The organism is Pseudomonas sp. B21-035, from assembly GCF_024748945.1.
Lineage (GTDB): Bacteria > Pseudomonadota > Gammaproteobacteria > Pseudomonadales > Pseudomonadaceae > Aquipseudomonas.
On record NZ_CP087179.1, the window covers coordinates 295,345 to 410,687 of the forward strand.

The window sequence follows — 115,343 nt, forward strand, 5'->3', positions numbered from 1 at the left end:
TCCTGCAGGTAGTTCTCACCGACATCGCGCACCCCGGCGGCGAAGGCTTCGCGCACGGCAGCGGCGGGTTTGGTCTTGCTCACGGCCAGCAGCTGCACGGCCGTAGGCTCGCGCCCGGCGGCCAGCGCGGCGGCACGGATGCGTGCGGCGAGCGTGGAAAGGTTGTCTGCTATGGTGGACATTGATCGATGCCAGCGGCTCTTTGGGTCTGCGGCATTCTACCTGCTTGGCGGCCTTTGGGGAGTCTCATGGATGTGACTGAACTGCTGGCGCTGGCTGTGCAAGCCGGTGCCAGTGACCTGCACCTGGCGGCGGGCGAGGTGCCGGCGCTGCGTTTTGGGGGGCGTTTGCGGCCGCTGGAGCTGGCGGCGCTGACGCCGCAAGACATGGACGAAATGCTCGGGCAGGTAATGTCCGCGGCGCAGCAAAAGGATTTTGAAACACATCTGGATATCGACTTTGCCTTTGCCGTGCCAGCATTGGCGCGCTTTCGGGTCAATGCTTTCCAGCAACTGCATGGCGCCGCTGCAGTGCTGCGGGTGATTCCGGCGCAGGTCAGCAGCCTGGCAGAACTCGACCTGGGGGATGTGTTTCGGCAAATTGCCGAGTTGTCGGGCGGGCTGGTGCTGGTTACCGGGCCCACAGGGTCGGGCAAATCGACCACCCTGGCGGCTCTGGTCGATCACCTGAACCGTGAGCGGGCGCTGCACATCGTCACCCTCGAGGACCCCATCGAATTTATCCACAGCTCGCAGCGCAGCCGCATCAGCCAGCGCGAGATCGGCCGGCACACCCGGGGTTTTGCCCAGGCCTTGCGCGCAGCATTACGTCAGGACCCGGATGTGATCATGCTCGGTGAACTGCGCGATCCGCAGAGCATTCGCCTGGCCCTGACTGCAGCGGAAACCGGGCACCTGGTGCTGGCCACGGTGCATACCGGCTCGGCGGCTAAAACCATTGACCGCCTGGTGGATGTGTTCGCCGCCGAAGAGAAGCAACTGGTACGCGCCATGCTCGCCGAGTCGCTGCAGGCAGTGGTCTCGCAGGTTCTGGTGGAGAAGGTTGGCGGCGGCCGGCTGGCAGCCCACGAGATACTCCTGGCAACGCCTGCGGTGCGCAACCTGGTGCGCGAGGGCAAGGTGGCGCAGATTTATTCGGCGATACAGACAGGCGGGGCACAGGGGATGCAGACCCTCGACGCGTGTCTGCAGGGCCTGGTGCGTCAAGGGCTGGTCAGCCCTGAAAGCGCCCGGGAGCGGGCGCCGGGGCGTTTCTAGCGTTTGGCCAGGGCCAGTTGCTGGCTTTTTGGCAAGACACGTTTGGCAACCACGTAACGGCTGTTCCAGTACGGCTTGTTCAGGGTGTCGATGCTTACCCGTTTGCCAGTGCGCGGCGCGTGGATGAAGCGGTCGTTGCCCAGGTAGATGGCGACGTGGTTGACCCGGCGGCTCTTGATATTGAAGAAGATCAGGTCGCCGGGCTTGAGGTCGTTGCGATCGACTTTTATGCCGTGGCCGCTGGCCATGGCGTTGGAGGTGCGGGGCAGGTCGACTTCATCGATGTCGTTGAAGGCGTACTTGACCAGGCCGCTGCAGTCAAAGCCCTTGCTCGGGCTGCTGCCGCCCCAGCGATACGGGGTGCCGAGCACGTTGACCGCGCGGCTGAGCACATCGCTGCTCTGCTGCGGCGACATGGCCGCGGCAACCGGCAGCGGCTTGCCCGGGCGAGCGCTGCGCTTGGGGCTGTGCTGGACTTTGTTGCTGCTGACGTTCTTGTGTGGACGCGCAGCAGTGGAATTGGAGGTGTACCCGGAGAAACCGTTGGGTAACCGTTGCTCACGATTGGTGGCGTGGGCAGCCAGTGGCAATAATAGGCAGATGGTCAGCCATGTCTTGAAAAAAGGACGCATAGGCAGGGCTCTGGTTGGTTAGCGCGCAACTTTATAACAGCTTTTTGATCAAATTCTGATCCGTTGGTCGATTCCAGGGGGCGGCAAAAACCGGCAGAAGCGGCGATTGGCCTGCATTCGAAAGGCGCGGGCCAGACAGGATAGGGGTTTGCGGCGGGTAGGGTGGCAAATGACCACACGTCGGCTTGCCACAGAAAAGTCACATTTTTCTTTAGAAAATTTATCGATAACCCACAGGGGCTATGAATGAACAGTTATCAACAGGGCGGTCAGCTACACGACACCCACAGCAAGGTGATCGGTTATCTGCTGTGGATTTTCGGCTTCACCGGTTCGCACCGCTTCTACTATGGCAAGCCGGTCACTGGCACGATCTGGTTCTTTACCCTGGGCCTGCTCGGCATCGGCTGGTTGATCGACCTGTTTCTGATTCCGGCGATGGACCGCGAAGCCGACCTGCGCTTTCAGCCGGGCCCACTGGACTACAGCCTGGCGTGGATCCTGCTGACCTTCCTCGGGGTGTTTGGCGTGCACCGCATGTACCAGGGCAAGTGGATCACCGGCCTGATCTACCTGTGCACCGGCGGGTTATTCCTGGTGGGGGTGCTGTATGACTTCTGGACGCTCAATACCCAGGTGTCACTGGCCAACGCCCAGCGGCGTTAAGGCCTGAAGCCTTGTCGCAGCGAATGCGACAAGGCTTTTGCGGCGGGGTTACTGGCGGGTCTGGCGCTGCTGCAACAGCAGATTGCTGAAGCCGCTGCCAGCCAGTTGCTTTTGCGCCACGGTCAGCTGCTCACGGTTGCTGAACGGGCCAACCAGCACGCGGTACCAGGTTTCTTCCTTCACCGTGCCGGACTCCACCTTGACCGCCTGGCCGAGCAGGATGATCTGCGCGCGGACCTTGTCGGCGTCGGCCTGCTTGCGGAACGAGCCGGCCTGCAGGAAGAACTGGGTGGTCGCCGCCGGCTTGATCACCGGTGGTGCTGGCGGAGGCGTCTGGCCCATTAACGCGGCCTGGGCACGAGCGGTGTCGATCTTCGCCGCTTCCGCCGGGGTGACCGGAGGTTGCGCCGGCACCGGCGGGGTTTTTTCCGGCACCGCTTCAGGCGGCACGATCACTTCCGATTCCGGCAGCAAGGTATAGAAGTCGTACTTGGGCTTCACCGGCTGCTGCGGGCTTGGTGCGGTCTTGTTGGCTTCGGCGACCTTCTCGGCCTTCTGCTGCTCGGGCTTGGTGCGCTTGACCTCGCCGTTGCCAGGCTCGAGCTTCATCAGGAACACGACAAAGGCGCCCACCGACAAGCCGATTGCCAGCCACAGCCAGCCCGGGATCGGCTGCTTGGCAGGTGCCTGATAGCGACTCGCGCCGCGCTTGGGTGCGGGTTTTTTCTTGGCAGCCAACTTACATGCGCTCCAGGGTTTCCAGGCCGAGCAGTTGCAGACCTTGCTTGAGGGTACGACCGGTCAGGGCGGCCAGACGCAGGCGGCTCTGCTGCTGTTCAGGGGTGTCGGCGGCGAGGATCGGGCAGTTCTCGTAGAAGCTCGAGAACAGGCCGGCAACGTCGTACAGGTAAGCGCACAGCACGTGCGGCGTGCCCTTCTCGGCGACGTTGTTGAGGATCTCGCCGAACTGCGCCAGGCGCGCGGCCAGGTCCTGCTCCTGCGGTGCTTGCAGGATGATCTGTCCGTCGACTTCTTCAAAGCTCTTGCCCAGCTTGCGGAACACACCGGCGACGCGGGTGTAGGCGTACAGCAGGTAAGGCGCGGTGTTGCCTTCGAAGTTGAGCATCAGTTCGAAGTTGAAGCTGTAGTCGCTGGTGCGGTGCTTGGACAGGTCGGCGTATTTCACCGCGCCAATGCCGACCACTTCGCCGATGGCGCGCAGGTCGGCCTCGGCCAGCTCCGGGTTCTTCTCCTTGACCAGGGCGTAGGCACGCTCCTTGGCTTCGGTGAGCAGGTCGATCAGCTTCACCGTGCCGCCGTCGCGGGTCTTGAACGGACGGCCGTCGGCGCCGTTCATGGTGCCGAAGCCCATGTGCTCCATTTGCATCGGGTGGCCGACGAAACCGGCGCGGCGAGCCACTTCGAACACCTGGTTGAAGTGCAGGGCCTGACGCTGGTCGACGAAGTACAGGGCGCGGTCGGCCTTGAGCACGTTGCTGCGGTAGCGCACGGCAGCGAGGTCGGTGGTGGCGTACAGGTAGCCGCCGTCGGCTTTTTGCACGATCACCGGCAGTGGCTCGCCTTCGGCGGTTTTGAATTCTTCAAGGAATACGCACTGGGCGCCCTTGCTCTCGACCAGCAGACCCTTGGCCTTGAGGTCGCTGACGACATTGGCCAGGTCGTCGTTGTAGGCGCTTTCGCCCATGACGTCGGCCATGGTCAGTTTGACGTTGAGCAGTTCGTAGGTCTTCTGGCAGTGCGACAGCGAGATGTCCTTGAAGCGGGTCCACAGCTTCAGGCATTCCGGGTCGCCGGCTTGCAGCTTGACCACCAGGCCACGGGCGCGGTCGGCGAACTCTTCGGACTCGTCGAAGCGTTTTTTCGCCGCACGGTAGAAGTTCTCCAGGTCCGACAGCTCGTCGCTGGTGATCGGGTTTTCCTGCAGGTAGGCCATCAGCATGCCGAACTGGGTGCCCCAGTCGCCGACGTGGTTCTGGCGGATTACGTCATCGCCGAGGAACTCCAGCACGCGGGATACGGCGTCACCGATGATGGTCGAACGCAGGTGGCCGACGTGCATCTCCTTGGCCAGGTTAGGGGCCGACAGGTCGACCACCACCTTCTGCTGCGGGCCGGCTTTCTTCACGCCAAGCTTGGCGTCGGCCAGGGCCGCGTCCAGGCGCGAGGCCAGGGCCTGGGTGTTCTGGAAGAAGTTGAGAAAGCCTGGGCCGGCGATCTCGACCTTGCTTACCTGCTCGTCGGCAGGCAGGGCGGCGATGATCTTCTCGGCCAGGTCGCGCGGTTTCATGCCGGCAGGCTTGGCCAGCATCATCGCGATGTTGCTGGCGAAGTCGCCGTGGGTCTTGTCCCGGGCGTTCTCCACCTGGATCGCCGGCGTCAGCCCGTCAGGCAGCACACCGTCGGTGACGAGTTGGGTGAGGGCTTGCTGGATCAGCTGGCGAATGGTGTCTTTCATGGGCTTCTCTTTCGACCGCAAGCGCGGCGGCGCTTCGATGCGCAGGTGGAAAAACTGGACATTATCCGTTGCCGGGGCGAGGTTGCCAACCTTTGGGCCAATGCTGTCAGTACAAATCCACCGGATCGACATCCAGCGACCAACGCACCTGGCGCCCGGACGGCATCTGTTCCAACACTAGCAACCAGGCGCTGATCAGTCGATGCAAAGGTGCCCTGGCATTGGCCTGGAGCAACAATTGCGCACGAAACCGCCCGGCACGGCGTTCCATTGGCGCCGGCACCGGGCCCAGCAGTTCGATGCCGTGCAGGTTCTGTTCGGCCAGCAACTGCTCGGCGGCGCTGCAGGCTTCATCGAGAAACCCCTCGGCCTGCCCCGGCTTGTGCGCTTCGGCGCGCAACAGCGCCAGGTGCGCGAAAGGCGGCAGGCCGGCGGCGCGGCGCTCGCTCAGGGCCTGCTCGGCAAAGGCGAAGTAACCCTGCTCGGTCAGTTGCACCAATAAAGGATGGTCGGCCAGGTGGGTCTGGATGATCACCTTGCCCGGCTCCTCGGCGCGCCCGGCGCGGCCGGCGACCTGGACGATCATCTGCGCCATGCGCTCGCTGGCGCGAAAATCGCCGGAGAACAGGCCGCCGTCGGCATCGAGGATCGACACCAGGGTCACCCGCGGAAAATGGTGGCCCTTGGCGAGCATCTGGGTGCCAACCAGGATGCACGGCTGGCCGCGCTGGATGGTGGCGAACAACTGGTTCATCGCATCCTTGCGCGAAGTGCTGTCGCGGTCGACCCGCAGCACCGGGTAATCCGGAAAAAGAATGCTCAGGCGCTCCTCGGCGCGCTCGGTGCCGGCACCCACCGGGCGCAGGTCGACTTTGTTGCACTGCGGGCACTGGCGCGGCACGCGCTCATCGTAGCCGCAGTGATGGCAGCGCAGCTCGTTGGAGCGCTGGTGCACGGTCATGCGCGCATCGCAGCGTGGGCATTCGGACATCCAGCCGCAGTCATGGCACAGGAGCGTCGGCGCAAAGCCGCGGCGGTTGAGGAACACCAGTACCTGCTGGCCGGCCGCCAGGGTCTGGCCGATGGCTTGCTGCATCGGCCCGCTGATGCCGCTGTCCAACGGCCGGCTCTTCACATCCAGGCGCAGGAAGCGCGGCTGCTGGGCGCCGCCGGCGCGCTGGTTGAGGCGCAGCAGGCCATAGCGGCCGCTGTGGGCGTTATGCAGGCTCTCCAGCGACGGCGTGGCCGAGCCCAGCAGGATCGGGATGTTCTCCTGGCGCGCGCGCACCAGCGCCAGGTCGCGAGCGTGGTAGCGCAGGCCTTCCTGCTGTTTATACGAGCCGTCGTGTTCTTCGTCGATGATGATCAAGCCGGGGTTTTTCATCGGTGTGAACAATGCCGAGCGGGTGCCGATGATGATGTCGGCCTCGCCGTCACGTGCGGCCAGCCAGGCATCCAGGCGCTCGCGGTCATTGACCGCCGAGTGCAGCAGGGCGATGCGCGCGTTAAAACGCTGCTCGAAGCGCGCCAGGGTTTGCGGCCCCAGGTTGATCTCCGGGATCAGAATCAGCGCCTGCTTGCCGGCCTCCAGGGTTTCGCGGATCAGCTGCAGGTAGACCTCTGTCTTGCCGCTGCCGGTGACCCCGGCCAACAAGAAGGCATGAAAGCTGTCGAAGCCTGAGCGTACCGCATTGAAGGCGGTGCGCTGCTCGTCGTTGAGCGGCAGCTCCGGCTGCGCCAGCCAGTGTTCGTGGCGTTCCTGGGGCAAGTGGCGGCGCACCTCGACCTGCACCAGCTCCTTGGCCAGCAGCAGGTCGAGGCTGTCCTTGCTCAGCATCAGCTTGCTCAGCAGGGTATGGGCCACGCCATGGGGGTGCTGCGCCAGGGTTGCCAGGGCTTCGCGCTGGCGCGGCGCGCGGGCGATGCGCGGGTCGTCCAGGCGCGCGCCTGGGGCCACTTGCCAGAAGCGCTCCTGGCGCGCTTGCGCCGGTTCGCCCTGGCGCAGCAGCACCGGCAGGGCCCAGCTCAGGGTATCGCCGAGGCTGTGCTGATAATACTGCGCAGTCCACAGGCACAGCTTGAACAGTGCCGGCGGCAGCGGCGACACCGGATCGAGCAGGGCGATTGCGGGCTTGAGCTTGTCGGCCGGCACCTCGCTGGTGTCGCTGATCTCGATCAGGATGCCGATCATCTCGCGTCGACCAAACGGCACGCGGATACGCATGCCCGGGGTCAGTGCCTGGCGCGCCATGCTTGCCGGTGCCCTGTAGTCGAACAGCCGCCGCAGGGGCGAGGGCAGGGCAAGGCGTAGAATGACGTCGGACACGCGAAAGGTTCTCTGCAGGGGGAATTCCAGGGTCCGGCGAGCCTAGCAGACGACCGCCGGTCTAAGCGACAACTTGCGTTGGCTGTTTGCTCTGGTATTATTCCGACCCTATTTTGCGTGCGGTATTCAACAATGGTGTTGAGTGGCGGCACGTCAGCACTGAGGAAACACCATGAAAGCCGATATCCATCCGGTATACGAAGCTGTAGAAGTTACCTGCAGCTGCGGTAACAAATTCGAAACTCGTTCGACTCTGGCCAAGGCCCTGCCGATCGACGTTTGCAACCTCTGCCACCCGTTCTACACCGGTAAGCAGAAGGTCCTGGACACCGGCGGCCGCGTACAGAAGTTCGCCGATCGCTTCGGCATGTTCGGTGCCAAGAAGTAAGATTGCGCGACGCTGGCCCGATGGGTTTGGCATTGCTGCTGAAAAAGGCGTCCCTCGTGGGCGCCTTTTTTATGGGCGCGATCTGGCAGTTGCCGGCCCTGGCATTCTGCGCGGCACCGGTCGATGCGCAGGTGGTCAGCGTGCGCCAGGTGGTCGATGGCGATACCTTGCGTCTGAATGATGGCCGCAGTGTTCGCCTGATTGGCATTAATGCACCGGAAATCGGTCGCAAAGGTCGCAGCAGTGAAGCCTTCGCCGAGGCTGCACGGCAGCGCTTGCAGGCCCTGGTCAAGGCCAGCGGCGGGCAGGTGGGGCTGGTTCCTGGCGTCGAGGCGCGGGACAAATATGGCCGTACTCTGGCGCATGTCTACGGCCGCTCTGGCGACAATTTCGAAGCACAACTGCTCAGTGAAGGCCTTGGCTACCGGGTTGCGGTGGCCCCCAACGTCGCGTTGGCCGGCTGCCAGGCGCAGGCCGAGCGCGCCGCTCGTCAGGCCGGTAAAGGCCTGTGGCGGCAATCGCCATTGACCCCGGCAAGCGCCGTGCGTCAGTCCGGTTTTGCCCTGATAAGTGGCAAGGTGATGGATATCCAGCGCAATCGCGGGGGTATCTGGATCGAAATCGACGATTCTCTGGTGCTTCAGGTGCCGGCACGCCTGCAGCGCAATTTCCCCTCTTCGTTCTTCACTGATCTGAAAGGTCGATCGATCGAAGCCCGCGGTTGGGTGCTGGATCGTTCCCGCAAAGGTGGCCTGAAGCCGGGACAGCAACGCTGGTTGCTGCCCCTGACCGATCCGTCGATGCTGGAACGGGTCGAAAGATAAAAAATTGTCTACATTTTTAATTTCGATTGTACACATCGAAACCCTTGCAGGCCGTGGCTCTTGGCGGAAAGTCGTAGGTTAAAGGCCTTGACACAAGTGACCGGGCAGTCTTGTCGGCCCTTTGCTCTTTGCGTATCCTCGGCGGTCCGTCAGAACAGTAAATAGCGGAATGCCCACCATGTCAGATTTGAAAACTGCCGCTCTCGAATACCACGCTCAACCTCGTCCGGGGAAACTGAGCGTCGAGCTCACCAAACCTACCGCGACTGCTCGCGACCTGGCGCTGGCCTACAGCCCTGGCGTGGCTGAGCCGGTTCGCGAAATCGGTCGCGATCCGGAACTGGCCTACAAGTACACCGGCAAGGGCAATCTGGTAGCAGTCATTTCCGACGGCACCGCCATCCTCGGCCTGGGTAACCTCGGCCCACTGGCCTCCAAACCGGTCATGGAAGGCAAGGGCGTTCTGTTCAAGCGTTTCGCCGGTATCGACGTGTTCGACATCGAAGTCGACTCCGAGAGCCCGCAAGCCTTCATCGACACCGTCAAGCGCATCTCGATCACCTTCGGTGGCATCAACCTGGAAGACATCAAGGCGCCAGAGTGCTTTGAAATCGAGCGCGCGCTGATCGAACAGTGCGACATCCCGGTATTCCACGATGACCAGCACGGCACCGCGATCGTTACCGCCGCCGGCATGATCAACGCCCTGGAAATCGCTGGCAAAACCCTGGCCGACGCCAAGATCGTCTGCCTGGGCGCCGGTGCCGCCGCCATCTCCTGCATGAAACTGCTGGTGAGCATGGGCGCACAGATCGAGAACATCTTCATGGTTGACCGTACTGGCGTGATCCACGCTGGCCGTGACGACCTGAACCAGTACAAGGCGGTGTTCGCCCACGCTACCGACAAGCGCACCCTGGCTGACGCCCTGCAAGGCGCTGACGTGTTCGTCGGCCTGTCCGGCCCGAACCTGCTGAGCCCTGAAGGCCTGAAGTCGATGGCGCCGAACCCGATCGTGTTCGCCTGCTCCAACCCTGATCCAGAGATCTCCCCGGAGCTGGCCCACGCCACCCGGAACGACGTGATCATGGCTACCGGTCGTTCCGACTACCCGAACCAGGTCAACAACGTACTGGGCTTCCCGTTCATCTTCCGCGGTGCCCTGGACGTTCGCGCCAAGCGCATCAACGAAGAAATGAAGATCGCTGCCGCCAACGCCCTGAAAGACCTGGCCAAGCTGCCAGTGCCTAAGGAAGTCTGCGCAGCCTACGGCGTCGACGCCCTGGAATTCGGCCGTGAGTACATCATTCCGAAGCCAATGGACGCTCGTCTGATCACCGTGGTTTCCGATGCCGTGGCCAAGGCCGCGATCGAGACTGGTGTGGCGACCCTGCCGTATCCGAAGAACTACCCGCTGAAAAGCGTGGATGACGTGTTCAACGGCTAATGTGTGGGCGGTGCGGCGACCCGACTTGACCCGCGATTAGCTGCAACGCGTAGTAAAAAGCCCCGGCTCGTGAGAGTCGGGGCTTTTTTGTGGGTGGGTTGTCACCTCTATCGCGGGGCAAGACCGCTCCTACACCTGCGATGGGTTGCCATCAGAACAGATCGATCGGCGCTGCCTCGTCCGCTGGCAGCGGGCTGCCCGGTGCGCTGCCGTTACCCAGCTCGTTGACCGAAGGCGGTGTGTCTTCGGCCTTGAACAGCTCGAAGTAGGCGTTCGGCGTGCTTGGCGTCGCCGCCCGGCCGCTGACCGGGTCGACGCGCAGGCTGAGGATGCCTTCCGGCTCGGCCGGGGCATGGTTGGGCTTGTCTTTGAGTGCAGCGCCCATGTAGCTCATCCAGATCGGCAGCGCCACGGTGCCGCCGTACTCGCGGCGGCCGAGGGTTTCCGGTTGGTCGAAGCCGGTCCAGACGGTGGTTACGTAGTCGGCGTTGTAGCCGGAGAACCAGGCGTCCTTGGATTCGTTGGTGGTACCGGTCTTGCCGGCGAGGTCAGTACGGCCCAGGGCCAGGGCGCGGCGCCCGGTACCGCGCTTGATCACGTCCTGGAGCATGCTGGTGAGGATATAGCTGGTGCGCCCGTCAATGATGCGCTCGGCCACGGCCGGCGGCTGGGCGACGGCGGCGGCCGGATCGCTGGCCACGGTGCTCAGGCCTTCGCCCGGCAGCTGGGTGCTGATCGGCTGCTCGGGGGCGGCGATGCCGGCTTCGACCTGTTCGCTTTGCGGGACCCGTGGCGGGTTGGCAGTGAACAGGGTCTCGCCGTTGCGGCTCTCGATGCGTTCGATCAGGTATGGGCTGATCTTGTAGCCGCCGTTGGCAAAGGTGCTCCAGCCGGTGGCGATTTCCATCGGCGTCAGGGTTGCGGTGCCCAGGGCCAGCGACAGGTTGGGCGGCAGGTCCTGCTTGTTGAAGCCGAACTTGCTGATGTAGTCGATGGTCGGGCCTACACCCATGGCCTGCAGCAGGCGAATCGATACCAGGTTGCGCGACTTGTACAGCGCCTCGCGCATGCGGATCGGGCCGAGGAAGGTGTTGGTGTCGTTCTTCGGCCGCCAGACCTTGTCCAGGTATTCGTCGACAAATACGATCGGCGCGTCGTTGACCAGGCTGGCGGCGGTGTAGCCGTTGTCCAGCGCAGCGCTGTACACGAACGGCTTGAAGCTCGAGCCCGGCTGACGCTTGGCCTGCATGGCGCGGTTGTAGTTGCTCTGCTCGAACGAGAAACCGCCGACCAGGGCGCGGATCGCACCACTGTTCGGGTCCAGCGATACCAGCGCGCTCTGCGCCCCCGGCACCTGGCTGAATTTGAGGCTGCCGTCGTCCAGGCGCTGCACGCGAATCAGGTCGCCGACCTGGGCAACGTCGGCAGGCTGCTGTGGTGCACGGCCCTGGCTGTTGGTGTTGAGGAACGGGCGGGCCCACTTCATGGTCTCCCAGGCCACCGACTCCTGGTTGCCGGCGCGGGTCAGCACCTGCAGGCCGGTCTTGCTGACTTCGGTGACGATCACCGGCTCCAGGCCGCCCAACGGGCGTTGCTTGCTCAGTTCCTGCAGCCAGGCGTCACGGGTCTTGCCCGGGAAGCGCGACTCGGGGCCACGGTAACCATGACGCTCGTCGTAGGCGGTGAGGCCGTTGAGTACGGCTTTGTTGGCGATTTCCTGCAGGTCGCTCGGCACCGTGGTGGTGACGCGGAAGCCTTCGGTGTAGGCATCGCTGCCGTAGCGGCCGACCATTTCGGCGCGGGCCATCTCGGCGATGTAGGGTGCGTTAACTTCTGGGGTCGGCACGTGGTAGCTGGCGTTGATCGGTTCGGCCAATGCTGTCTGGTAGCTGGCTTCATCAATTTTGCCGAGCTTGTACATGCGCCCCAGGATCCAGTCGCGGCGCTCTTTGGCGCGCACCGGGTTGGCCAGTGGGTTGAAGCGCGACGGCGCTTTCGGCAGGCCGGCGATCATCGCCATCTGCGCCAGGCTGACATCGCGGATCGACTTGCCGTAGTACACCTGCGCGGCGGCCTCGATGCCGTAGGCGCGGTTGCCCAGGTAGATCTTGTTGACGTACAGCTCGAGGATCTCGTCCTTGGTCAGTTCGCGTTCGATCTGCAGGGCCAGGAGAATCTCGTTGGTCTTGCGCGAGAAGCTGCGTTCGCTGCTGAGGAAGAAGTTCTTCGCCACCTGCATGGTGATGGTGCTGCCGCCGGTCTGGATGTGCCCGGACTTGAGCAATTGTGTTGCAGCACGCATCAGGCTGCTGGGGTCAACGCCGTAGTGATTGGCGAAATTGTCGTCTTCAGCCGACAGCAAAGCCTGGATGAAATGCGGCGGAATGTCGGCAAAACGGATGGGCGAGCGGCGCATTTCGCCGAACTCGGCGATCAGCTTGCCGTCGCTGCTGTAGACCCGCAAAGGGATCTGCAACTGGATGCTTCTGAGGGCCTCTACCGAGGGCAAGCTGGGGCTAAGATACAGAAATGCGCCGCTCAGACCGAGCACGAGCGCGCAGATGACTGCGACGAAAGACCACCAGAAGAACTTCAGCAGGCGTATCAAGGCTTTAGGGCGTCCAGATAAAAGAATGGGTTGCGCGCGGGGCCAGCGGACAAAGGATAAACGCTGGGCATTATAAGCATTTTTCAACTCGCCGCGTTACGCACGCGGCTGTCGCCAGCAAGGAAAAAACCAATGCTTGGACGCTTCGGCATGGATGCCGGTTCACTCCTGGGGGTAGAAATTGCCCCGCCGTCTATCCGACTGGTGCAATTGCACCGGCGCAAAGGCGCGTGGCGCGTGCGGGCCTGGGCGCTTGAACCGCTGCCTGTCGGGGCCATGCTCGACGGCTGGATTGCCGACCCTGAGGTGGTCGGCCTGGCCCTGAAACGCGCGCTGCAGCGCAGTGGCAGCCGCTGTCGGCAAGCCGCCGTGGCCTTGCCGGCGGCGCGGGCTATCAGCAAATCTATAAGCTTGCCGGCGGGTCTGGCCGATGCTGAAGTTGCTGCGCAGGTGCACGATGCCGCTGAGCAGTTCATTCCCTTCGACCTTGAAGACACCGCGCTGGATTACCGGCTGCAGGCGCCGGCTGGCGCTAATGCGGTGAGCGTTCAGGTCGCGGCCTGTCATCGCGGTTTGCTGGAAACACTTGAGGCCACCTTTGAAGTCGCCGGGCTCAATGCACGGGTGCTGGAGATCGATAGCCAGGCGCTGCAGCGTGCTCCGGCAGTAGCGCTCGACGCCGAACTGGGCCACGCGGGCTCGAGCCTGGACGTGGCCTGCGCCCTGGCCATGGGCGGCGTGCGACTTAATTTGTTGCCATGGCGCGAGCGCCGCCAGCGTCTGCGTACTCGAGGGTTTCAGACAGGCTGTGCAAGTGTTGTGCTGCTGGTTGCCGTTGCCAGTGGTCTCATCGACCAGCATTTTCGTGGCGTCATGCAGCAGTCGCTCAGCCCGCCCGGCGGGCAACTGGAGCCCGAGGCTTTGCGGCAGGAACTGAGGCAGTTGCAACGCTTGCAGGCTGGCCGGCATTTCGCCGTGGATGTCTTCGAGCAGGTTGAGCGGGCCATGCCCGATGGCGTGTACCTGACCGCACTGAGCCAGGAGCCAGCTGTGCTGAGGCTTGCCGGCATGGCCGGTTCGGCTGCACTGGTTGCGGAACTGGCAGACCGCCTGAAGTCTTCATCCTTGATCAGTACTGCCGAATTGCAGCAGCTAAGTGCGGTCGAGGAGGGGCATGCGTTTGAGCTGGTAGCAGCCCTTGAGGTTGCACCTTGAGCTTCTGCGGTGTGCTGGCAAGTCGAGCCTGGCCAGTGCAGGCGTTGATACTGACGGGCTTGCTGGCGCTTCTGGCAGGCCTGGCTTACGCCGTGCATTTACGGCCGCTGATGACGCAGGCGGCGCTGATGGTCGATGCCTTGGCGCACGCCAACGCAGACAGCGTTGAGCCGACGGCCGAATTGCACAGCGGCTTGCAGCAAGCGCGCTGGCAATTGTCGGCAGGGAGCGCCGAGCCTGCCGTGTTCGAGTTGCTCTCCCGCCTGGCCGAGGCCCATGAAGTGGCCATTGAACAGTTGCAGGTAGTCCAAGCGTCGACCGCTGAGCATTACTTGGAACTGCCCGTGCAACTGCGCTTGCGTGGCGCCTTTTCGGCGCTTGCCGAATTTTTCGCGGACCTGGCCGCGCAGCCGCGGCTGATTACCGTGCAAGGGCTTTCGCTGAAGCCGGCCGATGCGCAGTTGCTGCACATGGAATTGCAGGTTCGCTCATACCAGCCTCGCTCGCAGCCGCAGTTGGCCCCTGGCGCGCAGCCACAGGCGGCGCAGCGACGGCCGGTTGCGATGCTGCGCAATCCATTCGGTCCATCTGCGCTGGCGGTGCATGCCGATGTCTTGCAGCGCCTGGCGCTGGAGCAGCTGGAAATGGTCGGCAGCCTCGCCAGTCGCGGCGTGCGCTACGCGCTGATCCAGGCTGATGGCCGCGTGCATCGGCTGCAGGTCGGTGACCGCTTGGGGCGTGACCAGGGGCAGGTGGCCGAGATTGGCGAGCGCCATGTCGAGGTCATCGAACAGGTTTTTGTTGCCGGCCAAGGCTGGCAAGCGCGGCGGCGAACTCTCGCCCTGCGCTGAAGGTGCCGACCAGGGAGGTCATCGATGGGCAAGGGGGCTGTGGTTGGGGCGCTGATAGGCTGTTGCCTGTCTGCCGGCGCGTTTGCGGGCAAGCAACAGTACGGCGGTGAGCCGTTGTCATTGAATTTTCAGGATGTCGAGGTGCGTACGGTACTGCAGGTGCTGGCTGATTTTTCCGGGGTCAACCTGGTGGCCAGTGATGCGGTGCAGGGCAAGGTGACCTTGCGCTTGCAGGATGTGCCCTGGGACCAGGCGCTGGAGCTGGTGCTGCGCAGCAAGGGCCTGGAGCAGCGCAAGGATGGCAATGTATTGCTGGTCGCACCGCTTGCCGAACTGGCCGGGTCCGCGCCGTCGCGGCGCGAGCTGATACCGATCCACCACGCCAGGGCCACCGATATCGCCGAGCTTTTCCACAGCCTGATGGCCCATGAGGCCGGCGGCGCCAGCCATGGTTCGCTGAGTGTCGATGAGCGCACCAACACCCTGGTCGCCAGCCAGTCGCCGGAACGTCTGGAAGAGCTGCGCAGGTTGATCGGCGAACTCGATGTGCCGGTACGCCAGGTCATGATCGAGGCGCGGATCGTCGAGGCCAACGTCGATTTTGAAAAGAGCCTGGGTGTGCGCTGGGGTGGCCAGGTGCAGTTGGGCAAGGGCTTGAGCCTGGGTGGTGGCGATACCTTCGTCGACCTTGGCGCGGACCGGGCATCGTCGAGTATCGGCTTTGGCCTAGTGCGCAACAGTGCGCTGCTCGACCTGGAACTGAGCGCCATGGAGCGCACCGGCAACGGCGAAATCATTTCCCAGCCCAAGGTCGTCACCGCTGACAAGGAAACTGCGCGGATCCTCAAGGGCACCGAGGTGCCGTATCAGGAAACCAGCGGCAGCGGCGCTACCTCGGTGACCTTCCGCGAGGCCTCGCTGTCCCTTGAGGTCACCCCGCAGATCACCCCGGACAACCGGGTAATCATGGTGGTCAAGGTGACCAAGGACGAGCCCGACTACCTCAACGCCCTGGATCACGTGCCGGCGATCCGTAAAAACGAGGTCAACGCCAAGGTGCGTATCAATGATGGCGAGACCATCGTCATCGGCGGAGTGTACTCGACGGTGCAAAGTAAAGTTGTCGACAAGGTGCCATTTTTCGGCGATGTGCCGTATGTTGGGCGGCTGTTTCGTCGCGATGTTCTACAAGAGAAAAAATCCGAGCTGCTGGTCTTCCTGACTCCGCGTATCATGAGTGACCAGGCGATTGCTGTGAGTCGTTGATTCTGTGCGAAATTTGATACTTGTGGGGCCGATGGGTGCTGGCAAAAGCACCATCGGCCGCCTGCTGGCCAAAGAGCTGCGCCTGCCGTTCAAGGATTCCGACAAGGAAATTGAATTGCGCACCGGCGCCAATATCCCGTGGATCTTCGATAAGGAAGGCGAGCCGGGCTTTCGTGACCGCGAGCAGGCGATGATCGCCGAGCTCTGCGCGTTCGATGGCGTGGTGCTGGCTACCGGTGGCGGCGCGGTAATGCGCGATGCCAACCGTCAGGCCCTGCATGCCGGCGGGCGAGTGGTGTACCTGCACGCCTCGGTCGAGCAGCAGGTCGGGCGCACCTCGCGTGATCGCAACCGGCCGTTGCTGCGCACCGCCAACCCGGAGGCGACTTTGCGCGCGCTGCTGGAAGTTCGCGACCCGCTTTATCGCGAGATCGCCGATCTGGTGGTGGAAACCGACGAACGGCCACCGCGAATGGTGGTGCAGGATATTCTCGAGCGCTTGCAGAAGTTGCCGCCCCGTTAAGCCAGGACTATCCTCGGCGACCAGTCATGCCGTGACAGGGCACACCGTTATCGCGCGGTTCGAGCCATCGATGCCGCGCCTAGTTCATTGTGGGGACACATGCAGACACTAAAGGTCGAATTGGGCGAGCGTAGCTACCCGATCTACATTGGCGAAGGCCTGCTGGATCAACCTGAACTGCTGGCGCCGCATATCGCTGGCCGGCAGGTCGCCATCGTGTCCAACGAGACTGTCGCACCCCTCTATCTCGAACGCCTGAGCAAGACCCTGGGTGCCTATTCGGTACTGCCGGTGGTGTTGCCCGACGGCGAGGCCTACAAGAACTGGGAAACCCTGCAGTTGATCTTCGATGCGCTGCTGACCGCCCGCCACGACCGCCGCACTACCGTGGTAGCGCTTGGCGGCGGGGTGATCGGCGACATGGCCGGCTTTGCCGCCGCCTGCTACCAGCGCGGCGTGGATTTCATCCAGGTGCCGACTACCTTGTTGTCCCAGGTCGATTCGTCGGTAGGCGGCAAGACCGGCATCAACCACCCGCTGGGCAAGAACATGGTCGGTGCCTTCTATCAGCCCAACGCGGTGCTGATCGACACCCGCAGCCTCAATAGCCTGCCGCCGCGCGAGCTGTCGGCGGGCCTGGCCGAAGTGATCAAATACGGCCTGATTTGTGACGAACCCTTCCTGGGCTGGCTCGAAGAGCATATGCAGGCCTTGCGCGGCCTTGACCAGGTGGCGCTGACCGAGGCCATTCGTCGTTCCTGCGCGGCCAAGGCTGCGGTAGTGGGCGCCGATGAGCGCGAGTCGGGCGTGCGTGCCACGCTGAACCTGGGCCACACCTTCGGTCACGCCATCGAGACCCACATGGGCTATGGTGTGTGGCTTCACGGTGAGGCCGTCGCGGCGGGCACTGTAATGGCCCTGGAAATGTCCATGCGCCTGGGCTGGATCAGCCAGCAGGAGCGTGACCGTGGTATCCGTCTGTTCCAGAACGCAGGCTTGCCGGTGGTGCCGCCCGCCGAGATGACCCCGGCGCAGTTCATGGAACACATGGCAGTAGATAAAAAGGTACTCGACGGTCGTCTGCGTCTGGTCCTGCTGCGCCGCATGGGCGAAGCGGTGGTCACCGACGACTATCCGAAAGAGATTCTTCAGGCCACGCTGGCCGCGGATTACCGCGCGATCGTGGCCCAGCTTTGAGGTTGATGAGCGTCCGATGACTAGTTTGCATGCCGACGAGGCCTTTCTCGGCCATTACCAGTTGAACCACGACCCCTTCGCTGCACGGGTGCCGGGTTTCAAATTCTTCCCAGCCCAGCGCAAGCCGGTACTCGGCCAATTGCACCACCTGGCCCGCTACAGCCAATTGCTGCTGGTGGTCACTGGCCCTCAAGGCAGTGGCAAGACCCTGCTGCGCCAGGCCCTGGTGGCCAGCACCAACAAGCAATCGGTGCAGAGCGTGGTGGTTTCCGCCCGTGGCGCCAGCGATGCCGCCAGCCTGCTCGGCCAGGTGGCCCAGTCATTGGGCGTGGCCCAGGCTGAAGTCCCGGACATCCTTGCCCAGGTGGTACAACTGGCGCTGACCGGGCAGGAAGTCTATCTGCTGGTGGACGATGCGGAACAACTTGGCGAGTCGGCACTCCAAGCCTTGCTGGAATTGGCGGCGGGTACCCCGGAAGGGCGTCCGCATGTCTTCCTGTTTGGCGAGCCGTCACTGATCGCCGGGCTGGAAGAGCTCAATGCCGAGCAGGAGCGCTTTCATGTCATCGAGCTTGAGCCCTACAGCGAAGAAGAAACCCGTGAATACCTCGAGCAGCGCCTGGAAGGTGCCGGGCGGGGCATCGAAGTGTTCAGCAGTGAGCAGATCGTTGATATTCACCAAAACTCTGACGGCTGGCCCGGGACTATCAACCAGGTTGCCCGCGATACCTTGATCGAAGCCATGATCGCCAGCCGGACCACGGCGAAGCGACCATCAATGGGGTTCAATATGCCGAAGAAACATGTGCTGGCGCTGTCTGCAGTTGTCGTGGTCGCCGTCGCGGCCGCCGTGCTGATGCCGAAGAAGGGTGATCAGGCGCCAACTGCCCCTGCCGAACAGGCGCAACTGCCGCTGGGCGAAGGTCAGCCAGGCAATGCCCAATCGAACAACGGCGGCCCGGCGATCGAATTCGCCGGCAATTCGCAGCCGATGCCACTGCCGCTGGTAGGTCAGTCGCAACCGGTCATGCGTGGCCCGCTGGCCGAGTCTACCGGCATGGGTGAAGGCGAAGAGTCGACGCCAGCCGGCGAAACCGCGCTGCAGCCGTCTACTCCGCCGACCGTCACCACTATCGCGCCACCGGCAGGTGTCACCGCTGGCCCCGCACCAACCCCTGCGCAACCGGTTGCACCTGTGCAGCAGTCGGTAGCACCTGTTGCCAGCAAGCCGGTTGCTCCTGCAGCCAAGCCTGCGCCAACCCAGGTTGCAACCGCCAAGCCTGCGCCCAAGCCTGTCGATAAGCCGGCCGCCAAGCCCGCAGCCGGTGGTAGCTGGTACGCCGGGCAGAAGCCGGGCAATTATGTCGTGCAAATCCTCGGCACCAGCTCCGAAGCGTCGGCCCAGGCCTACGTCAAGGCTCAGGGTGGCGACTATCGCTACTTCAAGAAAACCCTGCAGGGCAAGCCGCTGTACGTCATCACCTACGGCAACTTCGCCAGCCGTGATGCCGCCCTGGCTGCAATCAAGGCCTTGCCAGCCAAGGTCCAGGCTGGTAAACCTTGGCCTCGTACCGTCGCCAGCGTCCAACAAGAACTGGCCTCGACCCGCTGATATAGCCTGGTGGCACTACCCCCGCCACCTGCTGAGCGACTCCTGAACATCGGTCAAGCCTGCTGCGTACTGCGCGGCAGGCTTTTCTGTCCCAGACTGCCGGCCACAAGCCGTTCTTGCAGTCCAGGCTGAAACGCTTCAGACTCAAGCCATGCCGTTACCACGGCGCACGCTTAAAAACATTCAAAAATGCGACATGGACTTACGGCAATTCGTCGTAAATTTGTGGGCTTCCCTGTCGCTGTGCAACAATGGCTCCCCTATTGCCCCCGCAAAGCTGGCATTCGTTCGGCGTGGATGGTAAGTGGTTGTACTAAAAAAAGATTTGCCTTGGTGAGAGGCGAACCTGGTGAGAAAGTGTCTATGAAAACAGGTCTGTACCATCCCGAAGAATTCAAGGATAACTGTGGTTTCGGCCTGATCGCCCATATGACGGGCGAACCCAGCCACCACCTTTTGCAAACGGCCATCCAGGCCCTGACCTGCATGACCCACCGCGGTGGGATCAACGCCGACGGCAAGACCGGCGACGGTTGCGGTCTGCTCATGCAAAAGCCCGATCAGTTCCTGCGTGCCGTGGCCCGCGAACAGTTCGCCACTGAGCTGCCCAAGCAATATGCGGTCGGCATGGTGTTCTTCAATCAGGACAACGCCAAGGCTGAAGCCGCGCGCGCCAACATGAACCGCGAGATCCTCGCGGCCGGCCTGCAACTGGTGGGCTGGCGCAAAGTGCCGATCGACACCAGCGTCCTCGGCCGCCTGGCCCTGGAGCGCCTGCCGCAGATCGAGCAGGTGTTCATTGGCGGTGAAGGCCTGAGCGATCAGGAATTCGCGATCAAGCTGTTCAGTTCGCGTCGTCGCTCTTCGGTGGCCAACGCCGCCGACACCGACCACTACATCTGCAGCTTTTCGCACAAAACCATCATCTACAAAGGCCTGATGATGCCGGCGGACCTCGCCGCCTTCTATCCGGACCTCAGCGACGAGCGCCTGCAAACCGCGATCTGCGTGTTCCACCAGCGCTTCTCCACCAACACCCTGCCGAAATGGCCGCTGGCGCAACCGTTCCGCTTCCTCGCCCACAACGGCGAGATCAACACCATCACCGGTAACCGCAACTGGGCCCAGGCGCGGCGCACCAAGTTCGCCAACGACCTGATCCCGGACCTCGAAGAACTCGGCCCGCTGGTCAACCGCGTCGGTTCCGACTCCTCGAGCATGGACAACATGCTCGAACTGATGGTCACCGGCGGCATCGACCTGTTCCGCGGCGTGCGCATGATCATTCCGCCGGCGTGGCAGAACGTCGAGACCATGGACGCCGACCTGCGCGCGTTCTACGAATACAACTCCATGCACATGGAAGCATGGGACGGCCCGGCCGGCGTGGTACTGACCGAAGGCCGCCATGCGGTGTGCCTGCTCGACCGCAACGGCCTGCGCCCGGCGCGCTGGGTCACCACCAAGAACGGCTACATCACCCTGGCGTCGGAAATCGGCGTGTGGGACTACAAGCCTGAAGACGTGATCGCCAAGGGCCGGGTCGGCCCGGGGCAGATCTTTGCCGTGGACACCGAAACCGGGCAGATCCTCGACACCGACGCCATCGACAACCGCCTCAAGTCGCGCCATCCGTACAAGCGCTGGCTGCGCCAGAATGCCCTGCGCATCCAGGCCGACCTCAGCGATGACCAGGGCGTGGCCAGCTACGATGCTGACCAGCTCAAGCAGTATATGAAGATGTTCCAGGTCACCTTCGAAGAGCGTGACCAGGTGCTGCGTCCGCTTGGCGAACAAGGCCAGGAAGCGGTCGGCTCGATGGGCGACGACACGCCGATGGCGATTCTTTCGCAGCGCGTGCGTTCGACCTACGACTACTTCCGCCAGCAATTCGCCCAGGTCACCAACCCGCCGATCGATCCGCTGCGTGAAGCGATCGTCATGTCGCTGGAGATCTGCCTGGGCGCCGAGCGCAACATCTTCCAGGAATCCCCAGAGCACGCCTCGCGGGTGATCCTCAGCTCGCCGGTGATCTCGCCCGCCAAGTGGCGCTCGCTGATGAACCTCGACCGCCCCGGCTTCGAGCGTCAGTTGATCGACCTCAACTACGTCGAGAGCCTGGGCCTGGAAGCGGCGGTGCGCAACATCGCCGATCAGGCCGAAGAAGCCGTGCGCAGCGGCAAGACCCAGCTGGTGCTGAGCGACCGCCATATCGCCCCGGGCAAACTGCCGGTGCATGCCTCGCTGGCCGTCGGTGCGGTGCATCACCGCCTGACTGAACTGGGCTTGCGCTGCGACAGCAACATCCTGGTGGAAACCGCCACCGCCCGCGACCCGCATCACTTTGCCGTGCTGATCGGCTTCGGCGCTTCGGCCGTGTATCCGTATCTGGCCTACGAAGTGCTGGCCGACCTGATCCGTACCGGCGAAGTGCTCGGTGATCTTGAAGAAGTCTTCAAGTACTACCGCAAGGGCATCTCCAAGGGCCTGTTGAAGATCCTCTCGAAGATGGGCATCTCGACCGTCGGTTCCTACCGGGGTGCACAGCTGTTCGAAGCCGTCGGCCTTTCGGAAGAAGTGGTCAACCTGAGCTTCCGTGGCGTTGCCAGCCGCCTCAAGGGCGCACGCTTCGTCGACATCGAGAATGAGCAGAAGCTGCTCGCCGCCGAAGCCTGGAGCGCGCGCAAGCCGATCCAGCAGGGTGGCCTGCTGAAGTTCGTCCACGGTGGCGAGTACCACGCCTACAACCCGGACGTGGTCAACACCCTGCAGGCCGCCGTGCAGCAGGGCGACTACGCCAAGTTCAAGGAATACACCGCACTGGTCGACAGGCGTCCGGTGTCGATGATCCGCGACCTGCTCAAGGTGAAAACCCTGGAGCAGCCGCTGGAACTGAGCGAGATCGAACCGCTGGAAGCGATCCTCAAGCGCTTCGACTCGGCCGGTATCTCCCTCGGCGCGCTGTCGCCGGAGGCTCACGAAGCCTTGGCCGAGGCGATGAACCGCCTGGGCGCGCGCTCCAACTCCGGTGAGGGCGGCGAAGACCCGGCCCGCTACGGCACCATCAAGAGCTCGAAGATCAAGCAGGTGGCCACCGGCCGCTTTGGCGTCACTCCCGAGTATCTGGTCAACGCCGAAGTGCTGCAGATCAAGGTTGCCCAGGGCGCCAAGCCGGGTGAAGGCGGCCAACTGCCAGGCGGCAAGGTCAACGGCCTGATCGCCCGGCTGCGTTACGCCGTGCCTGGCGTGACCCTGATTTCGCCTCCGCCGCACCACGACATCTACTCGATCGAAGACCTCTCGCAGCTGATCTTCGACCTCAAGCAGGTCAACCCGCAGGCGCTGGTCTCGGTCAAACTGGTGGCAGAAGCCGGTGTTGGCACCATCGCCGCCGGCGTGGCCAAGGCCTATGCCGATCTGATCACCATCTCCGGCTATGACGGTGGCACCGGCGCTTCGCCGCTGACCTCGATCAAGTACGCCGGCGCGCCGTGGGAACTGGGCCTGGCCGAAACCCATCAGACCCTGCGCGGCAACGATTTGCGCGGCAAGGTCCGGGTGCAGACCGACGGCGGCCTGAAAACCGGCCTCGACGTGATCAAGGCGGCCATCCTCGGCGCCGAAAGCTTCGGTTTCGGTACCGCGCCGATGATCGCCCTGGGCTGCAAATACCTGCGTATCTGTCACCTGAACAACTGCGCCACCGGCGTCGCCACCCAGAACGACAAGCTGCGCAAGGATCACTACATCGGCACCGTCGACATGGTGGTGAACTTCTTCACCTACGTCGCCGAAGAAACCCGCGAGTGGCTGGCCAAGCTGGGTGTGCGCAGCCTCGGCGAGCTGATCGGGCGTACCGACCTGATGGAAATGCTCCCCGGCGAAACCGAGAAGCAGAAACACCTGGACCTCAGCCCGTTGCTGGGCAGCCCACACGTGCCGGCCGACAAGCCGCAGTTCTGCGAAGTCGACCGCAACCCGCCGTTCGACAAGGGCGTGCTGGCCGAGAAGATGGTCGACATGGCCCTGCCGGCCATTCGCGACCTGTCGGGCGCCGAGTTCGAACTGGACATCTGCAACTGCGACCGCTCCATCGGCGCGCGGATCTCCGGCGAAATCGCCCGTCTGCACGGCAACCAGGGCATGGCCAAGGCACCGATCACTTTCCGCTTCAAGGGCACTGCCGGGCAGAGCTTCGGGGTGTGGAACGCCGGTGGCCTGAACATGTACCTCGAAGGCGATGCCAACGACTACGTCGGCAAAGGCATGACCGGTGGCAAGCTGGTGATTGTGCCGCCTGCGGGCAGCCCGTTCGCCACCCAGCACAGCGCCATCATCGGTAACACCTGCCTGTATGGTGCCACGGGCGGCAAGCTGTTCGCCGCCGGTACCGCGGGCGAGCGCTTTGCCGTGCGCAACTCCGGTGCCCACGCGATTGTCGAGGGCACGGGCGATCACTGCTGTGAGTACATGACCGGTGGCTTTGTCTGCGTTCTGGGCAAGACCGGTTACAACTTCGGCTCGGGCATGACCGGTGGTTTTGCCTACGTACTGGACATGGACAACAGCTTCGTCGACAAGCTCAACCACGAACTGGTCGAGATCCAGCGCATCAGTGGCGAGGCCATGGAGGCTTATCGCAGCCACCTGCAGCGCGTGCTGGCTGAATACGTCGAAGAAACCAACAGCGAATGGGGTCGTGAGCTCTGGGAAAACCTGGACGATTACGTGCGGCGCTTCTGGCTGGTCAAGCCGAAGGCGGCCAACCTGAAGAACCTGCTGTCCAGCACCCGTGCCAACCCGCAGTAGCGGCAAGCGGCAAGCCTCAAGCTGCAAGTTCAAAGCAGTACGAGGTTTGCCGGCCCACGTGATCGTCTTGCAGCTTGCAGCTTGAAGCTAGCAACTGCGGTAAAGAGGTATTGAAAATGGCTGAACGTCTCAGCAATGACTTCCAGTTCATCGAGGTCGGGCGCAAGGATCCGAAGAAGAAACTGTTGCGTCAACGCAAGAAAGAGTTCGTGGAAATCTACGAACCCTTCAAACCCCAGCAATCGGCCGAGCAGGCCCACCGCTGCCTGGGTTGTGGCAACCCGTACTGCGAGTGGAAGTGCCCGGTGCACAACTTCATCCCCAACTGGTTGAAGCTGGTTTCCGAAGGCAACATCCTCGCCGCCGCGGAGCTGTCGCACCAGACCAACACCCTGCCGGAAGTCTGCGGCCGGGTGTGCCCGCAGGACCGCCTGTGCGAGGGTGCCTGTACCCTTAACGACGGCTTCGGCGCGGTGACCATCGGTTCGGTGGAGAAGTACATCACCGACACCGCCTTCGCCATGGGCTGGCGCCCGGACATGTCCAAGGTCAAGCCGACCGGCAAGCGCGTCGCCATCATCGGCGCCGGCCCGGCCGGCCTGGGCTGCGCCGACGTACTGGTGCGCGGCGGGGTAACCCCGGTGGTGTTCGACCGCAACCCGGAAATCGGCGGCTTGCTGACCTTCGGCATCCCCGAGTTCAAGCTGGAAAAGACCGTGCTGAGCAATCGCCGCGAAGTCTTCACCGGCATGGGCATCGAGTTCCGTCTCAATACCGAGGTGGGCAAGGATGTCAGCATGGAGCAACTGCTCGAGGAATACGATGCGGTGTTCATGGGCATGGGCACCTACACCTACATGAAGGGCGGCTTCCCCGGTGAAGACCTGCCGGGCGTGCACGATGCCCTGGACTTCCTGGTGGCCAACGTCAACCGCAACCTGGGCTTTGAAAAGTCGCCGGAAGATTTCGTCGACATGAAGGGCAAGAAGGTCGTGGTCCTCGGTGGTGGCGACACGGCGATGGACTGCAACCGCACCTCCATCCGCCAGGGCGCCAAGGCCGTGACCTGTGCCTACCGTCGTGACGAGGCGAACATGCCCGGCTCGCGCAAAGAGGTGAAGAACGCCAAGGAAGAGGGGGTGAAGTTCCTCTACAACCGCCAGCCGATCGCGATCGTCGGGGAAGACAAGGTCGAAGGTGTGAAGGTGGTCGAGACCCGTCTCGGCGAGCCGGACGCCCGTGGCCGCCGCAGCCCCGAGCCGATCCCGGGTTCCGAAGAGATCATCCCGGCCGATGCCGTGGTCATCGCCTTCGGTTTCCGTCCGAGCCCGGCGCCGTGGTTCGAGCAGTTCAGCATCCAGACCGACAGCCAGGGCCGCGTGGTGGCGCCGGAGAAGAACACCTACAAGCACCAGACCAGCAACCCGAAGATCTTCGCCGGTGGCGACATGGTCCGCGGTTCCGACCTGGTGGTGACGGCGATCTTCGAGGGGCGCAATGCCGCCGAGGGGATCTTGGATTACCTGGGCGTCTGAAACAGCTTCGCGGGACAAGCCCGCTCCTACAGAACCTGTGTAGGAGCGGGCTTGACCCGCGATGAATTCAACAAAATCTATTGACCTGTCACAAGTCGATAGACAAAAGGCACGGTTGATACCGTGCCTTTTACGTTGGGCTCTGAGAAAATGCCCCCACTTTTTTTCCGGATGCCGACATGACTGCCTTGAAGAACGATCGTTTTCTGCGCGCCCTGCTCAAGCAACCCGTAGACGTCACCCCGGTGTGGATGATGCGCCAGGCCGGCCGCTACCTGCCGGAATACCGCGCCAGCCGCGCCAAGGCCGGCGACTTCATGAGCCTGTGCATGAACCCGCAGTTTGCCTGCGAGGTCACCCTGCAGCCGCTGGACCGCTACCCGCTGGACGCCGCGATCCTGTTCTCGGACATCCTCACCATCCCCGACGCCATGGGCCAGGGCCTGTATTTCGAAACCGGCGAAGGCCCGCGCTTCAAGAAGGTCGTCAGCACCCTGGCCGATATCGAGGCGCTGCCGATCCCTGATCCGCAAAAGGACCTGGGCTACGTCATGGACGCGGTCAGCACCATCCGCCGCGAGCTCAACGGCCGCGTGCCGCTGATCGGCTTCTCCGGCAGCCCCTGGACGCTGGCCACCTACATGGTCGAAGGCGGCTCGTCGAAAGACTTCCGCAAGACCAAGGCCATGCTCTACGACAACCCGCAAGCCATGCACCTGCTGCTCGACAAACTCGCGCAGTCGGTCATCAGCTACCTCAACGGGCAGATCCTCGCCGGCGCACAAGCGGTGCAGATCTTCGACACCTGGGGCGGCAACCTGTCGGCGGCGGCCTACCAGGAGTTCTCCCTGGCCTACATGCGCAAGATCGTCAGCGGCCTGATCCGCGAGCACGAAGGGCGCAAGGTGCCGGTCATTCTCTTCACCAAGAACGGCGGCCTGTGGCTGGAAAGCATCGCCGATGCCGGCGCTGATGCCCTGGGCCTGGACTGGACCTGCGACATCGGCGAAGCGCGCCAGCGCGTCGGCAGCAAGGTTGCCCTGCAGGGCAACATGGACCCGACCGTGCTGTACGCCAAGCCAGAGGCCATTCGTGCCGAAGTCGGGCGCATCCTCGCCAGCTACGGCAAGGGCAGCGGTCATGTGTTCAACCTTGGCCACGGCATCACCCCCGAGGTTGATCCGGAGCACGCCGGCGCGTTCATCAACGCCGTGCACGAGCTGTCGGCGCAATACCACCAGTAAGCAGCGCTGCAACACGAAAACGCCCGGCCTATGCCGGGCGTTTTGCTATTAAGGTTCAATTCAGCCTGCATGGGTAATCTGGCTCCATCGAAACCCAGACAGGATCTTCACCATGAAAACCCGTTACCTCGCTCTGCTGCTTGCCCCGCTGTTCAGCACCGCTGCCCTGGCCGCCGGCTACACCGGCCCTGGCGCCCAGTCGGTGACCACGGTGGCTGCCGCCAATGACGCCGCTGACGACACCCCGGTTGTGCTGCAAGGCTACGTCATCAAGAAAGTGAACAACGATGACAAGTACGAGTTCAAGGACACCACCGGCACCATCACCGTCGAGATCGATGACGAAGACCTGCCGGCAGTAGCCTTCAACGACAAGACCAAGGTCAAGCTGACCGGTGAAGTCGAGAAGCACCTGATGAGCCGTGAAGTGGATGTCGACCTGGTTGAAGTGATCAACTAAACAATGCATCGCGGGGCAAGTCGGGTCGCCCCGCGATTTGCATTTCAGGCCTTGGCCGGCAACCGGCTCAGGTGCACCGCCACCAGCAACGCCACCACCAGCAAGCTGCCAATGAACAGGCCGATGCCGTTCCACCCCGCCTGATGCCAGAACACCCCGCCCGCTGTACCCGCCACACTCGACCCCGCGTAGTAACTGAACAGGTACAACGACGACGCCTGGCCCTTGGCCTTGGTCGCCCGGCGGCCGATCCAGCTGCTGGCCACTGAATGCGCGCCGAAAAAGCCGAAGGTGAACACCAGCATGCCGACGATAATCAGCGCCAAGGGGCTGAGCAGGGTCATCAACAAGCCGCTGAACATCAGCAAAATGGTTGCCCAGAACACCTTGCGCCGGCCCAGCTTGTCGGCCAGGGCGCCGATCTGCGCCGAGCTGTAGATGCCCGACAGGTACACCACCGACAGCAGCCCGACCAGCGCCTGGCTCATGTGATAGGGTTCGGCCAGCAGGCGATAGCCGATGTAGTTGAACAGGGTGACGAACGCGCCCATCAGCAGGAAGGCTTCAAGGAACAGCCACGGCAAGCCTGCATCGCGAAAGTGCAGGGTAAAGCCGTCGAGCAGGCTGCGCGGGTGCAGCGAGCGCGGGCGGAAGTTGCGCGATTCGGGGAGGATCTTCCAGAACACCGCCGCAGCAATCAGCGCCAGGCCACCGATCACCAACATCGCCGTGTGCCAGCTGACGAAGTCGATCAGTACCCCGGTGATCAGCCGCCCGCTCATGCCGCCGATGGCATTGCCACCGATGTACAGGCCCATGGCCAGGCCAATGTGCTGGGGGTGGATCTCTTCGCTCAGGTAGGTCATGGCTACCGCCGCCAGGCCGCTGAGCGACAACCCGAGCAGCGCGCGGGTCAGCAGCACGCCGTGCCAGCTGGGCATCAGGGCGCTGACGATGGTGCACAGCGCGGCGCAGAACAGGGCGAAGACCATCACTGGCTTGCGCCCGATGCGGTCGGAAATCGGCCCGGTGATCAGCAGCCCGAAGGCCAGCATGCCGGTGGACACCGAGAGGATCAGGCTGCTCTGCGCGGCACTGATGGAAAATTCCTGCGACAGCAGCGGCATCATCGGCTGTACGCAATACAACAGGGCAAAGGTGGCAAAGCCGCCGCAGAACAGCGCCAGTACGGTGCGCAAAAAGGCCGGGGTGCCTTTTTCGATCCAGCTTTCGTTAAGGGTGGCGACGATTTCGTCCAGCGGAGCAGGGGGCAGTTCGTGGGCGTGTGGCGCAACAGCAGTTTTCACGGGGGACCTCGGGGGCGCTACGGCCTGTCAGGCAGTGAAAAAAGCATATAGCTGGCTAATGATCATTTCCAATATATTGTTCGACCTGTTTAAGAGGTTTTACGACCTATTGGAGCCGCCATGGAATTGCGTCACCTGCGCTACTTCATTGCCGTCGCCGAAGAGCTGCATTTTGGCCGGGCGGCGCAGAACCTGGGGATCTCCCAACCACCGTTGAGCCAGCAAATTCAGGCCCTGGAGCAGGAGCTGGGGGCGCGCCTGTTCGAGCGTACCAATCGTCGGGTCGAGCTCAGCGAGGCCGGGCGGCTATTCCTTGAAGAGGCGCGGCTGGTGCTGGCGCAGGTCGACAAGGCCGCCGATGTCGCCCGGCGCGCGCAATTGGGCGAGCTGGGCGAGATGAAGATCGGCTTCACTTCGTCGGCGCCGTTCAATTCGAGCATTCCCAAGGCCATTCACGCCTTTCGCCAGCGCTTCCCGGCCGTGCACCTGAACCTCAAGGAGATGAGCAGCCGCGACGTGGCCGATGCCTTGCTCGACGAGTCGATCGAAGTCGGCCTGATGCGGCCGTTGGCGTTGCCCGAGAGCCTGAATGCCGTCGAGCTGTTTCGCGAGCCGCTGGTGGCGGTGATCAATGCCGCTCACCCGTTGGCCGAGGGCAGCGAAGCCGGGGTGCATATGGCCGAGCTGGCCCACGAACCCTTTGTGTTTTTTCCGCGTAGCTACGGCAGTGGCTTGCATGCGCAACTGCTGAGCCTGGCGCGTCAGGCCGGGTTCAGTCCGCATTTTGCCCAGGAGGCGGGGGAGGCGATGACCATCATCGGCCTGGTGGCTGCGGGGTTGGGGGTATCGGTGTTGCCGGCTTCGTTCCAGCGCATGCGTATCGATGGCGTAGTGTACCGGACCTTGCTTGACGACGACGCGGTGACGGCGGTGTGGCTGGTGCAGCGCCGCGCTGCGCCGTCGGCGATGGCCAGGGCGTTTGCCGAGCTGTTGACCCGGCAAGCCCTGTAACGCAGCTGAGTTACTGGACCTTGGCCAGGTCGCCCTTCAGTGCAACGCCCGCCATGACCGCGCCGGCGTGGCATTCGTAGGTGGTGGCGTCCTTGCGCTCGTTGCGCTTGTAGTAGCTGCTGATGTTGGTCACGGCGTTGGCGCCGACCTTGCGCGCGGCGTCCTGCATGGTCAGCAGCGCCGATTGCAGGGCCCATTCGCAGGCCGCTTCATCAGACTTGTTGAAAGCGTTGGTCTTCTTGTTGGTGATCGCCGCCGGGCTGACCACGGTGACCTTGCCTTTTGGCTGCACGCCGGCCAGGTAGAACTTCACCGAACCGTCGAGCTTGTTCTCGGCGGTCATCTGCGCCACGACTTTCTCGAACGGCAGGTAGTGAGTGGTGTCGCGAGCCTGGCTCAGGCCGGGCAGGGCGCAGAGCAGCAAAGTGGCGGTGGCGGTCCAGGTTTTCAGACGCATTGTGTCGTTCCTTGATTATTTGACAGTGTTCGAGTGCTGTTCGTTGATGGCGCGTTGCACCATGTTTTGCGCTTCCATCCTGTTCAGCTCTTGCAGGATGCTTTTGTCGAGGTTGTTCACCCAACGGTTGTAATTACGGTGAATCTTGCCGTTCTTGTAACCCAGCTCGCGGCTGTCGCGGTAGTTGATGCGAAAGTTGCTGACGCTGTAGCGGATGTCGATGGCGGCATAGAAGGTATTGCGCACCAGGATGTCGGCCTGGATCAGGTTCGGGCTGACCGTGCGTGCGGTCCAGCCGCGCTCGGCGACGGCCTTGAGGATGGCCTGCTGCACTTGCTCGTGGCTGTAGTTGTGGCCGACCACAAGTTGCTCTTGCGGGGTCAGTACCGGCTTTGAGGTACAGCCAGCCAGGCCCGCCAGGGCCAGGCCGAGGACAGCGGCGCGAATCAATGAAGACATTCCTTTCTCTCCAGCAGGTTTGAGGTCAGGTCCAGCGACGGAAAATCAGCGAGGTGTTGACCCCGCCAAAGGCGAAGTTGTTGTTCATCACGTAGTCGTGACTCATGCTGCGAAACTCGCCGCACAGGTAGTCCAGCTCGCCGCAGCGCGGGTCGATGTGCTCAAGGTTGAGGGTGTGCACATAGCGGTCGCTGTTCATCATCTCGATGCTGAACCAGGACTCCAGCGCGCCGCAAGCACCGAGGGTGTGGCCGAGGAAGCTTTTTTGCGAGCTGATCGGCATGCGCGGGCCGAAAAGGCTGCTGGTGGCCAGGGTTTCGGCGATGTCGCCCTGCTCGGTGGCGGTGCCGTGGCCGTTGACGTAGCCAATGGCAGCCGGCGTGAGGTTTGCGTCTTCCAGCGCCAGCTCCATGGCCCGGCGCATGGTCGCCTGCTCCGGGCGGGTGGTGTGCTGGCCGTCGGCGTTGCTGCCAAAGCCGACGATCTCGGCATAAATGTGCGCGCCCCGGGCCAGGGCGTGCTCGAGCTCTTCGAGCACCAGCATGCCGCCGCCTTCGCCGATCACCAGGCCATCGCGACCGCTGTCGTAGGGGCTCGGGCTCTTGTGCGGGGTGTCGTTCTTGAGGCTGGTGGCGTACAGCGCGTCGAAGACCATAGCCTCGGTCGGGCACAGCTCTTCGGCGCCGCCGGCGAGCATCAGCGGCAGGCGGCCGAACTTGATCGCTTCATAGGCATAGCCGATGCCCTGGCTGCCGCTGGTGCAGGCGCTGGAGGTCGGGATCAGGCGCCCGGTGAGGCCGAAGAAGATACTGATATTGGCTGCGGTGGTGTGCGGCATCATGCGCACGTAGGAGTTGGCGTTGAGGCCTTCGGCCACCGAGTTGAGCAGCATGTTGCCGAACGCCTTGATCTCGTCGGTACTGCCGGTGGACGAGCCGCAGGCCACGCCCATGCGCCCGTCGCGGATCGACGGGTCGTCGAGCAGGCCGGCGTCGCGCAGGGCGTTCTGCGCTGCCGCCACGGCCAGGCGCGAGACCCGACCCATGCTGCGCAGCTGCTTGCGGGTCCAGCCGCTCGGCACCTTGAAATCGTCGATGGGGCCGGCCAGGCGCGTATTGAGCTCCTCGAAACGGTCCCATTCATCCATGCGGCGAATGCCGCTGCGGTTGCTGGCGAAGTTGCCGGCAATGGTCTGCCAGTCGCAGCCCAGCGAGGTGATACCGGCCATGCCGGTGACGACCACACGTTTCATCAGCACAGGCCTCCGTTGACCGCCAGCACCTGACGGGTGATGTAGGCGGCTTCGGCCGACATCAGGAAGTTCACCGCGCCGGCGACTTCTTCCGGGGTCCCCATGCGTTGTGCCGGGATCATCTTCAGCAGCTCTTCAACCGGTACGTGCTCGTCGAGCATGGCGGTATCGATCAACCCCGGGGCAACGCAGTTGACGGTGATCTTGCGCTTGCCCAGCTCGATTGCCAGGGCCTTGGCGGCGCCGATGACGCCGGCCTTGGAGGCGCTGTAGTTGACCTGGCCACGGTTGCCGATCATGCCCGACACCGAGGTGATGCAGACGATACGCCCGGCTTTGCGCCGGCGGATCATCGGCATCATCAGTGGGTGCAGGACGTTGTAGAAACCGTCGAGGTTGGTGCGCAGCACCTGGTCCCAGTCGTCTTCGGTCAGCGCCGGGAAGGCGCCGTCGCGGGTCAGGCCGGCGTTGCAGACCACACCGTAGTAGGCGCCGTGGGTTTCTACGTCATCAGTGAGGATGGCCGCGCAGGCGGCGCGGTCGGCGACGTCGAACTGCAGCACGCGGGCTTGCTGGCCCAGGCCCCGGACTTCTGCGGCAACGGCGTCGGCTTCACTGCGCCCGTTTCGGCAATGCAGGACCAGGTCGAAACCGGCGTGCGCCAGGCGCAGGGCAATGGCCCGGCCAATGCCACGGCTGGAACCGGTGACCAGGATGGTGTCAGTCATGGGGGGACTCCTCAGGGCCCGCTTCGGCCAGGTAGCTGGCCACCTGCGGCGGGCGAAAAACGTTCAAACGGGCCATGGCATGGATGCCCGGGCCGCGCAGGTGACACTCGAACACGCCCATGCCGTTGTCGTCTTCGAGCGAGCGCAGGGCATGGATGCGCAAGTGGGCACCGGCAGGGAAATGTTCGACATTGCATTCGAATTTACGCGTGCCGAGCAAAAAGCCCAGCTCCACCGGCTGGCCTTGCTGGCGCGCGCGGCAACCGGCATAGGCGGCCACGCTCTGGGCCATCAGCTCGATGCCGACCCAGGCCGGCAGGCTGCCGTCGGCGCGGTTGAACAGGCCGCCGGGGCGTACGGTCAGGTGGGTATGGATCTGCTCTTCATCGAACGACTCGACCTGATCGATAAGGATCATGTCGCCGGCGTGCGGCAGCAGTTCGGCCAGTGGCCAGGTGATCATGGGGTGTCTCCGAGAATCAGGCTGACATTGTTGCCACCGAAGGCGAACGAATTGCTCATCAGGCGTCGCGGGCCGCTGGCCGGCAGGCGCTGGCTGGCATCGGCCAGGTTCAGGGCTGGCAACTGCGGGTCATCGACGCCATCCCAGACATGCGGCGGCAGGCGCCCTTCGGTATTGCCGGCGGCCAGGCTCAGCCAGCAGAACGCCGCTTCCAGTGCACCGGCGGCGCCCAGGGTGTGGCCGGTCATCGGCTTGCTCGACGAGCAGGCCAGCTGGCTGCCAAACAGTTCATGCACGGCCAGGCTTTCCATGGCGTCGTTGTGCCGGGTGGCGGTGCCGTGCAGGTTCAGGTAGTCGATGTCTTGTGGTTGCAGGCAGGCATTGTCCAGCGCCTTGCGCATGGCCTGCAAGGCGCCCTTGCCGCCGGGCTCTGGCGCCGAGATATGGTGCGCATCGGAGCTGGCACCGGCACCGAGCAGGGCAATGCCGGGGCCTTCGTGGTTGGTATCGCGAGTCATCAGGAACAGTACCGCCGCTTCGCCGATGTTGATGCCATTGCGGTTGACCGAGAACGGGTTGCAGCGCTCGGCGCTCACCGCCTCGAGGGAGCTGAAGCCGTTGAGGGTCAGCTTGCACAGGCTGTCGACACCGCCGCAGATCACCGCATCGCACAGCCCCAGGTCGAGCAGGCGCCGGGCGCTCATCAAGGCCCGGGCGCTGGAAGTGCAGGCGGTGGAAATCACATAGGCCGGGCCGCTCAGTTGCAGCCAGTCGGCAAGGAAATTGGCCGGGGCGCTGAGCTCCTGCTGGGCATAGTCGTAGCTGGGCGAAAATTGTTGCTCGCGCAGGTAGTGGGCGATGCCCTCGCTGGCCTCCTTGATGCCCGAGGTGCTGGTGCCCAGGACGATACCGATGCGCGGGCGGCCAAAGCGGGCGATGGCCGCTTCGATCGCTGAGCTGATCTGCAGGCAGGCCTCCAGCAGCAACTGGTTGTTGCGGCTTTGGTGGGCCTGCAGGCCGGCAGGCAGCTCGGGCAGTTCGCCGTGCACGGCTGCTACCGGCAGGCTGCGCTGCGCTACCCAGCCCTCCTCGACGCGCATGCCCGAGCAGTCGCCGGCAAACAGTTTGCGGGCAACTTCGGCCTGGCCGCGCCCCAGGGCGCAGACCAGGCCCAGGGCATTGAGGTAAGCGGTCATGGCGTGTTCTCGCTGGGCAGTGGGCTGACTAGATAACGCAGGCCCTGGCCCAGGTTCAAGGTGAAGTCGTCGGCTTGTCGGTAGTCGACATGCCAGCGCTCACCCAGCCAGCGTTGCTGGCCTTGCTGGCGGGCGCCGGGGTAGAGCGTTTGCACCTGCTCGGCCGGGGTCATGGCGAACAGCAGGGCGGCGAACAGTTCACGGGCACCCGGGTTGGGTGGCAGCAGGCCATCGGCTTGCCACTGGCCGTCGTTGAGCAACTGCCGTGCCTGCGGAATGCCCAGCAAGTCCAGCAACGACCAGCGCAGGCTGGCGTCTTCGCGCTGGATCACCAGCAGCCAGTCCTGGCTTTGCCCCGCCTGTTGGCGCTGAATATGCAGCTGCATCGGCAGCGTCAGCGCCGGCATTTGCGTGGGCAGCGGCACCCGGCTGGCGCAGGCGCTCAGCAGGGCAAAGGCGAGGATCAGCAACAGGCGTTTCATGCACTCGGCTCGGTGGGGTTCAATGGTTTGCGCGCCACCACGTTGACCAGGGTTTCTTCGCGCTGGCCGACGGGCGGCGGCTTGCGCAGGCCGAAGCGTTCGAGCAGGCCGAAGTCGCTGGAACGGCTCCACCACAGGTACGGGTAAGAGACATTCTGCGCGCCGAATTCGAAGCCCTGGTCGCGCAGCATCTGCAGGTACTGTTCGGCGCTTTTCTGTACATGCATGGGGTGACGGAACAGCCAGCGGATCACCCAGGTGTCGATATAGGCTTCGGTGGACTCGGCGAACAGCAGGTAGCCGCCGGGCTTGAGCACCCGGTAGAACTCGGCCAGGGCCTTTTCCTGCTCGACCAGGTGGTGGAAGGTCTGGTGGCAAAAGAGCATGTCGACGCTGTTGTCGGCAAACTGCAAGGCCGCGCAGTCACTGCCGCGCAGCTCGACATTCAGCCCCAGGCGCCGGGCCTCGGCCTGGCTCAGTTCGAGGCTGTGCGGGTCGGCGTCGGTGCCCAGCAACTGGCCGGGGCTGAACACCTGCTGCAGGTACTGGAACGACTTGCCCTGGCCGCAGCCGGCATCGAGCAGCACCGGTGCTTGCGGCAGCGGCGCGTCGAACAGCCGGCGCAGGTCGTTGATCGCCACCCGCAGCACGTGGTGCTGCCAGGTATGGCTACGCAGGAACCAGAAGCCGAAGCGGGTTTCCTCGACGTAGCTGTCGCTGAGGAAGGGTTGTTGGCTCATGCTGCCGTCCTTGCACAGACTTCGGCGAGCATGCGCAGGCGCCGCTTGGGCTCGGCCACGAACGGGTTGCGCGGGTCCCAGGCATAACCGGCGAGGATCGAGCTGATCATCGCGCGGATTTCCGGCGAGCTGGCCGGGTGGTAGATGACGTCCTGGAAGCTGCCGTTGTACCAGCCTTCGACATAGGCGCGGAAGGTATCGACGCCGCGCTTGAGCGGCTCGGCGAACTCGCTCTGCCAGTCGACGTTTTCACCTTGCAGCTGGCGGTGCAGCACGCCGGCGGCCATGCTCGCCGAGCGCATGGCGATGGTTACCCCGGAGGAAAACACCGGATCGAGGAATTCGGCGGCGTTGCCGAGCAGGGCAAAGCCCGGGCCGTGCAGGGTCTTGACGTTGGCCGAGTAGCCGCCGATGGTCCGCGCCGGGGTGTCCCACACGGCGTTGGCCAGCACCTTGGCCAGGCTTGGGGTCTGGGCGACGAAGTCTTTCAGGCAGGCATCCAGGTCAGCCGGCGCGGCGGCAAAGTGCTCGGCGGCGGCGACCACGCCCAGGGAGCAGCGGCCGTTGCTGAAGGGAATGGTCCAGAACCAGATATCGCGGTGCTGCGGATGGGTGGTGATGAGGATTTTTTCGCGGTCGAACGCCGGGTGGTCGATGCGGTCTTCTATGTGGGTGAACACCGCCTGGCGCACCGGAAAGCTCGACGGCGCTTCGAGGTCCAGCAGGCGCGGCAGGACGCGGCCATAACCGCTGGCATCGAGGACAAACTCAGCTTCGACGCGGTACTCGCTGCCATCCAGGCGGCGCACGCGCAGCTGCGGGCGGGCACGCTCGAAGTCGGCGGCGATGATCTCTTCTTCGTAGCGGATTTCCACGCCCTGGGCAGCGGCCTGGTCGGCCAGCAACTGGTCGAACTGGGCGCGCTGGACCTGGAAGGTGCTTGGCTTGCCGTTGCTGAAGGTGTCGCCAAAATCAAACGCGCTGTATTCCTCGCCCCAGGCGAAGGCCGCGCCGTTCTTGCGCTGGAAGCCTGCCGCTTCGAGGGCCGGGAGCATGCCGGCTTCCTCGACGAAGTCGATGCAGTGCGACAGCAGGCTCTCGCCGATGGAAAAGCGCGGAAAGCGCTGGCGCTCGATGATCAGTACGTCGTGGCCATTGCGCTTGAGCAAGGCCCCGGCGATGGCGCCGGACGGACCGGCGCCGATGATCAATACCTGCCGTTGTTGCAGTTCAGTGTTCGGCATAAGGCCTCCTTGCCGGTTGGGCAGTCTTCAATGGAATCCGGTGCAGGCCGGCCAGCGCGGGCATCAGCGTGGCGACCAGGCTCATCAGCATCAGCGCGAAGTACAGCGCCGGGCTGATCAGCTGTTGTTGCAGCAGCAGGTTGAGAAAGACGATCTCGCTCAAGCCGCGAATATTGAGCAGCAGGCTTTCCCGCCATTTGCTCGCGCCGGCGAACGACGGCGTCGCCCAGCACAGGCCCAGCCAGTTGCCGAGCAGCTTGCTGACGATCGGTAACAGCAGCAAGGCACTCAACTGGATGGCATCGAAGCCCTGCAGCACGTTGTGGATATCGATCTGGATGATGCCGAAGGTCATGATCAACGGGATCGCAATGCCGTTCTGCAAGCGTTTTATCCACAGCGCCGACAGCGGCATGTGCAGTGGCAGCTTGAGCCAGGCCAGGCAGCACAGGTAGCCGATACCGAAGATCAACGCATTGAGGCGGTAGTGCTCGGCAACGAACAGCAGGGCGAAAAAGCCCAGGCTGTAGACCCACGGCCGGCGCAGGCCAAGGGCGTACAGTGGCAGCGGCAGGCAGGCGCCCAGCACGGGCAGCAGCAGGCTCACGGGGTCGAGGCTACCCTTGCCCAGGCCAAACAGCAGCCAGCAGGTCAGGTCGATGAGGATCGCCGACTGCATCAGGCGGCGGGTCGCTGCGGGCGGATAGTCGATGTTGCGCAGGTACAGGTAGAGCACCGGAATGGCGGTGATGGCGAACACCAGCCCAAGCGCCAGGGTGGTCAGCCAGGGCTGCGTCGGCAGCAGCAAGGCGCCGCAGGCCAGGCCACAGGCAAAGGGCACCAAGAAGCTCGGCAGGGCGATCTTCAGGCTCTGGCGGTCGAACTTCAGCTCCACCACGTCAGCCAGAATATGCCCCAGCAGCAGGGCGAAACTCAGGCCATACAGGGTTTTCAGCCAGGACGGCGCCACCAGCGCAGCGCCACTGAGCTGCCAGTGCGGCTCGACCCAGAACAGCATCAGCAGCGGCAGGCCGAGGGTCGCCAGCAGCAACTGGCTGACAATCGGGATCAGCCCCAGGCGCCGGCCCAGCTCGCTCGCGATCCAGAACAGTGCCAGGGCCAGGACCCAGAACAACACGATACTCATGCCGCCTGTTCCTTGTGGCCGGTGGCAGCCCAGGGCGCCAGGACAAAACTGAAGGCCAGGCCGAGGCTCACCGCCAGGCCAAAGTTGCTCACCGCCGGGGTGCTCGACACCGCCAGCAGGCCGAACGACAGCCAGGTGGTGGTCGCCGCCAGCAGGGTGCCGAGCAGGCTGACGGCGGCGCCGCCGATCTGCTCATGCATGAGGATCGCGTAGTCGACGCTGATGGCGGTCACCAGCAGCAGGCCGAACAGGCTGAACAGGGTCAGCGGCTGGCCCAGCCAGCCCAGGCAGGCCAGGCTGCACAACGCGGCGAGTAGCGGCAGGGCGACGATGCGCAGGGCACCGCCGAGGCCGAACGGCAGGATCAGCAACACCACGATCAGCGCGCACGACAACAGCTTGAGCTCGGCGGCGCTGACCTGGGTGGCGGCAAACACCCGGTTGAGGTCGCCGAGGCGGTCGACCAGTTGCACGCCGTCGAGGTCGTCGGCTTGCAGGCGCAGCAATGCCGGATCGTTCAAGCCCTGGAGGCTGACGATGGCGGCCACGCCCTGGCCATCGGCGCCCAGCCACAGGGTGCGCCAGGGCTCGCCCAGCGGGCCGCTGAGGGCGTGATCGATGTCGAGGGTAGGCAAGGCCTGCACTTTTGCCAGTTCCGCCTGTAACGCGCTTTGCGGTACGCCCAGGGCCAGCAGCGGCTGCAGTGGCAGGCTTCCCAGTGCATCGCGTACCTGTTGCTGCTCGGCAGGGCTGGCGACCAGTTGGCTGAGGGCCATGTAGCCCTTGAGCTTGTCGGTTTCGACCAGTTCATCGAGCCGCGTGCTCAGCGCTTGCAGGCGACCCAGCAACTGCGTCTGGTCGGCGCCGCGAACCAGGTAGAACTGGCTGGTGGGCTGGTAACCGGTGATGCGTGCCACGGCCTGGGCTTCTTCGAGCAGTTGCGGCGGGCTGCCGACCCACTGGCGGATGTCGTTGCGGCTGTCCAGCTGCCACAGGCCCGCCGCGCAAAACAGGATCAGCAGGCCGAGCAACACCGGGCTTGGCACGTTGTTCAGTAGCTTCAGACGCAGGTCCACCAACCATTGGGCAATGCGCAGCGGCCATTGCGCCGGCTGCAGCTCGATACCCTTGAGCAATGCCGGCAGCAGGCACACGGCGCTGAGGTAGGCGCCGACCAGGCCGGCGGCGGAAAACACGGCGATCTGGGTCAGGGCCGGGAACGGCGTGAAGGCCAGGGCCAGGTAGCCGATGCAACTGGTGGCCAGGCTCAGGCTCAGGCCCGGCAAGGTCAGCCGCAAGGCCGGCCAGGCACGCCAGGGGCGCAGGCTCCAGCTCTTGGACAGGTAGTGCAGCGGGTAGTCGACGGCGACACCGATCAGGCTTGAGCCGAGCACCAGGGTCATCACGTGCATCTGGCCGAACAGCGCCACGCAGGCCACCGCACCGAACAGCATGCCGACCAGCACCGGCATGAACGCCAGCAACACCCGCAGGCGCCGGAACGCCAGCAGCAACAGCAAGAGGATGCCGACCGTGGCGCCGCCGCCAACCCAGGTGATTTCCTGGCTGGCCTGGCGCTGGCCGTTGGCGGCATACAGCAAGCCGCTGGCGGCCAGCAGGCGGGCGCCGCGCTGCCCGGCTTCAACCCGGCTGGCGGCGAGCAGGTCGGCGACCTGCAGCGGCAGTTGCAGGTCGAACGCATTGCCCAGGGTGCGCGCGCGCAGCAGCACCCAGTGCTGGCCGTCGGCCTCGGCCAGCAGCGCGCCGCTGGCGGTGTCCAGTTGTACCGCAGCAGGGCGTGGCTGGCTGTTCTGGATGCGCCCGGTCAGGCCCAGCCAGTCGTCCTGGCTGGGCACCAGGCTGAAGCCGGCAAAGGGATCGTAGAGGCTCTGCACGCGCTGCTCGATAAAGCCTTGCGGGTTATCGACCAGGCTGCTGCGGTCGGCGCGCGAGAGCATCGCCAGGCGCCCTTGCAGCAACTGCTCGCGCAATGCCTGCAGGTCGGTTTGCAGGCTCCACTGGACCTTCTCGAACAGGCCGCTGGCCTGCCATTGCCCGGCCAGGCGCTGGGCCAGGGCGATGGCCTGGTCACGCTGGGGATGGCCGACCAGCACCAGCATCTCGCGGTTCAGCGGCTCCTGCATACGCTGTTCGGCGCGTTGCATCAGCGGGTCCTGGGTGGCGCCGGGCACCAGCGTCATCAGGTCGGCAGACAACGGCGCGGCGCGGTGCCATTGCCAGCCGGCGAGGGCCAGCACAGCGATCAGCAACAGCAAAAACAGCCGTGGCAACAGGCGCTCACTCGGCAAAATCGCGGCGCTCCGTGTCGGTCAGGCTGGCGCTGCTGCTCGATGGCATGCGTAGCACCGTGCTGTCGCCCTGGGTTTCCAGCAACTGGATGCGTTCGACGTAGCGCCCGCCCTCGATATCGATTTGGCTGAACACCTGCTTGAGCAGCAGCGAGCGCGGAGTCAGGCGCAGTTGCCAGTGCTGGGCATCGCCTTGCAGGCTCAGCTCGAAGTCACGCTGCAGGCCGCTGCTGTCGCCTTGCAGCACGGCGAAGAACAGGCGGTTCTGCTCGGCGCCGGCGCTCTTGCCCGGCAGCATCTGCCAGCCGGACGGGTCGCGGCGGGCGATGCCCTGGGCGTTGAGGCGGTAGTCCTGCTTGAGCGGCGTTTGCAGCAGCCACAGCAGGCCATGGTCACGGGCGAGCACGAACTGGCCTTTGCTGACCAGTGGCTGTGGCAGGGCACGCAGGTGCTTTTCCTGGATGAACGGGCCCTTGATGACCGCAGGTTCGCCCAGTTGCTTGCTCAGGTCATCGAGGCTAAAGGCGTGGGCCAGGGTGCAGCTGGCCAGCAGGCCGAGGCACAGCAGGCCACGCAACAGCGTCTTCATGGCAGCACCTTGTTCACAGCGTCGATCATCACCTGCGGCGAGGCCAGTTGCATCTCGCCGCTGGCGATCTCGACCGCGACCTGCACCGAGCTGGCGCGGGTCATGCGTGCGCCAGTGACGGCATCGCTGATCAGGTAGTTGATCTTCAGGCGGTTCTCCCACTCCACCAGGCTGGCGCGCACGTTCAGGCGCTGGCCGAAGGTGGCGCCACGCACATAGCGCAGCTGCAGGTCGATCACCGGCCAGGCGAAGCCGGAGGCCTGCATCTGCAGGTAGTTGTGTTCGAGCCTGTCGAGCAGCGCGCAGCGCGCCACCTCGAGGTATTTGACGTAGTGGCCGTGCCAGACCACCAGCATGCTGTCGACATCGAAGAACGGCACCAGCACTTCGCTATCGACGTGCAACACTCCCTGACTACGCATGCAGCCTCCAGTGTTGTTCGGCTATTCGGCTCAGGCACAGGCGCAGGTCGCCTTCCAGGGCACGGTCTTCGATGACCGGGGCGAAGTCTTCGAGCAGCGCGGCGTGCATCTGGGCCAGTGCTGGCGGTAGGTCGCGGGCGTCGGCTTCGCGGCCGCGCAGCCAGACACCCTGGTTGGCCGCCAGCAAGGTCGCGGCGGCAACCTGTTCGGTCAGTTCGAGCGTGCGCAGGGCATCGCGGGCGGCGATGGTGCCCATGCTCACTTTGTCCTGGTTGTGGCACTCGGTGGAGCGCGAGAATACGCTGGCCGGCATGGTGTTCTTCAACGCTTCGGCAGTCCATGCGCTGGCGCCGATCTGCACCGCCTTGAAGCCGTGGTTGAGCATCGCCCGCTCGGCGCTGGCGCCCGACAGGTTGCTCGGTAGGCCATGGTTGTAGCGGCTGTCGACCAGCAGCGCGAGCTGGCGGTCGAGCAGGTCGGCGACATTGGCCACCAGGTTCTTCAGGCTGTCCATGGCGAAGGCGATATGGCCGCCGTAAAAATGCCCGCCGTGCAGCACGCGTTCGGCTTCGGCGTCGATGATCGGGTTGTCGTTGGCACTGTTCAGTTCGGTCTCGATAAAACCGCGCAGCCAGCCCAGGCTGTCGGCCAGCACACCGAGCACATGCGGTGCGCAGCGCAGCGAGTAGCGGTCCTGCAGGCGGTGCAGCGGCGCGGTTGGTGCGTCGATGGCCAGATCCTGGCGCAACCAGGCGGCCACCTGCATTTGCCCCGGGTGGGGCTTGGCGGCGAACAGGCGCTCGTCGAAGTGCTCCGGGTTGCCTTGCAGGGCGACCACGTTCAGCGCGGTGATGCGCGTGGCCAGCTTGAGCAGGTAATCGGCGCGGGCGAAGGCCAGGCAGGCCAGGCCGGTCATCACCGCGGTGCCGTTCATCAGCGCCAGGGCTTCCTTGGGCCGCAGCACCAGCGGCTGCCAGCCCAGTTCACGATGGACGTCGGCGGCGCTGCGGCGCTCGCCCCGGTACAGGACCTCGCGCTCGCCCGACAGGGTGGCGGCCACGTAGGACAGCGGCGTCAGGTCGCCGCTGGCGCCCACCGAGCCTTCCTGGGGAATCAGCGGCAGGATGTCGTGGGCAAGAAACGCCTGCAGGCGCTCCAGCAGCTCGACGCGCACCCCGGACACGCCATGGCACAGCGACTGCAAGCGGGCGGCCAGCACCGCGCGGGTGGCCGGTGCATCGAGCAATTGGCCGAGGCCACAGCCGTGGAAGGTGTACAGGTGCTTGGGCAGCGCTTCAACATGCTCCAGCGGCACCGCCACCACGCACGAGTCACCGTAGCCGGTGGTCACGCCGTAGATCACCCCTTCCTTGTCCAGCAGCGAGTCGAGGAACTGCGCGCCACGGGCAATCCGCGCGCGGTACTCGGCGTCGTCCTGCAGGCGGGTTTCGGTCTGGCGATTGGCCAGGGCGAGGACGTCTTCGATTGCCAGCGGCAACGCGCCGAAGGTCACGGGCTTATGCGGATGCATCGTCATCGGTCTTCCAGAAAGGGTAGAAATTGAACCATTGCTGCGGCGCTTGCAGGCAATAGTGGCCCAGGCGCTCGGCATAGCGCCCGGCCCAGTCGGCGATCACCTGATCGCGCTGGCCGCGGCGCCATTCGATGGCCTCGGCGAAGGGTTCGAGAATCACCTGGTAGCGGCCTTGCTGCTTGAGGCAGAAGAACAGGTTGAGTCGGCACTTGAGCAGCCCGGCCAGTAACCACGGGCCTTGCGGGAAGGCGGCGCGGTGGCCGAGAAAATCCGTCTCGACCGTGCGCGCGCCATGCAGTGGCACGCGGTCACCGGCAATCGCCAGCCATTCGCCGCGGTCCAGGCGCTGGCTCAGTTGCAGCATGATCGCCGGGTCCAGCTCGCTGACCTGGATCAGGCGCAGGTTGCTCGCCCCCGATTCACCGAGCAGGCGATTGAAGCGTTCGGCGTGCTTGGTGTGCACCAGCACGTTCATGGTCACTTGCTCGCCGAGCTCGGCCAGGGCGCGGCAGACTTCAAGGTTGCCCAGGTGCGCGCCGACCAGCATCTGCCCGCGCTCGGCGCGCAGTTGAGTGCGCAATTGTGCCGGGTCGACGATTTCGATCTGCTCCAGGCGCAGCTTGCCGTTCCACACGTCGAGCTTGTCCAGCAGGGCCTCGGCAAAGGCCATGAACTGGCCGAACACCCGCCGCTGGCTGGGGCGCAGGCCGGCTTGCCCGCTCCAGTCGGCCAGGCGCTGCTGGTATTGCCAGATGCTCTGCCGGGCGCGGCGGCCAAACACGAAGAAGTACAGGACGATGCCATACAGCACCGGGCTGAGCAGGCGTCGGCCGAGCAGTTTGATACCGAAGGCGGTCAGCTTCATCAGCCAGAAGCTGCCGCGCTCCTGGTGGTCGGCCCAGTGTTGTTCGCCGTTGCTCATGCCTGCCACCGCCGCCAGAGGATCGCCGGGGCACGCAGCAACATGCCGAAGAACAGCTTGGTGTGCATCTTCGAGATCAAGGCGTTGTCGTGGAACAGGCGAAAGTGCGAAAGGCCATCGGCCGGGTAATGCACCTTGGTCGGCAGCCAGCGCATCGGCTGGTTGCGCCAGGCCAGGCGCACGAGGATCTCCGGGTCGAAGTCCATGCGCTTGCCGAGCTTGACCGCATCGATCAGCGCCAGGGTCGGCGGCAGCGGGTAGACGCGAAAGCCGCACATCGAATCGGGAATCTGCAGCGACAGGCTGTTGATCCACACCCACACGTGAGTCAGGTAGCGCGCGTACAGGCGGCCTTTGGGCACGCTGGCGTCGTACTGTGGATAACCGCAAATCAGCGCCTGTGGATAAGCCTGCGACTGCTGCAGAAAACGGCTGACATCGGCCAGGTCGTGCTGGCCGTCGGCATCCACCTGCAGGGCATGGCTGAAGCCCAGGCGTGCCGCTTCGCGCAGGCCGGCCATGACCGCGCCGCCCTTGCCCTGGTTGACCTGCAATGTCACCAGATAAACCTGCTGCTGTTCGGCCAGCTGGCGCAGCACGGCGGCGCAGGCCGGGCTGCTGGCGTCGTCGACCAGTACGCAAGGCAGGCCGGCTGCGAGCAGGTCGGCAACTACCGCTGGCACCGCCAGTTCGTGGTTGTACACCGGGATCACCGCGCAGGGTTTATTCACCGATGGCCTCCAGCACGATGCGGCCGCTGGAGCAGGCTGCCCCGGCATTGCTGTAGGCAAAGTAGAGCTTGCCGCGCTCGGCATCGAAGCGCAGGGTCAGTTGCAGCGGGTCGCCGGGGCGCACCAGTTGCTGGAACTTCAGCACTTCCATGCCGGCGAACTGGCGTGGCCGGTCGAGCAGTTGTTGCCCGAGCGCCAGCGCCCAGTCGACCTGGACTACCCCCGGCAGTACCGGCGTCTGCGGGAAGTGGCCGTTGAAATAGGCAAGGTCTGCCGACACCGCCAGTTGCAACTGCAGTTCGCCGTTGACTTCGGCCTGGCTCAGCACTTCCGGGCCTTTGGGCCGTGGTGCCAGCAGCAGGGCTTCGAGCTCGGCCTGGGGCAGTTTGCCCTGGGCGTTGAACGGCAGTTGCCGCAGCAGCCGCCAGCGTCGGGGCAGGGCCAGGGCTTCGCAGTGCTGGCTGAGGTGCTGGCGCAGGCCTTCGGTGAGTGCGCGTCGGCCCTGATTGCGCAGGGCATGCAGGCCTGCGGCGCTGAGCACCAGCAGGGCGCCAAGGCTGGCGCGGTTTTCCTGGATCACCGCCAGGCGCGCTTCCTCGACCCAATCGTGGGCGACCAGGGCCTGTTCGAGCATTGGTAGGGAGATGCGTTTTTCTTCCAGTTTGACGATCCGGTCCAGGCGCCCGAGCAGGCGGAAGCGCCCGTCAGCGGTGAACTCGACGGCATCGGCGCTTTGCTCGATATGGCCGGGTGGCAAATAGGTCGATTCGATACGCAGCGCACCCTGTTCATTCTGGCTCAGGCGCACCTCGGCAAAGGGTTGCCACAGGCTGTCGCCCTGGCGCCAGGCAATGCCGCCGGTTTCCGAGCTGCCGAGAATTTCGCTCGGCCATTGCTGCAGGCGCTGGTGCAAGGCCTGGGCGGCGCTGGCCGGCAGCTCGCCGCCGGAGGAAAACACCCGGCGTACCGCGCTTAACGCGTGCCAGTCGAGGTTGTCGCCCATGCGCTTGAGCAGCGCCGGGCTGGCCACCCAGGCAAAGGCCGGGTGCTCGCGGCTGGCGCGCTGCAGGTCTTCGGGGAAGGGCAACTGCCGACGCACGAACGGGCGCCCGGCACACAGCGGCCAGAGCACGCGAAACAGCAGGCCGTAGATGTGCTGGGCGGCGACGCTGCCGATGATGCACGCAGCGCCCAGCTCTGTGCCCCATAGCTGTTCCAGGGCCTGCACTTCGTTGGCCAGCTGGCGCAGGCTCTTGTCGATACGCTTGGGTTCGCCGCTGGAGCCGGAGGTGCACAGGCTCAGCAGGCAAGCGTCCAGGTCCAGTTGGGCAGCGGCCAGGGGCGTTTCCAGCAGTGCATCCAGCGCAGTGTCTTGCGCCTGGTCGCTCAGCCACAGCTCGACTTCGCCTTGCCAGCGCTGGCTGGTCTGGACTTGCAGGTCGGCCGGCAGCAGCACCTGTACGCCGGCGCGCCAGGCGCCGAGCAGGGCCACGGCCAGCTCGGCGGCGTCTTCCAGGTGCACGGCAATGCGCTTCACACCACGGCGCTCAAGGCCAGCGGCCAGTTGCAGGGCTTGCTGGCGCAGGCCCGCGTGGTCCAGCGCCGGGGCGAAGGTTACCGGGCGCGGCGCGTCGCTCGGGTGCAGCAGTTGCTCAAGAGCAATCCATTTCATGAGCGTCCTCGCACGCGTTGTCTTATCAGCCATTCAATGGCAAACAGCAGGCCCATCAGCCCGTAGGCGATCAGGCCGTTGTACAGGGTCCACCAGCTCAGCGGCGCCCACAGGGTCAGGGCGGCGGCGACCAGGCCGTTGGCCAGGAAGAACAGGCTCCAGACCTTGGTCACCTGGCGTGTGTAGTGGATCGCCACCTCGGGCAGTTGCGGCTCGCGCAGGCGCGCCAGGCGCTCGGCCACCGGCGGGCCGAATTTCAGGCTCAGGCTGAACAGGCCAAGCATGAACGCGCTGATCAACACCGGGTACCAACGCAGCAGCTGCGGGCTGTTGAACAGCGCCAGCAACGCGCAGAAGGCAATCGCCGCCACGGCCATCCAGTGCCCGCCGGGGCGCTGCGGTTCGCTCAAGGCGCGCGCCAGCCACAGGCCGCCGAGCAACAGGCCGAACTGCCAGGGGGCAAAGTGGGCCATGCCAAAATGCACCGCAAAGGGGTACAGCAGACCGGCCAGCAGCAGGCCGAGGCCGATCAGGCGTTTCATGCCGCGTTGTTGACCAGGCGGTAGACCGCCTCGACCACGTCGTTGACCGTACGTACGGCCTTGAACTCGTCGGCGGCGATTTTTTTGCCGGTCTGGCGCTTGATGTGATCGATCAGGTCGACCGCGTCGATGCTGTCGATTTCCAGGTCCTGGTACAGGTTCGATTCCAGGCTGATGCTGGCCGGGTCCAGTTCGAACAGTTCGACCAGGGCATCGCGCAGGGTGTTGAAGATGTCTTCGCGGGTTTGCATGGTGCTGTCTCAGGCTGCCTGTTTGGCGGTGACGAAAGCCGCAAGGCTGGCCACGCTGGTGAAATGGTTACGGGTGTCCTTGGCGTCGGCGTCGATCTTGATGCCGTACTTCTTCTGGATCGCCAGGCCGAGTTCGAGGGCGTCCACCGAATCCAGGCCCAGGCCTTCGCCGAACAGGGTCTGCTCGTCACCGATGTCCTGGGCGCTGATGTCTTCAAGGCCCAGGGCGTCGATGATCAACAGCTTGATGTCGTGGTTAAGGGTGTTCTGTGGATCGCTCATCTTCGGCGAGCTCCTTGGTGAAGTGCTGATGCAAATAGTCGTTGAGTTTGCGCGAGGCCTGCGGGGCGGGGCCTTGTGCGGCGAAGGCCTGCGGGTCGATGTCGGCACCGACCTGCAGGCTGAAATGCACCCGGCGCTGGGGTATGCGGTACCAGGGTTCGGCCTTGGTCAGGGTGCTGGGGGTGACCTTGATGGTTACCGGGGTAATGATCTGCGCACCGCGCAGGGCGATGGCCGCTGCGCCGCGATGGAAGGCCGGCGGTTGGCCCGGCTGGGTGCGCGTGCCTTCGGGGAAGATGATCAGGGTCTGGCCGCCTTGTAGGGCGCCGACGGCGCTGTCGAGCATGTCCATGCTGCCGTCGTTGCTGATGTATTCGGCCGAACGCACCGGGCCGCGGGTGCAGGGGTTGTGCCAGAGGCTCTGCTTGACCACGCAGTTGGCCTGGCGCACCAGGCCGATGAGGAACACCACATCGATCAGCGACGGGTGGTTGGCAATGATCATCTGGCCCGGGCGGCCGAGTTTTTCCGCGCCCTTGACCTCATAAGTGAGCACGCCGCTGGCGGCCATGAAACGAATGAAACGCCAGAACAGCCAGCTGATGGTGTGCCGCGCGCGCTGGCGATGGCGTGCGCCGTCGCCGGGCAGGCAGGCCAGCAGCGGGAACACCAGCAGGCGCAGGCACAGGCCGCCGACACCGAACAGCAGGAAGCTGACGGCGGTGGCGAGCAGGCGCCAGTAATAGGCGTCGCGCGGTCTGCTTATGGCTTGCGTTGCCAGTTCCATGTGCGACTCTTCCAGGTGTGGGTACAGGTGCTTTCGCCCTTGAGCAGGCAACGCAACCAGCTCAGGGCATGGGGTTCGCTCGCGGCTGAGCCGGCGCTGTTATCGCCCAGGGTCAGTTGCCAGTCGTCGCCAGGCGTCAGCAGCAGGCCCAGGGCGTAGGCAAACGGCACGTCATCGATCCACGGGCCGTAGGCCGCGGGCGGCTGTTCTTCAGTGATTATCAGCAGCACTGCCGGGGCGCCTTCGCGCAGCAGGCAGGCGGCTTCCATCACGCCGTGTTCGAAACCGTCACCGGCAGCGGCCAGGGCGGTCATTTCGCTGGTTTCGCCACGCATGATCGACCACAGGCCGATCACCGCGTTGTGTACCGACAGGCTGAACTGGGTTGGCGACAGCGGCTGCTCGTTGGCCAGGTCGCTGAGTATCTCGAAGGTGCGTGGGGTTTCGCCATGCCGGGAGACGAACACCAGCGGCAAATCCTGCATTCCTTCGGCCAATGGCCAGCCCACGGCAAAGGCCATGCGCGCCAGTCGGCTCAGGCGCCGGCGCTGCATGGCCGGCAAAAACGACACATCCGGTGCCTGTTCAGCCACTGCCGGGCAGTGCTGTGCCTGGCTCCAGGCCTGCCAATCGGCAGCCGTCTGCAGGCCTGGCGCCCACGCGCGCCACTGGCTGATATTGAATGTGATCACTTAGCTGTACTTCCCGCCCTGAGGGACTTCCTTGCCGAGGGAGTGACTCGGAACAACGACCTGACAGGGGTGTGGCGCAATCGCCGAGTGGCGCGCATTATCCCGGTGGAGTTGGTGTGTAGCAAATATTGGTTGTACGGATTGTCGTCTGCAACAGACAGCGGTCCCGAAGATTCGTCGGACCGATCCGAGGTTTCCCGACCAATGGCGGTGTTGTTTATTCGGTCGGATCGCCGAAAACTTGAGCCATTGGCGGCTGGTCAAGCCGTCATTGGCCGCACATACTCGCTCATCCCCAGACACACGGAGGTCTTTCCATGCGGCGCGTGGTATTCAATCAGAAAGGTGGCGTTGGCAAGTCGAGCATTGCCTGCAACCTGGCAGCGGTGAGTGCCAATGAAGGCTATCGGACCCTGCTGATCGACCTGGATGCCCAGGCCAATTCGACCCAGTACCTCACCGGGCTGACCGGCGAGGACATTCCCATGGGCATTGCCGACTTCTTCAAGCAGACCCTGTCGTCCGGGCCGTTTGCCAAGAAGAACAAGGTCGATATCTACGAAACGCCCTTCGACAACCTGCATGTGGTGACCGCCACCGCCGAGCTTGCCGACCTGCAGCCCAAGCTTGAGGCCAAGCACAAGATCAACAAGCTGCGCAAACTGCTCGATGAGCTGGACGAGGACTACGACCGGATCTACCTGGACACTCCGCCAGCGCTGAATTTTTATGCGGTTTCGGCGCTGATCGCTGCCGATCGTGTGCTGATCCCCTTCGATTGCGACAGCTTCTCTCGCCAGGCCCTGTATGGCCTGCTGGCCGAGATCGAAGAACTAAAGGACGATCACAACGAAGAGCTGCAGGTCGAAGGCATCGTCGTCAACCAGTTCCAGGCCCGCGCCAGCCTGCCCCAGCAGATGCTCGACGAGTTGATCGCCGAGGGCTTGCCGGTGCTGCCGGTGTACCTCAACAGCTCGGTGAAGATGCGCGAATCACACCAGGCCAGCCTGCCGCTGATTCACCTGGAGCCTCGGCATAAACTGACCCAGCAGTTTGTCGAGCTGCACGCTCTGCTCGAAGAAAACGCCTAGACGCCCTGGCTGCGCAGCCACTCCAGCAGTTGCTGGAGTGGGAATGCACCGCTCTGGCGCGCCACTTCCCGGCCGTTTTTGAACAGGATCAGGCTGGGGATCGAGCGAATCGCCAATTGCCCGGCCAGTTGCTGGTTGGCCTCGCTGTCCAGTTTGGCCAGGCGGCAGCGCCCGCTCAGCTGAGCGGCGGCCTGGGCAAAGATCGGCGCAAACGACTTGCACGGCCCGCACCAGTCGGCCCAGACATCGATCAGCAACGGCAGGTCGCCCTTGATCTGGCTGGCGTAATCGCCCTGTTGCAGATCGAACGGCGTGCTCAGCAGCACCGGTTTCTTGCAGCGGCCGCATTTAGGGCTGTCGCCGAGGCGCTCGCCGGGGATGCGGTTGAGGCCGTTGCAGTGGGGGCAGGGGATAAGTAGTGGGTCAGTCATGACAGCTCCGGGAATTGCGACCGGTTTACGGTCGTCCGCGGTTCAAGCCCGCGCCTTTATGTTCAATGGTTTAGCATGTGTGCCTTGTACACCGGCCATGGAGTGCCCGATGGATTGCCAGCATTCAGCGCATATCCGCATTTTTGTCGATTTCCGATCCAATGGCGAACCAGCTTTCGAGAGCGTGCCGGTCCGTCAGATCGATGCCAATACCTTTGAGCTGCTGTCGTCACCAGGGTTGGCACTCGACCTGGCTCGTGGCGACACCATCCGCATCAACCACCCGGACCAGCGTGCCGAAGTGCTGCAGCGCGGTGGCAACTTCTGCATTCATATCTATGCCGACGACCTGCCCCAGGAGGCTGTCGACACGCTGCAAGACGAAGTGCAGACGCTGCTCGGTGGTACTCTGGATGGTCGTTACAAGGGCAACCTGACTCTTGCCATCCCCTCGCGTAACGGTTTTGCAGCCATCCGTGAAGTGTTCGACCGCTTTCGCCAATGCACCGGTGTCGAGTGGTACTACGCCAATATCTATCGCAACCTGGACGATGATGAGGATGAAACCCTGCTCAACTGGTGGCTCGACAGCTGAGGCGTAAGCCTCACGACGAGCAACTGATCTCCAGGTGCTTGCCCCATTCCGGCGGCCGCTGGGCGTAGGCCTGCATGCCCGGCTGCTCGTCGAACGGTTTGCTCAGCACTTGGTGCAGGCGGCGTACTTCCTCGTAGTCACCCCCCTCGGCCGCCTCGATGGCGCGCTGGGCCAGGTAGTTGCGCAGGATGTACAGCGGGTTGACCGCATGCATGCGCTCGCGCCGGCCCTCGGCGTTGCCGGGTTCGCGCTGCAGGCGCGCCAGGTAATCGGCTGACCACAGGTCAAAACCGGCCAGATCGATGAAGTCGTCGCGCACCACCTGCAGGGCCTGCTCGGCAGGCTGGTCGCCGAGATGGCGGAAGAACAGGGTGTAGTCCACCGCGCCGGGCTGCATCAATTGCAGCAGGCGCTCGATCAGCAGCTTGTCGTCGTCTTCTGCCTGGGTCAGGCCCAGGCGTCGGCGCATCAGGTCCAGGTAATGGGCCTCGTATAGTGGCAAGAACAGCTCCAGGGTTTCCTTAAGCGCTTCGACGCTGATAAACGGCGTCAGGGCCTGGGCCAGGGCGCTGAGGTTCCAGTGGGCGATGGGTACCTGGTTGCTGTAGCTGTAGCGGCCCTGGTCATCGGAGTGGTTGCAGATGAAATTGGCGTCGAAGTCGTCGAGGAAGGCGTAGGGGCCGAAGTCGAAGGTGATGCCCAGAATCGACATGTTGTCGGTGTTCATCACCCCGTGGCAAAAACCATAGGCCTGCCAGCGGGCAATCAGCTCGGCATTGCGCTCGACGATGGTGCGGAACATCGCCAGGTACGGCTCGGGTTCGTCCTTGCACTCGGCAAAGTGGCTGTTGAGCACGTGCTCGGCGAGGATGCGCTGCTGCTCGGGCTGGCGGGTGTAGTAGAAGTACTCGAAATGCCCGAAGCGGATATGGCTCGGCGCCAGGCGCAGCAGCATGGCGGCGCGCTCCTGGGTTTCGCGCCATACCGGCGTGCTCGAGCCAATCACGCACAGCGCGCGGCTGCTGGCGATGCCCAGGGCCGGCAGGGCCTCGCTGGCAAGGAACTCGCGGATCGACGAGCGCAGCACGGCGCGGCCATCGCCCATGCGCGAGTAAGGCGTCTGCCCGGCGCCCTTGAGGTGCAGGTCCCAGGACTGGCCGGCGTCGTTGCGCACCTCGCCCAGCAACAGCCCGCGGCCATCGCCAAGGCGCGGGTTGTAGGAGCCGAACTGATGCCCGGAATAGACCATCGCCCGCGGTTCGGCCTCGGCCCACAGCTTGTGGCCGCTGAACAGTTCGGCAAATACCGGCGAATGGGCTTCAGTGGGCTCAAGGTCGAGCAGCGCCATGGCTGCCTCGCTGGCGACCACCAGGCGCGGTTCGGCAATCGGCTCGGGCAGCACCGAAGTAGAGAAGGCATCGCCCAGGCGGGCGAAACGGTTATCGAAAGTCAGTTCGTCGAGGGCTTTCAACGGCCATCTCCTGAAGAAAACCTGAGCATTCTGCAAGGGTATGGCCGCTGGCGTCCAGTCAGGCCGGTTTGCCGCTGGCCTCGTCGCCGGGCTTCTCGCCATCGCTGGCGTTTGGCAGCACGGTCTTGTCGAGGTTTTCCACCGGGACCATCTTGTATTCCTGGCCCTGCATGTTCTTCAGGTAGATCTCCATCTGCCGGAAGGAGATGTTGATGTGTTGCTTCTTGAACTCTTTGTTGATGTAGCGGTTGATCTCGTCGAGCACCGGGTTGCGGTCGCCCAGGTCGCGCACGTGCATACGCAGCTCGTGGTCCAGGGTGCTTTCGCCGAAGTTCAGGAAGTAGACGATCGGCGCCGGTTCCTTGAGTACCCGCGGGTTGTCGTTGGCGGCCTTGAGCAGCAGGGTGCGCACCAGGTCCAGATCCGAGCCGTAGTCGACGCCGAGCTTGAGGGTTACCCGGGTGATGGTGTCGGTCAGCGACCAGTTGATCAATTGCCCGGTGATGAAGGTCTTGTTCGGGACAATGATGTCCTTGCGGTCGAAGTCGGTGATGGTGGTGGCGCGGATGCGGATCTTGCTCACCGTGCCCGAGAGGTTGCCGATGGTGATGGTGTCGCCGATGCGCACCGGGCGCTCGAACAGGATCATGATCCCGGAGATGAAGTTGGCGAAGATCTCCTGCATGCCGAAGCCCAGGCCCACCGACAGTGCCGCCACCAGCCATTGCAGTTTGTCCCAGCTGACGCCCAGGGCTGACAGGGTGGAAACAAAGCCGACCCCGGCAATCACGTAGGACAGCAACGTGGTGGTGGCGTAGGCACTGCCCTGGGCCAGGTTCAGGCGTGACAGCACCAGTACTTCGAGCAGGCCCGGCAGGTTGCCGGCCAGGGCAATGGTGATGCCGATGATCACCAGTGCACCCAGCAGGTCGCGCAGGCTGATCGGCACCATGCTCATGGATGCGCCGGTGCCGCTGGTGTACTCGTACAGGGTGATGTTGTCGAGGTAGGCAAACACGCTGATCAGGTCCGACCAGACCCAGTAGAGGGCGGCGATGAAGCCGCCGAGCAGGGCCAGGCGAATCAGGCGCAGCGACTGCTGGTTGACCTGTTCGATGTCCAGGGTCGGCTCTTCGACCAGCACTTCGCCATCCAGGCCTTCCTTGGCCGCCTGGCGCTTGCTCAGCGCCCGCTGGTAGGCCAGGCGCCGGGCAGCCACGGCCAGGCCGCGGACGAAGGCGGCTTCGATCACCAGCCAGAACATCAGCAGGTACAAGGTATCGATCAGGCGGTCTGTGAGCTTGAGCGCGGTGTAGTAATAGCCAAAGCACACGGCGATGAACAGCGCCACCGGCAACGCGGTAAAGGCCACGCCCACGGCCTTGCGAAACAGCGAGGTGTTGCGGTGGGTGGGACTGCTCAGCAGCAGGCGGCTGAGCAACCAGGCCATCAGCGCATAGCAGGTCAGCACCACGCCGATGCCGAGCACGTCTTCAGCCAGCGCCGAGGGTTGATGTTCGGCCACCGCCACCACCCCGACCAGGGCCAGGACCACGGTGCCGAGGCGGCGGATCCAGCCACGGAGGAATTCGACCTGGGGCTTTTCCCAGCGAAAGTGCAGCTCGGCCACGCCGCCCGGGGCGAGTATCCGGTAGGCGGTGTAGAACACCAGCCAGGCCTGGGCCACCTGGAACAGCGCCGAGGCGAGGTTGGCGTTCTGCCCGCGGGCGTCGACCTGCAGGGCATAGCCGCACAGGGCCAGGCCCAGGCTCAGGGGCATGGCCAGGAGGATGTTGATCAGGATCGCCTGGGGCGTGTGCCACTGGCTGTCACGCTTGAAGTGGCCGACATCCTGGTGAACCTTGGTCAGGCGCGCATACAGGTATTTGCGCCGCCACAGCAGGGTGCCGATCAGCAACAGCAAGGGCAGGAACAGCAACGGGCGCTGGGCCAGGCCGTCGGTCAGCTCGCGCAGGCCTGAACCCCAAGGCAGGCTGACAACCTGTTTTTGCAGGCGCTCGGGCACGCTGCGCAGCCATTCCAGGTCCAGTGGCTTGTTGCTGGGAATCCAGAACATCTGCTCATCAAGGGTTGCACGCAGGTTTTGTGCGGTGCTGAACAGTTGCTTCTGGTTCAACTGCAAGGTGATCGATTCGTTGAGCAGCGCGCTCAGTTCACGGTTCAGGCGTTCGAGCAGGTCGCTGCGAGTGATCGCCACTTCCAGCAAGGCCTTGCGCAGTTGCGGGGTGACGGTCTCGGGCGGTTGCGCGGTGAGCAGCTTGTCGACATAGCTGCTCGGGCTGCTGATCTGCTCGCGCTGTTGGTTGATCTCGAACTGATACAGGCGGATGTCGGCGATCTGGTCGGCCAGGTCGCGGTCGAGCTTCAGGTGCGGCAGCGCCTGCTTCTGCTTGTAGAGGATCTTCGACAGCAGCAGGCTGCCCTTGAGCACGCTGATCTGCTCGTCGAGGGCCTGGTCGCTCTGGGTCAGGCTGTCCAGCTGCTGCTTGGTCTTGAGGTTCTGCTGGGTCAGGTCGTTGAGGCTGTCGGTGCTGCGCAGCAGGTAGTCGGAGAGCTTGAGGTTGGCGGCGCTTTCGGTGGCCAGCAGGGTGCTGCCGCCAGCTTTCTGCGCTTCGATCGACTGTTCGGTGACGGTTTGCTGGGACTGGGCCAGGCGCTTCTGGTTGATCAGCGTCTGCAGGTCCTGGATCTCCTGTTCCAGGCGCGCGGCGCGCTCGATCAACAGGTCATGCTGACTGTTGCCCAGGTCTTGCAGCAGGCTGTTGCCGGCCAGTTCCTGGCGGCGCAGCAGGGTCAGGGCGTTGAGCGCGGCGAGTTCGGCGTTGAGCTGATTGCGCTGGTCGGCGCTGAGCGGCTTGCCGCCGTCCTTGCCGATCTTCAGGCTGGTGTTGATCTGCTGGGTGCGGGTCTGGTTGGCGCTGATTTCTGCCTGGGCCCGTTCGGGGCGGGTCTGCGCGGTGATGGTCAGGCTGTTGGCCTCGGACAGCGCTTTTTGCAGTTCGCCCTGCTCGGTGGTGCGCTCGGCCAGCAATTGCTCCAGCTGCGGCACGCTGGAGGCAGCGTAGCGCTGGGTGACCGGGATCACCTTGCTGTCCTTGAGCTTGGCCAGCTCGCGCTGGTTTTCGCTGGTCTGGCGCGGCGCGTCGTTGAGCTGGTGCTTGAGCGCGGCGAGCTTCTTCTCGCTGTCCTCTTTGTTGCCGAGGAAGGCCAGGGTCTTTTCGAGCACCTGCTGCAGGGCTTTCTGTTCAGCCTCGGGCAGCTTGCGTTCGGCGATCTTGTCCAGGCTTTTCTGGATCGCTGCCGTGGTCGGCGGTTCCGCCGCCCACACCGGGGAGAAGGACAGGCACAGCCCGATCAGGGCTGCGCTTAAAAACGTGCGCAGGGACATAGGCAGAAAATTCGTACAGGCAGAGGCGAAGAACGGAGTTTAAAGGAACAACCCTGGGCCGGGTCGAGTACCTTCGGGGAATTTGACGCCCACTTTGAGGATCTTGTTCCCTTCCATCACTGCAACCGTCCACAAGGTGCTGTTCCATTCGATCTGGTCGCCGACCACCGGCGCGCCGCCAACCTTCTGCGCGATGAAGCGGCTGAGTGGCGTGTGCGGGTCCTGACCGTCGAGCTGCAAACCGTACAACGCCGCTACAGCCCCCAGTTCTGCGTCCCCTTCGAGCACGAAGTCACCAAAGAAGCGCAGGTCCAGGCCTCGCTGCGGTGCCTGGCTGAACAGCTTGCCGAGGGCCGGCAGGTTGTGTTCGTGGCCGATCACGCAGAGCAGGTCGTCGACTTCCAGGGTGGTACTTCCCGACGGATGGAGCAGTTGCTGGCCGCGAAACAGTGCGGCGATGCGGGTGCCTTCGGGCATTTTCAGCTCGCGCAGGGCGGCGCCGATGCACCATTTTTCGGCGCCCAGGCGATAGACGAACAGCTCCCACTCGCTGGTGATGTGCACTTCCAGGGCCGAGCGGGAGATCGGCGCCGGGTCTGGCGGTACTGTCACTTTCAGCAGCTTGGCCACCCACGGCAGGCTGGTGCCCTGCACCAGCAGCGAGACCAATACGATGAAGAACGCCAGGTTGAAGAACAGCTGCGCATCGGGCAGCCCGGCCATCAGCGGGAACACCGCGAGAATGATCGGTACCGCGCCGCGCAGGCCGACCCAGGAAATAAAGGCTTTTTCGCGGCCATGGAAAGCCTTGAACGGCAGCAGGGCGGCGATTACCGACAGTGGCCGGGCGAAGATGATCATCCACAGCGCCAGGCCCAGTGCCGGCAGGGCGATGGGCAGCAGGTCGTGCGGTGTGACCAGCAGGCCGAGGACCAGGAACATGCCGATCTGCGCGAGCCAGGCCATGCCGTCGAGCATGTGCAAGATGCCATGGCGACTACGGATCGGCCGGTTGCCGAGCACCAGGCCGCACAGGTACACGGCGAGGAAGCCGCTGCCGTGCAGGGCGTTGGTCAGCGAGAACACCACCAGGCCGCCAGCCACTACCAGGATCGGATAGAGGCCGCCGGCGAGGTTGATGCGGTTGACCAGTTGCAGCAGCAGCCAGCCGCCACCCAGGCCCAGCAGGCCGCCGATGCCGAACTCGCGCAGCAGGTGGGTGAGCAGGCTCCAGTGCAGGCCGGTCTGGCCACTGGCGATCATCTCGATCAGGGTCACGGTGAGGAACACCGCCATCGGGTCGTTGCTGCCCGATTCAATCTCCAGGGTTGCCGTCACCCGCTCGTTCAGGCCTTTGCCGCCGAGCAGCGAGAATACCGCTGCGGCGTCGGTGGAGCCGACGATGGCGCCGATCAGCAGGCCCTGGATCAGGCTCAGGTCGAACAGCCAGGCGGCGACCATGCCGGTCAGGCCGGTGGTGATCAGCACGCCGACTGTGGCCAGCGACAGCGCCGGCCACAGGGCCACGCGGAAACTCGCCACCCGCGTGCGCAGGCCGCCGTCGAGGAGGATCACCGCCAGCGCCAGGTTGCCCACCAGGTAGGCGGTCGGGTAATTGTTGAAGATGATGCCGCCACCGTCGACCCCGGCAATCATGCCGACCGCAAGGATGATGACCAGGATCGGGATGCCCAGGCGCGATGACAGTGAGCTGACCAGAATACTTGCACCTACCAGCAATGCGCCGATCAAGAACAGGCTATTGATGGTGGACGCATCCAAAGGCAGTACTCCGGGGAAAAGCAGGAAGGAGGGGCGGTTTGCTTCGAATATCAAGCAGGTCGCGTGCCAAGGATTCTAACCTGAGGGGTTGGCGGGCTGTAAAGGGTTAATCGCGGGGACAAAAAAAGCACTCCTTGGAGTGCCTTCTTGTGTTGCCTTTGCGGGCCTCATCGCGGGTCAAGCCCGCTCCCACACGGATTGCTCATCACCTGTGGGAGCGGGCTTGCCCCGCGAAAAAGGCTTAGGCCTGCTTGATCTCACGCATCGCCTTGCCTTTGACCGGCGCGCCGTTGGCGACGTAGTACTTGGCGGTGCTGCGTGGCAGCGGCTGGCGGTTGCGGATCTTGTCGGCGATTTTCTCGGCGATCATGATCGTGGTGGCATTGAGGTTGCCAGTGATGATGATCGGCATGATCGAGGCATCGACCACACGCAGGCCCTGCATGCCATGCACGCGGCCCTGGCCGTCGACCACGGCCATGTCGTCGTCGCCCATCTTGCACGAGCAGGACGGGTGGAACGCGGTTTCGGCGTGCTCGCGGATGAACTTGTCCAGTTCTTCGTCAGTCTGCACGTCGGCGCCCGGGCTGATTTCGCGGCCACGGTAGGCGTCCAGTGCAGGCTGGGCCATGATTTCGCGGGTCAGGCGGATGCCGTCACGGAATTCCTGCCAGTCCTGCTCGGTGGCCATGTAGTTGAAGAGGATGCTCGGGTGCTGGCGCGGGTCTTTCGACTTCAGCTGGATACGGCCGCGGCTAGGCGAGCGCATCGACCCCATGTGGGCCTGGAAGCCGTGTTCCTGTACGCCATTGCTGCCGTTGTAGTTGATCGCTACCGGCAGGAAGTGGTACTGGATGTTCGGCCATTCGAACTCTTCGCGCGTACGGATGAAACCGCCCGCTTCGAACTGGTTGCTGGCGCCGATACCGGTGCCCTTGAACAGCCACTCGGCACCGATGGCCGGCTGGTTGTACCAGAGCAGCGACGGGTACAGCGATACCGGCTGAGTGCAGGCGTACTGCAGGTACAGCTCAAGGTGGTCCTGCAGGTTTTCGCCCACGCCCGGCAGGTCGTGAACCACAGGCACGTTGAGGCTTTCGAGCAGAGCACGCGGGCCAACGCCGGAGCGCTGCAGCAGTTGCGGCGAAGCGATGGCGCCGGAGCAGACGATCACTTCCTTGCGCGCACGGGCTTCGACGCGCTCTTCGCTGGCGCCGACCAGGTAGCTCACGCCAACAGCGCGCTTGCCGTCGAACAGCACGCGATCGCTCAGGGCGTGGGTGACGATGGTCAGGGTCGAACGCTTTTTGGCAGTGTCCAGGTAGCCGCGGGCGGTGCTGGAGCGACGGCCTTTAGGCGTGACGGTACGGTCCATTGGGCCGAAACCTTCCTGCTGGTAGCCGTTGAGGTCTTCGGTGCGCGGGTAACCGGCTTGTACGCCGGCTTCGACCATGGCGTGGAACAGCGGGTTGTTGCCGGCTTTAGGCGTGGTGACGCTGACCGGGCCTTCGCCACCGTGATAATCGTTGGCGCCGATGTCGCGGGTTTCCGCCTTGCGGAAATACGGCAGGCAGTCCAGGTAGCTCCAGTCTTCCAGGCCTGGCAATTTTGCCCAGCCGTCGAAGTCCATGGCGTTGCCGCGGATGTAGCACATGCCGTTGATCAGCGACGAGCCACCCAGGCCCTTGCCGCGACCGCATTCCATCCGGCGGCCGTCCATGTGCGGCTCCGGGTCGGTCTCGTAGGCCCAGTTGTAGCGACGGCCTTGCAGCGGGAACGCCAGCGCGGCTGGCATCTGGGTGCGAAAGTCCATGCGGTAGTCTGGGCCACCGGCCTCGAGCAGCAGGACGGTAACGCCTTCGTCTTCGGTCAGGCGGGTCGCCAGGGTGTTACCGGCAGAGCCGGCACCGACGATGATGTAGTCATATTCCATGGCTTTCTCCGAAAGCAGCTGCAAGCCTCAAGCTACAAGCCGCAAGAAAAAGCGGTCGTGCAAGGCTCGCGATTTAGTGGGCGCTGCAAGTGCCGGTTGGCATAACGCGCACCGGCTTTTACTTGCAGCTTGCAGCTCGAAGCTTGAGGCTTCAGAGCATCTGGCTACGTGTCACCTCAGAAAACCGAGTTGTACGCACCCAGTTCCACCTGCACCGATTTAATACGAGTGTACTGAGCCAGCGAGCTCACGCCGTTTTCGCGGCCAACACCGGATTGCTTGTAACCGCCAACCGGCATTTCGGCTGGCGACTCGCCCCAGGCGTTGATCCAGCAGATACCGGCTTCCAGCTGGTGGATGATGCGGTGGGCGCGGCTGATGTCGTTGGTGCAGACGCCCGCGGCCAGGCCGTATTCGGTGTCGTTGGCACGGCGGATGACTTCTTCTTCGGTCTCGTAGGAGAGGATGCTCATCACTGGGCCGAAGATTTCTTCCTTGACGATGGTCATGTCGTCGCGGCAGTCGGTGAACACGGTCGGTGCCACGAATGCGCCCTTGGCGAATTCGCCTTCGGTCAGACGCTGGCCGCCGCACAGAACGCGTGCGCCTTCTTCCTTGCCCTTGGCGATGTAGCCCAGCACGCTTTCCATGTGGGCGAAGCTGACCAGCGGGCCGAAGTTGGTGTTTTCGTCTTCAGGGTTGCCAACGCGGATGCGTGCAACACGCTCGGCGATCTTGGCTTCGAAAGCCGCTTTCATCGAGGCAGGAACGAACACGCGGGTGCCGTTGGTGCAGACCTGGCCCGAGCTGTAGAAGTTGGCCATCATGGCGATGTCAGCGGCGCGATCCAGATCGGCGTCGTCGCAGATGATCAGCGGCGACTTGCCGCCCAGTTCCATGGTGACTTCCTTGAGCGTCGAGCTCGAGGCGCTGGCCATGACCTTCTTGCCGGTGGTGGTGCCGCCGGTGAAGGAGATTTTCTCGATGCGCGGGTGCTCGGTCAGCCAGGTGCCGACTTCGCGGCCGCTGCCGGTCAGGACGTTGAACACGCCGTCTGGCAGGCCGGCTTCGGTGTAGATCTCGGCCAGTTTCAGGGTGGTCAGCGAGGTGACTTCGCTCGGCTTGAAGATCATCGCGTTACCGGCCGCCAGGGCTGGTGCGGATTTCCACAGGGCGATCTGGATCGGGTAGTTCCAGGCGCCGATACCGACGGTCACGCCCAGCGGCTCGCGGCGGGTGTAGACGAACGAGCTGTCGCGCAGCGGGATCTGCTCGCCTTCGATGGCCGGTACCAGGCCTGCGTAGTATTCCAGCACGTCGGCGCCGGTGACGATGTCGACGTAGCGGGTTTCGGAGTACGACTTGCCGGTGTCCAGGGTTTCCAGGGCGGCCAGTTCATCGTTGCGCTCGCGCAGGATGTCGACGGCGCGGCGCAGGATGCGCGAACGCTGCATGGCGGTCATCGCTGCCCAGACTTTCTGGCCACGTTCGGCGCTTTCTACCGCGCGCTCGACATCGGCTTCGGTAGCGCGTTGCACCTGGGCGAGGACTTCGCCGTTGGCCGGGTTGATGGCGTCGAAGGTAGCGTCGCTGGAAGCGTCGACATAACCACCATCAATGTAGAGTTTTTGCAGTTCGAAACGGGCCATAGTGTCCTCGCAAGTGCATATGTGTGTTTGGCTATCCGTGCAGCGCTCCTGCTTGTTTGGCAATCGCGACGCGCGGTGGTTCAGAGGCCTGGTTTTGCGTGTCCGGGCTCGTCTGTTTCGCCAGTTGTAAATCCATGTATTCGTAAGCGATTTGTTTCGCCTGGTCGGTGTCGAAAGCGTCTCCGGACAGCGCACCGCGCAGCCACAGACCGTCGATCAAGGCTGCCAGCCCGCGGGCCGCGCTGCGTGCTTCTGGCAACGGCAGGGCGCGGCGGAACTGGCAGCACAGGTTGGAATACAAGCGGTGATCGTTGATCCGCTGCAACCTGTGCAAAGACGGCTGGTGCATGCTGGAGGCCCAGAAGGCCAACCAGGTTTTCATTGCCGGGCCGTTGACCTGGCTGGCGTCGAAGTTGCCTTCGATGATCACCTGCAGGTGGGCGCGCGGGCTGTTGTCCTTGAGCGCCTGCCGGTTGGCGACGACGTTCTCGTTCAGCACGCTCATCAAGTACCGCATGGTCGCTGCGATCAGGCCGTTCTTGTCCTGAAAGTAGTGACTGATGATGCCATTCGACACACCGGCCAAACGGGCGATCAGCGCAATGCTGGCGTCACCCATGCCGACCTGGTCGATGGCCAGCAACGTGGCTTCGATCAACTGCTGACGGCGGATGGGTTGCATACCGACCTTGGGCATCTTGCAAATCTCCTCAGGCCTGCGAGCAGTCGACGAGCGGCTGCCTCGGCGAAGGCCAGTCTATTTTGTTTTGATTGAACGTTCAATCAACAAAGAATAAGCTCTGCGACAATCTGTGCAATTGACAGGTTTTTCCTACCTGCGGTTTGCACAAATTGGCACCCCAAAAAGACGTGTAACCCCCGGAATACAAGGTGTTGACGGGTGTAAACGGCGCGTTGAACAGATCTGCCGAGCGGTATAGCACCGCGCGGCCAACCCTCGGGACGGGGTTTTCGGCCTGTTTTTTTCAACGCAATCGATTCGGGATCACGGTTTTTTCAAGGTGCTTTTATAACACCTGCAGCTGTGGGGCTATTGCACCATTTGCTCGGGTAACGATTGTTTCGTGTTTCTCTCGCACTGCCCGGAGCATATGTGCAATGAGTTCTGCCTCCCTAATCAAGACCCCTGCCGAGAGGGTCCGGGTCAACAGCGTGGTGTTCTTCACCTCGACGTTGCTGATCCTGTTGTTGACTGCCTTGCTGATCGCAGTTCCCGAAACCGCCGGCCGCGTGCTGAACGAGGCTCAGGCCTGGTTGTCGCGTAGCTTCGGCTGGTACTACATGCTGGTGATTGGCGGCTACCTGCTGTTCGTCATCGTTCTGGCCTTCTCCAACTTCGGCAAGCTCAAGCTTGGCGGCAAGGATGACAAGCCGGACTTCAGCTACGGTGCCTGGGCCGGGATGCTGTTCTCCTCCGGTATCGGTATCTCGCTGCTGTACTTCGGTGCGTCCGAGCCGCTGGATCACTACTTCAACCCGCCTGAAGGCGCACCGGCCAGCCTGCAGTCGGCCCGTGAAGGCCTGCAGCTGACCTTCCTGCACTGGGGCCTGCATGGCTGGGCGATCTATGCCCTGGTCGGCCTGTCCGTTGCCTACTTCGCTTACCGCCACAACCAGCCGCTGGCCCTGCGCTCGGCGCTGTACCCGCTGGTCGGCGAGCGTTGGGTCAAGGGCGCCGCAGGCCACACTGTCGATATCTTCGGCATGTTCGTGACCCTGCTGGGCCTGGTGACCAACCTGGGCATTGGCTCGATGCAGGTATCCTCGGGCCTGGAATATTTGTTCGGCATGCAGCACAGCGACACCAACCTGCTGATCGTGATCCTGGTGATGAGCACCGTGGCGACCATCGCCGCCGTGTCGGGTGTGGAGAACGGCATCCGCCGCCTGTCCAACCTCAACATCATCCTGTTCAGCGGCCTGCTGCTGTTCGTGCTGCTCAACGGCCCGACCCTGCACCTGCTCAACAGCTTCGTGCAGAACATCGGCGACTACCTCAACGGCGTGGTGCTCAAGACCTTCGACCTGTACGTCTATGAAGGCGACAGTGACAAGTCCGAGCGCTGGCTGGGCCTGTGGACCGTGTTCTATTGGGCCTGGTGGATTTCCTGGGGCCCGTTCGTCGGTATGTTCATTGCCCGCATTTCGCGCGGTCGTACCGTGCGCGAGCTGGTCGCCGGCGTACTGCTGATCCCGCTGGGCTTCACCCTGGCCTGGCTGTCGATCTTCGGCAACTCGGCGCTGGACCTGGTCATGAACCAGGGCGCGGTGGAGCTTGGGCGAACAGCGCTGGAACAGCCGGCGATGTCGATCTACCAGTTGCTCGAGCACTATCCGTTCGCCAAGATCGTGGTCGGTGTCGCGATTTTCGTTGGCTTCGTACTGTTCCTGACCCCGGCCGATTCCGGCGCGGTGATGATGGCCAACCTTTCCTGCAAAGGCGGCCATGTCGACGAAGATGCACCGAACTGGCTGCGTATCCTCTGGTCGGCGATCATTACCGTGGTCACCATCGGTTTGCTTCTGGCCGGTAACTTCCAGGCCATGCAGACCATGGTGGTACTGGCGGGGCTGCCGTTCTCGGTGGTGCTGGTGCTGTTCATGTTCGGCCTGTACAAGGCCATGAAGCAGGACAGCCAGGTCGAGCAGGAGCAGGCCGAACTGGCTGCCCGTGGTCGTCGCGGTTTCAGCGAGCGCCTGAGCCAGCTGGACCTGCAGCCAACCCAGGCCATCGTTCAGCGCTTCATGGACAAGCGCGTCAGCCCGGCGCTCAAGGAAGCGGCTGCGCAGTTGCAGACCCTGGGCTTCCAGGTGCAGACCCGGGTCGGCCAGTCGCGCTCGGCCATGGGCCTGCGCATCGACATGGAAGAAGGCAATCCGTTCGTTTATGAAGTGAGCCTGGACGGTTACCTGGCCGCGCCGAGCGAGGCACCGGTGGAAGGCGAGACGGAAGTGCGCCAGCGCTTCTACCGCGCCGAGGTGTACCTGCACAATGGCAGCCAGGAGTACGACCTGATGGGCTTCACCCCGGAGCAGATCACCCGTGATGTGCTCGATCAGTTCGAAAGCCACCGCCAGTTGCTGGGGCGTGTCTATAGCTGACAACGGCTGATGCACCGCAAGGGCTCTGTTCGCAGGAACAGGGCCCTTTTTGTTGTGATACCGGTGCAGACTGGACAGGCGCAGCAGGCCCCGGCACTCTTGGCGTTGCCAAGGAGCCCGGTGCCATCATGTTCAAGCGTCTTGTCCTGTTGTTGTGCAGTTGCCTGTCGTTCAGCCACCTCGCCCGCGCCAGCGAGCCTGTGGTGCTGCTCACCGAAAACTTCCCGCCCTATAACATGGCCATCAACGGCAAGAGCTTCGCCCGTGACGATGGCATCAACGGCATTGCCGCGGACCTGGTGCGCGAGATGTTCAAGCGCGCCGGGGTGCCCTACAGCATGACCTTGCGTTTCCCCTGGCAGCGCATCTACGAGCAGGCCCTGCAAACGCCCGGCTACGGCGTATTCGTCATGGCCCGCCAGCCGGAGCGGGAAAAGCTGTTCAAGTGGGTCGGGCCGTTGGGGCCGGATGACTGGATTTTGCTGGCCCCCGAAGGCAGTCCGATTGCCGTCAGCAACCTCCAGGAGGCCAAGCGTTACCGCATCGGGGCCTACAAGGGTGATGCGATCGCCGAGTACCTGGCCGCGCAAGGCCTTAACCCGGTACTGGTGCTGCGCGACCGTGACAACGCGAAAAAACTGCTGAACGGCGAAATCGACCTGTGGGCCAGTGGCGATCCGGCTGGTCGCTACCTGGCGCGTCAGGTAGGTGTGAGCAAGCTCAAGACGGTGCTGCGTTTTCACGGTGCCGAGCTGTACCTGGCGCTCAACCGCGAAGTGCCGGACGAGGTGGTGAACAAACTGCAGCAGGCCCTTGAGCAGATGCGCCGCGACGGCTTTGTCGAGCAGGTGTTCGCTCGTTACCTGTAAAAGTCCTGAGCAATAGTTAACGCAGGCAATGCGATAGGTGTCGTTATCGTCACGGGTCCCTTACCCAGAGACAACGACAATGACCATCGCCTTGGACTCCTTTGAGCAAACTGTCGGTCTGGCGTTTGCTTCCCGGCCAACGCTGCGCGCTGTAGTGCATCAGCAATTGGTGCAGCGGCTGGCCAAGCAATACCCCGAAATCGACAAAAGCTACCCGCAACTGCGCGAGTCAAGAGAGATTTATCTCTGTACGCGAGAGCCTGAAGATCTCGACACATTGACGACAATGTCACTGGCCGAAGTCTTTCTCGAAAAGCTCATCTCGCAATCAACCTTCAATTTCACCGGGGTTGAGCTGACCAATTGTTTCCTGAGCTTTACCCCTACGCCCCGACCCATTTATGGCCGCGACCTGGCCGGTGGTCTGGACAGACTTCCTGATCTGACCCTGGTCACTGACGCGCTCAATGAGCTGCTGGCCAATGTCGAGCCGTTTCTTCATCGCGCCCAGGTCGACTTCTGGCAGGCGCGAAGCCGTTCGGGGGGTACGCCTCTGCAGGAGGTGAGTCACATGCTCAAGGCCGCCCTGGCCAGCGGGGTTGAAGCACAAGGCCTGGATGATGAGCAGCGCAACTGCATTTATGCGCTGTTGGCGGCGAGTAATAGCACCAAGTGGCACAATCCCAGCGGGGTGCCTGAAGTTTTTGTGCTTGATGTCACGGTGGCTAGTGGCGAGGCCCGTTACCAGCAGTTGCTGCCGGACCTGTTGGTGACACTGACATTGGCCGATCGCAACATCGTTCTGTTGTGCAAGCCCAGTGGGCGTATCGATGCCTTTGATTCGCTGGACAGCATGGCCCAAAGCCTGAGTGATGGGCTGGCCCTTGAGTATCAGCTTGATTCATTCGCTTGGGATCGATACCCCATCACAACCGACATGTTCGCGATGCAGGGGGCAGTGCTCCTGAACTTGCTGCTTGAAGGTCTGGAGCCTGTGAACGGGCGGCATTTCAGCACCATAGTCGAGCTGGAGCAGGGGTACGCTGCCTTGACCGATCCAGCGTCTTTCTTCAGCGCACATCCTTACCGGCTGTTGCAGTTACGGCAGGGCGAATCCGAACTGCCGCAATGGTTGCGTCAAGCTTCCCTGGCTGATCGACTGGAGTACCGTGCGCGGGTGCTGGATCTGCTGGTCGCGCAAGCCAGCTCCAACGGCAAATCCTCCCTTGATGGCATCCTTGATCTACGCGCCTTCACGCGCAAGTCCCTGCTGGAACTGATGCGCGCTGACCATCCGAGCGAGGCTAACTATGACGCCGATGACCTGGTGCTGGAGTTCTGGTTGGCGCGCGGGGTTGCGGGTACATCGTCAGGGAGTGTTGAGATCAAGCGATTGTCCCTGACTGAATTTGCCATTGGCAACCTGGGCTCGGCCAAGGGCGCCAGGTTGGAAAAAATCACGCATAAAACCGACCAGCAGCTGTGGTCCTGGTTGACTACCGATTACCTGAAAGCGCTGGTGCAGCGTGCAGATATCGGTCGCACCTATCCCCAGTACCTGAGCAAAAGGCTTCAGGATACGGACCAGAACGTCGAGCGGATAAGCCTGTTTGCCATGGAGCAGGCAAGCCAGTTGCCGCTCCTTGCGCTCAAGGCCAAGATCGATGGAGCGCTGTCTGAAACCGGTTACCAGCGTGTTGTCGCGTTCTTTCGAGCGGACAGCGGTGAGGGTCAAAGCCTGTTGGCGCCTTTGGCGTTCAAGCGTGAGGAGGCTGCCAGCGAAGCCGATCGAGTGACCAATACCTTTGTGTTTATCTCGGCGCACGCTGCGGGAAATGTCGTGCTCTACCGGCCAATGAGCGCTGAAAAACCTTTCCAGGAGTTTGCCAACCAGCAGGCGTTGCTTGAACAGATCCTGGCAGACGAGGGGCTGCAGCAAGGCATTTTGGCCTGGATGAGCAGCGACGCTCAGCGGGTATATGCCAATGGCGGTTTCCAGGAGCCGCATCTGCGTCGGCCTGTTCTCGATACTCAACTGGAGCTGGAGCCCGTTCAGCCGGCACAGCTGGAGTTGCAGGGCTGGCAACCGGGAGCGGACACCAACTTGTACATGGCCAATTCGCAGATGCTGGTGGAGCTGGCCGAGCGCGAGACGATCTCCAATGCCGAAGACCGCTGGGCGATGCTGCTCGAGGGTGCAGGCTTGTTGTTCAACCTGCTGTTCAGCGTGGCGACGCCGTTTTTACGGGGTCCAGTGGCTGTGCTTGCCTGGCTCGTTCAGGGCGCGCTGATGGTGCATGCTGATGCAGGTGCATTGAAAAATGGCAATGAGTTCGAAAAATCAACGGCAGTGGTCGATCTGCTGCTCAACCTGGTCATGGTGTTGTTTCACGCCAGCCTGCCGAAGGTCGAGCCGCCAGTTGCCGCAGACAAGCGTGAGATCGCGGTCTTTGGTCCGGGTCGCCGGGTCATTCCCTCCCTCCCCCGGGTCAATGCTGTCCAGGGCAAAACCTTTCCGCGCGCTGCTCTGCGGGGGAAAGCGGACCTGGAGCTGGACTTTTCCTGGTATGGGCCACGGGGGCTCAAGCTGAGCCCGACGGATTATCCTCGACCGCTCTCCAGTTACCGCTCAGCGACTTCACTGGAGAATCATTCGCCGTTGAGCCAAGGGCCGTACCGGGGGCTTTACCTGCTTGGGGAACGATACTACGCGTCGATTGAAGGTCATGTTTATGCCGTCAGGGCGGACGCCCAAGGGGAGCAGGTGGTCGACGAGCAAGGCCAGACTGGCCCCTGGCTGACCCTGGACAACAATTCGTGGCAGTTTGATCTGAAGCTGCGGCTCAGAGGAGGGGGCCCCAAGCGGCGAGTGGCTGGGCAACAGGACGCCAACCAGGAAGCGGTCAGCAAGCTGCAGTCCGAGATCGGTGAACTGGACCTGAAAAACAATGCACTGGTCGCCAAGATAACACCGCAGTGGGCATCGATGGCGGAGCATTCGAGTGAGTTGCAGAGGTTGCTGAACCTGCGCGATAGCTTGCAGGCGCGTACTGATCAAGGTGATACCACTGAAGGTCTCAGCGCATTGCTCGACAGTACAGGTATGAAGATTGCTGATAAGAAGGGCATGCTGGACACGACACGCAGGGCGCTGATCGACACATTGGAACAGTCAATCAATATCGACCTGAAGGTGGAGGTCAGCATGAAAGAGCTGCTCACGCCGAAGTACGCCAAATTCATGCCTGAAGTCACGGCAAGGCCGATGAAACAGCGACGGGGCATGGTGCGCAAGCAGCTCCTCAGGAACTATGTGTTGGTCCATGATGAACTGATATTGCTGGCCAGGTTCGATGAGTTAGCTGCGCTTCGCAAACAAATAGTAACCTTGCCGGCAACCCCGGAACAGGCGGCGGTGTACAACACCTACCGAGCAAGGCATATGGCTGTGGTGCCATTGCAGCTGCGTATACAGGAGATAATGGAAAAACTGGACGTGCTGCTGATTGATACATTGAACGACGGCACTATTGCCTATGACGGCAAGCAGGAGCAGGTCCACAGTATTGTTGGTCAGCGCTCAGTGACAACATTGCAACTGAGAACAGACCTGATCAGGGACCTTGCCGAGCTCTCGCTGGAACGACTGTCTGGCGCCGATGAGCAGACACTTGTTTCCACCAACGATTACCTGATTGGCAAGTCCGTCAGCGGTGCAGGCAGTACCCTGGATGAATTGATCAGCGGCAACTTTACCTCAGAAGAAACCATCAGCGGTCTGCAAAGCGTGCAGAGTGAGTATGCCAATGCCTTGACCATGGTCGACTATCTTGAGCGCTTTGGTGGTGTGGCGGTAAACAAGCAGGCACTCAATTATTACAAGGAGCAGGTGCGGCTGGTTAAAGCGACGGCGGAGCTTGAGCTGGAGGCGGCCGTTCGCGAGCAGCAATGGAAGACCCCGCTACCGTTCAAGCGTTTGCCGTACAAGCCACGGACCGGCATGCGTCGAGTGGTTCATTTGCGAGGAGGCAAAACACTGGTCGGCGAAGAGACGCAACTGCTCGGCGAGCCAGTGGTCGAGCAGCGTGACCCCGTGAGCAAAAAGGTGCTTGGCACCTACCACCAGCAGGGTGACGTCTGGGTCGAAGTGGTGGAGGCCACGCTCCCGGTTGAGTCTGCGCCCGTGACCGCCAGTGAGCGGGCGCAGGCACGTACTCAGGCTCCGCGCCTGAACACCGAGGTTGCCGGTGTAATCGCCCTGGCAAAGCGCTACATCGCCTCGAACGAACCACACAGCTTGTCTTTTGTCATCGAACGTCATGTCGAGAAACTTCAGCGCGTAGCCAAAATGCTTGAAGGCACAGACGCCGCAGCCAATGACAGTGCATTGCGAGCAACTGTGGAGCAGAGCATCAGCCACTTGAATGAGCGCAAGCGCACTCTGCTGAAGACGCTGCATCTGGCCAGCAGTCGACCGACGGGTGAAAGTCTTGCCTACCTTCACGCTGAAGGGCAGATCACCATCGCCAGGACCGTTGAGCGCAAGAGGCTGGCAGCTGACGATTACCTGGATGTCTATGAGGTGCGCAAGGCGCAAGGGCCTGTGCGGGACAGCGGTTTATGGGAAGTGCATCTGCACTACAGCTCCCAGGCCGCCAACCGGCGTCAGTTCAGCAAAGGCCATCTGAAACTCTGGGCCGAGCGCACGTGGGGACGCGAGACACAGTTGCAGGCGGCGAAGACTAACCAGCAGTTCCTGGAGATCTATCGGGCAGACCTGAAGGCCAGTCAGCTCGAACGAATCCTTCCCTGGGATTGACGAAGGCTCACTGGGCCGCACGAGCAGGGCTGTAAAGGCCCTGCTTGCCGTGAGCCGGCATCGCCCGGTTGCCGCGCTCGGCGATCATCTGCGCTATTTCGATCCATTCGATGCCCTGGGCCTTGAGCTTGGGCAGTTCGCGCTCGAGCACTTCCAGAGTCTGTGGATAAGGATGGCCGATCAGCACTGCTGAGCCCTGCTTGCGCGCCAGGGCGATGCCCTGTTGCAGCTGGCCGGCAATGGCGTCGGTAGTGCGCACGTCATCGAGAAAGACATCCCGCGAGACGCTGGCCAGGCTGATGTCCTGCGCGGATTTGGCGGCTACCGTGGCGGCGCTGGTGCGGCTGTCGACGAAGAACAGGCCGCGGCGCTGCAATTCTCCCATCAACCAGGCCATAGCCGCAGGCTCGGCGGTCATGCGGCTGCCCATGTGGTTGTTGATGCCGACGGCATAGGGGACTTTGTCGAGCGCCGCGTTCAGCCGTCGTTCCAGCTCCGGCAGCGGCGTGCCGGGTTGCCAGGCGTAGGGGCCGGTCGCCGGGTCCATGGGCATGTGCAGGATCACCGTCTTGCCGGCGCGATGGGCCTGGCGGGCGAAGTCAGTTGCATGCGGGGTATCGGGCATGATCGCCAGGGTCACCGGCCCGGGCAGGGCCAGGGTGCGTGAGTCGCGCGCAGGGTTCTGCCCCAGGTCGTCGATGATCAGTGTCAGGTAGGCCTTGCCCCCATGAGCCGGCGCCGCCAGGGCGACGCCGCTCATCAGGTACAACAGGGCCAACAGCAGGTAACGCATCGACTGGCCTTATTTACCCTGGGTGATGCTCAGGCCCTTGAGCAGGCTCAGGGCCTGGCTCAGCTGGTAATCATCGTCCTGTGGGCGTGGCTTGGCACTGCCGGCCTTGCCCGACGGACGGTCAGCGCCGCCGTTGCCGTTGCCCAGGTGACCTTGCAGGTCGGCTTCCTTGAAGTTCTCGCTGTCCTGCTCGGCAGTGATCTTGGCGCGGCGCACCTCGATGTCCGGGACGATGCCCTGGGCCTGGATCGAGCGGCCGTTGGGGGTGAAGTACAGCGCAGTAGTGATCTTCAGTGCGCGGTCGTTGTTCAGCGGCAGTACGGTTTGCACCGAGCCCTTGCCGAAACTGTCGGTGCCCATCAGCACGCCGCGTTTCTGGTCTTGCAGGGCGCCGGCGACAATTTCCGAGGCCGAGGCGCTGCCGCCGTTGATCAGCACCACCAATGGCACGCCTTCGCTGGCATCGGCCGGGTCGGCGGAGAAGCGCAGCTCGGAGTTGGCGATGCGGCCCTTGGTGTAGACGATCAGGCCCTTGGTGAGGAAGTGGTCGGCCACTTCCACGGCTGATTGCAGTACGCCGCCTGGGTTGTTGCGCAGGTCCAGGACCAGGCCGCGCAGCTTCTTGCCGTTGTCCTTGCGCAGCTTGGCCAGGGCCTTGCCGACTTCTTCGCCGGTCTTGACCTGGAACTGGGTGATGCGGATGTAGCCGTAGCCGTCTTCGAGCATCTGGCTCTTGACGCTCTTGACCTGGATGACCGCACGGGCAAGGGTGACATCGAACGGGTTGCCGCCGTCGCGCACCAAAGTCAGGGTAATTTTCTCGCCGACCTTGCCGCGCATCTTGTCGACCGCTTCGGTCATGGTCTGGCCACGGGTCGGCTGGCCGTTGATCTTGACGATCAGGTCGCCAGCTTCGATGCCGGCGCGCGAGGCCGGGGTCTCGTCGATCGGCGAGACCACCTTGATGAAGCCGTCTTCCATGCCCACTTCGATGCCCAGGCCGCCGAACTCGCCGCTGGTGCTCTCCTGCAGTTCGAGGAAGTCTTCCGGGCCGAGGTAGGCCGAGTGCGGATCAAGGTTGCTGAGCATGCCCTTGATGGCGTTTTCCAGCAGGGTCTTGTCGTCTACCGGTTCGACATAAGCAGCCTTGATGCGGTCCATGACCTCGGCGAAGGTGCGCAGCTCTTCCAGCGGCAGCGGTGCCTTGGCCGAGGGTGCCGAGACCGTCGTCGCTGGAATCGCGGCGGGCTTGGCCGGCTCGGCCGCGCGGGCCAGGGGCGCGCCGAGGACCATGGCGATGGTCAGGGCCAGCGAGGTGAGGCGAGGCGATTGCAGCATGTCGAACGAACTCCTGATCCTGGTAGCGCTCCGTAGAGCATCGGCGCAGCCCGAAGTTGCGCTACGCCGTCAAATAAGGGGTGTTGCCTATCCCTGGGCACGGCACCATTGTGCGGGGTCACTGGGGCGGCCCTGCTGGCGGATGGCGAAATACAGCCCCGAGCTGTCCTGGCCACCGCTGTTGCCGACGGTGGAGATGGCCTCACCGGCCTTGACCACATCGCCGGCGCTCTTGAGCAGGCTCTGGTTATGGCCGTACAGGCTCAGGTAACCATTACCATGGTCGAGAATGACCAGAAGTCCAGCGCCGCGCAACCAGTCGGCAAACACTACCCGGCCGCCATGCACGGCGCGCACCTGGCTGCCTTGGGAGGCGCTGATCATTACCCCGTCCCACTTGGCCCGTGAGTCATCGCCGCGGGTTTCGCCAAAGCGTGCCAGCAATCGACCATTGACGGGCCATGGAAGTTTTCCCCGTGCAGCAGAAAAAGCCCCGCCGAAGGTTTCGCCGCTGCTGGACACCAGCGGGCCGGGAAGCGCCTTGGGCTTTTTCGGCGCGTCGCTGCTGTTGGCGGCGAGGGCTTCGCGCTGGCGTTGTTTTTCCGCTTCCTGGGCGGCGAGCAGGGCTTTTTGCCGTGTTTCTTCGGCCTCGCGGGCTTGACGGGCGAGGGTTTCCTCGATGGTCTTGAGCACCTTGCTCAGGTCGGCCTGGTCCTGCTCACGGGCCTGCAGCTTCTGGTCGCGGGCCTTGACGTCGTTGTTGAGCTTGGCCAGCACCTCTTTACGCTCGGTGCGGACTTTTTCCAGCTCTTGGCGCTGGCTGTCGAGGGTGCCTTGCTGGGCCAGCAACTGGGCCTGCTGCAGGTTGATGTCTTTTTCGACGTTGGCCAATTGGCGCAAGGTCTCGTTGAAATTACGCAGCTGGGTCAGGCGCGCCTGGCTCAGGTAATCGTAATAAGTCAGGGTGCGGGCGAATTTTTCCGGATTCTGCTGGTTGAGCAGCAGCTTCAGGTACTCCTCGCGGCCATTCTGATAGGCCGAACGGGCCTGGATGGCGATCAGTCGTTGCTGTTCAATGCGGGCGCTCTGGAGTTTTTTTTTCTCGGTATCAAGGCGCTCCAGTTCGCCTTCGGTCTTTTTTAGTTCGAGTTGCAGGGCCTCCACCTGCTTTTCCAGCTTGCCGATGTCGGTTTCGGTTGAGCGCAGGTCTTTCTGCACGCCGGATTTTTCTTCCTGCAGCTTGCCAAGCATCTTTTTCAGCTCGGCAATGTCCTGGCGCGTAGCGTCCAGTTGCTGCTGGGTTTGCGCGCGCTCATCGGCAAAAGCCGGACTGAGCAGGCAAGACAGGGCGAGTACGATCAGGGCGCGAAACATGGGGTGGGCGGCACCAGGCATAGAGACTGGCCTAGTATGCCCGCCATAGGCGGCAAAAAAAACGGCTTTAACTACAAGCGGCAAGCCACAAGCGGCAAGAAAAGCGGGTCAATGGGCTCTTTCTTGCGGCTTGCAGCTTGTCGCTAACGGCTTTAGCCGTCGATCAGAATCGAGGTGCCAGTCATTTCTGCCGGTTTTTCCAGGCCCAGCAGCTTGAGCATGGTCGGCGCCACGTCGGCCAGCACGCCGCCTTCGCGGACCTGCACCTTGCGCTTGCCGACATAGATGAACGGTACCGGCTCGGTGGTGTGCGCAGTGTGCGCCTGGCCGGTGCATTCGTCTTCCATCTGCTCGACGTTGCCGTGGTCGGCGGTGATCAGCGCTTCGCCGCCGACCTTGTCCAGCGCCTCGACGATGCGCCCGACGCACAGGTCCAGGGCCTCGACGGCCTTGACCGCGGCCTCGAACACGCCGCTGTGGCCGACCATGTCGCCGTTGGCGTAGTTGACCACGATCACGTCGTAACGCTGCTGCTCGATGGCTTCGACAATGCGGTCGGTGACTTCCGGTGCGCTCATTTCCGGCTGCAGGTCATAGGTGGCGACCTTCGGCGACGGGATGAGGATGCGCTCTTCGCCTTCAAACGGCTCTTCGCGACCACCGGAGAAGAAGAAGGTGACGTGGGCGTACTTCTCGGTTTCGGCGATGCGCAGCTGGGTCTTGCCGTTTTTCGCCAGGTATTCGCCGAGCACATTGTTCAGGCTGCCAGGGGCAAAGGCGGCCGGCGCCGGGATTTTTGCCGAGTACTGGGTCAGGCCGATGTAGGCAGCCAGTTTTGGCAGGCGTGCCCGTGGGAATTCGTTGAAGTCCGGTTCGACGAACACCCGCGACAGCTCGCGGGCGCGGTCGGCACGGAAGTTCATGAAGATCACTGCGTCGCCATCTTCGACCTTTACCGCTTCGCCAATGCGCGTGGCCTTGACGAATTCGTCGCTCTCGTCGCGGGCGTAGGCGGCTTCAAGGCCGGCCAGGGCGGTGTCGGCGGTGAATTCGGCGCTGCTGTCGACGATCAGGTTGTAGGCAGCCGATACGCGGTCCCAGCGGTTGTCGCGGTCCATGGCGTAGTAGCGGCCGATCAGGCTGGCGATGCGGCCCTTGCCCAGTTTGGCGAAGGCGGCGTCGAGCAGTTCGATCGAGGATTGCGCGCTTTTCGGCGGGGTGTCGCGACCGTCGAGGAAGGCGTGCAGGTAGATTTTCTCGGCACCGCGTTTGGCGGCAAGCTCGGCCATGGCCACCAGATGGTCCTGGTGGCTGTGCACGCCGCCATCGGACAGCAGGCCAAGGATGTGCACCGCCTTGCCGGCGCCGACGGCCTTGTCGACCGCGCCGCACAGCACGGGGTTTGTGAAGAACTCGCCGTCCTTGATCGCCTTGGTCACCCGGGTGAAGTCCTGGTAAACCACGCGGCCAGCACCGAGGTTCATGTGACCGACCTCGGAGTTGCCCATCTGCCCGTCCGGCAGGCCGACATCCATGCCGGAGCCAGAGATCAAGCCGTGCGGCTGGGTGGCGCGCAGGCGATCGTAGACTGGCGTGTTGGCCGAATAGATGGCGTTGTATTCGTGGCTTTCGCTGTGACCGAAACCATCGAGGATGATCAGGACCAAGGGTTTTGGCGTGCTCGTCATCAATCCCACACTCACGGTTGTTCAGATGATAAAGACACGCATTTTAGGGCAAATTGGCCACGAATGACGAATTAACCTTGCAGGCCCGACGGCGCGGGCCGACGGGCTGTAGCCCGGCAATGAGAATTACTGGCGATAACCCTGCCCGGCGGGCTTTGGCCGACCTTGGGGGCTGTGTATACTGGCCAACATTTTTAATGGCCTGGAACACCCTCCGATGGTTGCTCACCTGATTGAATTCGCAACAAATCACTATCTGCTGGTCGGTATCTTCGTCGTTCTGCTGGTTTTGCTGATCGTCACCGAAGCACGCAAGGGCGGCCGCAGCCTCAGCACTGGCGAACTGACCGCGCTGGTCAACGCCGACAAGGGTCTGGTGATCGACATCCGTTCGAGCAAGGACTACGCCGCCGGTCACATCGTGGGCGCCGTGAACATTCCCCAGGACAAGGTCGCCGCGCGCATCGGCGAGCTGGAAAAGCACAAGGCCAACAAGACCCTGATCATCGTCGACGCCATGGGCCAGCACGCCGGCACCACCGCGCGCGAACTGCTCAAGGCCGGCTTCACCGCTGCCAAGCTGTCGGGCGGCGTGTCGAGCTGGAAGGCCGATAACCTGCCGTTGGTGAAGTGACATGAGCAACGTCATCGTCTACTCCAGCGATTACTGCCCTTACTGCTCGCGGGCAAAATACCTGCTTGAAAGCAAAGGCGTGGCCTTCGAAGAGATCAAGGTCGATGGCAAGCCTCAGGTGCGCGCCGAAATGAGCCAGAAGGCCGGTCGTACCTCGGTGCCGCAGATCTGGATCGGTTCCACCCACGTCGGCGGTTGCGACGACCTGTATGCCCTGGAGCGCGCCGGCAAGCTCGATGCGCTGCTCAAGGCCTGAATCAGAAACCCATTAAAGACTCTGGAAAGAAGGATCTGTCATGACTGATCAACAGAACAACGACGCCGCAGCCGCAGCCGACGATAACGCTCCGCAATTCTCCCTGCAGCGCATCTACGTGCGCGACCTGTCGTTCGAAGCGCCAAAAAGCCCGGCGATCTTCCGTCAGCAGTGGGAGCCAAGCGTTGCCCTGGACCTGAACACCAAGCAGAAAGGCCTGGAAGGCGACTTCCACGAAGTCGTGCTGACCCTGTCGGTGACCGTGAAGAACGGCGACGAAGTGGCCTTCATCGCTGAAGTGCAACAAGCCGGTATCTTCCTGATCAAGAACCTCGACCCGGCGTCGATGAGCCACACCCTGGGCGCGTTCTGCCCGAACATCCTGTTCCCGTACGCCCGTGAAGCGCTGGACAGCCTGGTGACCCGTGGTTCGTTCCCGGCGCTGATGCTCTCGCCGGTCAACTTCGACGCCCTGTACGCTCAGGAAATGCAACGCATGCAGGAAGCTGGCGAAGCCCCTTCGCTGCAATAAGCCTGTTGCGATGAAGCAAAAAGCGCCCCTCGGGGCGCTTTTTTCTTTGCTCAGGCAAACCCTTGCTGGCGCCAGGCTTCGTACACCGTCACCGCCACCGTGTTGGACAGGTTCAGGCTGCGGCAGCCCGGGCGCATCGGCAGGCGCAGGCGCTGCTCGGCGGGCAGGCTGTCCAGCACCTCGGCCGGCAGGCCACGGCTTTCGGGGCCGAACAGGAAGGCGTCGCCCGGCTGGAAGGCGGTTTCGTGGTAAGGGTGCGAGGCCTTCGTGGTGAAGGCGAACAGCCGCGGCTGGCCAAGGCTTTCCAGGCAACTGGGCAGGTCTGGGTGGCGCTTGAGCGTGGCATACTCGTGGTAGTCCAGACCGGCCCGGCGCAAGCGCTTGTCGTCCAGCTCGAAGCCGATCGGCTCGATCAGGTGCAGGTGGCAACCGCTGTTGGCGCACAGTCTGATGATGTTGCCGGTATTCGGCGGAATCTCTGGTTGAAAGAGGATGACGTGAAACATGCACGGCTCCGAACATAAAGATGTCGAGCATTCTACTCCTGAACCGGACCCGCGTTCGCAGCTATGGCCGCGCGTGCTGTTTTCCCTGGCGCTGTTCGGCATGCTGGTGGGGCTGATGATCGGTCGCCTGACTGCGCCAGAGCCACGGGTGCTGGAGCAGGTCGAGGTGGTCGAGGCGGGCTTGAACCTGTGGTTCAATGAAGAGCCCAAGCTGCACGGCGAAGAAGTCGAAGGTACCCTGGCGCTACTGTTCGAGGCCGAGGGCAAGGTTGCGCGGGGTCAGTTGCAGTTGCAGGGCAAACCGGTGAGCTGGCGGGTGCAGCACAGTGACGGCGGCTTGCTTGTGACCCTGGTCGCGGCCCGCCCTCTGCATGGCGAATGGGCCGGTGCAGAGGAGGGCGGACGCTGGCGGGTGCAGGTGAAACTGCGCGAATAAAAGAGGGGATTCCCCGGCCTGCCTGTACCAAGGTCCCCAAAACTGGAAGTACTGATACTAATGCAGGGTGTGTGCCAGTTTTGTTGCAGTGCGGGAAATGGCGGATTTTAAGGGCTTAGGCGAGGGTAGGCGGGGGATTTGTGCTTTGCTGCGGTGCGCAGGGCACAGGTTCGGTGCAAAAGCATCGCGGGGCAAGTCGGATCGCCGCACCGCCGCTCCCACACCAATTGGTAGGAGCGGGCTTGCCCCGCGATCAGGTTACCGCTCAGGCCTCGTCGTCGCCGTCCTCGTCACCGCCATCGACCTTCATCCCCAACTCCTTGATCTTGCGCGTCAGGGTGTTGCGGCCCCAGCCCAGCAGCACTGCGGCATCGCGGCGGCGGCCGGCGGTGTGCTTGAGGGCGGTCTCGATCATGATCCGCTCAAAACTCGGCACGGCGCTGTCGAGCAGGCTCGATTGGCCGCGGGCCAAGGCCTGGTCTGCCCACTGGCGCAGGGCCTGTTCCCAGTTGGTCACCGGCGCTGAATCTTGCGGCAGGTTAAGCAGCTCGGGTGGCAGGTCGCCGATATGCACTTCGCGTCCGGAGGCCATCACCGTGATCCAGCGGCAGGTGTTTTCCAGCTGGCGCACGTTGCCCGGCCACGGCAGGTTGCGGATGAACTCCTCGGTTTCGGCCTTGAGCAATTTCGGCTCCACCGCCAGTTCCTGGGCGGCGCGGCCGAGGAAGTGGCGGGCCAGGGTCGGGATGTCTTCGCGACGATCGGCCAGGCGCGGGATGTGGATGCGGATCACGTTCAGGCGGTGGAACAGGTCTTCGCGGAATTTGCCGGCCTGCACCAGGGTTTCCAGGTTCTGGTGGGTGGCGGCGATGATTCGCACATCAACCTTGACCGGCACATGGCCGCCCACCCGGTAGAACTCGCCATCGGCCAGCACCCGCAGCAGGCGGGTCTGGGTATCGGCCGGCATGTCGCCGATCTCGTCGAGGAACAGCGTGCCGCCATCGGCTTGCTCGAAGCGTCCGCGGCGCAGGTTGGCAGCGCCGGTGAAGGCGCCTTTCTCGTGGCCGAACAGTTCCGATTCCATCAGGTCCTTGGGGATCGCCGCCATGTTCAAGGCGATGAACGGCGACGCCGCCCGTGGGCTGTGGCGGTGCAGGGCGTGGGCGACCAGTTCTTTACCGGTACCGGACTCGCCGTTGATCAGCACGGTGATGTTGGAATGGCTCAGGCGGCCGATGGCGCGGAACACCTCCTGCATTGCCGGTGCTTCGCCGATGATCTCCGGGGTGCGGGTCAGGCTCGGGGCGACGTCCAGGCCCTGTTGCTCCTGGGCGTGCTGGTTGGCGCGCTTGACCAGCGATACCGCCTCGTCGACATCGAATGGCTTGGGCAGGTATTCGAAGGCGCCGCCCTGATAGGACGCCACCGCGCTGTCGAGGTCGGAATGGGCGGTCATGATGATCACCGGCAGGCGCGGGTGCTGCTCGCGGATCTGCGCGAGCAAGTCCAGGCCGCTGGCGCCGGGCATGCGGATGTCGGAAATGATCACGTCGGGCTGTTGCCGGGCCAGTCGGCTCATGACCCCGTCGGCGCTGTCGAAGCTCTGGGTGGTCATGCCTTCCTGTTGCAGGGCCTTTTCCAACACCCAGCGGATGGAACGATCATCATCGACGATCCAGACAGTTTCACTTCGGCTCATGAGGCGGTGGCTCCTTGTTCCAGCGGCAGGAAGATCGAGAAGGTGGTGTGGCCAGGGTGACTGTCACATTCGATCAGGCCCTGGTGCTGGCTGATGATGTTCTGGGTAATGGCCAGGCCCAGCCCGGTCCCGTCCGGGCGGCCGCTGACCATGGGGTAGAAGATGGTTTCCTGCAGCTCGGCAGGGATGCCCGGGCCGTTGTCGATGATCTCGATTCGGGCCACCAGGCGGTGACGGGTGTGGCCGATGGTGAACTGGCGCATGGCCCGGGTGCGCAGGCTGATGCGGCCCAGGCGCAGCTCGTTCTGGCCGCTGATGGCCTGCATGGCGTTGCGCACGATGTTGAGCACCGCCTGGATCATCTGTTCGCGGTCGATCAGCACGTCCGGCAGGCTCGGGTCGTAATCGCGCACCAGGGTGATGCCGCCCTGGCTTTCGGCCTCGACCAGGCTGCAGACCCGCTCCAGCACCTCATGGATGTTGGTCAGGGCCAGCGACGGCAGCTTGTTCGAGCCGAGCATGCGGTCGACCAGGTTGCGCAGGCGGTCGGCCTCTTCAATGATCACATTGGTGTAATCCTTCAGGCCCTCCTCCGGCAGCTCGCGGGCCAGCAGCTGGGCGGCGCCGCGAATGCCACCGAGCGGGTTCTTGATCTCGTGGGCCAGGCCGCGCACCAGCATCTTGGTGGTTTCCTGCTTGGACAGCTGGGCCTCTTCCTTGGTGATGCGCAGCAGGCGGTCACGCGGGTGCACTTCGAGCAGCAGCAGGGTCGCGCCCTTGCTGAGGATCGGCGTTACCGCGTAGTCGACGGTCTGGGTCTGGCCGGTCAGCGAGGTCAGCTGGGCTTCACGTTTAGTAAAGGGGTGCGCGTGCTCTACCGCCTGGCGCAGGGAGTTCAGCGCCTCGGGCGATTCGGTGAACAGCTCGCTGATGAACTGACCATGGCTGCGCTGGCCGCTGATGGCCAGGAGCATCTCCGCTGCCGGGTTCATGTACTCAAGGCGCAACTCGGCGTCGAGCAGGATGGTGGCGGTGGTCAGGTTGTCCAGTAGCAGTCGGTGCAGTGCATCGCTGATGGTCATGGGGCGTCGGTGACCTCTTTTGGCTCATACAACCTCGGCCTGGGCCCAAGTCGCGCTCGCTGGTAATCCGCTGGTACAAAGAAAATGCAAAAAGCAAACCAAGGCTCCGAAAAGAAGCGGAATTTCCGGATTAAGACCTGTATTTGCGCGAAAAATGCCTACAAAGTCCTGAGATCACGCTTTTTGTGAACCAAAATGGGCTGAGTTGCTCAGGTGCAGGCAGATGCGTGCACCAATATAGAGCATAGAGGAAGGATTACTGCGGCGAGCACAAATGCGTGGTGGCACGGATCAGTGCCACGGATTGCTGCGGGTCTCGGGCTCGTTGCGCGATGGCCTGGGCAAGGGTTGCCGGGCAGTGGGCCGGGCGGTTGCGATCAAACTCGGCCAACTGGCTGAGCAGGGTGCGCTGCAGGCGATCCAGCTGCGGGCGCAACTGGCTGCCCAGATCGACCCGCGGGGTTTGCGGTGCGCTGCCGACGGCATGCCAGCGCGACAGCGCGCTGTACTGCAGCAGCTTGTTGGCTTCGATCTGGTCGGCGAAGAACAGCGCTGCCCGTTGCCCGTCGACACCAAAGCGCAGGGCCTGGGACTGGGCATTGGCAATCACCTGCTGCTCGCGTTCAGGCGCTTCTACTGGCTGGCCCGAGTCCCATTTGTTCAGGGCAACCGCGTGGGCGATGTGCAGGCGCTGGTCGATGCTGTCGAGCAAGGCGGTGAGTGGTGTGGTGGCTGGCGCGGGCTGGGAAAGCGGCACACCCTGGCTGCCGGCATAAAAAACAATCAGTTCGGCCGCTTGCGCGTCTGTACGCCCGCGATGCACGCCATCGACGATCTCGGCGAGGGCGTCTCCGGCCTTGATGCTTACCTGTTTGTTGCTGTCGCGGGTTTCCACCAGCAGTTCACCTGCAAGCAGGTAGCCGGCGTTGGGCAGCGGATGGCTGTGCCAGTCGAGGGTTGTTTCAGGCGGAATGTGGATTTTAACCAGGGTCAGTTCCGCTGGCCCGTCGGGGTAGCGCGGGTAGGGGCTGCCGTCCCAGGCGGTGTTGGTGCGTAGCAGCACCTGTGATTCGAGCGGTGCTGGCGGGGTACTGCAGCCTGTCAGCAAGGCAAGCAGGGTGAGTGTGATCGGGGTGCGGGTCATGATGGGCTCGGGCGTGGATTGCTGAGCCAGCATGGTCGAGGTCAGGAGGCTGACCTATCGGGAACATCTGAAGAATATGTATGAAAAAGGCCTCCCGAAGGAGGCCTTTTTTCAAGCTACGCCGCTTGCGCGAGCGTCACTGGCTTAGCAGCTGTAGTACAGCTCGTATTCCAGTGGGTGTACGAAGGTGCGGACCTTGATTTCTTCTTCGCTTTTCAGCGCGATGTAGGCATCGATGAAGTCGTCGGAGAACACGCCGCCCTTGGTCAGGAACGCACGGCCTTTGTCCAGCTCTTCCAGGGCTTCTTTCAGGCTGCCGCAAACCTGTGGGATCTCTTTCGCCTCTTCAGGCGGCAGGTCGTACAGGTTCTTGTCGGCGGCATCGCCTGGGTGGATCTTGTTCTGGATACCGTCCAGGCCGGCCATCATCAGTGCTGCGAAGCACAGGTACGGGTTGGCAGCCGGGTCCGGGAAGCGCGCTTCGATGCGGCGGGCTTTCGGGCTGGAAACGTACGGGATGCGGATCGAGGCGGAACGGTTGCGCGCCGAGTAGGCCAGCATGACCGGTGCTTCGAAGCCTGGTACCAGACGCTTGTAGGAGTTGGTAGCCGGGTTGGTGAAGCCGTTCAGGGCCTTACCGTGCTTGATGATACCGCCGATGAAGTACAGGGCGGTGTCGGACAGGCCGGCATAGCCTTCGCCGGAGAAGGTGTTCTTGCCATCTTTGGAGATGGACATGTGCACGTGCATACCCGAGCCGTTGTCGCCGTACAGTGGCTTAGGCATGAAGGTAGCGGTGCGGCCGTAGGCGTCGGCAACGTTGTGCACGCAGTATTTGAGGGTCTGAACTTCGTCAGCCTTCTTCACCAGGGTGTTGAACTGCACGCCGATTTCGTTCTGGCCGGCAGTGGCCACTTCGTGGTGGTGGACTTCGATGACCAGGCCCATTTCTTCCATGGCGTTGCACATGGCAGTACGGATTTCGTGGTCGTGGTCGAACGGTGGTACCGGGAAGTAGCCGCCTTTGACGCCTGGACGGTGGCCTTTGTTGCCGCCTTCGACGTCCTGGTCGGACATCCACGAGCCTTGCTCGGAGTAGATCTTGAACATCGAGCCGGAGATGTCGGACTTGAACTTCACTTCGTCGAAGATGAAGAACTCAGGCTCTGGGCCGACGAACACGGTGTCACCGATACCGGTGGTCTTCAGGTACTCTTCGGCGCGGCGGGCGATGGCGCGTGGGTCGCGGTCGTAGCCTTGCATGGTCGAAGGTTCGATGATGTCGCAGACCAGGATCAGGGTCGGCTCTTCGGTGAACGGGTCGAGCACGGCGGAGGAGTCGTCCGGCATCAGGATCATGTCGGAGGCTTCGATGCCTTTCCAGCCAGCGATGGAGGAACCGTCGAACATCTTGCCGGCTTCGAAGAAATCTTCATCCAGCGCATCACGAGCTGGCATGGTCACGTGGTGCTGAGTGCCTTTGGTGTCAGTGAAGCGCAGATCAATCCATTTAACGTCATGATCTTTGATGAGTTGAACCGACTTCGACATAGTGTCCTCCGGGTGGGGTAGAGCTTGCCTGTGCAGCCCTTTAATTTGGGTGATGCCGGGCGCGAATAGTCGGCCAAGGCAACCTGCCTCACAAGGGAGCAAATTGCATGCCAGTGCCCCGAGTTGGGATTTTTGCCCCAAACCCAAGCGTTTTCGCCCGATTCGCTGAAATCAGCGGTTTTTTCTGCACCCTTACGATGCGCTAAACAGCCATGATGCACCATAACGGTGCTAGAAAAACCTTCTGTACAAAAGTTGCTCAAAGCTTGAGCAATTTCCGCTATAATCCGCGCCCCACTTTTTTAGTCGGCACCTCGCGCGCTGTTTTTCATGAAACTAATCGTAAAAGTCTTCCCAGAGATCACCATCAAGAGCCGGCCGGTTCGCAAGCGCTTCATCCGTCAACTGGCCCGCAACATCCGCAACGTGCTCAAGGACCTCGATCCTGCGCTCGCGGTTAACGGTGTCTGGGATAACCTCGAAGTGATCACTCACATCGAGGACGAGAAGGTCCTGCGCGAGATGACCGAGCGTCTGAGCTGCACGCCGGGCATTGCCCATTTCCTGCAGGTCGACGAATACCCGCTGGGTGATTTCGACGACATCGTCGCCAAGTGCAAGCAGCACTTCGGTCACCTGCTGGCGGGCAAGCGCTTCGCCGTACGCTGCAAGCGCGGCGGTCACCACGATTTCACCTCGATGGACGTCGACCGCTACGTCGGCAGCCAGCTGCGCCAGCAGTGCGGCGCCGCCGGTATCGACCTGCGCACGCCTGAAGTCGAGGTGCGCATCGAGGTGCGCGACAAGCGCCTGTACGTCATCCACAACCAGCACAAAGGCATCGGCGGTTACCCGCTGGGCGCGCTGGAGCAGACCCTGGTGCTGATGTCCGGTGGTTTCGACTCCACCGTCGCCGCCTACCAGATGATGCGTCGCGGCCTGATGACCCACTTCTGCTTCTTCAACCTTGGCGGCCGCGCCCACGAGCTGGGGGTGATGGAAGTCGCCCACTTCCTGTGGAAAAAGTACGGCGCCAGCCAGCGCGTGCTGTTCGTCAGCGTGCCGTTCGAAGAAGTGGTCGGCGAGATCCTCGGCAAGGTCGACAACAGCTACATGGGCGTGACCCTCAAGCGCATGATGCTGCGCGCGGCGACCAACATCGCCGACCGCCTGCAGATCGACGCCCTGGTGACCGGTGAAGCCATCTCCCAGGTCTCGAGCCAGACCCTGCCGAACCTTGCGGTGATCGACTCGGCCACCGAGAAGCTGGTGCTGCGCCCGCTGCTGGCCAGCCACAAGCAGGACATCATCGACCAGGCCCAGCAGATCGGCACCGCCGAGTTCGCCAAGCACATGCCTGAATACTGCGGCGTGATTTCGGTGAACCCGACCACTTGCGCCAAGCGTCATCGCCTCGAGCATGAAGAGAAGCAGTTCGACATGGCGGTGCTCGAGCGTGCCCTGGAGCGCGCTCGGCTGATCTCCATCGACCACGTGATCGATGAACTCAGCCAGGATATCCAGATCGAAGAAGTCAGCCAGGCGCTGGCCGGGCAGGTGGTGATCGACATTCGCCACCCTGATGCCCAGGAAGACCAGCCCCTGGAACTGGACGGCATCGAGGTCCAGGCCTTGCCGTTCTACGCCCTGAACAGTCGCTTCAAGGAGCTGGATGCCACGCGCCAGTACCTGCTGTATTGCGACAAGGGAGTAATGAGTCGCCTGCATGCCCATCATCTGCTCAGTGAGGGACATGCCAATGTGCGCGTTTATCGTCCGACATAAGACGCCGGGGCTATATGGCGGGAGCATCCGCCATCGCCCTCCCGACCACCGGGCCGTTTGAGCGCCATTCATTCATATTCGCCGCCTAGACTGGGCGGCAACCCGAATCCTCTGATCGAGATACACACGTGATCGAAAATCTGCGTAACATCGCCATCATCGCCCACGTTGACCATGGTAAAACCACCCTGGTCGACAAACTCCTGCGTCAGTCCGGCACTCTGGAGCGTAACGAGCTCAACGACGAGCGCGTCATGGACTCCAACGACCAGGAAAAAGAGCGCGGTATTACCATTCTGGCGAAAAACACCGCCATCAACTGGAACGGCTACCACATCAACATCGTCGACACGCCCGGCCACGCCGACTTCGGTGGCGAGGTTGAACGTGTAATGTCGATGGTCGACTCCGTACTGCTGCTGGTCGACGCTCAAGACGGCCCTATGCCGCAAACCCGTTTCGTGACCAAGAAGGCTTTCGAAGCCGGCCTGCGTCCAATCGTGGTGATCAACAAGGTCGACCGTCCGGGCGCGCGTCCTGACTGGGTTCTGGACCAGATCTTCGATCTGTTCGACAACCTCGGTGCCACCGACGAACAGCTGGACTTCAAAGTCGTCTACGCCTCGGCCCTGAACGGCATTGCCGGTCTGGACCACACCGAAATGGCCGAAGACATGACCCCGCTGTACCAGTCGATCGTCGACAACGTACCGGCCCCTGCTGTTGACCGTGACGGTCCGTTCCAGATGCAGATCTCGGCACTGGACTACAACAGCTTCCTCGGTGTTATCGGTGTTGGCCGTATCGCTCGCGGTCGCGTCAAGCCGAACACCCCGGTGGTGGCTATCGACGTCGATGGCAAGAAGCGCAACGGTCGTATCCTCAAGCTGATGGGTCACCACGGCCTGCACCGCGTTGACGTCGAAGAAGCCCAGGCTGGCGACATCGTCTGCATCAGCGGTTTCGACGAGCTGTTCATCTCCGACACCCTGTGCTCCCCGGACGCAGTTGAAGCGATGAAGCCGCTGACCGTTGACGAGCCAACCGTTTCGATGACCTTCCAGGTCAACGACTCGCCGTTCTGCGGTAAAGAAGGCAAGTTCGTGACTTCCCGCAACATCAAGGAACGTCTGGACAAAGAGCTGCTGTACAACGTTGCACTGCGCGTTGAAGAAGGCGACTCGGCTGACAAGTTCAAGGTCTCCGGCCGTGGTGAGCTGCACCTCTCGGTTCTGATCGAAACCATGCGTCGCGAAGGCTTCGAAATGGGTGTTGGTCGTCCGGAAGTGATCATCCGTGAAGTCGACGGTGCCAAGCACGAGCCGTTCGAAAACGTCACCATCGACATCCCTGAAGACTCCCAGGGCAAGGTCATGGAAGAAATGGGTCTGCGTAAAGGCGACCTGACCAACATGGTTCCGGATGGCAAGGGCCGTGTACGCCTGGAATACAACATTCCAGCCCGTGGTCTGATCGGTTTCCGTAACCAGTTCCTGACCCTGACCAACGGTGCAGGCATCCTGACCTCGATCTTCGACCGTTACGCTCCGATGAAGTCCGGCCACATGTCCGGCCGTCAGAACGGCGTACTGGTTTCGGTTGAAACCGGCAAGGCCCTGACCTACTCCCTGGAAACCCTGCAGGCGCGCGGCAAGCTGTTCGTCGAGCACGGCCAGGAGATCTACAACGGTCAGATCGTTGGTCTGAACAGCCGTGACAACGACCTGGGCGTCAACCCTACCAAGGGCAAGAAGCTCGACAACATGCGTGCTTCGGGTAAAGACGAAACCATCGCTCTGGTTCCACCTGTTCGCTTCACCCTGGAACAGGCTCTGGAATTCATCCAGGACGACGAGCTGTGCGAAGTGACCCCTAAGTCGATCCGTCTGCGCAAGAAGATCCTCGACGAAGGCGAGCGTACCCGCGCTGCCAAGAAAGCCAAGAACTGAGTCTTAGTTCCGGCTGAATGAAAACGCCCCCGGTCGCAAGGCCGGGGGCGTTTTTTTGTGCGCGGAAAGTGTGAATCAGCCGAAGGACTGTTCGAACGGCGCGGCGCTGGCGCGGATGGCAGCAGCTATGTCCGGTGCTTGTTCCGTCAGCTCCTGATGATGCAGCAGTGTGCCTTCGACGGCTTGCAGGATTGCCTGGATGCGGCTTTTGGGGTCACTGACACGGCAGCGTTTGGCGAAGTCGAGAATGGCCAGGCGTGAGGCAAAAAGCGACTTCTGCCCATTGAGGTCCAGCGCCAGTGTGTCTCGCGGAAGGTAGGCGGTGGTATTGACGATGTCATAGGCCGGCGCGAGCACGGCATCATTGGCGTAAGGCGTGCTGTACAGCAGGCCGAAGTTCTTCAGGTGCGCATCGCCGTTGCCGACGATGCAACTCAAGGCGACCATGTCGAACAGCGCCTGAAGGTTCTCCAGCTGTTCCATCGGTGCGGTAAACACCTCTATGGCTTTGGCGATGTGCTCGTAGCTTTTACTGTATTTGCCAGCAGTACCCAGGCCCATCAACACCGCCATGTCTTCGAAGCCAAGCGGATTCAGCTGTGCATCACGGTCGAAGCGGCGCATGACGAACATGCGCTTGTCCTTGGACAAGTAGAACTCTGGTGTGGTTATTCCGGCTGCGCTGGCAATCGACATGCACAGGTACTCGTTGATCGCCAGGTGGGGGAATTCACCCTTGCCGCTTTTTACAATCAGGTCAGCGGTGGTGGCGGTCGCCTTGTAAGGGGCTTCGGTCAGTTCCGGCACCAGAACTTTGGGCTGCACGCCAGAAATACCGGAGCGCAAGATGTAGCGTTGGACCAGTTCATTGAAAATATCCTCGGTACCGTCCCAGGCAAGAATCTCGCTTAGGCGTTCGCCTTTGCCCGGGTTGTCTTGCTGCTCGATCAGGCGCTGCACTTCTGGTGCGGTGACGAATACGCGGCCGATAGGCGAGTTGCTGCCGGAGATCGCCAGCAGCAGCATCGGGTTGACGGTTGCTACCTTGGCCAGGCGATTGCGCAGTTGCTCCAGTACATAGCCTTCGGGCAGGTTCATCTGGAAAATCGGATGAAGGTCCCTGGATACGAAGTCGTCGCGGCGAGGGGGCATGGTCATGCTCACCGCAATCGAGGCCGAGGATGAGTCGCTATAGCGAAAGACGTAGTCGCCGTTTGGCTGCTGGTAAATCTTGCCGCTGACGCCTTGAGGCGTTGACACCAGCAGCTCGTCTGCCGCGCTCACCGGAACACGTCCTCAAGCTCATCCAGGGTCGGCAGGGACTTTGCCACGACCTCGACGTCGCAGCCGAGGGCATTCAATGCTCTGCTGTAAAACGAGATAGCGACGGTGCTTGAGCCCTGCTCGATCTCACTGAGCTTCTGCCGAGTGATGCCGATACGTTCCGCCAGTTGCACTTTGGTCAGGCCGCGGCGTTTTCTCATCTGCTCGATACTGTGCCCGATGCGCTGGGAAATTAGCGTGGTCTGCATGTTACGTATCCATAACATTATCTGGTTAATGTCAGGTAAACATAACATAGTGTCATCGTCAAACGCCCAGCTCGCTTCGGTCGGGCGTTCCGATCAGTGGTCGTCGCTTAGCGCGAGCGCACCGCAGGCTTGGGGATATATGCGCAATACCCCGGGCGCGGGCCGATCCGTGGATGGTTGCGGCAGGTGTCCGGGCGCTTGTCGTAAATGGTGCACATGCGACTTTTACGGTCCAGGTACAGGCAATCGTCGTTGCTCATCTGCGCCAGGGTGAAAATCCCCGACTTCTGGTTGAAGCGCTGGATGATCCCGTCCTTCTGCAAGCGCTTGGCAATGTTCTTCGGCGGCTCGCCCACCTCGAACTCATCCACCACGCCCATGCGGATCAGGTCTTTGATTTTCACTTCCGTCGGCAAGGTGCAGCAGGTCGAGTTGCAGCCTCCGCACATATGGCTTTGGTACTTCTGCCAAGTTTCCAGTCGGTCGACTTCGGCGGCGGCAATCAGGGTCGGTTTCATCGGGCTCAGGCTAGAAGAGTCTTGTGGGCGCGCGATGATACCGGAGTTGATCAAATTGTGAACAACCATTTGCCGCTTTATTCCGGGTTTGTTTGCCGCTGGCCGCAAGAAAGTCGCGAACCAGAGCTTCCCCTCTGTGTCGAACGGTCTAGGCTGAGAAATCTCCATCCGCATTCGTCAACTTGCCCGAGGACGTCGCATGTCTCAGGAACCACTCGCTCGTGACGCAGAGGTGGCCGCTTTTCGCACCGCTGTGCTGGATAAATTGACCTACGCGGTCGGCAAGGACCCGGAGCATGCCTTCGATCACGACTGGTTCGAAGCCATTGCCCTGGCTGCCCGCGATCACATGGTCGACCACTGGATGGACCATACCCGGCAGATCTACCGCAAGAGCCAGAAGCGGGTGTATTACCTGTCGCTGGAGTTCCTGATCGGTCGTCTGCTGTACGACAGCCTGAGCAATCTCGGCCTGCTCGATGTTGCCCGTGAAGCGCTGGACGGGCTTAACGTCGACCTTGAGCGCATTCGCCTGCTGGAGCCCGATGCGGCGCTGGGTAATGGCGGCCTGGGGCGTCTGGCGGCGTGTTTCATGGAGAGCATGTCGACCCTTGGCATCGCCGCCCACGGTTACGGCATTCGTTACGAGCACGGCCTGTTCCGCCAGGCGGTAGTCGATGGCTGGCAGCAGGAGCAGACCGAGAACTGGCTGGATTTCGGCAACCCCTGGGAGTTCGAGCGGGCCGAGGTGATCTACCCGATCAGCTTTGGTGGCAGTGTCGAGACCGTGCACGACGCCAGTGGCCAGCAGCGCCAGGTGTGGTGGCCGGCCGAGACGGTGCGTGCGGTGGCCTACGACACGCCGGTGGTCGGCTGGCGCGGTGCCAGCGTCAACACCTTGCGCCTGTGGCGGGCGCGGGCATTGGAAGAACTACACCTGGAGCGCTTCAATGCCGGCGATCACCTTGGCGCTGTCGCCGAAGTGGCGCGCGCCGAAAGTATCTCGCGGGTGCTGTACCCGGCCGACAGTACCGAGGCCGGCCAGGAGCTGCGCCTGCGGCAGGAGTACTTCTTTGTTTCCGCCTCGCTGCAGGACCTGCTGCGCCGGCACCTGAACATGCATGACAGCCTGCTCAACCTGCCGCAGCAGGCGGCGATCCAGCTCAACGACACCCACCCCTCGATCGCGGTCGCCGAGCTGATGCGCCTGCTGGTCGACCAGCACGAAGTGCCCTGGGACACCGCCTGGCAGCTGACCGTCGAGACCCTGGCCTACACCAACCATACTTTGCTGCCCGAAGCCCTGGAAACCTGGCCGGTGGGTTTGATGGAGCGCATGCTGCCGCGGCACATGCAGATCATCTACCTGATCAACGCCTTTCATATCGACGCCCTGCGCGCCAAGGGCATCCACGATTTCGACGTGCTGCGCGCGGTGTCACTGATTGAGGAAGACAACGGCCGCCGGGTGCGCATGGGCAACCTGGCGTTCCTCGGTTCGCACAGCGTCAACGGTGTGTCGGCGCTGCACACAAAGCTGATGCGCAGCACGGTGTTTGCCGAACTGCACAAGCTCTACCCCGAGCGAATCAACAACAAGACCAACGGCATCACCTTCCGGCGCTGGCTGTTCCAGGCCAACCCGCAACTGACCGGCATGCTGGTCGAGGCCCTCGGCGCCGACCTGCTCGATGACCCGCAGGGACGCCTGCGCGACCTTGAGCCGTTTGCCGACAAGGCGTCGTTCTGCAAGCAGTTCGCCGCCCAGCGCCTGCACAGCAAAAAGGCCCTGGCCAGCCTGGTCCAGGAGCGCCTGGGCATTACCCTCAACCCCGAGGCGATGTTCGATGTGCAGGTCAAGCGCATCCATGAGTACAAACGCCAGTTGCTCAACCTGCTGCACACCGTGGCCCTGTACCAGGCCATCCGCGCCGAACCTGGCAGCGGCTGGGCGCCGCGGGTGAAGATCTTCGCCGGCAAGGCCGCCGCCAGCTATCACCAGGCCAAGCTGATCATCAAACTGAGCAACGACATCGCCAAGGTGGTCAACAACGACCCGACCGTGCGCGGCTTGCTCAAGGTGGTGTTCCTGCCCAACTACAACGTCAGCCTGGCCGAGAGCATCATTCCGGCGGCCGATCTGTCTGAGCAGATTTCTACCGCCGGCTACGAGGCGTCGGGCACCAGCAACATGAAATTCGGCCTCAATGGCGCGCTGACCATCGGCACCCTGGACGGCGCCAATGTCGAAATGTGCGAGCAGGTCGGTGCCGAGAACATGTTCATCTTCGGCCTGACCTCCCAGCAGGTGGAGGCGCGCAAGCGCAGCGGCGACTTTGGCGCCAGTGCCGCGATCGGTGCCTCCCATCGGCTCAACGACGTGCTCCAGGCCATTCGTGGCGGGGTGTTTTCACCGGATGACCCGGCCCGTTATGTCGGGTTGGTCGACTCGCTGGTGGCTTATGACCGCTTCCTGGTGTGCGCCGATTTCGATGCCTACTGGGAAGCGCAATTGCGCGTCGAAGCGCTCTGGCGCGAGCCCAGGCAGTGGTGGCGCATGGCAGTGCTCAACAGCGCGCGGATGGGCTGGTTCTCTTCGGACCGGACCATCCGCGAGTACGCCACGGATATCTGGAAAGCCCTCGACTAAGCTGCAAAGGCCGGCCCGGGAGCGCTGAACTCTCGGGCCGATGTGCCGTCTGATCGGCCAAGCGTGTCTGATTGCTCGCTAGCGCTTCACTCTCCCTGTAAACTGCGTGGGTTTTTATTACCCCCTTCCTTCGGAGCCTTACATGTCCCGCGTTACCCTGAGTCGCTATTTGATTGAGCAGACCCGCAGCAACAGTACCCCTGCCGATCTGCGCTTCCTGATCGAAGTGGTGGCGCGTGCGTGCAAGGAAATCAGCCACAACGTCTCCAAAGGCGCGCTGGGCGGTGTCCTGGGCAGCATGGGCACCGAGAACGTGCAGGGCGAAGTCCAGAAGAAACTCGACGTGATCTCCAACGACATCCTCCTCGAAGCCAACGAGTGGGGCGGTCACCTGGCCGGCATGGCTTCCGAAGAGATGGACAACGCCTACCAGATCCCGGGCAAATACCCGAAAGGCGCCTACCTGCTGGTCTTCGACCCGCTGGACGGTTCGTCGAACATCGACGTCAACGTCTCGGTCGGTACCATCTTCTCGGTACTGCGCTGCCCGAACGAATACCTGAGCCAGAACGAGAGCCTCAACGAGCAGGCCTTCCTGCAGCCAGGCACCAAGCAGGTTGCCGCCGGTTACGCGATCTACGGCCCGCAAACCATGCTGATCCTGACCCTGGGCAACGGCGTCAAGGGCTTCACCCTGGACCGCGAACTGGGCAGTTTCGTACTGACCCACGAGAACATCCAGGTGCCTGAAACCACCGCCGAATTCGCCATCAACATGTCCAACCAGCGCCACTGGGAAGAGCCGGTGACCCGCTACGTGGGCGAGCTGCTGGCCGGTGAAACCGGTCCGCTGAAAAAGAACTACAACATGCGCTGGATCGCCTCGATGGTTGCCGATGTGCACCGCATCCTGACCCGTGGCGGCCTGTTCATGTACCCGCGCGACGCCCGCGAACCGTCCAAGCCGGGCAAGCTGCGCCTGATGTACGAAGCTAACCCGATGTCCTTCATCATCGAACAGGCCGGCGGTGCTTCCACCGACGGTCGCCAGCGCATCCTCGACATCCAGCCAGAGAGCCTGCACCAGCGCGTGGCAGTGTTCCTCGGCTCCAAGCAGGAAGTCGAGCGCGTTACCGGTTATCACAAGGAGTAAATCATGCTCGCACCTTGGCAGCCTTTGCTGGAGTGGTGGTTTGGCTGGGGCACCAGCCCCCAGGATGTGGCTGACGAGAAGAGCACCTTGTGGTTCGGCAAGCACCACGACGACGAAGCGCGTGAGCGCTTCGGCGAGCTGGTCGAGCAAGCGCTGGCCGGCGGCCTCGATGAGTGGCTGCAAAGCCCTCAGGGCTGGCTTGGCCTGGTGTTGCTGCTCGACCAGTTGCCGCGCATGATCCACCGCGACACGCCGCGCGCCTTCGATGGCGACCGACGTGCCCAGGTGCTGGTGATGCAGGGGCTGGACAAGGCCTGGGATTACCAGTTGCTGCCGATCCAGCGGGTGTTCATCCTGTTGGTGCTGGAGCATGCCGAGGTACTGGACTGGCAGAACATCAGCGTCGAGCGTTACCAGTTGCTGCTCGATGCCCAGCCGGATGCCGATCGGCGCTTGTTCGAAGGGTTCCTTGACTACGCCGAGCAGCACCAGCGGGTGATTGCCCGCTTTGGCCGCTTCCCGCATCGCAATCTGTTGCTGAATCGGCCGAGTACCGATGAAGAGATGGATTTTCTGCTGGAGCCAGGCTCGAGGTTTTGAGTTGAATTCATCGCTGGCAAGCCAGCTCCCACAGAGATTTGCATTGCCTGTGGGAGCGGCGGTGCGACGACTCGACTTGCCCCGCGATCAGCTTCACGTCAGATCCTGAAACTCCCCACCAGCTGCTTCAAACGATTGGCCTGATTCTCCAGGTCATTGCAGGCGCGCAAGGTTGCCTGCAGGTTCTCTACCCCTTCCTGATTCAGCGTATTGATTTCGGTGATGTCGACATTGATCGACTCGACCACGGCCGTCTGCTCTTCGGTGGCGGTGGCTACCGATTGGTTCATGCCGTCGATCTCGCCGATACGCAGGGTTACGCTGCCCAGCCGCTCGCCGGCCTGGTTGGCGATGCCGACGCTGTGCTGGCTGTGGCTCTGGCTTTCGGTCATGGTGCTGACCGCCACCTGAGCACCAGCCTGCAGCTCTTCGATGATGCGCTGAACCTGCTGCGCCGAATCCTGGGTGCGGTGGGCGAGGTTGCGGACTTCGTCGGCCACCACGGCAAAGCCGCGTCCGGCCTCGCCGGCACGGGCCGCTTCGATGGCGGCGTTGAGCGCCAGCAGGTTGGTCTGCTGGGAAATGCCGCTGATCACCTCGAGAATCTGGCCGATGTTCACCGTGTTGGCATTGAGCGTCTCGATGTTGCCGCACGAGTCGCTGATTTTCGCCGACAGTTGGTTCATCACTTCGATGGTCTGCTCGACCACCTGCTGGCCCTGCGCTGCCAGGTTGCGCGCGTCGCTGGAATGTTGCGAGGCGAGGGCGGCGTTCTGGGCGATTTCCTGGGCAGCGGCGCCGAGCTGGTTGATCGCCGCAGCGACGCTGCTGGTGCGGCTCGACTGCTGGTCGGCATTGTGGATCGAGGCGTTCGAGGCACTGACCACGCGCAGCGCCACTTCGTTGACCTGGCCGGTGGCCGAGGCCACTTCGCGGATCGACTCGTGAATACGCTCGACAAAACGGTTGAACGATTGGCCGAGGCTACCGAATTCGTCCTGGCCATGAATGCGCAGGCGCCGGGTCAGGTCGCCTTCGCCTTCGGCGATGTCGTGCATGGCCCGGCCCATCACGTGCAGCGGCTCCATCAGCACACGAATCAGCACGCCGAGCAGGGCGATGATGATCAGCACGGCAATCACCGTGGCCACCACTGCAGAAGTGCGCAGTTCGCTGAGCATGGCGAAGGCGAAATCCTGGTCGAGCTCCAGCGCCACGTACCAGTCCGCCGACGCCACGCCGTTGACCTTGGTGAAGGTGATGAACTGCTTGTGGCCGTTGAGCTCGGCTTCTTTCAGGCCGCTGCCGACCTGCGGGGTGTCTTGCGGGTAGGCGTCGCTGAGGTCCTTCAGCACCAGGTCGGCTTTCGGGTGGACGAGGATCTTGCCCGCGCCGTTGACGATGAAGGCCTGGCCGTGGCCGTCGAAGTTCAGCGCGTTGATGATCGCGCTGATGCTATCCAGATCGGTGTCGACGCCGTTGACGCCGATCAGCCGGCCCTGGTGCTGCACCGGGGTGGCCAGGGTGATCACCAGCTTGTTGGCCGAAGCGGAAATGTACGGCTCGGTAATGATGGTCTGGCCGGCGCTGGTGGCGGCCTTGTACCAGCCGCGCACCCGCGGGTCGTAGTCGGCTGCGCGATTGCCCAGCGGCACCGACTGCATGTAGCCGTCCTGGCCACCGAAGTAGGTCAGCAAAAAATTGCTGCCGTACACCGGCAAGCTCAGGCTGCGGGTCAGGCTGTCCTTGCTGGCGCCATCGATGGCGACTTGCTGGGACAGCGACTGCAGCAGCTGCATGCGGCTTTGCAGCCAGGTCTGGATATTGCTGCTGGTCAGGCTGCCGAGCTCCTGCATCGAGGCTTCGGTGTTGCTGCGCAGGGTCTGGCGCTGGCGGTAATCGTTGAACAGGATGAAACAGGTGAAGGCGACAGCGACCACCAGGGCGGCGGCGAGCAGAATCTTGTGGCTGAACTTCAGGTTTTTTGTCATTGCGAGGTCTGTCTGCACAAGGCGGGTCAACGGGTGGGGCGCGGCAATCGGTCGCAGCGCCTTCCTGTGTCGTCCGTTATGGGCAAAAGATTAATCGCAGAACTCACCAGTCGACCAATGGCGGGGCTTTGACGCCAACAAAACCTGGGCGCTCGGGAACCGGATGAGCTTTTTCCCTTCTAAGCTGTCGGTAGGCCACCGCGCCTGCACCCTCATGTCCAGGAGTGACCCTTCATGTCGTTGCGTTCCCTCGCCCTGCTGTCCTTGTGCGTGTTCCTCACTGCGTGCAACAAGATCAACCAGGAAAACTATTCACAGCTCAAGTCCGGGATGGCCAAGGCCGAGGTCGAAAAACTGCTCGGCGCGCCGACCGATTGCTCGGGCGCCCTGGGCATGTCCAGCTGCACCTGGGGCGACCAGAAGACCTTTATCAGTGTCCAGTACGCCGGTGACAAAGTGCTGATGTATTCCGGGCAGGGCCTCAAATGAAGCGGTTGCATCTGCTGCTGGCGCTGTGCGCCGGGTTGATCCTCGGCGGCTGTGCCAGCACCGGCGCAGGCTCGCTGGAGCCCAAGACTGCCGGCAGCGTCGACCTCAAGCGCTACCAGGGCAAGTGGTATGAACTGGCGCGGCTGCCGATGTTCTTCCAGCGCGACTGCGCCCAGTCCGAGGCTCATTACAACCTCAAGCCGGACGGTAATGTCGGGGTGCTCAACCGCTGTCAGACCCTGCAAGGTGAATGGCAGGAGGCCAGCGGCACGGCCACTGCGCAGGTGCCGGGCAAGACCGACAAGCTCTGGGTGGAGTTCGACAACTGGTTCTCGACCTTGCTGCCTGGGGTCGCCAAGGGCAACTACTGGATCCTTTACGTCGACGACAAGTACCAGACCGCGCTGGTCGGCAATCCGGATCGCAAGTACCTGTGGATACTTTCGCGCACCCCGACCATTCCGGCGTTGCAGCGCGAAAGCCTGCTGGCCAAGGCGCGCCAGCAAGGCTACGACACCCAGCGGCTGATCTGGCGGGTAACGGACAAGGACATGGCGGCGCACAAGCCTTGATACCCAAATCGCTGGCAAGCCAACTCCGACAGTGTAGGAGCGGGCTCGCCCCGCGATGGCGTAATCAGCCCAACAGGCTGCGCAGCACCCCGGCAAATCCCCGTGCGCTGTCTTCTTCCTGGGCATGGCGACCCTGGCGCACGACCCACTGGCCGTTGACCATCACATCGCGCACCTGACGGTCACCGCCGGCAAACAGCCAGCGGTTGAGAATGCCGTCTTCACTGGCTGTCGCCAGGTACGGGTCGTTGCCATCGAGCACCAGCCAGTCCGCGCGCTTGCCCACCGCCAGTTCGCCAATCGGCTGGCCCATGGCCTGGGCGCCGCCACTCAGGGCGGCGTCGTACAGGGTGCGCCCGACCATCGGCTGATCGCCGCGGTACAGGCGGTTACGGCGCTGGTCACGCAAACGCTGGCCATATTCCAGCCAGCGCAATTCCTCTACCACGCTCAATGACACATGGCTGTCCGAACCAATCCCCAGGCGCCCGCCGCAGGCCAGGTAATCCACGGCCGGGAAGATGCCGTCGCCCAGGTTCGCCTCGGTGGTCAGGCACAAGCCGGCGACCGCGCCGCTGCGGGCCATCAACTCGACTTCGTCGGGCTCGGCATGGGTGGCGTGCACCAGGCACCAGCGCTGATTTACTTCGGTGTTCTCGTAGAGCCACTGCAACGGCCGGCGCCCGCTCCAGGCCAGGCAGTCGTCAACTTCTTTCTGTTGCTCGGCGATATGGATGTGCACCGGACAGGCCTTGTCGCTGGCAGCCATGACCTCGGCGATCTGCTCCGGAGTCACCGCGCGCAACGAATGGAAACACAGGCCCAGGGCCTGCGCCGGCTGCTCGGCGAGCAGCGGTGCCAGGCGTGCCTGCAGGTTCAGGTACTGTTCGGTGCTGTTGATAAAGCGCCGCTGGCCTTCGTTCGGTGCTTGCCCGCCAAAGCCGGAGTGGCTGTACAGCACCGGCAGCAGGGTCAGGCCGATGCCGCTGGCGCGCGCCGCAGCGCTGATGCGCAGCGACAGCTCCGCCGGGTCGGCGTAGGCCTGGCCCTGGGTGTCGTGGTGAACGTAGTGGAATTCGGCGACCGAGGTATAGCCGGCCTTGAGCATCTCGATGTACAGCTGGCGGGCAATGACCTGCAGCTGCTCAGGGCTGATCTTGCCGACCAGGCGATACATCAGCTCGCGCCAGGTCCAGAAGCTGTCATCGGGGTTGCCGGCCACTTCCGCAAGCCCGGCCATGGCGCGCTGGAAGGCGTGCGAGTGCAGGTTGGGCATGCCCGGCAGCAGCGGGCCGGCCAGGTGCTCGGCGCCTTCGGCCGAGGCGTTGGCCTCGATGCGGGTCAGCAGGCCGTCGGCGCCGACCTCGATTCGGACGTTTTCGGCCCAGCCTGTAGGCAGCAAAGCACGTTCGGCAAAGAAGACGGACATCGGCACGGCACCTCATTGTGATTATTTGTATATACATATACAGACGTTTGCCTGCTGGGTAAACTCCGGCAAGCTACCGTTCATTCAACCGAACAAGGATATCTTCCGTGCCGACACCTCCTGTCTCCGCGCTGGTTGCCCAGATGGGCGAGGGTCCGGCGCCGCTGTACGCCCGGGTCAAACAGATGATCGCCCAGCAGATCCAGAATGGCAGCTGGCCGCCGCATCACCGGGTGCCGTCCGAGAGCGAACTGGTCAACCAGTTGGGCTTCAGCCGCATGACCATCAACCGCGCCTTGCGCGAGCTCACCGCCGAAGGTTTGCTGGTGCGCATGCAGGGCGTCGGCACCTTTGTGGCCGAGCCCAAGAGCCGTTCGGCGCTGTTCGAGGTCAACAACATTGCCGACGAGATCGCCGCCCGTGGCCACGAGCACAGCTGCCAGGTGATCATCCTCGCCGAAGAGGCCGCCGGTTCCGAGCGCGCCCTGGCCCTGGACATGCGTGAAGGCCAGCGGGTGTTCCACTCGCTGATCGTGCATTACGAGAACGGCGTCGCCGTGCAGATCGAAGACCGCTTCGTTAATGCTGCGGTAGCGCCCGAATACCTCCAGCAGGACTTCACCCGGCAAACGCCCTACGCCTACCTGTCCCAGGTCGCACCCTTGACCGAGGGCGAACACGTGGTCGAGGCGATTCTTGCCGACCCGGATGAATGCCGCCTGCTGCAAATCGAACCGGGCGAGCCGTGCCTGCTGATCCGCCGCCGCACCTGGTCGGGGCGTCAGCCAGTGACTGCCGCTCGTCTGATTCATCCCGGATCCCGTCATCGCTTGGAAGGACGCTTCAGCAAATGAGCCAGTTGCAGGTATTACGCGCCAAAGACTACCCCCGCATGCCATGGAAGAACGGCGGCGGCAGCACCGAAGAGATTGCCCGCGATGCCGGCGTCGGCCTGGACGGCTTCGGCTGGCGCCTGTCGATTGCCGATATCAGCGAGTCCGGTGGTTTTTCCAGCTTTGCCGGGTATCAGCGGATCATCACCGTGCTCGAGGGCGAGGGCATGCGCCTGCAGGTCGATGGCCAGCCGACGCGGCCGTTGCTGCCGTTCGACGCCTTTGCCTTCAGCGGCCAGAGCCAGGTCAGTTGCACGCTGCTCGGTGGTGCAATTCGCGATTTCAACCTGATCTATTCTCCCGAGCGCTACAACGCGCGCCTGCAGTGGCTCGATGGCAGCCAGCGGCTGTTCAGTTCGGCCACGACCGTGCTGCTGTTTGCCGTGGCTTCCCAGGTCGAGGTGACGCTGGACAGCGGTGTGCAGCTGCTCGGGCGCTATGACTGCTTGCACCTGGAGGCGAGTCAGGGCCTGCAGACCTTGAACATTCAGGGGCGCTGCTGCCTGATCGAGCTCAGCCCGCGCTGAGTGTGTTACGCCTCGGCCGTTCAGCGCGGCCGAGGCTGTTACCGATTGACCCAAAGTGGTGCAACGCCACTGATCCCCTTGGCTTGACCGCTCATCTCCTGGAAAAAATTTTAATTCGCCACAGCCCGCGCATCGCGGGGCTCTAGCACCTGCGTTGGCGCCGGGAAAAGCGCACTGATCAGGAGTTGGCACTTCAATTGCCTATGCTTGTACATACAAGTAAAGATGTGTTTGTATAAGTGCCATGACCCACCCAATGCCTGGGTTGCTCTGGACCGATCGCTTAGGAGCCATTTCCGTGACTGACAACAACTTCAAGAAATTCCGTGACGTCGAAATCCGCGCAGCGCGCGGCAACAAGCTGACCGCCAAAAGCTGGCTGACTGAAGCACCGTTGCGCATGCTGATGAACAACCTCGACCCGGAAGTCGCCGAGAACCCGAAAGAGCTGGTGGTGTACGGCGGTATTGGCCGTGCCGCGCGTAACTGGGAGTGCTACGACAAGATCGTCGAGAGCCTGACCAACCTGAACGACGACGAAACCCTGCTGGTGCAGTCGGGCAAGCCGGTCGGCGTGTTCAAGACCCACAGCAACGCCCCACGCGTACTGATCGCCAACTCCAACCTGGTACCGCACTGGGCCAACTGGGAACACTTTAACGAACTGGATGCCAAGGGCCTGGCCATGTACGGCCAGATGACCGCCGGCAGCTGGATCTACATCGGCAGCCAGGGCATCGTCCAGGGCACCTACGAAACCTTCGTCGAAGCCGGCCGCCAGCACTACAACGGCAGCCTCAAGGGCAAGTGGGTACTGACCGCGGGCCTGGGCGGCATGGGCGGCGCCCAGCCACTGGCGGCGACCCTGGCCGGCGCCTGCTCGCTGAACATCGAATGCCAGCAGAGCCGCATCGACTTCCGCCTGAGCAGCCGTTATGTCGACGAGCAAGCCAAGGACCTGGACGACGCCCTGGCGCGTATCGCCAAATACACCGCCGAAGGCAAGGCCATCTCCATTGCCCTGCTGGGCAACGCCGCCGAAATCCTGCCTGAACTGATCAAGCGTGGCGTGCGCCCGGACATGGTCACCGACCAGACCAGCGCCCACGACCCGCTCAACGGCTACCTGCCAGCCGGCTGGACCTGGGAGCAATACCGCGACCGTGCGCAGACCGAACCGGCTGCGGTGGTCAAGGCCGCCAAGCAATCGATGGCTGTCCACGTTCAAGCCATGCTCGAGTTCCAGAAGCAGGGCGTGCCGACTTTCGACTACGGTAACAACATCCGTCAAATGGCCAAGGAAGAGGGCGTTGCCAATGCCTTCGACTTCCCGGGCTTCGTACCGGCCTACATTCGGCCGCTGTTCTGCCGTGGTATCGGTCCGTTCCGCTGGGCGGCGCTGTCGGGTAATGCCGAAGACATCTACAAGACCGACGCCAAGGTCAAGGAACTGATCCCGGACGACGACCACCTGCACAACTGGCTGGACATGGCTCGCGAGCGCATCAGCTTCCAGGGCCTGCCGGCGCGTATCTGCTGGGTTGGTCTGGGCCAGCGCGCCAAGCTGGGCCTGGCGTTCAACGAAATGGTCCGCCGCGGCGAGTTGTCGGCGCCGATCGTTATCGGCCGCGACCACCTGGACTCCGGCTCGGTATCCAGCCCCAACCGTGAAACCGAATCGATGCAGGATGGCTCCGACGCCGTCTCCGACTGGCCGCTGCTCAACGCCCTGCTCAACACCGCCAGCGGTGCGACCTGGGTATCCCTGCACCACGGTGGTGGCGTAGGCATGGGCTTCTCCCAGCACTCGGGCATGGTCATCGTCTGCGACGGTACCGACGAAGCTGCCGAGCGGATCGCCCGGGTACTGACCAACGACCCGGCTACCGGTGTCATGCGTCACGCCGATGCCGGTTATCAGATCGCCATCGACTGCGCCAAGGAACAAGGCTTGAACCTGCCGATGATCACGCGCTGATCTGCGCTAAATGGTTGATACTGATATCTATGCAGGCGCCTACGCCTCACGAGTACGGAGCATTAACGTGACTGAATTGACCCTGAAGCCTGGCACCCTGACCCTGGCTCAGCTGCGTGCGATCTACCAGCAGCCGGTAAAACTCAAGCTGGATTCCAGCGCTGACCAGCAGATCGACGCCAGCGTCGCCTGCGTCGAGCAGATTCTCGCGGAAAACCGCACCGCCTACGGCATCAACACCGGTTTCGGCCTGCTGGCCTCGACCCGTATCGCCAGCCACGACCTGGAAAACCTCCAGCGTTCGCTGGTGCTGTCCCACGCCGCTGGCGTCGGCCAACCGATCGACGACGCCCTGGTGCGCCTGATCATGGTGCTCAAGGTCAACAGCCTGAGCCGTGGTTTCTCCGGCATCCGCCGCAAGGTGATCAACGCCCTGATCGCGCTGATCAACGCCGAAGTCTATCCGCACATCCCGCTCAAGGGTTCGGTCGGCGCGTCCGGCGACCTCGCCCCGCTGGCACACATGTCGCTGGTACTGCTGGGTGAAGGCAAGGCGCGCCACAACGGCCAATGGCTGTCGGCCACCGAAGCCCTGGCGGTTGCCGGCCTTGAGCCGCTGACCCTGGCGGCCAAAGAAGGCCTGGCACTGCTCAATGGCACTCAGGCATCCACCGCCTTTGCCCTGCGCGGCCTGTTCGAAGGTGAAGACCTGTTCGCCGCGGCCATGTCGGTCGGTGGCCTGACCGTCGAAGCCGTGCTGGGTTCGCGTTCGCCGTTCGATGCGCGCATCCACGAAGCCCGTGGCCAGCGCGGCCAGATCGATGCAGCCGCGTGCTACCGCGACCTGCTGGGTGATGGCAGCGAAGTTTCCGCCTCTCACGAGAACTGCGGCAAAGTCCAGGACCCGTACTCGCTGCGTTGCCAGCCACAGGTCATGGGCGCCTGCCTGACCCAGTTCCGCCAGGCCGCCGAAGTGCTGGTGATCGAAGCCAACGCCGTGTCCGACAACCCGCTGGTATTTGCCGCCGAAGGCGACGTGATCTCCGGTGGTAACTTCCACGCGGAGCCGGTGGCCATGGCCGCCGACAACATGGCCCTGGCCATCGCCGAAATCGGTTCGCTGAGCGAGCGCCGCATCTCGCTGATGATGGACAAGCACATGTCCCAGCTGCCGCCGTTCCTGGTTGCCAATGGCGGGGTCAACTCCGGCTTCATGATCGCCCAGGTTACCGCCGCGGCCCTGGCCAGCGAGAACAAGGCCCTGGCGCACCCGCACAGCGTCGACAGCCTGCCAACGTCTGCCAACCAGGAAGACCACGTGTCGATGGCCCCGGCTGCCGGCAAGCGCCTGTGGGAAATGAGCGACAACGTGCGCGGTATCCTTGCCATCGAATGGCTGGCTGCCTGCCAGGGCCTGGACCTGCGTGAAGGCCTGAAGACCTCGCCGAAGCTGGAACAGGCGCGTCAAACCCTGCGCAGCAAAGTTGCTTACTACGACAAAGACCGCTTCTTCGCCCCGGACATCGAGGCGGCCATCGCCCTGCTGGCCGAAGGGCGCCTGACCGGCCTGCTGCCGGCCAAGGTCCTGCCTAGCCTGTAATTGCTCCCGGGGCCCTTCGCGGGGCAAGCCCGCTCCCTCATTGGGGGCGGGCTTGCGCCGGGATTGGCGCGCCCGTTCATTCTCACGACCAGAACAAGAATAAGGACGTGACATGCAAGAAGCTCAAGGACTCAAGCGCGGGCTGACCGCGCGACACATTCGTTTCATGGCGCTGGGCTCGGCGATCGGTACCGGGCTGTTCTACGGCTCCGCCTCGGCCATCCAGATGGCCGGCCCTGCAGTACTGCTGGCCTACCTGATCGGTGGTGCAGCGGTCTTCATGGTCATGCGCGCGCTGGGCGAAATGGCCGTGCACAACCCGGTGTCCGGCTCCTTCGGCCACTACGCCAGTACCTACCTGGGGCCGATGTCGGGGTTCATCCTCGGCTGGACCTATGCCTTTGAAATGATCATCGTCTGCCTTGCCGACGTCACCGCCTTCGGCATCTATATGGGCTTCTGGTTTCCGGAAGTGGCGCGCTGGATCTGGGTGCTGGGCATCGTCTTCCTGATCGGCGGCCTGAACCTGTGCAACGTCAAGGTGTTCGGCGAGATGGAGTTCTGGCTGTCGCTGCTCAAGGTCGGCGCCATCGTCGCGATGATCCTCGCCGGTTTCGGCATCATGGCCTTCGGCCTGAGCAATGCCGCTGCCGATAACGCCGTGGGCATCAGCAACCTGTTCGAGCATGGCGGCTTCATGCCCAACGGCATTGGTGGCCTGATCGCCTCGTTTGCCGTGGTGATGTTTGCCTTTGGCGGTATCGAAATCATCGGCATCACCGCCGGTGAAGCCAAGGACCCGCAGCGCGTTATCCCCAAGGCAATCAACGCCGTGCCGATGCGCATCCTGCTGTTCTATGTGCTGACGTTGTTCGTGTTGATGTGCCTGTACCCATGGCCGCAAATCGGCAGCCAGGGCAGCCCGTTCGTGCAGATCTTCAGTAACCTGGGGATTGGCTCGGCGGCGACCGTGCTGAACATCGTGGTGATTTCCGCCGCGGTCTCGGCGATCAACAGCGACATTTTCGGCGCCGGGCGCATGATGTACGGCCTGGCCCAGCAAGGTCAGGCGCCCAAAGGCTTTGCCAAGATCTCCCGGCATGGCGTGCCATGGATGACCGTGCTGGTCATGGGCGCAGCGTTGCTCGGCGGTGTGGTGCTCAACTACTTGATCCCGGAAAACGTGTTCCTGCTGATTGCCTCGATCGCCACCTTCGCGACCGTCTGGGTGTGGCTGATGATCCTGGTGACCCAGGTTGCCATGCGCCGCAGCATGAGCCGTGAAGAAGTTGCCCAGCTGAAATTCCCGGTACCGTTCTGGCCTTATGGCCCGGCGGCAGCGATTGCCTTCATGCTGTTCGTCTTTGGCGTACTCGGGTACTTCCCTGATACTCAAGCCGCGCTGCTGGTCGGCGTGGTCTGGGTATTGTTCCTGGTGGTGGCCTACAAGCTCTGGTGCAAGCCGCAGGTGGTTGCCGCCGAGCAGCCGCTGGTGCAGGAACCTTCTCAACTCTGATCAAGGAGACTCTGGATGAAAACCCTCTGGCAGCATTGCCATGTGGCAAGCATGGCGCAAGGTACTTACTCGATCATCGAGGATGCGGCGATCGTCACCAGCGCCGGCCATATCGAATGGATCGGGCCGCGCCAGCAGCTGCCGGCCCTGGTCGCTGACAGAACCGTGGACCTGGGCGGCGCCTGGGTCACTCCGGGGTTGATCGACTGCCACACCCACGCGGTGTTTGGCGGCAACCGCAGCGGCGAGTTCGAGCAGCGCCTGCAAGGCGTCAGCTATGCCGAGATCGCCGCCCAGGGCGGCGGCATCGCCAGTACCGTGCGGGCGACCCGCGCGGCCAGCGAAGACGAGCTGTTCGCCAGTGCCCGCCAGCGCGTGCAGGCGCTGATGCATGATGGCGTCACCACCCTGGAGATCAAGTCCGGCTACGGCCTTGACCTGGCCAGCGAGCGCAAGCTGCTCAAGGTTATCCGCCGCCTTGGCGAGGAGCTGCCGCTCACCGTGCGCAGCACCTGCCTGGCAGCCCACGCCTTGCCACCGGAATACAAGGATCGGGCTGACGACTACATCAGCCATATCTGTGACGAAATGCTCCCGGCCCTGGCGGCCGAGGGTTTGGTGGATGCAGTGGATGCCTTCTGCGAGTACCTGGCGTTTTCGCCGGCTCAGGTCGAGCGGGTGTTCATCAAGGCTCGCGAACTGGGCCTGCCGGTCAAGCTGCATGCCGAGCAACTGTCGTCGCTGGCAGGCTCGAGCCTGGCGGCACGCTACCAGGCGCTGTCGGCCGATCACCTGGAATTCATGACCGAAGACGACGCCATCGCCATGGCGGCGGCCGGGACCGTGGCGGTACTGCTGCCCGGTGCGTTCTACTTTCTGCGCGAAACCCAGTTGCCACCGATGGACGCGCTGCGCAAGCATGGGGTGAAAATTGCCATTGCCAGCGACCTCAACCCCGGCACTTCGCCGGCGCTGTCGCTGCGGCTGATGCTGAACATGGCCTGTACCTTGTTCCGCATGACCCCGGAAGAAGCCCTGGCCGGTGTCACCCTGCATGCGGCAACCGCTTTGGGCCTGGGCGACAGCCACGGTTCACTGGAAGTGGGCAAGGTTGCCGACTTTGTCGCCTGGCAGATCGAGCGACCGGCCGACCTGGCCTACTGGCTCGGCGGCGACCTGCCCAAGCGGGTGGTGCGCCTGGGCGATGAAATTTCCAATTGAGAGAGGGCGTATGGACAAGGTACTGAAATTTCACCAGGGCACGCTGCCGCTGCTGATCAGCATGCCCCACGCCGGTTTGAAGCTGACCCCAGCGGTGCAGGACGGCCTGGTCGGGCAGGCGCAAAGCTTGCCGGACACCGACTGGCACATTCCGCAGCTATATGAGTTTGCCCAAGGCCTGGGCGTGAGCGTGGTCGCCGCCGAGTACTCGCGTTTCGTCATCGACCTGAACCGCCCGGACGACGACAAGCCGCTGTACGTTGGCGCCACCACCGGCCTGTACCCGGCCACGCTGTTTGAGGGCGAGCCGTTGTTCAAGGACGGCCAGGCGCCGTCGGCACAGGAGCGGGCGGGGTACCTGGAAGCCATCTGGCGGCCTTACCACGACACCATTCGCAGCGAGCTGGCGCGCCTGCGCGAGCAGTTCGGCTATGCCTTGCTGTGGGATGCCCACTCGATTCGTTCACACATCCCGCACCTGTTCGACGGCAAGCTGCCGGACTTCAACCTCGGCACCTTCAATGGCGCCAGTTGTGATCCGCAACTGGCCGAACGGCTGCAAGGTGTTTGTGCAAAATTTGAGCAGTACAGTCATGTGCTCAATGGCCGCTTCAAGGGTGGGCATATCACCCGCCACTATGGCGACCCGGCCAACAACATTCATGCAGTGCAGCTGGAGCTGGCGCAGAGCACCTACATGGAAGAGGTCGAGCCGTTCAAGTACCGCGAGGACCTGGCGGCGCCGACCCAGGTGGTGTTGAAGCAGTTGCTCCAGACCTTGCTGGCGTGGGGCAAGGAGCGCTATTCACGCTGATTGCGCGGCGCCTGCATCGCGGGGCAAGCCCGCTCCCACAGTTCTCGTTGGAGCGGGCTTGCCCCGCGATGAGGCCCCAAAGCCATCACAGGTACATGCTCAAAGCGCAATTCAGGTTTATGATGCCCAACGGCAGAATAATTCCCACACGGAGTGCGTAATGCAGACCTTGTACCCGCAGATCAAACCCTACGCCCGGCACGATCTGGCCGTGGAAGCACCGCATGTGCTGTATGTCGATGAAAGCGGTTCGCCGGAAGGTCTGCCGGTGGTGTTCATCCATGGTGGCCCGGGTGCCGGCTGCGATGCCCAGAGCCGCTGCTACTTCGACCCCAATCTGTACCGCATCATCACCTTCGACCAGCGCGGCTGCGGCCGTTCGACCCCGCATGCCAGCCTGGAAAACAACACCACCTGGCACCTGGTCGAAGACCTGGAGCGCATCCGCAAGCACCTGGGGATCGACAAGTGGGTGCTGTTCGGCGGCTCGTGGGGCTCGACCCTGGCCCTGGCCTACGCCCAGACCCACCCCGAGCGCGTGCATGGGCTGATTTTGCGTGGCATCTTCCTGTGCCGCCCGCAAGAGATCGAGTGGTTCTACCAGGCCGGCGCCAGCCGCCTGTTTCCCGATTACTGGCAGGACTACATCGCGCCGATTCCGGCCGAAGAGCGCGGCGACCTGGTCAAGGCTTTCCACAAGCGCCTCACCGGCAACGACCAGATCGCCCAGATGCACGCAGCCAAGGCCTGGTCGACCTGGGAAGGGCGCACCGCGACCCTGCGGCCCAACCCGCTGGTGGTCGATCGCTTCTCCGAGCCACAGCGCGCGCTGTCGATCGCCCGCATCGAGTGCCACTACTTCACCAACAATGCCTTCCTTGAACCGGACCAGTTGATCCGCGACATGCCGAAGATCGCCCACCTGCCGGCGGTGATCGTGCATGGTCGCTACGACGTGATCTGCCCGCTGGACAACGCTTGGGAGCTGCACCAGGCCTGGCCGAACAGTGAGCTTAAGGTGATTCGCGACGCTGGCCACGCGGCCTCGGAGCCCGGCATCACCGACGCCCTGGTGCGCGCCGCCGACCAGATGGCCCGGCGCCTGCTCGACCTGCCCCTGGAAGAAGCATGAAGGGCTTGCTGCAACGCGTGCGTGGCGCGCGGGTGGATGTCGAGGGCAAAACCGTTGGCGCGATCGACCAGGGCCTGCTGGTGCTGGTCGCGGTCGAGCCGGGCGATACCCGCGGCCATGCCGACAAGCTGCTGCACAAGCTGCTCAACTACCGGGTGTTCAGCGACCCACAGGGCAAGATGAACCTGTCGCTCAAGGATATCGGCGGCGGCCTGCTGCTGGTGTCGCAGTTCACCCTGGCCGCCGATACCCAGAGCGGCCTGCGCCCGAGCTTTTCGACGGCTGCGCCGCCAGCGCTAGGGGCCGAGCTTTTCGACTATTTGCTGGCCCAGGCGCAGGCGCAACATGCAACGGTTGCCAGTGGTCAGTTCGGTGCTGACATGCAAGTGCACCTGGTCAATGATGGCCCCGTAACATTTATGTTACAAATCTGATGGCAAAAAACCCCTGTTTGCGGGAAAACAAGGGGTTTTGTAGCATAAATAGTTTGATCAGCCTGATGCGTTGTAACGCAGCCTGCTGGATAATCGCGCGCCATGTGGGCCTGCGTTCGTGGGTTCGTTTCACTCTGACTTGAGACTGTCCGGAACCGTTTGGGGAATCATTGCGCCCTTTCGGAGTCCGAACAGTGCTCGCCAACCTGGCATATGTCGCTGGCCGTTGGTTTTATGATCTGTTTTCGGCGAGGGTTGCTCGTGATTGTAAGTCCCTGTAATGCACCAAGAACTCCTGGCAATCGGCTGCGCACGGCGCTGTTGGCAGGCGCAACGCTGGTAAGCCTGCTCGGCGCAGGCCAGCTCTGGGCGTTCAACCTTGACGATGTCGCGGCCAAGGCGAAGGATCTTGCCGGACAAAAGTACGAAGCGCCGAAAAGCAATCTGCCGGCGGTGTTCCGTGACATGAAGTACGCGGACTACCAGAAAATCCGCTTCCTCAACGAAAAAGCCGAGTGGGCCAAGGACAAGACGCCGTTCAAGCTGTCCTTCTACCACCAGGGCATGCATTTCGACACGCCGGTCAAGATCAACGAAATCACCACCAAGGCGGTGAAAGAGATCAAGTACGACCCGAGCCGTTTCGATTTCGGCGACCTGCAGTTCGACGCCAAGGCCACCGAGAAGCTGGGGTACGCGGGTTTCCGCGTGCTCTACCCGATCAACAAGGCCGACAAGCAGGATGAAATCATGACCCTGCTGGGCGCCAGCTATTTCCGCGTGGTCGGCAAGGGCCATGTGTATGGCCTGTCGGCCCGTGGCCTGGCGATCGACACCGCGCTGCCGTCGGGTGAAGAGTTCCCGCGCTTCACCGAGTTCTGGGTCGAGCGCCCGAAACCTGCCGACAAACAACTGGTGATCTACGCGCTGCTCGATTCGCCGCGTTCCACCGGTGCCTACCGCCTGACCCTGCGTCCGGGCAGCGACACCATTGTCGACGTGCAGTCCAAGGTGTTCCTGCGTGACCACGTCAGCCGCCTGGGCATCGCCCCGCTGACCAGCATGTTCCTGTTCGGCGGCAACCAGCCGTCCAAGGTTCTCAACTACCGTCCGGCCCTGCACGACTCCGAAGGCCTGTCGATCCATGCCGGCAACGGCGAGTGGCTGTGGCGCCCGCTGAACAACCCGAAACACCTGGCCGTGAGCAACTTCAGCGTCGAGAACCCGCGTGGTTTCGGCCTGCTGCAACGCCAGCGCGAGTTCAGCCAGTTCGAAGACCTCGACGATAACTACCAGAAGCGTCCAAGCGCCTGGATCGAGCCGGTCGGTGACTGGGGCAAGGGTACCGTCGATCTGGTCGAGATCCCGACTGCCGACGAAACCAACGACAACATCGTGGCCTTCTGGAGCCCGGAGAAACTGCCGGAGCCAGGTACCCCGTTCGAATACGCCTACCGCCTGCACTGGACCATCGACGAGTCCAACCTGCATTCGCCGAACCTGGGCTGGGTCAAGCAGACCTTGCGCTCGACCGGTGACGTCAAGCAGTCCAACCTGATCCGTCAGCCCGATGGCAGCGTGGCCTTCCTGGTCGACTTCGAAGGCCCGGTATTGGCTAAACTGCCGGAAGACACCGCCGTGCGCAGCCAGGTCAGCGTTGGCGACAATGCCGAAGTGGTCGAGAACAACCTGCGCTACAACCCGGACATCAAGGGCTGGCGCCTGACCCTGCGGTTGAAGATCAAGGATCCGGGCAAGTCCGTGGAAATGCGCGCCGCCCTGCTGCGTGACGTTCCGGTCGAGCCGGCCAAGCCTGCCAAACCAAGCAAGCAGGACAAAGCCGCGGCCAAACACGCCAAGGCCGACAAGCCTGCCGAGCAACCTGCCGCCGACGCGGCCTCCACCACCGGGGCACCGGCCACCACCGAACAGGTGCTGACCGAGACCTGGAGCTATCAGTTGCCTGCCGATGAGTAATGCCCATACCCGGCCAGAATCGCTCAGCGAATACCTGGCCCACCTGCCCCTGAGCGACGAGCAGCGCGCGGAACTCGCCCGCTGCTCCTCGTTCAGCGAGCTGCATCAACGCCTGTCTGCCCAGCCGGGCGCCGACGCTGCCGAGGCCGTCCAGGCCTCGGTGGGCGAGCGCCTGCACGTGACCTGCGCCGAAGAGCTGCAAGACGCCGAGATGCTCGCGGTGGACGGCAGCGGCCGGGTGTGCCTGAAGGCCACGCCGCCGATCCGGCGCACCCGGGTCATCCCCGAGCCGTGGCGGACCAACATCCTGATCCGCGCCTGGCGCCGCCTGACCGGCCGCACCAACGCCCCGGCCCCGGAAAAACGCGAGCTGCCCAAGGCACGCTGGCGCTGGGTCGGTTCGATGCGCCGCTACATCCTGCTGGCGCTGATGCTCGGCCAGACCATCGTCGCCGGTTGGTACATGAAGGGCATCCTGCCGTACCAGGGCTGGTCGTTCGTCGACCTCGACGAGGTCATGCACCAGCCGCTGCTGCAAACCGCCACGCAAGTCTGGCCGTATGCCCTGCAGACCAGCATCCTGATTCTCTTCGGGATCCTCTTCTGCTGGGTCTCGGCGGGTTTCTGGACCGCGCTGATGGGCTTCCTCGAGCTGCTCACCGGGCGGGACAAATACCGCATCTCCGGCAGCAGTGCCGGCAATGAGCCGATCGAGGCCGGTGCCCGCACCGCGATCGTCATGCCGATCTGCAACGAAGACGTGCCACGGGTGTTCGCCGGCCTGCGGGCGACCTTCGAGTCGGTGGCCGCCACCGGTGACCTCGACCGTTTCGACTTCTTCGTGCTCAGCGACACCAACGACACCGACATCGCCGTGGCCGAGCAACAGGCCTGGCTGGAAGTCTGCCGCGAGTCCAAAGGTTTCGGGCGGATCTTCTACCGTCGCCGGCGTCGCCGGGTCAAACGCAAGAGCGGCAACCTCGACGACTTCTGCCGGCGCTGGGGCGGCGACTACCGCTACATGGTCGTGCTCGATGCCGACAGCGTGATGAGCGGCGAATGCCTGACCAGCCTGGTGCGCCTGATGGAGGCCAATCCGGACGCCGGGATCATCCAGACCGCGCCGAAAGCCTCGGGCATGGACACCCTGTATGCGCGCATGCAGCAGTTCGCCACCCGCGTCTACGGCCCGCTGTTCACTGCTGGCCTGCACTTCTGGCAGCTTGGCGAGTCGCACTATTGGGGCCACAACGCGATCATCCGCATGAAACCCTTCATCGAGCACTGCGCCCTGGCGCCATTGCCGGGCAAGGGCGCGTTTGCCGGTGCGATCCTCTCCCACGACTTCGTTGAAGCGGCGTTGATGCGTCGTGCCGGTTGGGGCGTGTGGATTGCCTACGACCTGCCGGGCAGCTACGAAGAACTGCCGCCGAACCTGCTCGATGAGCTCAAGCGCGACCGGCGCTGGTGTCACGGCAACCTGATGAACTTCCGCCTGTTCTTGGTCAAGGGCATGCACCCTGTACACCGTGCGGTGTTCCTCACCGGGGTGATGTCGTACCTGTCGGCGCCGTTGTGGTTCTTCTTCCTGGTGTTGTCGACCGCGTTGCTGGCGACCAACACCCTGATGGAGCCGCAGTACTTCCTCGAACCGCGCCAGCTCTACCCGTTGTGGCCGCAGTGGCACCCGGAGAAAGCCATCGCGCTGTTCTCCACCACCATCGTGCTGCTGTTCCTGCCCAAGCTGCTCAGCGTCATCCTGATCTGGGCCAAGGGCGCGAAAGAGTTCGGCGGGCGCTTCAAGGTCACCGTGTCGATGCTGCTGGAGATGCTCTTCTCCATGCTCCTGGCGCCGGTGCGGATGATTTTCCACACCCGCTTCGTGCTCGCCGCGTTCCTCGGCTGGGCCGCGACCTGGAACTCGCCGCAGCGTGACGACGACTCCACTCCTTGGAGCGAAGCGGTACGCCGCCATGGTCCGCAAACCCTGCTGGGCGTGGCCTGGGCGCTGCTGGTGGCCTGGCTCAACCCGAGCTTTTTGTGGTGGCTGGTGCCGATCGTCGGTTCGCTGATGCTGTCGATCCCGGTCTCGGTGATCTCCAGCCGCGTGCACCTGGGCCTGCGTGCCAAGGACGAAAGCCTGTTCCTGATTCCTGAGGAATACGCCACGCCGCAGGAGCTGCTGGCCACCGACCAGTACACCCACGAGAACCGCTGGCATGCCATGCACGACGGTTTCGTGCGTGCCGTGGTCGATCCGCAGCAGAACGCCCTGGCTTGTGCCCTGGCCACCGCTCGCCACGGTGTCGCGGCGCCGATCGAGGCACTGCGTGCCGAGCGTATCGCCAAGGCCCTGGAGGTCGGCCCGAACGGCCTGGACGGCAACACCCGCCTGGCCCTGCTCAGCGACCCGGTCGCCCTGGCGCGCCTGCACACAGCAGTCTGGGATGGGCAGAACGAGGCCTGGCTGGGCGTCTGGCGCCAGTCGATCGCCAACGATCCGCACTCGCCGCTGCTGCCGCTGCATCCAGAGCCTGCGGCGCAGCCTTCGATGGCCAGCGCCTGATCGTCTGACAGGCTCAAGCAATCGCCGGCAACGCCGGCTCTCACAGGGTTGTATGCACAACTGACCTTGGGGGAGCCGGTGTTGCCGGCGATGCTTTTTCTGGTATCAATGCGTAACAAAGTCATCTTCGGCTATATGTACCGTGCCGTTCATGCGTTAGCATCCCACCCCGAATATCTCGCACCCGTCGCTGTAGGACGGTTCGCGCCAAAAATAAAATTCGAGCTTTCCTGCTAGGGGATCTGGTGATGATTAAGAAGTATCTGTCGATGCTGCTGGTCGGCGTCACGGCGCTGGTTGCGGTAAGTGCCGCGCAGGCGGCTGGTGCCATCGATGACGCGGTCAAGCGCGGCACCCTGCGTGTCGGCATGGACCCTACCTACATGCCGTTCCAGATGACCAACAAGCGCGGCGAGATCATCGGCTTCGAAGTCGATATCCTCAAGGCCATGGCCAAGTCCATGGGCGTCAAGCTGGAGATGGTCTCCACCGCCTATGACGGCATCATCCCGGCGCTGATGACCGACAAGTTCGACATGATCGGCAGCGGCATGACCCTGACCCAGGAACGCAACCTCAAGCTGAACTTCAGCGAACCCTTCATCGTGGTCGGCCAGACCCTGCTGATCCGCAAGGAACTGGCAGACGAGATCAAGTCCTACAAAGACCTGAACAACGACAAGTACCGCCTGACCTCCAAGCTCGGCACCACCGGCGAAATGGTCGCCAAGAAGCTGATCGGCAAAGCCAAGTACCACGGCTACGACAACGAGCAGGAAGCGGTGATGGACGTGGTCAACGGCAAGGCCGACGCCTTCGTCTATGACGCGCCGTACAACGTCGTGGCGGTGAACAAGGCCGGCGCTGGCAAGCTGCTGTTCCTCGACAAGCCGTTCACCTTCGAACCGCTGGCCTTCGGCCTGAAGAAGGGCGACTACGACAGCCTCAACTTCATCAACAACTTCCTGCACCAGATCAAGCACGACGGTACCTACGATCGAATCCACGACAAGTGGTTCAAGGACACCGCCTGGCTCAAGGACATGGAATAAGGCCAAGGCCCCACGCCTGGCTTGAAACCCGACGCGCAGGCTGGTCCTGCGCGTTCGCTTTTACGGAAGTACCCTCGTGATCAAACACAACAAAGCCCAGTGGCCCTGGCACGGGCTGACCGCGCTGGTCCTGATCGGCCTGGCGATCAGCCTGTATTACGCGACCTCGCTGATGTCCTACGAGTGGCGCTGGAACCGGGTGCCGCAGTATTTCGCCTACCAGGCCGAAGTCGCCCAGCGCGTGAGTGAAAACGGTACCATCGAAGCCATCGTCAGCAAGGGCGACATGGCCAGCGTCACCGTACGTGACGAGAGCGGTGGCGAGCAGGTCTTCGAGGTCGAGCAGGCCAGCGTACAGCTGTCGCGCGGCGACGATGTGGCCGAAGGCGACCTGATCGGCGTTACCCACCACTGGGCCGCGGGCCCGCTGGCCTGGGGCCTGTGGACCACGGTATGGATCTCGGTCGCCTCCGGTGTGCTGGGGCTGTTGATCGGACTGTTTGCCGGGCTCTGCCGGCTGTCGAACAACCCGACATTGCGCGACCTGTCGACGGTCTATGTCGAGCTGGTGCGCGGCACGCCGCTGCTGGTGCAGATCTTTATCTTCTACTTCTTCATCGGCACCGTGCTCAACCTGTCCCGGGAGTTTGCCGGGGTGGCGGCGCTGGCGCTGTTTACCGGCGCCTACGTCGCCGAGATCGTCCGTGCCGGGGTGCAGTCGATTGCCAGGGGCCAGGGTGAAGCGGCCCGTTCGCTGGGCCTGAGCGCTGGCCAGTCGATGCGTCATGTGGTGCTGCCGCAAGCCTTCAAGCGCGTGCTGCCGCCGCTGGCCGGGCAGTTCATCAGCCTGGTCAAGGACACCTCGCTGGTCTCGGTGATCGCCATCACCGAACTGACCAAAAGCGGTCGCGAGGCGATCACCACTTCGTTCTCGACCTTCGAGATCTGGTTCTGCGTCGCCGGCCTGTACCTGTTGATCAACCTGCCGCTGTCGCACATGGCCAGCCGGCTTGAGCGGAGGCTTGCGCAAAGTGATTGAAGTCCGTGACCTGGTAAAAGTCTTCAACACCCGTGGGCAGGTGGTGCGCGCGGTCGATCACGTCAGCACCGACGTGGCCAAGGGCGAAGTGCTGGTAGTGCTCGGCCCTTCGGGTTCGGGCAAGTCGACCTTCCTGCGCTGCCTGAACGGCCTGGAGTCGTTCGATGAAGGCACCGTGGCCATCGACGGCCTGCAGTTGGCCGACCCGAAGACCGACGTCAACGCCTACCGCCGCGAAGTCGGTATGGTGTTCCAGCATTTCAACCTGTTCCCGCACATGACCGTGCTGGAGAACCTGTGCCTGGCGCAAAAAGTCGTGCGCAAGCGCGGCAAGGCCGAGCGCGAAGCCAAGGCCCGTGCGCTGCTGGATAAGGTTGGTATCGCCCAGAAGGCCAACGAGTACCCATCACGCTTGTCCGGTGGTCAGCAACAGCGGGTGGCGATCGCCCGCGCCCTGGCCATGGACCCCAAGGTGATGCTGTTCGATGAGCCGACCTCGGCGCTCGACCCGGAAATGGTCGGCGAAGTGCTCGATGTGATGAAGACCCTGGCCCTGGAAGGCATGACCATGGTCTGCGTCACCCACGAAATGGGCTTCGCCCGGGAAGTGGCGGATCGGGTGCTGTTCTTCGATCACGGCAAGCTGCTGGAAGATTCGCCGCCGGAGGCGTTCTTCACTTCACCCAAGGACCTGCGCGCCCAGGCGTTTTTGCGTCAGGTGCTCTAGGGCCTCATCGCGGGTCAAGCCCGCTCCCACTTATGTGGGAGCGGGCTTGACCCGCGATGCTTTCTACAGCTGGAACTTGCCGACCAGCGTCTGCAGATGCGTCCCCAACCGCGCCAGCTCGACGCTCGACGCCGCGGTCTCTTCACTGGCGGCCGAGGTCTGGTCCGACACGTCGCGCACATTCATCACGCTCCGGTTGATCTCTTCGGCCACCGCGCTCTGCTGCTCGGCAGCAGCGGCGATCTGCTGGTTCATCGCCTGGATCGACGACACGGTGCGGGTGATGGTTTCCAGCGAGGTGCCGGCGCGGCGGGTCAGCTCGACGCTGCTGTCGGTCAGGCCGCGGCTGGCGTCCATGACCGTGGCAACCTGCTGGGTGCCGTTTTGCAGGCCGGCGATCAGCTGTTCGATCTCTT

The 115,343-nt window shown here is 63.1% G+C and carries 97 protein-coding genes and 1 pseudogene (2 of these 98 only partly in view); 46 read left to right on the forward strand and 52 right to left on the reverse strand.

Annotated elements, in window-relative coordinates; all coding sequences use genetic code 11:
* Positions 1–182 carry the 5' end (the start) of a YggS family pyridoxal phosphate-dependent enzyme gene (locus LOY22_RS01320; RefSeq protein WP_258595901.1) on the reverse strand. The gene continues 505 nt to the left of window position 1, outside the view, so only the first 182 of its 687 coding nucleotides appear in the window; the start codon lies at positions 180–182; its stop codon lies beyond the left edge, outside the window.
* Between the two features lie 66 nt (positions 183–248).
* On the opposite strand from LOY22_RS01320, the gene LOY22_RS01325 reads away from it, so the two are divergent.
* Positions 249–1,277, forward strand: a complete 1,029-nt coding sequence (locus LOY22_RS01325; protein ID WP_093377194.1) for a type IV pilus twitching motility protein PilT — start codon at positions 249–251, stop codon at positions 1,275–1,277.
* On the opposite strand, the gene LOY22_RS01330 is transcribed toward LOY22_RS01325, so the two are convergent.
* Entirely contained in the window at positions 1,274–1,909 is a 636-nt protein-coding gene (locus LOY22_RS01330) for a C40 family peptidase (protein WP_045193958.1), read from the reverse strand. The two genes, LOY22_RS01325 and LOY22_RS01330, sit on opposite strands and share 4 nt — an antisense overlap.
* Positions 1,910–2,155: 246 nt before the next feature.
* Here LOY22_RS01330 and LOY22_RS01335 point away from each other — a divergent pair, with 246 nt between their 5' ends.
* A complete protein-coding gene (locus LOY22_RS01335) occupies positions 2,156–2,575 on the forward strand; it encodes a TM2 domain-containing protein (RefSeq protein WP_045193957.1) in 420 nt (139 codons plus the stop codon).
* A 48-nt stretch (positions 2,576–2,623) separates the two neighbouring features.
* Here LOY22_RS01335 and LOY22_RS01340 read toward each other — a convergent pair whose 3' ends face one another.
* The 3 genes from LOY22_RS01340 to LOY22_RS01350 form a co-directional block, all read right to left on the reverse strand.
* On the reverse strand, positions 2,624–3,313 hold the full coding sequence (locus LOY22_RS01340) for an SPOR domain-containing protein (protein ID WP_038997644.1): 690 nt from the start codon (positions 3,311–3,313) through the stop codon (positions 2,624–2,626).
* 1 nt (position 3,314) lies between these two features.
* Entirely contained in the window at positions 3,315–5,051 is a 1,737-nt protein-coding gene (argS, locus tag LOY22_RS01345) for an arginine--tRNA ligase (RefSeq protein ID WP_093387207.1), read from the reverse strand.
* A 106-nt stretch (positions 5,052–5,157) separates the two neighbouring features.
* The gene (locus tag LOY22_RS01350) at positions 5,158–7,377 is read right to left on the reverse strand and encodes a primosomal protein N' (protein ID WP_045193956.1); all 2,220 of its coding nucleotides are present in this window, start codon (positions 7,375–7,377) and stop codon (positions 5,158–5,160) included.
* Between the two features lie 172 nt (positions 7,378–7,549).
* Here LOY22_RS01350 and rpmE point away from each other — a divergent pair, with 172 nt between their 5' ends.
* The 3 genes from rpmE (at position 7,550) to LOY22_RS01365 (ending at position 10,036) form a co-directional block, all read left to right on the forward strand.
* Positions 7,550–7,765: a 50S ribosomal protein L31 gene (gene rpmE / locus LOY22_RS01355; protein WP_010222223.1), complete on the forward strand. Its 216-nt coding sequence runs from the start codon at positions 7,550–7,552 to the stop codon at positions 7,763–7,765.
* Positions 7,766–7,767: 2 nt separating this feature from the next.
* On the forward strand, positions 7,768–8,589 hold the full coding sequence (locus LOY22_RS01360) for a thermonuclease family protein (RefSeq protein WP_093377189.1): 822 nt from the start codon (positions 7,768–7,770) through the stop codon (positions 8,587–8,589).
* A gap of 178 nt (positions 8,590–8,767) precedes the next feature.
* Positions 8,768–10,036 carry a malic enzyme-like NAD(P)-binding protein gene (locus tag LOY22_RS01365; RefSeq protein ID WP_045193954.1) on the forward strand — a complete coding sequence of 423 codons (1,269 nt, stop codon included), beginning with the start codon at positions 8,768–8,770 and terminating at the stop codon, positions 10,034–10,036.
* Positions 10,037–10,187: 151 nt separating this feature from the next.
* On the opposite strand, the gene LOY22_RS01370 is transcribed toward LOY22_RS01365, so the two are convergent.
* Entirely contained in the window at positions 10,188–12,641 is a 2,454-nt protein-coding gene (locus LOY22_RS01370; protein ID WP_177329133.1) for a penicillin-binding protein 1A, read from the reverse strand.
* 135 nt (positions 12,642–12,776) lie between these two features.
* Here LOY22_RS01370 and pilM point away from each other — a divergent pair, with 135 nt between their 5' ends.
* The 10 genes from pilM to LOY22_RS01420 all read left to right on the forward strand — a co-directional run bounded on the left by pilM (position 12,777) and on the right by LOY22_RS01420 (position 27,356).
* Positions 12,777–13,859 (forward strand): pilus assembly protein PilM, encoded by a 1,083-nt coding sequence (gene pilM, locus LOY22_RS01375; RefSeq protein ID WP_093377178.1) that lies wholly within the window; start codon positions 12,777–12,779, stop codon positions 13,857–13,859.
* Complete coding sequence (locus tag LOY22_RS01380; RefSeq protein WP_093377173.1) at positions 13,856–14,710, forward strand: pilus assembly protein PilP; 855 nt, start codon at positions 13,856–13,858, stop codon at positions 14,708–14,710. The genes pilM and LOY22_RS01380 overlap by 4 nt, the downstream gene beginning before the upstream one ends.
* Before the next feature lie 24 nt (positions 14,711–14,734).
* Complete coding sequence (locus LOY22_RS01385; RefSeq protein WP_093377169.1) at positions 14,735–15,976, forward strand: type IV pilus secretin PilQ; 1,242 nt, start codon at positions 14,735–14,737, stop codon at positions 15,974–15,976.
* A gap of 4 nt (positions 15,977–15,980) precedes the next feature.
* Positions 15,981–16,499 carry a shikimate kinase AroK gene (aroK, locus tag LOY22_RS01390; RefSeq protein ID WP_010222231.1) on the forward strand — a complete coding sequence of 173 codons (519 nt, stop codon included), beginning with the start codon at positions 15,981–15,983 and terminating at the stop codon, positions 16,497–16,499.
* 99 nt (positions 16,500–16,598) lie between these two features.
* On the forward strand, positions 16,599–17,696 hold the full coding sequence (gene aroB, locus LOY22_RS01395; RefSeq protein ID WP_010222232.1) for a 3-dehydroquinate synthase: 1,098 nt from the start codon (positions 16,599–16,601) through the stop codon (positions 17,694–17,696).
* Positions 17,697–17,712: 16 nt separating this feature from the next.
* On the forward strand, positions 17,713–19,308 hold the full coding sequence (locus tag LOY22_RS01400; RefSeq protein ID WP_093377160.1) for an SPOR domain-containing protein: 1,596 nt from the start codon (positions 17,713–17,715) through the stop codon (positions 19,306–19,308).
* 363 nt (positions 19,309–19,671) lie between these two features.
* On the forward strand, positions 19,672–24,117 hold the full coding sequence (gltB, locus tag LOY22_RS01405; protein ID WP_258595914.1) for a glutamate synthase large subunit: 4,446 nt from the start codon (positions 19,672–19,674) through the stop codon (positions 24,115–24,117).
* Between the two features lie 116 nt (positions 24,118–24,233).
* Positions 24,234–25,652, forward strand: coding sequence for an FAD-dependent oxidoreductase (locus LOY22_RS01410; RefSeq protein WP_045193948.1), 1,419 nt, complete (start codon positions 24,234–24,236; stop codon positions 25,650–25,652).
* 179 nt (positions 25,653–25,831) lie between these two features.
* A complete protein-coding gene (gene hemE, locus LOY22_RS01415) occupies positions 25,832–26,896 on the forward strand; it encodes a uroporphyrinogen decarboxylase (RefSeq protein ID WP_093377152.1) in 1,065 nt (354 codons plus the stop codon).
* 112 nt (positions 26,897–27,008) lie between these two features.
* Entirely contained in the window at positions 27,009–27,356 is a 348-nt protein-coding gene (locus LOY22_RS01420) for a YgiW/YdeI family stress tolerance OB fold protein (RefSeq protein ID WP_093377148.1), read from the forward strand.
* Positions 27,357–27,400: 44 nt separating this feature from the next.
* Here LOY22_RS01420 and LOY22_RS01425 read toward each other — a convergent pair whose 3' ends face one another.
* Positions 27,401–28,630, reverse strand: a complete 1,230-nt coding sequence (locus LOY22_RS01425) for an MFS transporter (protein ID WP_371128663.1) — start codon at positions 28,628–28,630, stop codon at positions 27,401–27,403.
* A 153-nt stretch (positions 28,631–28,783) separates the two neighbouring features.
* Here LOY22_RS01425 and LOY22_RS01430 point away from each other — a divergent pair, with 153 nt between their 5' ends.
* On the forward strand, positions 28,784–29,674 hold the full coding sequence (locus LOY22_RS01430) for a LysR family transcriptional regulator (protein WP_045193945.1): 891 nt from the start codon (positions 28,784–28,786) through the stop codon (positions 29,672–29,674).
* Positions 29,675–29,684: 10 nt separating this feature from the next.
* On the opposite strand, the gene LOY22_RS01435 is transcribed toward LOY22_RS01430, so the two are convergent.
* Genes LOY22_RS01435 through LOY22_RS01540 form a run of 22 tightly spaced genes read right to left on the reverse strand, consistent with a single transcriptional unit; the run spans position 29,685 to position 48,575 of the window.
* Positions 29,685–30,131: a hypothetical protein gene (locus LOY22_RS01435; protein WP_045193944.1), complete on the reverse strand. Its 447-nt coding sequence runs from the start codon at positions 30,129–30,131 to the stop codon at positions 29,685–29,687.
* A gap of 15 nt (positions 30,132–30,146) precedes the next feature.
* Positions 30,147–30,590, reverse strand: a complete 444-nt coding sequence (locus tag LOY22_RS01440; protein ID WP_045193943.1) for a hypothetical protein — start codon at positions 30,588–30,590, stop codon at positions 30,147–30,149.
* Between the two features lie 25 nt (positions 30,591–30,615).
* Positions 30,616–31,842 (reverse strand): beta-ketoacyl-ACP synthase, encoded by a 1,227-nt coding sequence (locus LOY22_RS01445; protein WP_258595925.1) that lies wholly within the window; start codon positions 31,840–31,842, stop codon positions 30,616–30,618.
* Positions 31,842–32,570, reverse strand: coding sequence for a 3-oxoacyl-ACP reductase FabG (gene fabG, locus LOY22_RS01450; protein ID WP_045193941.1), 729 nt, complete (start codon positions 32,568–32,570; stop codon positions 31,842–31,844). Before fabG ends, LOY22_RS01445 begins: the two co-directional genes overlap by 1 nt.
* The gene (locus tag LOY22_RS01455; RefSeq protein ID WP_093377133.1) at positions 32,563–33,033 is read right to left on the reverse strand and encodes a hotdog family protein; all 471 of its coding nucleotides are present in this window, start codon (positions 33,031–33,033) and stop codon (positions 32,563–32,565) included. The genes fabG and LOY22_RS01455 overlap by 8 nt, the downstream gene beginning before the upstream one ends.
* A complete protein-coding gene (locus LOY22_RS01460) occupies positions 33,030–34,229 on the reverse strand; it encodes a beta-ketoacyl-[acyl-carrier-protein] synthase family protein (protein ID WP_213602714.1) in 1,200 nt (399 codons plus the stop codon). The genes LOY22_RS01455 and LOY22_RS01460 overlap by 4 nt, the downstream gene beginning before the upstream one ends.
* Positions 34,226–34,711: a hypothetical protein gene (locus LOY22_RS01465; protein ID WP_213602713.1), complete on the reverse strand. Its 486-nt coding sequence runs from the start codon at positions 34,709–34,711 to the stop codon at positions 34,226–34,228. The genes LOY22_RS01460 and LOY22_RS01465 overlap by 4 nt, the downstream gene beginning before the upstream one ends.
* Entirely contained in the window at positions 34,708–35,451 is a 744-nt protein-coding gene (locus LOY22_RS01470) for a class I SAM-dependent methyltransferase (protein WP_045193937.1), read from the reverse strand. The genes LOY22_RS01465 and LOY22_RS01470 overlap by 4 nt, the downstream gene beginning before the upstream one ends.
* Complete coding sequence (locus LOY22_RS01475; RefSeq protein WP_045193936.1) at positions 35,448–36,695, reverse strand: NAD(P)/FAD-dependent oxidoreductase; 1,248 nt, start codon at positions 36,693–36,695, stop codon at positions 35,448–35,450. Before LOY22_RS01475 ends, LOY22_RS01470 begins: the two co-directional genes overlap by 4 nt.
* On the reverse strand, positions 36,682–37,842 hold the full coding sequence (locus LOY22_RS01480; protein ID WP_195885477.1) for a sodium:proton antiporter: 1,161 nt from the start codon (positions 37,840–37,842) through the stop codon (positions 36,682–36,684). The genes LOY22_RS01475 and LOY22_RS01480 overlap by 14 nt, the downstream gene beginning before the upstream one ends.
* Positions 37,839–40,151, reverse strand: coding sequence for an MMPL family transporter (locus LOY22_RS01485; RefSeq protein ID WP_258595928.1), 2,313 nt, complete (start codon positions 40,149–40,151; stop codon positions 37,839–37,841). Before LOY22_RS01485 ends, LOY22_RS01480 begins: the two co-directional genes overlap by 4 nt.
* Positions 40,141–40,740 carry an outer membrane lipoprotein carrier protein LolA gene (locus LOY22_RS01490; protein WP_258595930.1) on the reverse strand — a complete coding sequence of 200 codons (600 nt, stop codon included), beginning with the start codon at positions 40,738–40,740 and terminating at the stop codon, positions 40,141–40,143. Before LOY22_RS01490 ends, LOY22_RS01485 begins: the two co-directional genes overlap by 11 nt.
* Complete coding sequence (locus LOY22_RS01495) at positions 40,737–41,162, reverse strand: thioesterase family protein (RefSeq protein WP_045193932.1); 426 nt, start codon at positions 41,160–41,162, stop codon at positions 40,737–40,739. The genes LOY22_RS01490 and LOY22_RS01495 overlap by 4 nt, the downstream gene beginning before the upstream one ends.
* The gene (gene hutH, locus LOY22_RS01500) at positions 41,155–42,699 is read right to left on the reverse strand and encodes a histidine ammonia-lyase (RefSeq protein WP_093377102.1); all 1,545 of its coding nucleotides are present in this window, start codon (positions 42,697–42,699) and stop codon (positions 41,155–41,157) included. Before hutH (LOY22_RS01500) ends, LOY22_RS01495 begins: the two co-directional genes overlap by 8 nt.
* Entirely contained in the window at positions 42,680–43,618 is a 939-nt protein-coding gene (locus LOY22_RS01505) for a glycosyl transferase (protein ID WP_045193930.1), read from the reverse strand. Before LOY22_RS01505 ends, hutH (LOY22_RS01500) begins: the two co-directional genes overlap by 20 nt.
* Positions 43,615–44,349: a glycosyltransferase family 2 protein gene (locus LOY22_RS01510; RefSeq protein ID WP_045193929.1), complete on the reverse strand. Its 735-nt coding sequence runs from the start codon at positions 44,347–44,349 to the stop codon at positions 43,615–43,617. The genes LOY22_RS01505 and LOY22_RS01510 overlap by 4 nt, the downstream gene beginning before the upstream one ends.
* Positions 44,342–46,021, reverse strand: a complete 1,680-nt coding sequence (locus LOY22_RS01515) for an acyl-CoA synthetase family protein (RefSeq protein ID WP_258595932.1) — start codon at positions 46,019–46,021, stop codon at positions 44,342–44,344. Before LOY22_RS01515 ends, LOY22_RS01510 begins: the two co-directional genes overlap by 8 nt.
* Positions 46,018–46,563 carry a membrane protein gene (locus LOY22_RS01520; RefSeq protein WP_045193927.1) on the reverse strand — a complete coding sequence of 182 codons (546 nt, stop codon included), beginning with the start codon at positions 46,561–46,563 and terminating at the stop codon, positions 46,018–46,020. Before LOY22_RS01520 ends, LOY22_RS01515 begins: the two co-directional genes overlap by 4 nt.
* Positions 46,560–46,814, reverse strand: coding sequence for an acyl carrier protein (locus LOY22_RS01525; protein ID WP_045193926.1), 255 nt, complete (start codon positions 46,812–46,814; stop codon positions 46,560–46,562). Before LOY22_RS01525 ends, LOY22_RS01520 begins: the two co-directional genes overlap by 4 nt.
* Positions 46,815–46,823: 9 nt before the next feature.
* On the reverse strand, positions 46,824–47,096 hold the full coding sequence (locus tag LOY22_RS01530; RefSeq protein ID WP_010222262.1) for a phosphopantetheine-binding protein: 273 nt from the start codon (positions 47,094–47,096) through the stop codon (positions 46,824–46,826).
* Positions 47,071–47,883, reverse strand: coding sequence for a 1-acyl-sn-glycerol-3-phosphate acyltransferase (locus LOY22_RS01535; protein ID WP_258595934.1), 813 nt, complete (start codon positions 47,881–47,883; stop codon positions 47,071–47,073). The genes LOY22_RS01530 and LOY22_RS01535 overlap by 26 nt, the downstream gene beginning before the upstream one ends.
* The gene (locus LOY22_RS01540) at positions 47,859–48,575 is read right to left on the reverse strand and encodes a beta-ketoacyl synthase chain length factor (protein ID WP_258595935.1); all 717 of its coding nucleotides are present in this window, start codon (positions 48,573–48,575) and stop codon (positions 47,859–47,861) included. The genes LOY22_RS01535 and LOY22_RS01540 overlap by 25 nt, the downstream gene beginning before the upstream one ends.
* 317 nt (positions 48,576–48,892) lie before the next feature.
* On the opposite strand from LOY22_RS01540, the gene LOY22_RS01545 reads away from it, so the two are divergent.
* Positions 48,893–49,666 (forward strand): ParA family protein, encoded by a 774-nt coding sequence (locus LOY22_RS01545; RefSeq protein ID WP_038997609.1) that lies wholly within the window; start codon positions 48,893–48,895, stop codon positions 49,664–49,666.
* On the opposite strand, the gene trxC is transcribed toward LOY22_RS01545, so the two are convergent.
* Positions 49,663–50,097, reverse strand: a complete 435-nt coding sequence (gene trxC, locus LOY22_RS01550; protein WP_045193923.1) for a thioredoxin TrxC — start codon at positions 50,095–50,097, stop codon at positions 49,663–49,665. The genes LOY22_RS01545 and trxC overlap by 4 nt on opposite strands.
* A gap of 109 nt (positions 50,098–50,206) precedes the next feature.
* Here trxC and LOY22_RS01555 point away from each other — a divergent pair, with 109 nt between their 5' ends.
* Positions 50,207–50,692 carry a DUF4265 domain-containing protein gene (locus LOY22_RS01555; RefSeq protein ID WP_123564839.1) on the forward strand — a complete coding sequence of 162 codons (486 nt, stop codon included), beginning with the start codon at positions 50,207–50,209 and terminating at the stop codon, positions 50,690–50,692.
* A gap of 10 nt (positions 50,693–50,702) precedes the next feature.
* On the opposite strand, the gene selO is transcribed toward LOY22_RS01555, so the two are convergent.
* The 6 genes from selO to betI all read right to left on the reverse strand — a co-directional run bounded on the left by selO (position 50,703) and on the right by betI (position 61,633).
* Positions 50,703–52,163: a protein adenylyltransferase SelO gene (gene selO / locus LOY22_RS01560; RefSeq protein WP_258595936.1), complete on the reverse strand. Its 1,461-nt coding sequence runs from the start codon at positions 52,161–52,163 to the stop codon at positions 50,703–50,705.
* Positions 52,164–52,221: 58 nt separating this feature from the next.
* Positions 52,222–55,572, reverse strand: a complete 3,351-nt coding sequence (mscK, locus tag LOY22_RS01565) for a mechanosensitive channel MscK (RefSeq protein ID WP_213602699.1) — start codon at positions 55,570–55,572, stop codon at positions 52,222–52,224.
* Positions 55,573–55,611: 39 nt separating this feature from the next.
* Positions 55,612–57,354, reverse strand: a complete 1,743-nt coding sequence (locus LOY22_RS01570) for a potassium/proton antiporter (RefSeq protein ID WP_045193919.1) — start codon at positions 57,352–57,354, stop codon at positions 55,612–55,614.
* Between the two features lie 241 nt (positions 57,355–57,595).
* The gene (gene betA / locus LOY22_RS01575; RefSeq protein WP_258595937.1) at positions 57,596–59,287 is read right to left on the reverse strand and encodes a choline dehydrogenase; all 1,692 of its coding nucleotides are present in this window, start codon (positions 59,285–59,287) and stop codon (positions 57,596–57,598) included.
* Between the two features lie 176 nt (positions 59,288–59,463).
* The gene (betB, locus tag LOY22_RS01580; RefSeq protein ID WP_045193917.1) at positions 59,464–60,936 is read right to left on the reverse strand and encodes a betaine-aldehyde dehydrogenase; all 1,473 of its coding nucleotides are present in this window, start codon (positions 60,934–60,936) and stop codon (positions 59,464–59,466) included.
* Between the two features lie 31 nt (positions 60,937–60,967).
* A complete protein-coding gene (gene betI, locus LOY22_RS01585; protein WP_093377074.1) occupies positions 60,968–61,633 on the reverse strand; it encodes a transcriptional regulator BetI in 666 nt (221 codons plus the stop codon).
* A 422-nt stretch (positions 61,634–62,055) separates the two neighbouring features.
* On the opposite strand from betI, the gene betT reads away from it, so the two are divergent.
* From betT to LOY22_RS01600, 3 genes are all read left to right on the forward strand, one after another.
* Positions 62,056–64,059 (forward strand): choline BCCT transporter BetT, encoded by a 2,004-nt coding sequence (gene betT, locus LOY22_RS01590; protein ID WP_045193915.1) that lies wholly within the window; start codon positions 62,056–62,058, stop codon positions 64,057–64,059.
* A 128-nt stretch (positions 64,060–64,187) separates the two neighbouring features.
* Positions 64,188–64,928 (forward strand): ABC transporter substrate-binding protein, encoded by a 741-nt coding sequence (locus LOY22_RS01595; protein WP_093377071.1) that lies wholly within the window; start codon positions 64,188–64,190, stop codon positions 64,926–64,928.
* A gap of 79 nt (positions 64,929–65,007) precedes the next feature.
* A complete protein-coding gene (locus LOY22_RS01600) occupies positions 65,008–69,747 on the forward strand; it encodes a dermonecrotic toxin domain-containing protein (protein ID WP_258595945.1) in 4,740 nt (1,579 codons plus the stop codon).
* A gap of 7 nt (positions 69,748–69,754) precedes the next feature.
* Here the strand turns inward: LOY22_RS01600 and LOY22_RS01605 are convergent, their stop codons facing one another.
* The 4 genes from LOY22_RS01605 to gpmI all read right to left on the reverse strand — a co-directional run bounded on the left by LOY22_RS01605 (position 69,755) and on the right by gpmI (position 74,940).
* Entirely contained in the window at positions 69,755–70,540 is a 786-nt protein-coding gene (locus tag LOY22_RS01605) for a divergent polysaccharide deacetylase family protein (RefSeq protein ID WP_258595946.1), read from the reverse strand.
* Between the two features lie 9 nt (positions 70,541–70,549).
* Complete coding sequence (locus LOY22_RS01610) at positions 70,550–71,878, reverse strand: S41 family peptidase (protein WP_045193911.1); 1,329 nt, start codon at positions 71,876–71,878, stop codon at positions 70,550–70,552.
* 87 nt (positions 71,879–71,965) lie between these two features.
* Positions 71,966–73,252 carry a murein hydrolase activator EnvC gene (locus tag LOY22_RS01615; protein ID WP_258595947.1) on the reverse strand — a complete coding sequence of 429 codons (1,287 nt, stop codon included), beginning with the start codon at positions 73,250–73,252 and terminating at the stop codon, positions 71,966–71,968.
* 152 nt (positions 73,253–73,404) lie between these two features.
* Entirely contained in the window at positions 73,405–74,940 is a 1,536-nt protein-coding gene (gpmI, locus tag LOY22_RS01620; protein ID WP_093377059.1) for a 2,3-bisphosphoglycerate-independent phosphoglycerate mutase, read from the reverse strand.
* A gap of 217 nt (positions 74,941–75,157) precedes the next feature.
* On the opposite strand from gpmI, the gene LOY22_RS01625 reads away from it, so the two are divergent.
* The 3 genes from LOY22_RS01625 to secB are packed head-to-tail and all read left to right on the forward strand — an operon-like array spanning position 75,158 to position 76,362.
* Positions 75,158–75,574 carry a rhodanese-like domain-containing protein gene (locus LOY22_RS01625; protein ID WP_010222286.1) on the forward strand — a complete coding sequence of 139 codons (417 nt, stop codon included), beginning with the start codon at positions 75,158–75,160 and terminating at the stop codon, positions 75,572–75,574.
* A 1-nt stretch (position 75,575) separates the two neighbouring features.
* The gene (grxC, locus tag LOY22_RS01630) at positions 75,576–75,830 is read left to right on the forward strand and encodes a glutaredoxin 3 (RefSeq protein WP_045193908.1); all 255 of its coding nucleotides are present in this window, start codon (positions 75,576–75,578) and stop codon (positions 75,828–75,830) included.
* 40 nt (positions 75,831–75,870) lie between these two features.
* The gene (gene secB / locus LOY22_RS01635; RefSeq protein ID WP_045193907.1) at positions 75,871–76,362 is read left to right on the forward strand and encodes a protein-export chaperone SecB; all 492 of its coding nucleotides are present in this window, start codon (positions 75,871–75,873) and stop codon (positions 76,360–76,362) included.
* 50 nt (positions 76,363–76,412) lie between these two features.
* On the opposite strand, the gene LOY22_RS01640 is transcribed toward secB, so the two are convergent.
* Positions 76,413–76,868 carry a tRNA (cytidine(34)-2'-O)-methyltransferase gene (locus LOY22_RS01640; protein ID WP_195885493.1) on the reverse strand — a complete coding sequence of 152 codons (456 nt, stop codon included), beginning with the start codon at positions 76,866–76,868 and terminating at the stop codon, positions 76,413–76,415.
* Here LOY22_RS01640 and LOY22_RS01645 point away from each other — a divergent pair.
* Positions 76,867–77,304 carry a hypothetical protein gene (locus LOY22_RS01645; protein ID WP_045193905.1) on the forward strand — a complete coding sequence of 146 codons (438 nt, stop codon included), beginning with the start codon at positions 76,867–76,869 and terminating at the stop codon, positions 77,302–77,304. The genes LOY22_RS01640 and LOY22_RS01645 overlap by 2 nt on opposite strands.
* Positions 77,305–77,569: 265 nt before the next feature.
* Here the strand turns inward: LOY22_RS01645 and ntrC are convergent, their stop codons facing one another.
* The 4 genes from ntrC to glnA all read right to left on the reverse strand — a co-directional run bounded on the left by ntrC (position 77,570) and on the right by glnA (position 82,783).
* On the reverse strand, positions 77,570–79,006 hold the full coding sequence (gene ntrC, locus LOY22_RS01650; RefSeq protein WP_093377053.1) for a nitrogen regulation protein NR(I): 1,437 nt from the start codon (positions 79,004–79,006) through the stop codon (positions 77,570–77,572).
* Positions 79,003–80,088, reverse strand: a complete 1,086-nt coding sequence (gene glnL, locus LOY22_RS01655; RefSeq protein ID WP_038997586.1) for a nitrogen regulation protein NR(II) — start codon at positions 80,086–80,088, stop codon at positions 79,003–79,005. Before glnL ends, ntrC begins: the two co-directional genes overlap by 4 nt.
* A gap of 256 nt (positions 80,089–80,344) precedes the next feature.
* Positions 80,345–81,232 carry a chorismate mutase gene (locus LOY22_RS01660; protein WP_258595949.1) on the reverse strand — a complete coding sequence of 296 codons (888 nt, stop codon included), beginning with the start codon at positions 81,230–81,232 and terminating at the stop codon, positions 80,345–80,347.
* 144 nt (positions 81,233–81,376) lie between these two features.
* Complete coding sequence (gene glnA / locus LOY22_RS01665) at positions 81,377–82,783, reverse strand: glutamate--ammonia ligase (RefSeq protein WP_038997584.1); 1,407 nt, start codon at positions 82,781–82,783, stop codon at positions 81,377–81,379.
* Positions 82,784–83,113: 330 nt separating this feature from the next.
* Between glnA and thiI the strand changes: the two genes are divergently transcribed.
* Positions 83,114–84,568 carry a tRNA uracil 4-sulfurtransferase ThiI gene (gene thiI, locus LOY22_RS01670; RefSeq protein WP_258595951.1) on the forward strand — a complete coding sequence of 485 codons (1,455 nt, stop codon included), beginning with the start codon at positions 83,114–83,116 and terminating at the stop codon, positions 84,566–84,568.
* Positions 84,569–84,696: 128 nt separating this feature from the next.
* Positions 84,697–86,517, forward strand: a complete 1,821-nt coding sequence (typA, locus tag LOY22_RS01675; RefSeq protein WP_045193901.1) for a translational GTPase TypA — start codon at positions 84,697–84,699, stop codon at positions 86,515–86,517.
* A 75-nt stretch (positions 86,518–86,592) separates the two neighbouring features.
* Here typA and LOY22_RS01680 read toward each other — a convergent pair whose 3' ends face one another.
* The 3 genes from LOY22_RS01680 to LOY22_RS01690 all read right to left on the reverse strand — a co-directional run bounded on the left by LOY22_RS01680 (position 86,593) and on the right by LOY22_RS01690 (position 88,567).
* A complete protein-coding gene (locus tag LOY22_RS01680; protein WP_258595953.1) occupies positions 86,593–87,801 on the reverse strand; it encodes a type II toxin-antitoxin system HipA family toxin in 1,209 nt (402 codons plus the stop codon).
* Entirely contained in the window at positions 87,798–88,049 is a 252-nt protein-coding gene (locus tag LOY22_RS01685) for a helix-turn-helix transcriptional regulator (protein ID WP_123564854.1), read from the reverse strand. Before LOY22_RS01685 ends, LOY22_RS01680 begins: the two co-directional genes overlap by 4 nt.
* 107 nt (positions 88,050–88,156) lie before the next feature.
* Positions 88,157–88,567 (reverse strand): YkgJ family cysteine cluster protein, encoded by a 411-nt coding sequence (locus tag LOY22_RS01690; protein WP_230090916.1) that lies wholly within the window; start codon positions 88,565–88,567, stop codon positions 88,157–88,159.
* Between the two features lie 199 nt (positions 88,568–88,766).
* Here LOY22_RS01690 and LOY22_RS01695 point away from each other — a divergent pair, with 199 nt between their 5' ends.
* The 3 genes from LOY22_RS01695 (at position 88,767) to LOY22_RS01705 (ending at position 92,970) form a co-directional block, all read left to right on the forward strand.
* Positions 88,767–91,217, forward strand: coding sequence for a glycogen/starch/alpha-glucan phosphorylase (locus LOY22_RS01695; RefSeq protein ID WP_045193899.1), 2,451 nt, complete (start codon positions 88,767–88,769; stop codon positions 91,215–91,217).
* A gap of 142 nt (positions 91,218–91,359) precedes the next feature.
* Entirely contained in the window at positions 91,360–92,370 is a 1,011-nt protein-coding gene (locus tag LOY22_RS01700) for a class 1 fructose-bisphosphatase (protein ID WP_045193898.1), read from the forward strand.
* 3 nt (positions 92,371–92,373) lie between these two features.
* Positions 92,374–92,970, forward strand: coding sequence for a DUF924 family protein (locus LOY22_RS01705; RefSeq protein WP_045193897.1), 597 nt, complete (start codon positions 92,374–92,376; stop codon positions 92,968–92,970).
* A 98-nt stretch (positions 92,971–93,068) separates the two neighbouring features.
* Here the strand turns inward: LOY22_RS01705 and LOY22_RS26925 are convergent, their stop codons facing one another.
* Together LOY22_RS26925 and LOY22_RS26930 are read right to left on the reverse strand one after the other, a co-directional pair.
* The gene (locus tag LOY22_RS26925) at positions 93,069–93,899 is read right to left on the reverse strand and encodes a methyl-accepting chemotaxis protein (protein ID WP_404944412.1); all 831 of its coding nucleotides are present in this window, start codon (positions 93,897–93,899) and stop codon (positions 93,069–93,071) included.
* 24 nt (positions 93,900–93,923) lie between these two features.
* A pseudogene (locus LOY22_RS26930) lies at positions 93,924–94,961 on the reverse strand (cache domain-containing protein); the annotation flags it as partial.
* 234 nt (positions 94,962–95,195) lie between these two features.
* Between LOY22_RS26930 and LOY22_RS01715 the strand changes: the two are divergent.
* Both LOY22_RS01715 and LOY22_RS01720 read left to right on the forward strand, forming a co-directional pair.
* Positions 95,196–95,450: an outer membrane protein assembly factor BamE gene (locus tag LOY22_RS01715; protein WP_213602683.1), complete on the forward strand. Its 255-nt coding sequence runs from the start codon at positions 95,196–95,198 to the stop codon at positions 95,448–95,450.
* On the forward strand, positions 95,447–96,022 hold the full coding sequence (locus LOY22_RS01720) for a lipocalin family protein (RefSeq protein ID WP_045193896.1): 576 nt from the start codon (positions 95,447–95,449) through the stop codon (positions 96,020–96,022). Before LOY22_RS01715 ends, LOY22_RS01720 begins: the two co-directional genes overlap by 4 nt.
* Before the next feature lie 64 nt (positions 96,023–96,086).
* On the opposite strand, the gene LOY22_RS01725 is transcribed toward LOY22_RS01720, so the two are convergent.
* Positions 96,087–97,451, reverse strand: a complete 1,365-nt coding sequence (locus tag LOY22_RS01725) for a formimidoylglutamate deiminase (RefSeq protein ID WP_258595958.1) — start codon at positions 97,449–97,451, stop codon at positions 96,087–96,089.
* A 143-nt stretch (positions 97,452–97,594) separates the two neighbouring features.
* Between LOY22_RS01725 and hutC the strand changes: the two genes are divergently transcribed.
* The 14 genes from hutC (at position 97,595) to LOY22_RS01795 (ending at position 114,927) form a co-directional block, all read left to right on the forward strand.
* Positions 97,595–98,305, forward strand: a complete 711-nt coding sequence (gene hutC, locus LOY22_RS01730) for a histidine utilization repressor (RefSeq protein WP_184959372.1) — start codon at positions 97,595–97,597, stop codon at positions 98,303–98,305.
* Entirely contained in the window at positions 98,302–98,871 is a 570-nt protein-coding gene (locus LOY22_RS01735) for a HutD family protein (RefSeq protein WP_093377014.1), read from the forward strand. Before hutC ends, LOY22_RS01735 begins: the two co-directional genes overlap by 4 nt.
* A 298-nt stretch (positions 98,872–99,169) precedes the next feature.
* Positions 99,170–100,849, forward strand: coding sequence for a urocanate hydratase (gene hutU, locus LOY22_RS01740; protein WP_045193892.1), 1,680 nt, complete (start codon positions 99,170–99,172; stop codon positions 100,847–100,849).
* A 67-nt stretch (positions 100,850–100,916) separates the two neighbouring features.
* Complete coding sequence (hutH, locus tag LOY22_RS01745) at positions 100,917–102,449, forward strand: histidine ammonia-lyase (RefSeq protein ID WP_045193891.1); 1,533 nt, start codon at positions 100,917–100,919, stop codon at positions 102,447–102,449.
* 112 nt (positions 102,450–102,561) lie between these two features.
* Positions 102,562–103,965, forward strand: a complete 1,404-nt coding sequence (locus LOY22_RS01750) for an amino acid permease (protein WP_093377005.1) — start codon at positions 102,562–102,564, stop codon at positions 103,963–103,965.
* 15 nt (positions 103,966–103,980) lie between these two features.
* Positions 103,981–105,186 (forward strand): imidazolonepropionase, encoded by a 1,206-nt coding sequence (gene hutI / locus LOY22_RS01755; protein ID WP_213602679.1) that lies wholly within the window; start codon positions 103,981–103,983, stop codon positions 105,184–105,186.
* 10 nt (positions 105,187–105,196) lie between these two features.
* Positions 105,197–106,000 (forward strand): N-formylglutamate deformylase, encoded by an 804-nt coding sequence (hutG, locus tag LOY22_RS01760; RefSeq protein WP_045193888.1) that lies wholly within the window; start codon positions 105,197–105,199, stop codon positions 105,998–106,000.
* 160 nt (positions 106,001–106,160) lie between these two features.
* On the forward strand, positions 106,161–107,132 hold the full coding sequence (gene pip, locus LOY22_RS01765; RefSeq protein ID WP_045193887.1) for a prolyl aminopeptidase: 972 nt from the start codon (positions 106,161–106,163) through the stop codon (positions 107,130–107,132).
* Positions 107,129–107,566, forward strand: coding sequence for a D-aminoacyl-tRNA deacylase (gene dtd / locus LOY22_RS01770; protein ID WP_045193886.1), 438 nt, complete (start codon positions 107,129–107,131; stop codon positions 107,564–107,566). The genes pip and dtd overlap by 4 nt, the downstream gene beginning before the upstream one ends.
* 261 nt (positions 107,567–107,827) lie before the next feature.
* Positions 107,828–109,543 (forward strand): glucan biosynthesis protein G, encoded by a 1,716-nt coding sequence (locus LOY22_RS01775; protein WP_258595970.1) that lies wholly within the window; start codon positions 107,828–107,830, stop codon positions 109,541–109,543.
* Positions 109,536–112,109: a glucans biosynthesis glucosyltransferase MdoH gene (gene mdoH, locus LOY22_RS01780; RefSeq protein WP_045193885.1), complete on the forward strand. Its 2,574-nt coding sequence runs from the start codon at positions 109,536–109,538 to the stop codon at positions 112,107–112,109. The genes LOY22_RS01775 and mdoH overlap by 8 nt, the downstream gene beginning before the upstream one ends.
* Positions 112,110–112,360: 251 nt before the next feature.
* Positions 112,361–113,161, forward strand: a complete 801-nt coding sequence (locus tag LOY22_RS01785; protein ID WP_176794300.1) for a transporter substrate-binding domain-containing protein — start codon at positions 112,361–112,363, stop codon at positions 113,159–113,161.
* A gap of 76 nt (positions 113,162–113,237) precedes the next feature.
* Positions 113,238–114,200: an amino acid ABC transporter permease gene (locus LOY22_RS01790; protein ID WP_045193883.1), complete on the forward strand. Its 963-nt coding sequence runs from the start codon at positions 113,238–113,240 to the stop codon at positions 114,198–114,200.
* The gene (locus tag LOY22_RS01795; RefSeq protein WP_258597778.1) at positions 114,193–114,927 is read left to right on the forward strand and encodes an amino acid ABC transporter ATP-binding protein; all 735 of its coding nucleotides are present in this window, start codon (positions 114,193–114,195) and stop codon (positions 114,925–114,927) included. The genes LOY22_RS01790 and LOY22_RS01795 overlap by 8 nt, the downstream gene beginning before the upstream one ends.
* A gap of 63 nt (positions 114,928–114,990) precedes the next feature.
* Here LOY22_RS01795 and LOY22_RS26935 read toward each other — a convergent pair whose 3' ends face one another.
* Positions 114,991–115,343, reverse strand: the end of a protein-coding gene (locus tag LOY22_RS26935; protein ID WP_374045263.1) for a methyl-accepting chemotaxis protein. 520 nt of this gene lie beyond the right edge of the window; only the last 353 of its 873 coding nucleotides appear in the window; the start codon falls outside the window, past its right edge — the gene reads right to left on this strand; the stop codon is at positions 114,991–114,993.

Excerpts from the sequence above, each read along its gene's own strand:
- LOY22_RS01640 (WP_195885493.1), bottom strand. The coding sequence starts at position 76,868 with ATGTTTCACGTCATCCTCTTTCAACCAGAGATTCCGCCGAATACCGGC.
- trxC (WP_045193923.1), bottom strand. The coding sequence starts at position 50,097 with ATGACTGACCCACTACTTATCCCCTGCCCCCACTGCAACGGCCTCAAC.
- LOY22_RS01530 (WP_010222262.1), bottom strand. The coding sequence starts at position 47,096 with ATGAGCGATCCACAGAACACCCTTAACCACGACATCAAGCTGTTGATC.
- pip (WP_045193887.1), top strand. The coding sequence starts at position 106,161 with ATGCAGACCTTGTACCCGCAGATCAAACCCTACGCCCGGCACGATCTG.
- LOY22_RS01325 (WP_093377194.1), top strand. The coding sequence starts at position 249 with ATGGATGTGACTGAACTGCTGGCGCTGGCTGTGCAAGCCGGTGCCAGT.
- glnL (WP_038997586.1), bottom strand. The coding sequence starts at position 80,088 with ATGACCATCAGCGATGCACTGCACCGACTGCTACTGGACAACCTGACC.
- LOY22_RS01545 (WP_038997609.1), top strand. The coding sequence starts at position 48,893 with ATGCGGCGCGTGGTATTCAATCAGAAAGGTGGCGTTGGCAAGTCGAGC.
- LOY22_RS01600 (WP_258595945.1), top strand. The coding sequence starts at position 65,008 with ATGACCATCGCCTTGGACTCCTTTGAGCAAACTGTCGGTCTGGCGTTT.
- LOY22_RS01535 (WP_258595934.1), bottom strand. The coding sequence starts at position 47,883 with ATGGAACTGGCAACGCAAGCCATAAGCAGACCGCGCGACGCCTATTAC.
- LOY22_RS01495 (WP_045193932.1), bottom strand. The coding sequence starts at position 41,162 with ATGCGTAGTCAGGGAGTGTTGCACGTCGATAGCGAAGTGCTGGTGCCG.
- LOY22_RS01595 (WP_093377071.1), top strand. The coding sequence starts at position 64,188 with ATGTTCAAGCGTCTTGTCCTGTTGTTGTGCAGTTGCCTGTCGTTCAGC.
- betB (WP_045193917.1), bottom strand. The coding sequence starts at position 60,936 with ATGGCCCGTTTCGAACTGCAAAAACTCTACATTGATGGTGGTTATGTC.
- hutC (WP_184959372.1), top strand. The coding sequence starts at position 97,595 with ATGGGCGAGGGTCCGGCGCCGCTGTACGCCCGGGTCAAACAGATGATC.
- thiI (WP_258595951.1), top strand. The coding sequence starts at position 83,114 with ATGAAACTAATCGTAAAAGTCTTCCCAGAGATCACCATCAAGAGCCGG.
- LOY22_RS01525 (WP_045193926.1), bottom strand. The coding sequence starts at position 46,814 with ATGCAAACCCGCGAAGACATCTTCAACACCCTGCGCGATGCCCTGGTC.
- mdoH (WP_045193885.1), top strand. The coding sequence starts at position 109,536 with ATGAGTAATGCCCATACCCGGCCAGAATCGCTCAGCGAATACCTGGCC.
- LOY22_RS01435 (WP_045193944.1), bottom strand. The coding sequence starts at position 30,131 with ATGCGTCTGAAAACCTGGACCGCCACCGCCACTTTGCTGCTCTGCGCC.
- LOY22_RS01420 (WP_093377148.1), top strand. The coding sequence starts at position 27,009 with ATGAAAACCCGTTACCTCGCTCTGCTGCTTGCCCCGCTGTTCAGCACC.
- gpmI (WP_093377059.1), bottom strand. The coding sequence starts at position 74,940 with ATGACGAGCACGCCAAAACCCTTGGTCCTGATCATCCTCGATGGTTTC.
- ntrC (WP_093377053.1), bottom strand. The coding sequence starts at position 79,006 with ATGAGCCGAAGTGAAACTGTCTGGATCGTCGATGATGATCGTTCCATC.
- LOY22_RS01720 (WP_045193896.1), top strand. The coding sequence starts at position 95,447 with ATGAAGCGGTTGCATCTGCTGCTGGCGCTGTGCGCCGGGTTGATCCTC.
- LOY22_RS01335 (WP_045193957.1), top strand. The coding sequence starts at position 2,156 with ATGAACAGTTATCAACAGGGCGGTCAGCTACACGACACCCACAGCAAG.
- LOY22_RS01735 (WP_093377014.1), top strand. The coding sequence starts at position 98,302 with ATGAGCCAGTTGCAGGTATTACGCGCCAAAGACTACCCCCGCATGCCA.
- LOY22_RS01700 (WP_045193898.1), top strand. The coding sequence starts at position 91,360 with ATGTCCCGCGTTACCCTGAGTCGCTATTTGATTGAGCAGACCCGCAGC.
- hutI (WP_213602679.1), top strand. The coding sequence starts at position 103,981 with ATGAAAACCCTCTGGCAGCATTGCCATGTGGCAAGCATGGCGCAAGGT.
- LOY22_RS01445 (WP_258595925.1), bottom strand. The coding sequence starts at position 31,842 with ATGAAACGTGTGGTCGTCACCGGCATGGCCGGTATCACCTCGCTGGGC.
- LOY22_RS01610 (WP_045193911.1), bottom strand. The coding sequence starts at position 71,878 with ATGCTGCAATCGCCTCGCCTCACCTCGCTGGCCCTGACCATCGCCATG.
- LOY22_RS01410 (WP_045193948.1), top strand. The coding sequence starts at position 24,234 with ATGGCTGAACGTCTCAGCAATGACTTCCAGTTCATCGAGGTCGGGCGC.
- LOY22_RS01465 (WP_213602713.1), bottom strand. The coding sequence starts at position 34,711 with ATGAAACGCCTGTTGCTGATCCTCGCCTTTGCCCTGCTGAGCGCCTGC.
- betT (WP_045193915.1), top strand. The coding sequence starts at position 62,056 with ATGAGTTCTGCCTCCCTAATCAAGACCCCTGCCGAGAGGGTCCGGGTC.
- LOY22_RS01440 (WP_045193943.1), bottom strand. The coding sequence starts at position 30,590 with ATGTCTTCATTGATTCGCGCCGCTGTCCTCGGCCTGGCCCTGGCGGGC.
- LOY22_RS01705 (WP_045193897.1), top strand. The coding sequence starts at position 92,374 with ATGCTCGCACCTTGGCAGCCTTTGCTGGAGTGGTGGTTTGGCTGGGGC.
- LOY22_RS01520 (WP_045193927.1), bottom strand. The coding sequence starts at position 46,563 with ATGAAACGCCTGATCGGCCTCGGCCTGCTGCTGGCCGGTCTGCTGTAC.
- LOY22_RS01365 (WP_045193954.1), top strand. The coding sequence starts at position 8,768 with ATGTCAGATTTGAAAACTGCCGCTCTCGAATACCACGCTCAACCTCGT.
- LOY22_RS01605 (WP_258595946.1), bottom strand. The coding sequence starts at position 70,540 with ATGCGTTACCTGCTGTTGGCCCTGTTGTACCTGATGAGCGGCGTCGCC.
- LOY22_RS01725 (WP_258595958.1), bottom strand. The coding sequence starts at position 97,451 with ATGTCCGTCTTCTTTGCCGAACGTGCTTTGCTGCCTACAGGCTGGGCC.
- argS (WP_093387207.1), bottom strand. The coding sequence starts at position 5,051 with ATGAAAGACACCATTCGCCAGCTGATCCAGCAAGCCCTCACCCAACTC.
- LOY22_RS01645 (WP_045193905.1), top strand. The coding sequence starts at position 76,867 with ATGCACGGCTCCGAACATAAAGATGTCGAGCATTCTACTCCTGAACCG.
- LOY22_RS01690 (WP_230090916.1), bottom strand. The coding sequence starts at position 88,567 with ATGAAACCGACCCTGATTGCCGCCGCCGAAGTCGACCGACTGGAAACT.
- fabG (WP_045193941.1), bottom strand. The coding sequence starts at position 32,570 with ATGACTGACACCATCCTGGTCACCGGTTCCAGCCGTGGCATTGGCCGG.
- LOY22_RS01660 (WP_258595949.1), bottom strand. The coding sequence starts at position 81,232 with ATGACCCGCACCCCGATCACACTCACCCTGCTTGCCTTGCTGACAGGC.
- LOY22_RS01330 (WP_045193958.1), bottom strand. The coding sequence starts at position 1,909 with ATGCGTCCTTTTTTCAAGACATGGCTGACCATCTGCCTATTATTGCCA.
- LOY22_RS01385 (WP_093377169.1), top strand. The coding sequence starts at position 14,735 with ATGGGCAAGGGGGCTGTGGTTGGGGCGCTGATAGGCTGTTGCCTGTCT.
- glnA (WP_038997584.1), bottom strand. The coding sequence starts at position 82,783 with ATGTCGAAGTCGGTTCAACTCATCAAAGATCATGACGTTAAATGGATT.
- LOY22_RS01490 (WP_258595930.1), bottom strand. The coding sequence starts at position 40,740 with ATGAAGACGCTGTTGCGTGGCCTGCTGTGCCTCGGCCTGCTGGCCAGC.
- mscK (WP_213602699.1), bottom strand. The coding sequence starts at position 55,572 with ATGTCCCTGCGCACGTTTTTAAGCGCAGCCCTGATCGGGCTGTGCCTG.
- dtd (WP_045193886.1), top strand. The coding sequence starts at position 107,129 with ATGAAGGGCTTGCTGCAACGCGTGCGTGGCGCGCGGGTGGATGTCGAG.
- aroB (WP_010222232.1), top strand. The coding sequence starts at position 16,599 with ATGCAGACACTAAAGGTCGAATTGGGCGAGCGTAGCTACCCGATCTAC.
- betI (WP_093377074.1), bottom strand. The coding sequence starts at position 61,633 with ATGCCCAAGGTCGGTATGCAACCCATCCGCCGTCAGCAGTTGATCGAA.
- LOY22_RS01615 (WP_258595947.1), bottom strand. The coding sequence starts at position 73,252 with ATGTTTCGCGCCCTGATCGTACTCGCCCTGTCTTGCCTGCTCAGTCCG.
- LOY22_RS01750 (WP_093377005.1), top strand. The coding sequence starts at position 102,562 with ATGCAAGAAGCTCAAGGACTCAAGCGCGGGCTGACCGCGCGACACATT.
- hutH (WP_093377102.1), bottom strand. The coding sequence starts at position 42,699 with ATGACGATGCATCCGCATAAGCCCGTGACCTTCGGCGCGTTGCCGCTG.
- LOY22_RS01470 (WP_045193937.1), bottom strand. The coding sequence starts at position 35,451 with ATGAGCCAACAACCCTTCCTCAGCGACAGCTACGTCGAGGAAACCCGC.
- gltB (WP_258595914.1), top strand. The coding sequence starts at position 19,672 with ATGAAAACAGGTCTGTACCATCCCGAAGAATTCAAGGATAACTGTGGT.
- LOY22_RS01400 (WP_093377160.1), top strand. The coding sequence starts at position 17,713 with ATGACTAGTTTGCATGCCGACGAGGCCTTTCTCGGCCATTACCAGTTG.
- betA (WP_258595937.1), bottom strand. The coding sequence starts at position 59,287 with ATGGAATATGACTACATCATCGTCGGTGCCGGCTCTGCCGGTAACACC.
- LOY22_RS01505 (WP_045193930.1), bottom strand. The coding sequence starts at position 43,618 with ATGAGCAACGGCGAACAACACTGGGCCGACCACCAGGAGCGCGGCAGC.
- LOY22_RS01475 (WP_045193936.1), bottom strand. The coding sequence starts at position 36,695 with ATGCCGAACACTGAACTGCAACAACGGCAGGTATTGATCATCGGCGCC.
- LOY22_RS01515 (WP_258595932.1), bottom strand. The coding sequence starts at position 46,021 with ATGAAATGGATTGCTCTTGAGCAACTGCTGCACCCGAGCGACGCGCCG.
- secB (WP_045193907.1), top strand. The coding sequence starts at position 75,871 with ATGACTGATCAACAGAACAACGACGCCGCAGCCGCAGCCGACGATAAC.
- hemE (WP_093377152.1), top strand. The coding sequence starts at position 25,832 with ATGACTGCCTTGAAGAACGATCGTTTTCTGCGCGCCCTGCTCAAGCAA.
- LOY22_RS01695 (WP_045193899.1), top strand. The coding sequence starts at position 88,767 with ATGTCTCAGGAACCACTCGCTCGTGACGCAGAGGTGGCCGCTTTTCGC.
- LOY22_RS01480 (WP_195885477.1), bottom strand. The coding sequence starts at position 37,842 with ATGAGTATCGTGTTGTTCTGGGTCCTGGCCCTGGCACTGTTCTGGATC.
- LOY22_RS01555 (WP_123564839.1), top strand. The coding sequence starts at position 50,207 with ATGGATTGCCAGCATTCAGCGCATATCCGCATTTTTGTCGATTTCCGA.
- LOY22_RS01715 (WP_213602683.1), top strand. The coding sequence starts at position 95,196 with ATGTCGTTGCGTTCCCTCGCCCTGCTGTCCTTGTGCGTGTTCCTCACT.
- grxC (WP_045193908.1), top strand. The coding sequence starts at position 75,576 with ATGAGCAACGTCATCGTCTACTCCAGCGATTACTGCCCTTACTGCTCG.
- LOY22_RS01430 (WP_045193945.1), top strand. The coding sequence starts at position 28,784 with ATGGAATTGCGTCACCTGCGCTACTTCATTGCCGTCGCCGAAGAGCTG.
- rpmE (WP_010222223.1), top strand. The coding sequence starts at position 7,550 with ATGAAAGCCGATATCCATCCGGTATACGAAGCTGTAGAAGTTACCTGC.
- hutG (WP_045193888.1), top strand. The coding sequence starts at position 105,197 with ATGGACAAGGTACTGAAATTTCACCAGGGCACGCTGCCGCTGCTGATC.
- LOY22_RS01455 (WP_093377133.1), bottom strand. The coding sequence starts at position 33,033 with ATGATCACCTGGCCACTGGCCGAACTGCTGCCGCACGCCGGCGACATG.
- LOY22_RS01685 (WP_123564854.1), bottom strand. The coding sequence starts at position 88,049 with ATGCAGACCACGCTAATTTCCCAGCGCATCGGGCACAGTATCGAGCAG.
- LOY22_RS01460 (WP_213602714.1), bottom strand. The coding sequence starts at position 34,229 with ATGACCGCTTACCTCAATGCCCTGGGCCTGGTCTGCGCCCTGGGGCGC.
- pilM (WP_093377178.1), top strand. The coding sequence starts at position 12,777 with ATGCTTGGACGCTTCGGCATGGATGCCGGTTCACTCCTGGGGGTAGAA.
- LOY22_RS01625 (WP_010222286.1), top strand. The coding sequence starts at position 75,158 with ATGGTTGCTCACCTGATTGAATTCGCAACAAATCACTATCTGCTGGTC.